Below are 110,167 nucleotides of genomic sequence, written 5' to 3'. Positions count from 1 at the left end.
CAGGTCCGGTCCGGGCAAAGCGGCTGAATACTCAATCTGACGGGCGAAAAACAAGGGCGCAAAAGCCGGGTCCCACTTTTGGTGCTGCGGCGCGTTGGGCTGAACAACACGAACTGTGTGCGGGCTGTCCTGAACCGTTGGCCGCATCGACCCATAGCCAATCGCCAGCACCGCCGCCGCAACCGCAAATCCCAGTGGCCGGACCAGTGCACGCACGCGTCTTTCCTGAACCATTGCCGCCCCTATCGGAAACGCCACGGCAAATGTCAGCGCATTCAAGCCATATGGCCCCACCAGAGACAGCACTTGCGCCACGGGCGTATTCACCCAGATTTGCGCCACTCCGCCCCAGGGGAATCCGGTCAGCACATATCCCCGTGCCAGTTCGGCCAGCGACAGCGTTGCGATCAGCAAAACGCCTTGCTGCATGGCGGTCGCGCCAACATGCCGCGCCAGTCGAAACGCAACCGCCCAGAACAGGGCGAGCCCGCCGGCCATGAACACCAGCGCGAACGGTGCCATCCAGGCGTGGCGCTCTGCGTCCACTTGAAAGGGCTCGATGATCCAGCTGAGTGCATGTGCAAAATAGCCGGTGGCGAAGAACCAGCCGATCCACCCCGCGCGAGCGCGGGTTTCACTGGCAAGGAAAACCGGAACGATCAAAATCAGCGCAAGAACCGTAGCGCCCCAATACCCATGCGGCGCCTGGCCAAAAGCGCCGACGGCGCCCAGTGCGGCCGCGGCAAAAAATCTCAACGATGACGGCCAGCCCCGGACAGGCGTCATGCAGCCACGTCCGGCAGCATGACGCGCAACCGTTTGATGCGCCGCGGGTCGGCTTCGATCACTTCGAATTCCGGTCCTTCCGGATGGATCACGACCTCACCCCGCGCCGGAACACGCCCGGACAGCATGAACACAAGCCCGCCAAGCGTGTCGATGTCTTCTTCATCCACATCCTCGTGGCTGGTCAGGGATCTGCCGATCTCGGCCTCGAAGTCCTCAAGCGGCACACGTGCCTGCACAACGTAACAGCCCGGCTTTTCCTGCACCCAGAGCTGATCTTCGTCTGCATCGTGTTCGTCCGCGATTTCACCCACGACCTGTTCTATCAGGTCTTCGATCGTCAGCAGCCCGTCGACTCCGCCATACTCATCAATCACCAACGCCATATGGCGACGTTCGGTCTGCATCTTGGTCAGCAGGACCCCGATCGGCATTGAAGGCGGCACGAACAAAAGCGTGCGCAACATGGATTTCAGGTCAAACTTGTCCGCACCGCCATTGAAACCATGGGTCAGTGCGAAATCCTTGAGGTGAACGAAGCCCAACGGCGTATCCAGCGTTCCTTCATAGACCGGGATTCTGGACAACCCACTGTCCCGGAACACGTCGGCCAGTTCATCCTTGGTGATGGTAGAAGGAACCGCGATGATCTCGGCCGTGGGAATGGCCACGTCTTCGACGCGCATCCGGCGCAGGTTCATCATCCCATGAGGCCGAGCGGCCGCTGCGCTCTGCCCATTCATCACCGGGTTTTGCTGAGTCTCATGACCCGAAAACGCATCGAAAATTCGGGAAATAAACCCGCTTTTCTCTTCTGTATCATTGCCGCTGTCCTGAGGTTGCGCGCTTTGCGCTGCCCCAGAACTGCCGTCTGTTTCGCCCATTACCTTGTTCCAACTGATCGGGTCACATGACCCACTTTATACCTTATATGGGTCATCTATACCCAACTTGCCAAGTATCTCGACCTCAATCCCTTCCATCAAAGCGGCATCGGGGTCACGAATGTGATCATATCCCAGCAAATGCAACGTTCCGTGAACAAGCAAATGAATGACGTGATCGTCAATGTCCTTGCCTGCCTCATCGGCCTCTCGCGCACATGTGTCGAAGGAAATCGCAATATCGCCCAAAGGAATTTCACCGGTGAAATCCGGCTTTGGCGGATGCGGCGCTTGCCCGGCTTCGTCCGGGGCCAAATCTTCTGCCGGCCAGCTCAGAACGTTGGTGGCGGTAGGTTTGCCGCGAAACTCGGCGTTCAGTTCCGAAATGCGCGCGTCATCGCATCCCAGAACGCTGACCTCGCAACACTCCGGGTCCAGTTCCGCATGGGACAGGACGGCGGATATCGCCTGCCGCGACAAAGCTTCAAGCCCTTGCCACCGGTCGTCTTCGACAGTGAGTTCCAGATTCATCTTATCGCACAACAGCCCTGTGAATGAGCCTTGCAATCAACTGGTTTCGCGGCCCGCATCCGCCTCATACGCCTCGATGATCGCGGCCACAAGCGGGTGGCGAACCACGTCTTTGGACGTGAAATAGTTGAAGCTGATATTGGGAATCGTTTTCAACAGTCTTTCCGCATCCTGAAGCCCGGACTGGACGCCGCGTGGCAAATCCACCTGAGACCTGTCGCCGGTGATTACCATGCGGCTGCCCTCGCCCAGACGAGTCAGGAACATCTTCATCTGCATGGTCGTGGCGTTCTGTGCTTCGTCCAGCACCACGAACGCATTGGCCAATGTGCGTCCACGCATGAACGCCAGCGGCGCTATTTCGATTCGCTTTTCCTCGATCAGCTTGGCCAGTTGCTTGCCGGGCAGAAAATCATTCAGCGCGTCGTACAGCGGCTGCATGTAGGGATCGACCTTGTCTTTCATGTCACCGGGCAGATAGCCCAGTTTTTCCCCCGCCTCGACCGCCGGACGGCTGAGGATGATTCGATCCACATGTCCGCCAATGAACATCGACACGCCCACGGCGACAGCCAGATAGGTTTTCCCCGTGCCGGCAGGTCCGATGCCAAATGCAAGCTCGTTTTGAAACAGTGACTGCACATAAGCCTTCTGGGCGTCCGTGCGCGGTTCGACCAGTTTCTTGCGGGTTTTGATCTCGACTGAACCGCCCTTGAACATTTCCAGCTGATCGCCGTCTCGGCTGCCGGTCCCCTGTTCCGAACCACCCATCCGCAGTTCCCGGTCCACGTCCGCGGCCTCGACCTCACGCCCGCCTTCCAGCCGCGTGTAAAGCGATTGCAGCACCTCGATAGCCTGCTTCTGAGCTTCCTCATCGCCCATCACGACAAGCTGATTGCCGCGGCGTACGATCTGGACGGAAAGCTTGCTTTCGATGTCGGTCAGATTGCGGTCGTATTCGCCACACAGGTCAATCAACAATCGGTTGTCGGGAAACTCTACAAACGCCTCGCGTTGGGGCATTTCATCTTGCGGTGGGGTCAGGGCACCGATGGCCAATCCGTTCTCCTGTCTTGGCGGTTCACCCCGAGCGTAGCCAACAAATCTCGGTGGGCGCAAGCCACAGTTTCAAAAATAAGCCCACGGATGACAAAAGCGCCGATCACGGTAAAGAAAAATTCATGTCATACGGGCATCAGAAAGTATAGTTCAGCCCGAATCTCAAACCGCCGTATTTCGGTGTCGACTTCGTGGAAAAGCCCGAACCGAATTGAACGTCCTCGGATTTGAACTGGACGTATTCGTATTCGCCGGTGACTGACCAATTGTCGGTCAGCTTGTGTTCGGCACCGATGCTTGCGGTGTATCCGCCCCGCCTGTCCGACGCCGAAAAGCTCTGCACCGAAGTTCCCGATGTGATGCTGTTGGTCGTTTCAACATCGCCCCACAGGTACCCGACGCTGAAAAAGTAGAGAACCCGACCGTTTCGGCTTGTCAGGCCGCTTCGATATTTGAGGGACAAAACGTCAGATATCTCGGCCCCACCCTCGACGTTAGACCCGCCGATCTGGGCCCGTACACTGTCATCCAAGGATCCGAAATCATAACTGACTTCAAAACCATAGACGAAATCACGCCCCCACCTGGAAGGCAGAACACCGCGCCAACCACCGCGAAAGCCACCATAAGTTCCGGACACTTTGAGGTCGCCGACATCAAACAGCCCGGCGGGCGTTCTCAGACCAAATCGATCGTCCCTGCCCGAACCGTAGCCACCAGAAATCCCCAGGTAAAATGCACTGACGTCACTGCTGAATTTCTTGGGGCTAATTACAACTGGATCGGTTGTTTTGCCTTTCAAATCCCCGGCAATCGTCGCGCTGGCAAGTAGAGTGACCGCGGAAGCCACGGGCAAGGTTTTCACCAGGCTCAAGGCCCTGAAGCTCTTCAAGATTGACACTCATACCTCCATCACTCCGACCTTCGGATCGGCGTATAATCGTTTTTTAGACGCAAAAACTGGCGCCCCAAAAAACATGGCTCCTCTCGGAACATAGTTCCAAGCAATAAATCAAGGGTAAATTTTGGAAACAAACACCAACTATGGTGCCTGAACGGCGGAATCTCACCGACTCAGAGCAGTTCGCCCGCCAAAGAGTTGGCGCCTGACTCGGTGATCCGGACCTCTTTCAGATCACCAACGGCAATCTCGGGGCCTTTTACGTGAACCGAGTGAAGATACTCGGATTTTCCGACCATTTGACCAGGCAGACGGCCCGGTTTTTCGAACAAGACGCGGACTGTACGGCCAACCATACCGTCCTGAATTTCCCTTTGATGACGGGTGATAAGGGCCTGAAGACGCTGCAACCGATCATCCGCCGCAGCCGGATCAACCTGAGCCCGCTCGGCCGCAGGTGTTCCCGGGCGTGTGGAGTATTTGAAGGAATAGGCGTAGCCGTATTTGACCTCTTCAACCAAATCCATCGTTGCCTGAAAATCCTCTTCGGTTTCTTCGGGGAAGCCGACGATGAAATCCCCCGACATCACGATATCCGGGCGTGCCGCACGAATGCGCTCGATCAGGCGCAGATAGCTTTCTGCCGTGTGGCTGCGATTCATTCGCTTGAGGATACGGTCCGAGCCCGACTGAACCGGCAGGTGCAGATACGGCATCAGCTTGTCACAGGTGCCATGCGCCTCGATCAGGTCATCGGCCATGTCATTGGGGTGGGACGTGGTGAAACGGATACGTTCCAGCCCGTCAACCTTGTTCAGTTCCCAGATCAACCCGGCCAGGGTCATATCTCCGTCGGGTCCGGCCCCGTGATAGGCGTTGACGTTCTGACCCAACAGCGTGATCTCGCGCACGCCGCGTTCAACCAGATCATGGGCTTCGCGGATGATGCGATCCGCCGGACGGCTGACTTCGGCCCCACGTGTATAAGGCACGACGCAGAAGGCGCAGAACTTGTCGCAGCCTTCCTGAACCGTCAGAAACGCCGTCGGGCCGCGTTTGGCCTTGGGACGGTTCTTCAGCTTTTCGAACTTGTCTTCTTCCGGGAAATCAGTGTCCAGCGCCTTTTCGCCCGCTCGGGTCTTGGCCTCCATCTCGGGCAGACGGTGATAGCTTTGCGGGCCAACGACCAGATCGACCAGCGGCTGGCGGCGCATGATTTCTTCACCTTCGGCCTGTGCAACACATCCCGCCACACCGATTTTCAGGTCAGGCTTTTCGGCCTTCAGCCCCTTGAAGCGACCGAGTTCCGAATACACTTTCTCAGCCGCTTTTTCGCGGATGTGACAGGTGTTCAGCAGAATCATGTCGGCATCGTCAGGCGTTTTGGTTTCGACATAGCCCTGCCCGCCCAGCGCCTCGGACATGCGTTCGCTGTCATAGACATTCATCTGACAGCCATAAGTCTTGATAAACAGCTTTTTCGGTTCGGACATGGGACGGGCCTTTGCATTCGCTGGATCGGCGTCATCTATACGCTTCGAACGCCGCTTGCAATGCGGGCGCATTTACCCGAATTTGGCAGGACTTTCCAGAAAGGCCGGACCAAAAAGCACCCGATGACGTACGATTCCCTCGACCATTTCCTGAAATCGGGACAGGCCGCACTGGCCAAAGGCCCCGTAGCATTGATTTTTGCCGAGGACGAAGTGGAGCTGGCCAGCACGCTGCACCATCATCTGAGGCTGGGCTTCAAATCCGTCATCGTCTTTGCACCGGACGAGTTTCACCTGACAGAAGACCTGTCCGCCAAGGTGCATCGGGTCCGTTTGAAGTGTTTTCCCCGGCTGGTCGTCTTCGAAACCATAAACAGGATCATTCAGGCCGCACCCGGTATCTGGATGTATTATTGCTACAACGCCGAATACCTGTTTTTTCCCTACTGCGAAACGCGCAGCGTCGGCGAGATGCTTGTCTTTCACAGTGAAGAGCGTCGCAATGCGATGCTCAGCTATGTCATCGACCTGTACGCAGAGGATCTCATCGCACATCCCAACGGCGTGGCCCCCGATCAGGCCATGTTCGACAGCGCTGGGTATTATGCCCATACCCGCCACGACTCAAGCGGCCAACCGCTGGACCGTCAGGTGGATCTTTCAGGCGGGTTGCGGTGGCGGTTCGAGGACCACATTCCCTACGAACGTCGCAGGATCGACCGTATCGCAGTGTTCAAGGCGCAAAAGCACCTGGTGCTGAGGCCCGACCACACCTTCAACGAACCGGAATACAATACCTATTCCTGTCCCTGGCATCACAACCTGACGGCCGCCATTTGTTCCTTCCGGGCCGCGAAAGCGCTGAAATCCAATGCAGGGTCAACATTTGACATCCGAAGCTTTCGCTGGCGCAACTCGGTACCGTTTGAATGGCAGTCCCGCCAGTTGCTGGATCTCGGACTGATCGAATCAGGACAGTGGTTCTGAGCCGGCCTGGCGCTGCAACAAAATCGGAAACCAATCCTCGCGCAGGCGCTGCCCCGGCGTCATGTCATGACCGGGAAACGGGGGCGAGGTTCGGCCGGGGCGCTCTACATACCGGGCATCGTCGCCAACCAGCCGCAAGGAAAAGGCGCGGCGACGGCTGTCTGACTGGTTTCCGCGCGCGCCGTGCAGCGTGCGATAGTTGAATGCAACGGCATCGCCGGGCTCCATCTCGAATTCGATGACCTTCATACCTTCGGCATCCGGATCCGGCACGGGGATGTACTGACCTTCATCCGGGAAAAAGCCGTCCTCGGAAACCCAGCGGGTCGGCAGAACCTCTTTCTTCCAACGGTGTGACCCGGCAACACAACGCAGCGTGGCCTGCCTGACCGGATCAAGCGGAGACCAGAAGCTGATCGTCTGCTGCCCCTCGACGAAATAATAGGGACCGTCCTGATGCCATGGTGTCGCCATCGACGTACCGGGTTCCTTGACCAGCACGTGATCGTGAAACATCTGAACGCGTTTCGATTGCATCAGATCCGCGGCGACCTCGGCTGCGGGAGATGTCTCAATCACTTTGCGGAACTGTGGAATCCGGGTCCAGTTGCAATAATCATCAAAGAAACGACCTGTTTCACCGGCCTTCTCGTTTTCGGACGCATACGGACCGGGATCGGCCATATTCGCAGCCACCCCGTCCCGCAACTGATCCACGTAATCGGCAAACAGCCCTTTGACCAGTACGACGCCATCCGCCTGATAAGTGTCGATCATCTGCTGAGAAACAAGAGGGTGTGGCATTGGAAGCTCCTGAAGTTTTTTTGTTTTTGCCGGGAAAAATGTATTCTGTTCAAATCATATCTTTCGAAGGTATTATTAATCTCATGTTATATATTTCGCTGCGCCAATATGAATATGTCTGTGCAGTCGGGCGTCACGGCAGTTTGTCGGCGGCGGCCCAACATCTCAACGTTTCACAACCGGCCTTGTCTACTGCGCTGACGCGCGTTGAAGCCCATTTGGGGTATCCGCTGTTCGTCCGCCGGCGCGGGGCGGCCATGGCACTGACACCTCAGGGGCGTACGTTCATAGATAATGCCGAGGTCCTGCTGAAAAATGCCGCCCGAATCGAGGCGTCCGATACCTCCGTACCGGAAACAACCAAACTGAGATTGGGCTGCTTTACGGACCTGGCGCCCTTCCTGTTGGCTCCGGCCCTGCAACTTCTTCGCGACACATTCGCCGATATCAACCTTACGTATGTGGCCGGGTCCTTCGAAGGGCTGCTGAATGGATTGATGGATGGCCAGATTGACATCGCAATCACATACGACCTGACCATGGATGCGGGGTTCGCCCGTACAAAGCTGTTCGACAGCAGACCAAAGGCCTTGATGTCCCCGGATCATCCGTTGGCGGCAACCACAGAAGTCACCCTTGCAGCGCTGGAAGGTTATCCGCTGATTCTGTCTTCGGAAGGATTGTCCGCTCAACACATTCTCGGCCTGTTCCGCCAACACGGGCTGCGCCCTACCGTCGCGCACCGGGCCGCATCCCTTGAGATTCAACGCAGCCTTGCGGCTCATGGTGAGGGAATCGGGATCAGCTATGCCAGCCCACCCAGCAGCTTCAGTTATGACAACAAGCATCTGGTCAGCGTGCCGATTGCCAATCCGGACACAGCAGAATCCGTCGTTCTGGCACGGCACGGAACGGGACCCTCTGACACGGTCATAGAAAAGACAGAACGTGTTTTGGTGGCCGGGCTGACAGGCGTTTAAGGTCTATTACTTCTTGCGCAAGCGAATGACGACATCGACAGACGCGATTTCGACACCTTCCGGCGCCTCGGGAAGACGCTGAATGACCAGCTGATCCGATGGCGCATCACTTAGCCTTGCGTCGTCTTCCCAATAAAAATGGGGATGATCATGCGTGTTCGTGTCGAAATAGCTTTTGGATCCGTCCACTGTGATTTCTTGCAGCACACCTGCATCGCAAAAAGCACGCAGAGTGTTGTAGACCGTTGCCAGAGACACGGCATCACCATTCGCCTTTGCCGATTCAAAAAGGCTTTCTGCGGTGACATGGCGATGGCGGCCGTCGCCCACCAGAAGCTCGGCCAGCGCCACGCGCTGACGCGTCGGTCGCAAGCCGGCATTCACCAGCCAACCCGTTGCGATTTCGCGGCTCTGAGGTGTCATCGATCCGATACCCATTATTGCTGCCTTTATATATAGGGGCGCATCACCGGCAATTACAAATGAAATTCATTCGCAGGATAAGAACCAACACAACATGATGTGGCGCACCGCTCTTGCAGGACCTTGCAAACGGGTGCTAGACGAGGCCAGATATAAAGACAGACCCCCGGCAGGAAAGGCGGCAGAATGGCCCAGTTCCCAAGCAGTTTTGACAAAGATGATCTGCTGAAATGCGCTCGCGGCGAGTTATTTGGCCCCGGCAACGCACAATTGCCCGCCCCACCGATGCTGATGATGGACCGGATCACCGACATCTCTGCCGATGGCGGCCTGCACGGCAAAGGCCATGTGCTGGCCGAATTCGACATCACACCCGACCTTTGGTTCTTTGAATGCCACTTCCCGGGCAACCCGATCATGCCGGGCTGTCTGGGGCTGGACGGGCTTTGGCAGCTGACCGGTTTCAACCTTGGCTGGCGTGGATGGCAGGGGCGCGGCATGGCCGTCGGCGTCGGCGAAGTAAAGCTGACCGGCATGGTGCGCCCGGACCGCAAGATGCTGACGTACAAAATCGATTTCAAAAAAGCGATTCAAACGCGTCGCCTGACAATGGGTGTGGCAGATGGCATTGTCGAAGCCGATGGCGAGATGATTTATGATGTCAAGGACATGAAGGTCGTTCTATCCGAGGCCTGAGCCCGAACGGTCTGAAACAAGGAGTGCGCACATGCGTCGAGTAGTCGTCACCGGTCTGGGGGTTGTATCCTCGATCGGGAACAATGCCGAAGAAGTTCTGACCTCGCTCAAAGCAGGTAAATCCGGGATCGTGGCAAGCGAGCAGATGGCGGAACATGGTTTTCGCAGCCAGATCGCGGGTACGCTCAAGATCGACGTGGCCCAGCATGTGGACAAGCGTACACTGCGCTTCATGGGTCCCGGGGCCGCCTATGCACATATCGCCATGAGCCAGGCGATTGCCGATTCCGGGCTGACCGAAGACCAGATCGTCAATCCCCGCACAGGACTGGTTGCGGGCTCTGGCGGACCATCGACCAGCGCCATGCTGACGGCGCATCAGACCGTTCTGAAGACGGGCGCGACCAAACGGATCGGGCCATTTGCCGTGCCGAAATGCATGTGCTCGACGATTTCGGCAAATCTCGCGACGGCATTCAAGATCAAGGGCATCAATTATTCGATCACGTCCGCCTGCTCGACTTCGCTGCATTGCATTGGCAACGCGGCCGAACAGATCATGCTGGGCAAGCAGGATGTGATGTTCGCCGGCGGCGGCGAGGAACTGGACTGGACCCTGTCCTGCCTGTTCGACGCAATGGGCGCGATGTCGTCGAAATACAATGACACACCCGACAAAGCCTCGCGTGCGTTCGACGAAAACCGCGACGGTTTCGTGATCTCGGGCGGCGGTGGAATCGTTGTTCTGGAAGAGCTGGACCACGCCCTGGCCCGCGGCGCCAAAATTTATGCTGAAGTTACGGGTTATGCCGCAACTTCAGACGGCCACGACATGGTTGCCCCTTCAGGTGAGGGCGGCGAGCGCGCGATGCGTCTTGCTCTGGATACCGTGCCCGAGGGTCGCAAGGTCGGCTATATCAATGCCCACGGCACCTCGACCCCCGTCGGCGATGTGGGTGAGGTCGAGGCCGTGCGCCGCATCTTTGGCGAAGGCAATGTGCCCCCCATCTCGTCGACCAAGTCTATGACAGGCCACGCTCAGGGCGCGGCTGGCGCGCTCGAGACGATTTTCTGCCTGCTGATGCTGGACAATGATTTCATTGCGCCATCCATCAATGTCGAAACGCTTGCCGAAGGCATTCAGCCCGGTGAAATTGCAACTCAAGTGGTTGAAAACGCAGGACTGGACAGTGTCATGACCAACAGCTTCGGCTTTGGCGGCACGAACGGATCCATGGTTCTGTCAAGGTATAACGGGTGAAAGTAATGTCGGATCTTCTCAAAGGTAAACGCGGCCTGATCATGGGCGTGGCCAATGACCGCTCGATTGCGTGGGGCATTGCCAAGGCCATGCACGAGGCTGGCGCCGAACTGGCATTCACCTACCAGGGCGAGGCATTCGGAAAGCGGCTGGAGCCGCTGGCTCAGAGCCTGGGCAGCGATTTCATGGTCGATGCGGATGTCACCGACGACGAGTCGCTGGATCGCGCTTTTGGCGAGCTGGCCGAACGCTGGCCAACGATAGACTTCCTGGTCCATGCGATCGCCTATTCGGACAAGTCCGAGCTGACAGGTCGGTTCCTGAATACCACACGAGCAAATTTCAAGCATTCGATGGATGTCTCGGCCTATTCCTTCATCGAGGTCGCGCGCCGCGCCTATCCGTTGATGAAAGACAATGGCGGGTCTCTGCTGACCCTGACTTATCAGGGCTCCAACCGGGTTGTACCCAACTACAACGTGATGGGTGTCGCAAAGGCTGCGCTGGAATCAGCAACGCGTTATCTGGCCAACGATCTTGGCCCCGATGGCATCCGCGTTAACGCGATTTCCCCGGGGCCGATGAGAACCCTTGCCGGTGCAGCCATCGGCGGTGCCCGCAAGACCTACAAATTCTGCGATCAGAATGCACCGATGCGCTCTAACGCCACACTTGAAGCTGTCGGCGGAACGGCAGTGTACCTGACGTCAGATGCCGGCGCCTGCACAACGGGTGAGATCATCCGCGTTGACGGTGGTTTCCACGTACTAGGCATGCCACAGCCCGAAGCCATGTGACTATTTCTTTCCCTGCCGCTGCCCAGATTTCACCATCATTTCGCGGCAGGTAATCGATATGAGCAAACTTGACCAAATCATTGCAAACAATACACGCGCGACGCAAAGCCGGCGAAAGCCCGGCTTTCTCGGCCAACGGGCCAGGGTGCTATTGCTTACGTTGACTTCACTGTTGCTGGTGTTTGTCTTCTTTACGCAGCCACAGGTGCGGGCCGCGATTCACGCTCTGATAGGGTGATATCCGGGCCGGACGTCCGGCCCGAAACATGTCTCAGTTGACTGAAACGACTTCGATCTCGAAAATCAGATCCTGCCCTGCCAGCGGGTGATTTGCATCCAGGGTAACGGTGGCTTCGTTGGCATCCACGACCGTTACAGGCACGGCCTGACCTTCTGGCGTTTGCATCTGCAACTGTGTCCCGGGATCCAGGGGGATGTCGTCTGGAATGCCTTCGCGGGGAATTTCCTGACGCATCGCAGGGTTGATCGGGCCGTAGGCGTCCGTGCAGGCAATCTCGACCCGCGTCTTGTCCCCGGTGGACAGACCCGGCATGGCACTGTCCAAACCTGGGATGATCTGGCCCGACCCGACCACGAATTCCAGCGGATCACGCCCGTCCGAGCTGTCAAAGACTTTGCCGTCCAGCAACGTCCCGGTGTAGTGGATGCGAACCGTGTCGCCCTGTTTTATTTCAGTCATCGTGGCCTCCGGCCGTTCTAAGGGGTTAAGCAGCCAACCCTAGAGGTTGACACAATGTTGTAAAGCCTCGGCCCTTTCACCCCATTCCCCGATGTGCCAACCTGCGCGCAATCAGAGGAGGATCATATGGCGATCACGACCTGTGTGTTCGACGCCTACGGAACACTGTTCGACGTTGCTGCCGCTGCCCGACAGGCGGCAGACGAGCCGGGTTTCGAAGCCCTGAAAGACAAGTGGACCACAGTTGCGGCGCATTGGCGTCTGAAACAACTGCAATACACATGGCTGCGCGCCGTGGCGGATGCACATGCGGATTTCTGGGACGTCACCCAGGACGGGCTGGATTGGGCTCTGGAGGCCGCAGGCCTGCAAGGCGACCCGGACCTGCGCCAACGTCTGCTTGATCTCTATTGGGAATTGCAGGCCTATCCCGAAGTTCCGGCCATGTTGAAAGCCCTCAAGGAAGCCGGGCTGCAAACGGCGATCCTGTCCAACGGTTCGCCCCCCATGCTGGATGGAGCCGTGAAATCCGCCGGAATCGGGGATGTATTGGATGATGTGCTGTCGGTCGAAAGCGTCGGCGTCTTCAAACCCCATGCACGCGTCTATGATCTGGTGCAAGACAGGTTTGGCTGCGCACGCGGTGACGTGTTGTTCGTCAGTTCGAATGGCTGGGATGCTGCCGGGGCCAGCGGGTACGGTTTTGTGACCGCATGGGTCAATCGGATTGGTGAACCCATGGACCGCCTTCCCTGGACACCTGCGCATGTGCTGTCTGATCTGACCTCGATTCCCAAACTGGCCGGTCTCTGATGTCAGAGTTCATGACAACGGACGGCAGGCGCATTTATTTCGAAGAGACCGGCACCGGCACGCCGCTTTTGTGTCTGGCCGGTCTGACCCGAAACAGCCGCGATTTTTCGTTTTTTGCGCCACATGCCTCGGGCCTGCGCATGATCGCCATGGATTACAGGGGGCGCGGGCGTTCGGAATACGACCCCGAATACATGAACTACAATATCTTTCGCGAATCCCATGACGCGATTGAACTGCTCGATCATCTGGGGATCGCGAAAGCAGTTATTCTGGGAACATCGCGCGGCGGACTGATCGCCATGGCGCTGGCCGCAAGCCATCCTGAACGTCTGGCCGCCGTAATTCTGAATGACGTGGGGCCGGTAATCGAGCCGTCAGGTATCGCCAAGATCATGGCCTTCGTGGGGGCGCAACCCACGGCCAAAACCTATGATGAAGCCGCCGCCGCATTGAAACACGTAATGGAGCCGCAATTTCCCGGTGTTCCACTGGAAACCTGGCGCAAACAGGCAGAATTTCAGTATGAAACGCGCAAAGATGGGCTGAAGCTGCGATACGATCCAGCCCTGCGCAAGGCGCTTCTTGAACAAGCTGCAAGCGGGGCAGCCCCTGATCTATGGATGTTCTTCGAAGCCTTGCGCGACATTCCCACCGGTGTGATCCGGGGCGCGAATTCCGATGTTCTGGGCGTGGCCACTCTGGCCGAGATGCACAGTCGCCATCCTGGCCTGATCTCGGTCGAGGTACCGGATCGCGGGCATGTTCCGTTCCTGAACGAACCCCAATCACTGGACCTGATACAGAAGGTATTGAAGAACGCCGCATGAGCACACTTGAGATGATCGAAGCCGCCGCAGATCGGCTGAAAGGACACGTCCGCGAAACACCGATCCTGTCGTCGCCCTTTCTCGACACCCTCGCGGGCCGCCGGATCTGGGTCAAACCGGAATGTCTGCAACATACCGGCAGTTTCAAGTTTCGCGGCGCGTGGTCGGCCATTTCGGCGCTGGATGAGGGCATACGCAAGCGCGGCGTGATCGCATATTCATCGGGCAACCACGCGCAGGGCGTTGCGATGGCCGCTTCGAAGCACAGGATTGCCTCGGTCATCGTCATGCCGTCGGACGCGCCGCAACTCAAGATCGACAATACCCGCGCGCTGGGCGGAGAAGTCGTTTTGTACGATCGCGCGAATGAAAGCCGGGAGGAGATTGGCGAAGCCATCGCGGCAGAACGTGGTCTGACCCTGATCCGCCCCTATGACGAACCGCAAGTCATCGCGGGGCAAGGCACGACCGGGCTGGAAATCGCCAGGCAGGCAGCGGAACTTGGGGTTTCGCAGGCGGATGTTCTGATCTGTTGCGGCGGCGGAGGTTTGACCTCGGGCATTACGCTGGCGCTGGAGAAACACGCGCCGAAATTGCGGGCGCGCCCCTGTGAGCCGGAAGGGTTCGACGACGTCAAACGATCCTTGGCGTCAGGTCGCATTCAAAACAACACTGCGGCGTCGGGCAACATATGCGATGCGATCCTGACACCGCAGCCTGGCGACATCACCTTTCCGATCCTCCATCGTCTTTGTGGGCCCGGACTCTCTGTCACTGAAGACGAGGCGTTGCAGGCCATGGCATATGCCTTTCTGCGCCTCAAGATCGTATTGGAGCCCGGTGGTGCCGTAGCACTGGCCGCGGCCCTTTTCCGGGGCGACGAGATCGAAGGCGACGACGTGATCGTCGTCACATCGGGTGGGAATGTCGATCCGGGAATATTTGCTAAGGCGTTGGAATTCCTGACCTGACATGGGTGCGAAAGCCGTGCAAATTGCATCTGGACCGCCGTGACGACAAGGACCTTTGTCATGATGATCGCTGATCTGGGCGACGTGAAACTGAACTATCGCATCGACGGCCCCCCGGACGGTGCACCCATTGTGTTTGCCAATTCCCTGGGAACCGACCTGCATCTTTGGGACGCGGTGCTGCCATACATGCCCGACGGGCTGCGCATCATCCGATATGACAAGCGCGGGCACGGGCAATCCTCGGTGCCCCATGCACCCTATTCGATGGGCGCTTTGGTGCGGGATGCAGAGGCGCTGCTGGATCATCTTCAGGTTCGCGATTGCGTCTTTGTCGGCCTCTCGATTGGCGGGATGATCGCACAAGGGCTGGCGGTCAAACGCATGGACCAGATACGTGCGCTGGTGCTGTCGAATACCGCTGCCAAGATCGCCACGCCTTCGATCTGGCAAGAGCGCATTCAGGCGGTGCGAGAGGGCGGGATCGAAGCTCTGGCCGATGCCACGATGGAGCGCTGGTTCTCGCGCGAATTCCGCCGCGCGCAAAACCACCTGCCTTGGCGCGATATGATGGTCAGCCAACCAGTCGAAGGGTATCTGGGCTGCTGTGCCGCCATTGCCGGTACCGATTTTTATACGCCCACAAGCGGCCTGCGCCTGCCCACGCTTGGGATTGCGGGCAGCGAAGACGGATCGACCCCACCCGATCTGGTGCGGGAAACGATTGATCTGGTTCCCGGATCCCGGTTCCAGCTGATGCGCCGCGCAGGGCATTTGCCTTGTGTTGAGAAACCCGCGGAATACGCAGAAATCCTGACCGGATTTCTGACCGAAATCGGACATGTCTGAAGGAGAATGACAATGGCATCCTTCCTGTTGGTCCATGGCTCGTGTCACGGTGCTTGGTGCTGGCGCGACCTGATCCCCGCTTTGGAAGCCCTGGGCCATACCGCCCGCGCCATCGACATGCCCAGCCATGGTGCAGATCCCACACCGGTTGCCGACGTCACGCTGGACAGCTGCCGCGATGCCATTTTGAACGCCTGTAAACCCGATACGATTGTCGTCGGCCATTCCTGGGCCGGCTTTCCGATCAGCGCCGCGGCCGAGGCGCGCCCAAATGCAATGCGCGCCTTGGTTTACCTGTGTGCCTATGTCCCTCGGGATGGTCTTTCGATGGCGGAAATGCGCAGGCGCGGGCCACGGCAAACCATTGCGCACGCAGTGGAAAAATCTGCGGACGGGCTTTCCTACACCGTATCCGTGGATGCCATCCCAGAGCTGTTTTATCACGATTGCCCGGACGACATCCTGCCATATGCATACGCGCGCCTGTGTCCGCAAGCCATCCATCCACAAGAAACACCGCTGCCGGTTGGTCCGCGCTTTGCCAAAGTCCCCAAGGCCTATATCCGAACAACCGATGACCGCACGATTCCAACCGAGTACCAGGCAGACATGAGTGCCTGCGTTCCCGAAGATCTTCGGCGCGCAATCGACAGCTCACATTCACCTTTTTTTTCACATCCGCAGGAATTGGCCAAGCTTTTGACCGAACTGGCAAACGAACTTTAGCAACCTGTCGCGACGAGATGGGGCATGAGGGCGAACTCTCTCTTCCCTCATTCGTCGGGCGCGCCTAGGGTGCCGCACACAACTCACTTGTTCAGGTCCTATGCGTCTGCCGTTTTTCTTCATCCTCAGCATCGTCATGATCGATGCCATGGGCATTGGCCTTGTGATGCCGATCATGCCGCAACTGATTGTCGAGGTTCAGGGCGGCACCCTGGCCAATGCCGCAATCTGGGGCGGTGTGCTGAGTACTGCGTTTGCGGCAATGCAATTCATCTTCGGACCCATTCTGGGAAACCTGTCCGATGCTTACGGACGCAGAACGGTATTGCTGGTGTCCCTGTTCGTCATGGCGCTGGACTACATGGTCATGGCCGTGGCGGGCAGCATCTGGCTTTTGCTGGTCGGACGCATCATTGGAGGCATCACGGCGGCCACCCATTCTACAGCGGCGGCTTTCATGGCGGATGTGTCCGACCCAAAAGACAAGGCCGCAAATTTCGGCCTTCTGGGTGCCGCTTTTGGCGTAGGTTTTGTCCTGGGTCCGGTGATCGGCGGATTGCTTGGCGAATTTGGAACCCGGGCGCCATTCTGGGCTGCGGCAGGGTTGGCGGCGCTGACCTTTTGCATCGGCTGTTTCGTGATGCCCGAAACAGTGACCGCCGAGAACCGGCGTGAATTCAACCTGCGGCGTGCAAATCCGGTGAACTCGCTTCGCGCCATTGCAGCATTGCCGGGAATCCGGCCGATGCTGTGGGTCTATTTCCTGTATTCGGTTTCAATCTACGTCTATCCCGCCATCTGGTCTTACTTCACGACCGAGCGCTTCGGTTGGTCCGCGCAGATGATCGGCCTGTCGCTTGGTGTCTATGGTATCGGCATGGCCGTCGTGCAAGGCGGCCTGATCCGCCCGGCCATCCGGCTTTTGGGCGAGCGGGGTACAATCATCTATGGCATGGTTTTCGAAATCATAAGCTTCGCCATTCTGGCCTTTCTGACCAACGGCCTGATCGCACTGCTTCTCATCCCAATTACCGCCATTGGGGCGGTCATCACGCCCGCCCTTCAGGCAATGATGTCAAGGGCCACACCAGATTCGCAGCAAGGCGAATTGCAAGGTGTCCTGACTGCGTTGCATGCGCTTTCCATGGTGATCTCACCGTTGGTGATGACCAGCGTATTCGCGCAGTTCATTCGACCCGACACCCCGCTCTACCTGCCCGGCGCCCCTTTTCTGTTGGCACTCTTGTTGATGCTGGCAGGATTTCTTCTGTTTAGACGGTCCCGGCCTGTCGTAGCGTAACAACGACATGCAAATGGCGGTTTCTGCCTTGCGAGCCGCCTTTTCCCGCGCCACCGTGAACCCAACGGGAATGAGGGAAAACATGCAAAAAATCAAAGCCGCAGTCTGCCGGGCATTTGGCGAACCACTGGTGATCGAAGACGTTCATCTGGCCCCCCCCGGCACGGGCGAGGTCGAGGTGACACTGGAGGCCGTGGCCATCTGCCATTCGGACATTTCCTATGCCGACGGCGCATGGGGAGGGTTCCTGCCAGCCGTTTACGGGCACGAAGCCGCAGGCGTGATCAGCGCGGTCGGAGAGGCGGCCGGGGACTTCAAGGTCGGCGACCCAGTGGTGGTGACCCTGATCCGCGCCTGCGGGTCTTGCCCTGCCTGCGCAGGCGGGCAACCGACTATTTGCGAAACGCCCTACGATACTGTCAAAGGTCCGTTGAAAACAGGCGATGGCAGCCCGCTCGAACAGGCGATGGCATGCGGGGCCTTTGCCGAAAAGGTCGTGGTAAGCCACCGCCAGATCGTCAAAATCCCGGATGACCTGCCCAAGGAACTGGCCAGCCTGCTGTCCTGCGGTGTAATTACTGGGGTCGGCGCTGCGGTGAATGCGGCGGGCGTGCGCCCCGGTCAGGACGTGGTGGTCATTGGGGCGGGTGGTGTCGGCCTGAACGCAATTCAAGGCGCGCGGATTGCAGGCGCGCGGCGGATCGTGGCCGTGGACATGACCGAAGAAAAGCTTGAGATCGCCAAGGAGTTCGGCGCAACCCACGGCGTCCTCGCCAGCTTGGATCAACCATGGAAAGCCGCATACAGGGCGCTGGGGGGACGCGGCGCCGATGCCGTTCTGATCACTGTCGGCGCGATTCCCGCCTATGATCAGGCCCCGCGCTATCTTGGGCGCGGCGGCAAGGCGATCATGATCGGGATGCCACATTCCGGTGACATGGCCAGCTATGAACCCGTTGTATTGGCAGCCCTGGGTCAGGGCGTTGTCGGGTCGAAAATGGGCGACGTGGTCATTCAGCGCGACATACCCTGGATGGTGGACCTGTATAAGCAGGGGCGGCTGAAACTGGATGAGCTGATCTCGGGCCGCTGGTCACTGGATCAGATCAACGAGGCCATCGCCGACACCAAAACCGGATCGGCCAAGCGAAACGTGATCCTGTTCGACAGGACCTGACCCGCCGAAAGGATTTGGGATGAAACTGCAGGATCTCGACATCATCGTCACCGCCCCGCCCGCTCCGGGCTGGGGCGGGCGCTACTGGATACTTGTCAAAGTGACGACTGATACCGGCATCACGGGCTGGGGTGAGTGTTATGCCTCGTCCGTGGGGCCCGAGGCGATGCGTCATGTCATTCAGGACGTGTTCGACCGGCATATGCTGGGCGAGAACCCCGAAAACATCGAGCTCATGTTCCGTCGCGCCTATTCCAGCGGCTTTACGCAGCGCCCGGACCTGACGGTGATGGGCGCATTCTCGGGGTTGGAAATCGCCTGCTGGGACATTCTGGGCAAAGATCGGGACAGGCCAGTTCATGCGCTGCTGGGCGGCAGGATGAATGACCGGATCCGGGCCTATACTTACCTGTATCCGCTGCCCCGGCACAACTTGAACGATTTCTGGACCTCTGCCGAACAGGCCGGCGAAACGGCGGCTGAAATGGTAAAACGTGGCTACACCGCCGTGAAATTCGACCCGGCCGGCCCCTATACGATCCGCGGCGGGCACATGCCTGCGATGAGCGACATTTCCATGTCCGTCGCCTTCTGCAAGGCGATCCGCGAGGCCGTGGGCGACAGGGCCGATCTGCTGTTCGGCACCCATGGCCAGTTCAACACGGCCGGGGCAATTCGGCTGGGACAGGCGTTGGAACCATATCAGCCCCTTTGGTTCGAGGAACCTACACCGCCTGACAATATCGAAGATATGGCCCGCGTCGCCCGCAACGTACGCATTCCGGTTGCAACCGGAGAACGGATGACCACAAAGGCCGAATTCGGAGCCGTCCTGCGCGCTGGAGCCGCCGAGATTCTGCAACCGGCGCTGGGACGTGCAGGCGGAATCTGGGAGATGAAGAAAGTCGCAGCCATGGCCGAGGTCTTCAACGCTCAGATGGCACCGCATCTGTATGCCGGTCCGGTCGAATGGGCCGCCAACATCCATCTGGCCGCTTCCATTCCCAACCTGCTGCTTCTGGAAACCATCGAAACACCGTTCCACGATCAACTGATCAAGGGCTCGATCCGGATCGAGAATGGGTTCGTCGCCGCCCCGGATGCTCCGGGCCTTGGGATCGATGTCGATGAAGACCTGGCCCGCGCGCACCCATATGACGGCGACGGGTTGCATCTGCAAATGCAGGAGGACCCATGCAATTACGTTGAAGGCAATGCTTTTCAGGGGGGTGCTCCGGCAACCGAGGGGTGACAATACCAGTCGCCTTGATGCATATTGCCATCACAAATCGCGATATGACGGTCAGAAAGTGGCACTTAACGAAACCGAAGCGCAGGCACGCCCAACGGACGCTCTGCCGGACATGAAAGACAATGCTGCACGCGCGGCTGCATTTCTCAAAACACTGGCGCATGAGGGGCGCCTGATGATCTTGTGCCATCTTGGCGGTGGTGAAAAATCCGTCGGCCAGCTTGAGGAGCTGCTTCAGTTGCGGCAGGCCGCAGTCAGCCAGATGCTGGCGCGCCTGCGCGAGGAAGAGTTGGTCTCGACGCGTCGGGAAGGCAAAACGATCTATTATTCATTGCGCGACGGAGCCACGGAAAAAGTGATCCGTCTGCTTTACGATTTGTTCTGCGGCTCGGACTGCTGATCGCTAATTGGACACATAACCGGCGATAACCTGCAACAGCTTGAATGCGGTCGCTGCATCGTTTTCCACTACGGCAAGGAATTCTTCTTCACCGATCCGCAAACAGGAAAGCGGCGTTTCCGCCACCATGCTCAGCGCACGTGGTTCTTTTCTGATCAGGCCCAGCTCTCCGACCAATGCGCCAGGCCCGACTTTGGTGATCAGTTGGTCAGGCCCCTGTTCTTGTGGCAGGTACAGACCTGCTTCGCCCTCCAGCACCACATAGGCACCGTCGGTGGGCTGGTCATCTTTCAAGAACACCACCTGCCCCGGCTCGGCATCAAACCAGCGCGCGCCAAAGGCCAGCAGGCGCAGCTGACGCCGATCCAGACCCGAAAACAAGGGGGTTTGCTCCAAGGCGCGTAGTTTCCGCGTCAAATCCGCCGATGCCGCACTGTCTTCCTCCACCTCCACAGGCCCTCCGTCCGAGACCACACGACCTTGCCGGATTTCAACATACATGTCGAATGCACCGGGGTTTTCGAACTGATCATTCAGATAGACAACAGTGGTGTCCGGCAGCAGTTCACGGAGCCGTTTATAGACCGCCACCTGCGTTTTCATGTCGTAGCTGGCCAGCGCATTTTCCAGAATCAGGATGTCAGGTTTCTTGATCGTCGCACGGGTAAAGGCCAAGGGCTCGGCAAATACCGCCGGAAGATTCTGACCGCCCAAAGCAACCTGGACATCATATATCAACTCTGTGACCAATGGGCGCGCGCCGTTTTCAGCCAACACATCGACAATCAGCTTGCGGGCTTCGTCTGAACGGGAACCGCCAATCTGACTGACTTTTCCGAATAGCGCATTTTCCATGACCGTCAGTCCGGGCGCAAAGACATTTGGATCCAATGGAACGAAGACGTCTTGCAAACGCTCCATCAGTTTCTCGGAATGGCTGTGCCGCAGTTCGAGGATGCGATCCTTGAGTTCATCGGTGAACGCAGGTCCGATCTGTTCGGCAGAGATCACAAATGGCACCGCCAACATGTTTGCAAGCTGCTCGTCATCCAGCCCGTCCGAACCATCTTTGCGAGTCTGGTCCACCAGATCCACGGCAATTTCATAGGTTTTTGCATCAAGACCAAGTTTTTGAAACAGCGGGTGGTCCGTTCCATCGATCCCGAAGATCTGGCGCAGCATTTCGATCACGTCGCGAGTCAACGCGATCAGTGTCTCGTCCAGCCCCAATTCGCGTAACTGTCCTAGAAAAACCTTCTGTTGCGCAAGCAAAGCTTGTGTCACGGGAACACGTGGCGTTGCGAAAAGCAGGTTTTCAGCCACAGGCAGGGCCGCGTTATACGCGTTCCGGTCAAAGACAAGCGCCTGTTGTTCCAGCCCGGCATCACGAACAGCCTGCTGAACAACCGGGCGCAGCTCGATCAGTTTCTTTGCCAGTTCACAATGCTCGGCCGCATCGAAACTCTGTTCGGCGCCCCGTTGGAACAGCGCTGCGCCAAACCCCATTCCGTCAATCAGCTGCAACCACCAGGCACGCAGTTCCGCGGCGTCCTGAAACCCGGCCAAAGTTGGGTCCAGCCATTCCGCTCTGAACGGATCGGCACTGTTTCCCGCCCTCAGGGTTTCGAGAAAGTCCGGATCGTCCGGCGGGTCAGTCAGCGGTTTGAACCGCATCGGCATCATCACGTTGTCGCCCAGCGTACCCTGAAACATGACAGGGCGTGATGTGACATACCCGATACGCGCGGCGACAACCGCCTGATGCAACTCGGCCAGTTTCAGGTCCCCGATCCGCACCTGGCCAGCACTGGGGCGTATTTCCCGTGTCAGCAATTCGCCGATGGCGCGTCGATCTTCCTCGCTGGGGGCGGCGATCCCGATTGTCTTTCCAGCAGGAAAGCTGAGGTCCAGATCATCGAGCACCTGATTGCCATCCATGTCACGCACCGAAACGTGGTCCAGCACGATGTTGCCGTTCAGGTGCGGCCACTCGGCAGGTTCACCTTCAAACAAGGCTTCATCGAGCATTCCGGCCGGAGCAAACCGGTCAATGACCACATCCCAACGCAGCGACATGTCCTGGGTCTGGTTGTAATAGGTCAGCAGCTCTTTCCATGGTGAGCTGAGATCCTTGTACGCGGCCAATGCGGCAACCAGCGCCCCCAGCGAAACCGAACCCTGAAGCACCAACAGACCGCCAACCAGATAGAACATGAACGGTGTAAGTTGCGAGATGAAGTTGTTCAGGAACTTCATGAAGAACTTCTTTTGATAGATCTGGAAACGGATGCCGAACAGGCGGCCCAATTGCTCCGAGACCATCGACCGGCGATAACGCCAGCCGCCATTGGTCCGCAGGGTGGACGCGCCCACCGCGTTCTCGCCGATCTGCGCCGCCAGAACGCGAACCTCCTGAATGCGTTTTTTGTTCAGCAGGTTGATCTGGCGTTGCAGCTTGGGGATCAACCAGGCCTGCAAGGGTATCAGCGCCACGGCGGCCAGCCCGAACCAGACGCTTTGCAGGAACAGGAAGGAAAGTATGGTGATCATTTGGCCGGCCTGAAGAACCGGCTGGCTGATCGCGTCGCCCATCAGGCCGCCCATCGGCTCGCTTTCGGCGGTGATCATTGACACCATTTCACCCTGGCTGACACGCTCGAAATAGGGTTGAGGAAAGCGCAGCGCCCGGCTGATCAACTGATACCGAAAGCGCCGCAGCATCCGTTCGCTCAGCACGCCTTTCATGGTGTTGATGCGCATTTTCATCAGGCCGTGGCACAGCACAGCCGCCAGAAAGGCAAAGCACAGAACAATCAGAAAATTGGTCTGCGACATGGAATAGCCCGAGACCGTTACCTCAGTGGTGGACGACCCGATCGCGTCATTGATTATTCGTTTTGGCAGCTCAAGTGTGAGGTACAGCAAAGGAAACAACGTCGCCGTCACGGCCAGCAGGATCAGCTGTTCGCGTTTGGAGTATTTCCAGATAAAGCGGAAAATCGTGCGTTCTATGGAACCTGCCCCTGCTGCTGACCGACGACGCGGATTGAACGTAATGCATGCAATTTCAACAGCATGAATCAAATACCATCCAGACAGGATAAGCAAATTTTTCCCTTTTGGAAAATTTCTTGACCGTATGTGAACTAGTTCATTTACGCGCGCCCGTTTTATTGCCTAATGTTGGCTTGAGAACGATATCGGGAGGGTTCTTTTGACTGCCAGTATTGGCGCAGTGTTTCTTATGCTTTGTCTTTTGCTGATCAAGCATATGTTCGCTGACTATTACCTCCAGACACCGAAGATGCTTTCCGGCCGGGGTGAGTATTTTCATTTGGGACGCGCGCAACATGCCGCTGTGCATGTTGTGGGTTCTGTCGTCGTTTTTTTGGTGTTCGGCGCGCCGCTGCCTTTTATTCTGATCGTCGCGGCGCTGGAATGGTTCATCCATTTCAATATCGATTTCGTCAAGGCCAGCTATTCAGACAAAAAGCGGCTTGAGCCAACGCAACCCGCGTTTTGGCGCGCCGCCGGTTTGGATCAGTTGATGCACAACCTGACTTATGTTGCGATGGTTTGGGCCTGGGTTACTTTCGCCGCCGCCTGACCGTGCCAGACCGCGTTTTCCGATACGGCTAGCTGATAGGCCCTTAGCCACATCCGATCCAATACATCAATCTCATCAGGGTCGAACCGGTGTTCAACTTCCCAATACCGGCCCGAAGCAACATAGTATCCAAGTTCATCTTCAATTTGCCGCACATTGTGCATGGCAGTTACATCGGGAAGCGGTACGGTCGTCAGGTCAGATATGTTGACGGACGGAAATACAAGCCGGCTTGGCGCGCTGGACAACCGCACGGTTCTGCACCCCTGTGCGGCTGCGTAAAGCCCCAGGCGGGCGGATTTCGCTTCAAGCGAACGCAGTGTCACGTCCTCTCGCAAAGGGTCCGCAGTGCCATTTCCGTAAAAATGTGTTCGTCCCGATCCTGAATACATCATGTCGCAGCCGGTAAAAGCCAGAACATCCGGCTTCAGGGCTGACAATGCCCAATAGCCTGCCGTGAAAGCCATCGTTCCGCCAGCATAGACGAACCCGCCATAGTCATTTTGTCTTGGGACGTATTCGTCGGCAGTGACTATGTGTTGAGTACCAAGAACTTTATCAGGGCGGCGCTCTGCCGGGAAGTCTTCGGGATGGATCAGGTAATCCCAGTCTTCTCGGATGCGCCATGCGTTGTTGATGGCGACGATATGTGTGAAAGGCGCGCGCGACCATGCCCGCGCCGCCAGCGCCGATGGGGCGCTGCCAAGGATCAATACGGTGGTCTTTGGGTCGGTCATAGTGGGGCCACGCTTGTTGACAGCCCCACATGACATAGACCTATTGCGAACCGCGGCTAGCCCAGAACCGAGAAACTGCTTTCCTCATTGATCGGGCGTTTGCGTGAGTAGAAACCCACGTCGATTGTCCGCTTGATGTATGGCAATTCAAACTGCAAAGGGTTCGCGTCGTGATCGGCGCCGTTTTCACAGTAATCGATCAGTGCCGCCATCATCTTGCCCGCAATCGGAGCATTCTTGTACTGGTTTCCACTGGAACCACAGGCCATGTAGAACCCCGGCAGGCTGGATTTGTCATAGATCGGAATCCAGTCGGTAGACGCATCATACAGGTCAACCACGCCCCGCGTTTTTGAAGGAATGCCAAGGCTGGGCACACGCTGCGCGTACCGCATGGCCTGTGTGGTCCATTGGTCGGTGAATTCCCGATTGTAGTTCACATCGTCCTCGCACCACTGATGCGGATCACATTCCGGGTCTTCCGATCCGACAAGGATGTGATTGCCGTGTTCCGGGCGGCAATAGCAGGCGATGTCACTGTCCGAAACGATGGTTCCGTCGTGTTCAAAATCGAACCCTTCGGGGGCGGGAACATGCACGACCTCCTGCCGCAAGGGCCGGGTTTTGATGGTCATATCGTCCAGAACGCCGGCCATCTTGTTGATGATCGACGAACCAGGTCCCGCAACATTGACAACGACCTTGGCGTGGATTTCCTCGCCCGAAGCCAGCTTGACGCCGGAAACGCGCCCGCCCTCGGTCAGGATCTCCGTGACTTCAGCGCCGGTTCGCACCTCGGCCCCGTGCAGCTTCGCAGCATCCATCAGGTTCTGCGCCGACAGGGCCGGGTCGGTGACATAGCCCGCCTGCGGCCAGTACACCCCGCCCGTCATTTTGCGCCCGTTGGGCTGGCCGAATTCCGGATCGTCCATGCGCCGCGCCGGGGCAAAGCTGTCCAGCGAATAGACCGGCAAGCGGTCCAGCACTTTTTCACCTGACCATTCCTCGAACGGGCAATCCAGCTCGGACGAATTGCGCATGTGCTTCTCCAGCATCCCGTTCGCCTCGGTCTTCATGACCAGACAGCCGGTTTCGCGGAACTGCGCAAGGTTGGCGTCTTGCGGCAAGCCAAGATACTCGGCCCAGTCGCGCCAGTAGTGGTAGCCTTCCCAGGCAAACGCGGTTCCATCGAATGTGGAATAATGCATCCGGATAATTGCGCAGGACCCCGCGGTAGAACCGTGCCCGACCTGAGAATTCCGGTCCAATGACAGGGTTTTCCAACCTGCCTTGGACATCTCGAACGCAATGGCCGCGCCGATCACGCCAGTACCGATGATGATTGCGTCTGGTTGGCTCATGTCTGGTTTCCTTTCCAAAAGCGCAGGGAATACGCGCTGAATTCTTCAACTTCCTCGGGTTTCGGCTCGACACCTGTGAAGGCGTAAAGGTAATGCGGCACCATCGACAGCCGCATCTCGATAGGTTCGTTCAATTGCGCCAGATCATAACCGATCTGCATGTAATACAGCACGCGCGCCCGGGTTTCGGCTTCGATCTCGGAATAGCCGTGGCGGGCGAACATGGCGTGCAGGGCTTCCAGCCTGCGGGCGTCCGACTGGTCCAGCATACGCCGCACCTTGCCTGACTTTCGCGCCCAGTCACGTACGGCAAAATCCAGCGCAGTATCGAACAGATCGGTGTTCACCACGCACCGATGAACGTTGCAGACGGCCGCTGTGATCGTCTTGGCCGGAGCTTCGGCCTGCGCGATCAAAGCGGCTGTGTTGGTGGCCTGCCAGCGGGCCAGCAGCGCATCCAGCAACTCTTGTCGGGATTTGAAGTACCAATAGAACGACGACCGCGATACTGCCATCCGTTCGGCCAGGTTCAGAACCTTGATCTGATCCACCCCGTCCGAAATCAGCACATCCATCGCCACGTTCAGCCAGTCGTCACGCGTGACCTTGATGTTGCCGATCAAGGGTTCGGCCTCGGGGTCATCGCGATGAAGGATCGGTTTCGTATTCATTCAACTCTCCGGCGGTGCCCCGCCCTCGGCGGTACGACGGGCAATGAAGTCATGTAAATCACCTATCCGATCATTGTCGACAGCGGGCGCCTGAAAGTCATTCAGAATGCCCTTCCAAACGTCCGTTGCCCGATGGTTTGCGTCCACCGACCCGCGCTCGGCCCATGTGCCGAAATTGGCGTAGTCATGGACATGCGGTTGATAGAATTCAGTGTTGTAGCGCTCCATCGTCTGGCTTGATGCAAAGAAATGGCCACTGGGTTCAACCTCACTCAATGCAGATTCAAACCCAATCTCGGACGGCCCCGCCTGCGCACCTGCGCACAGTTCGGCGACCATGTTCAGCACTTCCGCATCGCAGACCAGCTTTTCGAAGGAAACCGTCAACCCTCCTTCCAACCAGCCTGCGGAGTGGATGATCACCGTTGCCCCGGCCATCAGGCATCCCCAAAGGCCAAACTGGTTCTCGTTCGCGGCCTGCACGTCGTTGATGTTTGACGCCGATCCGGCAGCCGAACGCCAGGGCAAACCAAGATGCCGCGCCAGTTGACCGGCAGCCAGCGATGCCTGAAAGTGCGACGGCGTCCCAAAGGCGGGCGCGCCGGACTTCATGTCAACATTACTGGTGAACGTGCCATAGCAGACCGGAGCACCAGGATTGGCAAGTTGGGTCAAAGTCAGCGCGGCAAGGGCCTCGGCATGAGACAAGGTGATCGCCCCGGCCACGGTGATCGGTGCCATCGCGCCCATCAGGGTAAAGGGTGTGATGATCGACATCTGACCGTGGCGGGCAAAGTCGATCAGACCTTGCGCCATGGGGATATCCAACGTGCGCGGGCTGTTGGTGTTGATGATGGTGTAGCAGTGGGCATGGCCCCGGAACGCATCATCCGAAAGACCGCGGGCCGTGGTCAGCATCTCAAAGCAGTCCATCACCTGCGGGGTTCCACGCGAAAAGAAGAACGGAAACTTGTCCGTCAGTTCCATCTGCGCCCGAGTCGTGAAGTAATGACGCAGATGGGTCGGCACATCCTGCGGCTCGACCTGTGGCGAGATCATCTGGAACACGTCGAAATGATGGGTGAGCTTGAGGAACTCCAGATAATCCTGACCCGTCGCCGGGCGCCGACCGCGTTCAAGATCGGTGGCATTCGGGGCGCCGGCTCCGGGCTGGAAAACCAAAGAACCCAATTCCAGCGTGAAATCGCGACGCCGGGCACCGGCGCGACAGGCGATGGATTTGGGCGCTGACGCGACTGCGGCTTCAACCATCTCGCGCCCGATAAACACCATCTCACTGTCTTCATCCACCCGCGCGCCGCCCTGTTTGAACAGTTTCCGCGCCTCGGGAAGCAGGGTCTTTACCCCCAACTCTTCCAGAGTCCGCAACGCGGTGTCATGCATGTCCGCGATTTGGTCGGCCGGGAACACTTCCATCAATGGAAAAGGATTCCTGAGCTGGCGATAGTTCACATCGCGACCGGGCTGCGGGGCGGCTTCAGCCCCCCGCCCCCGCCGTCGGCGTCCGCGCTCCGCAGCAGTCATGATCAGCCTCGCATCGCTTTGCCCTGAGGATCATAAGGCGACGGCGCAATCACGCGCGCCGGACGTTCAACGCCCACCACATGGACGGACAGTTCCGTGCCCGGTTCCGCCTTGTCCCGATCGATCAGGGCCATCGCCAAAGACTTGCCGGTATAATGCCCGTAGCCGCCCGAGGTTACGAAGCCAACGCGCTCGCCATTGGCCCAGACCGGTTCGTATCCGCTGGCATCTGCATCCAGTGCATCAATTTCCAGTGTCGCCTGAATTTGCGCGGGGCCGTTGCCGTCACGTTCGGCAAGCGCGCCCGCCTTTCCAACAAAGTCCTTGTCCCAGTCGATCCAGCGATCCATTCCTGTCATGCCCGGTGTATAGGCCTGCGTGAACTCTGCCGACCAGATGCCAAAGCTCTTCTCGAGCCGTGTTGACAGCATCGCGTTGAAGCCGCATTCGCGGATACCTTCCCCGGCCCCCGCTTCCAGCAGGATGCGGCGCAGCTTGATGTGGTCGCCATAGCGGCAGTTGATCTCGTACCCTTTTTCTCCGGTCACCGACATGCGGGCGACGCGGGCGCGCACGAGGCCGATATCGAAATCGCCGCAGCCCATGAATTTCAAGCCCGAAATATCCTGTTCCGCCAGTTTTTCGACAACCGCCTGTGACTTCGGCCCGACCACGGCAAAGCCACAGTATTCCTCGCCCAGATCACGGATATTGACCCCATCCATCATGTGATCGTCGAACCAGCGCATATGCCAGGCCCGCAGATAATAGCTGCCCATGATCCACCAGGTCCCATCGCCCCAGTTGAGCACCGTCAGATCGCCCTTCAGGCGTCCGTCTTCACCCAGCATCGGGGCCAGTTTCGCACGACCCGGAGCGGGGAGCTTGGAGGCCATTACTTTATCCAGCCAGGCTTCCGCATTCGGACCGGAAACCTCGAACCGCGAAAAGCCCGAAATATCCAGCAAGCCCGCACCTTCGCGGATCACTTTGCATTCCTCGGCCACGATGTCATGCGCGTTCGAACGCTTGAGCGTCGGCGTTTCCTCGAACCCTTTCGGCGCGAAATAAAGCGGTACTTCAAGGTCCCAGCTCACGCCCCATTTGCACCCTGCTTCGGTCATCGCGTCATGCGCCGGTGCCATTTTCAGCGGCCTCCCGGCGGGCAGTTGCTCGTTCGGATAGGTCATTACGAAGCGGCGGGAATAGAACTGCCCCGTCGTCTCACGGATGTAGCGCTTGTTCTGGGCAAAGTCGCCATAGCGCGCCACATCCATAGGCCAGGCGTCGGCCTCGGGCTCGCCATGGATCATCCATTCGGCCAGCGTCTTGCCGACGCCGCCGCCTTGCAGGAACCCGGCCATCACCGCGCAGGCGGTCCAATAGCCGCGCTTGCCCGGCACCGGACCGACCAGAGGGTTGCCGTCGGGCGAGAAGGTGAACGCACCGTTCACCCATGTCTTGATACCCACGTTCTGGATCGCCGGATAGCGTTCGAAGCCCAGCGTCAGCTCGTTCTCGATGCGGTCCAGCTGTTCCTGGAACAGCTCCTCGCCATAGTTCCATGGCGCGCCGTCCATGGCCCAGTGCTCGTGATCGACCTCGTAGATGCCGACCAGCACGCCCTTCTGATCCTGCCGCATGTAGGTGAAGCCCTCAAGATCCACGGTCATCGGCATCTCGAAATCGGCCGCTGCGACCTCGGGCACCGTGTCGGTGATCAAATAGTGGTGCTTGAGCGGAGAGACCGGCAGTTCGACCCCCGCCATGCGCCCCACCTGCTTGGCCCACAGGCCGGCAGCGTTGACCACATGTTCGCAGGTGATCGTGCCCCTGTCGGTCACCACCTGCCAGCCATCCGCCGTCTGGATCAGTTCCTCGACCTTGGTTACCTCGTAGTATTCCGCCCCGCGCTTTTTCGCGGCGGTGGCATAGGCCTGCACGGTGCCCGTGGTGTCGATATACCCCTCGCGGTCGGCCCACATCGCGCCCAGAATGCCGTCGGTGGACATGATCGGGCAGCGTTTCTGCGCCTCTTCCGGGGACAGCAATTCACAATCGTCGATGCCGATGGACTGGAAGATGCGGTAATTGGCTTGCAACCACTCCCACCGTTCGGGGGTTCCCGCCAGCGTCAGACCACCGGTCATGTGCAGGCCGATATTCTGGCCCGATTCCTTTTCGATCTCGCTGAGCAGATCAATGGTATAGGCCTGCAAAGACGCCATGTTCGGATCGGCATTCAAAGCATGAATGCCCCCCGCCGCGTGCCAGGATGACCCAGACGCCAGCCGCCGGCGTTCCAACATGACCACATCCGACCAGCCGAACTTGGCCAGGTGATACAGAACCGAGGCCCCGACAACGCCTCCTCCGATGACCACGACGCGATATTGGGATTTCATCCCGACCTCCCCTGAACAGATTCTGAGGAGACGCTAGTGGCACTGTTCACATCTGTCTAGACATTTCTGTACAGTACAAACCACACCGCAACCCGGCTCGGCTTGGCAGGTTTACAGGCTTGCGCTTGGTCGAGATTGAATGGCTTGAAACCACGCTAGGGTGGCGGCGTTGTCCTCCGGGATACGCATCTTGATGACGCGGGCGAAATCGACAAAAACGAAGGCCGAGATATCCGCCAAGGAAAATACATCACCGGCCACAAACCGGCTTTCCGTCAGCCGTGACTCCAGCATTTCAAAGAAGGATGCCACACGCTCGCGCCCGCGCTGCGCAAGTTCGGGGATCTGCGCATGATTGGAGGGACCCGGAATGGCGCGATCCTTGAAGGCGGGATGGCCGTTGCGCAAAGCCTCGGCAATCGGCGCCCCGCCCTGCTGTTCGACAATCGCGTTCCACATCAGGACCAGACCCTTTTCCTCGGGGGTTCGGCCCATCAAAGGCGGTTCAGGAAACTGCGCCTCAAGAAAAGCGGCAATGCCCAAGTTTTCCGTCAGAACGGTTCCGTCATCCGTTACCAGAACCGGTATCGTGGCCCGTGGGTTCACGGCGCGAAAGGCTTCGCTCAATTGTTCGCCTTTCGCAATCGAGACCTCACGGGTTGCGATATCCAACCCTTTTTCGGCAATGAACATCCGCGCGCGGCGCGGACTCGGAGCAGTGGAGCAGTCGTAAAAAATCATGCCGTTACCCCTTTTCGGTCAGCGGCGATAGATGAAACAGCGCCCTTCAACGGCGCCTTCGGGCAACGGCATCTCGGTCAGCCCCTCGAAATACATCCGATCACTCGAGACCATCAGCCCGCCCGGAGCAAGCAAAGGCTCGATGAGCGGAGATACAAACCGCGCGAATTTGTCATTCTTTTCGCGATTGTGCCCACCAAGATCCGCGTGGATCAGGCTGGCTGACGCGCCGAACCGTTCAACCGATGCAGGCAGGGTGTCCCGCACATCGCCCAGAATCACGCGATCTTCGGGCGGGGTCGAGTCGGGGTGCGAGGCCACCGCGCGTTCGAACACATAGACCGGGCGGCCATCCATGTGCTGCACAAGATGGTGATATGTACGCCCGTTGCCCAAACCCAATTCGAACACCGGACCCGCCATGCCCGCAGTGAGCCGGATTGCGTGATCCAGACAAGCGCGCTGTGACACCATGCGATCGATGAACAGATCCAGACGGCTTTGATTCTCGGACACCGGAAAATATCTCCTTGATACCAATCGAGAGCATAAATGCGCCCGATGCCGCCCTTGATGACAAAATCTCAAGACTTTGTGTAGCGACGAAGCCCATAGTTTCACGATTTCGCGACATTTCGGCCCAAGAACGGGTTTGACTAGACGGGCGGAACCGCGCGACACTGAACAAAAAATCACGGGGAGTTGAAGTAACCGATGTCATCGAACGGTCAAACGGGTGGAAAACCCGCATGAGCGCGTTGTTGTCCGTAAGAGACCTCAGTATCGGCTTTGGTACGGGCAATTCCGTGGTCACGAATGTGAACTTCGATGTCGAAGCGGGACAGACGCTGGCCCTGGTCGGTGAATCGGGATCGGGGAAAACAATCACCTGCCGCGCCGCCTTGCGCATTCTGCCCCGCACGGCGCAGATTCGAAGCGGAACGATTACCCTGAACGATTCCAAGGGCATGTGCGAGCTCACCACAGTGTCCGAACGTGAGTTGCGCGACATCCGCGGCAATCGGGTTTCAATGATCTTTCAGGAGCCCATGAGATCGCTGTCCCCGCTTCACAAGATCGGCAATCAGGTCAGCGAGGTTTTGTGGCTGCATCGTGGGCTGTCCGAGTCCGCGGCACGCAAAAAGGTCCTGACGCAGTTCGAACGCGTCGGTTTCCCAGATCCACAACGGGCCTATGACTCGTACCCTTTCGAGTTGTCCGGCGGTATGCGCCAACGTGCCATGATCGCCATGGCCATGGTGTCCAAACCCGAATTGCTGATCGCGGATGAGCCAACCACCGCTCTGGACGTGACCACGCAGGCGCAGGTTCTTGGCCTGATCAAGGAATTGCAGCGCGAAACCGGCATGGCGCTCATTCTGGTGACTCATGATCTGGGTGTCGTCGCCAACATGGCCGAGCAGGTCGTCGTCATGCACAAGGGACGTATCATGGAGGCCGGCCCCGCCGCCCCGATCCTGACCGCGCCCGCACACCCGTATACCAAGCAGCTGTTTGATGCCGCGCCGGAAATACCGGATCAGGATGCGGTGGGCATACCGATGCCCGACACGGATCTGATCCTTCAGATGAAGGATGTGTCCAAGACCTACACCATGCGATCCAGCAAAGGCTGGCAGTCCGACAAAGCAATCTATGCCTGCCGTGGAGTCGACCTGAATCTGGCGCGCGGCAAGACTTTGGCAATTGTCGGTGAAAGCGGATCGGGAAAGACGACGGCGGCCCGCATCGCGTTGGGGGCTGAATTGCCCGACCCCGGTGGTGAAGTCCTGTTTCGCACCGCCCCCGATGCCGACCCGATCACGGTGCACAACATGACCCGAGCCCAGCGCACGGCGTTTCAGCGCAAGGCGCAGATGGTGTTTCAGGACCCCTATAGTTCGCTCAGCCCCCGGATGCGCATCCAGGACGCCATGACCGAACCACTGGAAATCCACCGCATCGGCACAACAGCCGAACAGCGCGACAAAGCCGCCGAGATGTTGCAGCGCGTCGGCCTGACGGGTGATATGCTCAAACGCTATCCGCACGCGTTTTCCGGCGGGCAACGACAGCGCCTTTCCGTGGCCCGCGCCATGATGCTGGACCCGCAGTTGATCGTGTGCGACGAACCCACCTCGGCATTGGATGTATCTGTTCAGGAACAAATCCTGACCTTGCTGGAAAACCTGCAGGACAGCCTGAATCTGTCCTACCTGTTCATCTCACATGATCTGGCCGTTGTCGCACGGATCGCTGACGAAGTTGCCGTCATGCGGCGGGGTCTGATCGTCGAACAGGCACCGCCTGAAACTCTTTTCTACAATCCGCGCCACCCATACACCAAGGCGCTGATTGCCGCTCAACCCGAACCCGACATCAATCGCCCGATTGACCTGCAATTGGTTTCTCAGGGTGCCGGCGCGCCGGACAGTTGGGATGAAGCCTTTCGTTTCTCGGACACCGTGATACCCTCATTGGTGGAATTGGAACCGGGCCATAAGGTACGTTGCCATGTTTGATACCATTCGCCCTCTGCTGCTGGCTGCAATGCTGGCGTTTTCCGGGACCCTGTCCGCGGCGGCAGAGACAATCCCGACACCTCAGGAAAGCGCCTTCTGGAGCGCCGAGGTTGAAAGCGGCAATCTTCCGCCGGTGCAGGAGCGTTTGCCCAAGGACCCTCTGATCGTGGATCTGGCCGCAAAAGGAAGAGAATTCGGGAAACCGGGCGGTACTCTGCGCACCATGGTCACGCGATCCAAAGATATCCGGCAGATGGTTGTCTATGGTTATGCAAGGCTGGTCGGGTTCAACCAGGATTACGAACTGGTACCCGACCTGCTGGCCTCGTATGAAAACGAGGGCAATCGCAAATTCACCCTGAAACTGCGTGAAGGGCACAAGTGGTCGGACGGCTCACCCTTTACCTCGGAAGACTTCCGCTATTGGTGGGAGGACGTCGCCAACAACGAGTTGCTCAGCCCGTCTGGCCCACCTGATTTTCTGATCGTCGAAGGCAAAGCCCCCAAGGTCACGTTTCCTGATGAGACCACAGTGATCTTCGAATGGGATGACCCCAACCCGGACTTCCTGCAATCTCTGGCACAAGCACGACCACCGTTTATCTACCGACCGGCCGCGTTTCTGAAACAGTATCACGAGAAATACGCGGACGCGGAAGAGCTTGCCTTTCAGGTTGAAGATGCCCGGGTCAAAAGCTGGGCGGCGCTGCACAACAAGCTGGATAATCTTTACAAATTCGACAACCACGAACTTCCCACGTTGCAGCCGTGGCTGAACGCCAGCTCGGGCAAGAAAATCCGTCACAACTTTGTGCGCAACCCCTATTATCACCGCATCGACAGCAAGGGGGTGCAGCTTCCCTATATTGACGTGGTCGAGATGGAGATCGTCGCCCCCGGTCTTGTTGCCGCCAAGACCAACGCCGGTGAAAGCGATCTGCAAGGCCGTGGCCTTGCCTTCCGAGACGCGTCGATCCTGAAGAAAGGCGAAGCACAAGGCGGATACAAAACGCTGCTGTGGAAAACCGGCGTGGCCTCGCAGATCGCGATCTACCCGAACCTGAACTTCTCTGATGACGTCTGGCGCGATGTACTGAGGGACGTTCGCGTGCGGCGCGCCTTGTCGCTGGCCATCGACCGGCAGACCATCAATCAGGCCCTATATTTCAAACTCGCACACCCTGCCGCGAACTCGGTTCTTCCCGCCTCGCCCTTCTACAGTGAAGAAAACGCCGCGGCCTGGGCGCAATACGATATCGATCAGGCCAATGCGCTTTTGGATGAGGCTGGTCTGGATCAGCGCGACAAAAACGGCATTCGCCTGTTGCCTGACGGCCGTCCGATGGAGCTGGTGATCGAAACCGCAGGCGAGCGGCAGGAGGTCGAAAACGCCCTTCAGATCGTAACCGACACCTGGCGCGATATTGGGGTCAAACTGGTCATGCGCCCGCTGGACAGGGACATCCTGCGCAACCGCGTGTTCGCGGGCAACTCAATGGCGTCCGTCTGGTACGGTTGGGATGACGGCATTCCGCAGGCGCACACGTCCCCGGCTTATCTGGCCCCGACTGACCAGGTGTTCCTGGCCTGGCCAAAATGGGGGCAATACTACCAGACCGGTGGCGAAGCGGGTGAGGCCCCCGACATGCCAGAGGCGCAGCGCCTGATGGAATTGGCGCATGAATGGCAAATCGCCACGACCGATGAAGAACGCGCAACTGTCTGGAGCGAAATGTTGAACATCCACGCCGATCAGGTCTATGCCATAGGCATCCTGAACGGTGCTCCCCAGCCCATTGTGGTGTCAAACCGTCTGCGCAATGTTCCGGAACAAGCTATGTGGGCCTGGGAACCCGGTGCACATTTCGGCATTCACCGGCCGGACGAATTCTTTTTCGCCGACTGAGCAGGAGCAGCTAAATGATCATGCTGCGCTACGTGGTGTATCGCTTTTTCACGATGCTGCTGACTTTGTTGGTGGTCTCGGTTCTGGTTTTCGTAATCATCAACCTTCCGCCCGGCGACTATCTGAGCAACCAGATCGCCGAACTTCAGGCCTCGGGCCAGTCGGCGGGTGTCGCAAAGGCAGAGTTCCTGCGCGCTGAATATGCGCTGGATCGCCCCATGTGGGAACAATACCTGATCTGGATGGGTTTCTGGCCCGGACCGCACGGGTTTTCGGGGTTGATCCAGGGCAATTATGGCTGGTCTTTTGAATTCGACCGCCCCGTTTCCGAAATCGTAGGTGACACGCTTTGGTTGACGGTTGTGGTCAATCTGGCTGCGATCCTGTTTGTCTATGCCGTGGCACTACCATTGGGCGTTATCGCCGCCGCGCGGTCCCGGACATGGATCGATTATACCTCGGCCTTCGTGGGGTATCTGGGGCTGGCAACGCCGAACTTTTTGCTGGCGCTGATCCTGTTCTACTACGGCCACCAGTATTTCAACCTGCCGATCGGGGGCTTGATGGATCCAAGTTTCGAAGGCCAGCCGATGAGTTGGGAGAAATTGAAATCCATCCTCATCCACCTGATCGTACCGACCTTCGTCATCGGCACTTCAGGCGCGTCGGCGATGATGCAGCGTCTGCGCGCGAACATGCTGGACGAGTTGGGCAAACCCTACGTGGAAACCGCCATCGCGAAGGGCATGGCCCCGTCACGGATGCTGACCAAGTATCCGCTGCGGGTGGCCTTCAACCCCTTTGTCGCCGATATCGGCAACCTGCTGCCGTCGATGGTGTCCGGCTCGGTTCTGGTATCGGTCGTTCTGGGGTTGCAAACCATCGGCCCTACATTGCTGACTGCTTTGAAGACGCAGGATCAGTTCCTGTCCGCGTTCATCCTGATGTTCGTCGCCCTGCTGACGCTGATCGGCACGATGATTTCGGATATCCTGCTGGTGATGCTGGATCCGCGCATTCGGTATGAGGGGCGCGAAGCATGACTAACCGCCCTGACAACCGCTACGTCGATGATGCGCCGTTTGATCCGCAGGCCTCGATTCAGCAACTGGAACGCGCCGATCTGGATGCCCCCAACTGGGTTCTGGTCTGGCGCAAGTTCAAAACCCACAAGCTGGGCCTGATCTCGGGCGTCTTCCTGCTGTTTTGTTATCTTATGCTGCCCTTTGCGGGGTTTGTTGCGCCTTACGGGCCAAATGACCGAAACGGAGAGCACCTGTACGCGCCGCCACAATCGGTAAACTGGTTCCATGAGGGCGAATTCATCGGCCCACATGTCTATCCGATCGTCGCCGAAGCGGACCTTGAAACCTTCCAATGGAAGTTCGTCCCCGACACGGAAGACCCGCGCCCGATCCGGTTCTTCTGCGAAGGCTCTGAATACAAGCTGGCCGGTCTCATACCGTCGGACACACACCTGTTCTGCCCGCCGGAAGGAACCACGCTGTTCCTGTGGGGATCCGACCGGCTGGGCCGAGACATCTTCAGCCGTATTCTCTATGGCGCGCAGTTATCTCTGACGGTGGGTCTGATCGGTATCTCGGTGTCCTTCTTTCTTGGCATCCTGTTCGGTTCGATGGCCGGCTATTTCGGCGGGCGTATCGACTGGACCATCAACCGTGTCATCGAAATCCTGCGTTCGTTGCCGGAACTGCCGCTGTGGCTGGCCCTTTCTGCCGCCGTACCTTCGAACTGGAGCCCGGTCGCGGTGTTCTTCATCATTTCGATCATTCTGGGCATCCTTGACTGGCCGGGCCTGGCGCGCTCGGTTCGCGCGAAATTCCTGTCTTTGCGGGAAGAGGAATACGTCAGAGCCGCCGAGATGATGGGCGCAAGTTCGGGCCGTGTGATCCGCAAGCACCTGCTGCCCAACTTCATGTCGCACCTGATTGCATCGGCCACATTGTCGATCCCAGCCATGATCCTGGGGGAAACGGCGCTCAGCTTTCTTGGCCTCGGCCTGCGCGCACCTGCGGTCAGTTGGGGCGTGATGCTGAATGACGCGCAGAACCTCGCTTCGATCGAGATCTATCCCTGGACGGCAATCCCGATGCTGCCGATCATTGTCGTGGTGTTGGCGTTCAACTTCCTTGGTGACGGGCTGCGCGACAGTCTCGACCCCTATCAGCAATGAGTCTTCTGGCCACGCTTCCCGCTGCTGACAGCTATCACAGGGTCGGTGCCGGCGTTCTGCCAAGCGCCTTCGCCGTTTCCGAACTGGCCACCGCCAGTTTCGCAGCCGTGGGGCGGGAAATGGCCCGGTTGATCCAGGCTCTCAACCTGTCTCCGAAGACACCTGAGGTCACAATCGATCACCGGCTGGCATCTCTGTGGTTCGGCTATTCCTTCAAGCCGGATGGTTGGGACATGCCCAGTTTGTGGGACCCGGTCGCGGGCGATTACAAAGCCGCGGATGGCTGGATCAGGCTGCACACAAACCTGCCCCGCCATCGCTCTGCCGCGTTGAAAGTCCTTGGTACCCGGCCAGAGCGTGAAGCCGTGGCAAAAGCCGTCAGGTCTTGGGCAATCTCGGATCTGGAAACGGCGGTTGTTGCCGAAGGTGGGGTGGCCGCTGCCATGCGCAGCCGAGTGGAATGGCTTGATCATCCGCAAGGCCGCGCCGTGTCGCGTGACCCCTTGATCGGATGGCAGGGACCGCGCTATGTCAATTTGCGCGACAGACCTCGAGCTACCGCTGATCGGCCTCTGGCAGGGTTGCGGGTGCTGGATCTGACGCGCGTTCTGGCCGGTCCGGTTTCCACGCGAACACTTGCAGGGTTCGGAGCCGAGGTTTTGCGCATCGACCCACCTGGCTGGGATGAACCTGGGGTGATCCCTGACATCTCGCTGGGGAAACACTGCGCCTATCTTGACCTGAAATCCGAAACCGGCCTTGAACGTCTGCACGGGCTGTTGTCTCAGGCCGATGTGTTCGTACACGGGTATCGGCCCGGCGCGCTGGATGCACTGGGATTGACACGGGCCAAACGTGACAAGCTGGCTCCGAACCGGATCGAAGTCACGCTGGATGCCTATGGTTGGCAAGGTCCATGGTCGACCCGGCGCGGGTTTGACAGCCTTGTCCAGATGAGCGCGGGTATCGCCCATGCCGGGATGGGTTGGGCGAACGCGGACAAGCCGACCCCGTTGCCGGTTCAGGCTCTGGACCACGCAACGGGCTACCTGATGGCTGCTGCCGTCCTGTCCGCACTGGCCGAGGCCGCATCGGGCAATTCCATCATGCACGCACATCTCTCTCTGGCGCGTACCGCCGAACTTCTGGCCGTGCTCGGCAAGGACGACGCAGAATCCGCGCCCATCAGCCCGGCAACAACAGATTACGGCACGGCGACAGAGACTTCCGGCTGGGGGCCGGGCCATCGCCTCAACCCTGCGCTGAGGGTCGGCAAAGCGACGATGCGCTGGGATTTGCCTGCGTCGAAACTGGGCGCTTCGGACCCTGTCTGGCCACTCAACGCCAACTGACCATCCGCCGCGCGGGACGCGCGGCCGGGCCCAACGTTTTGGGTGGCGTCTCGTCAGAGACGCAGTCCAAAGCGACGGGAGCGCCCCTAACGATCATCGCCGCCTGGCCCGATATCGTCCAGATAATCCTCATCAATCGCCGCCTGCACCGCACCTGTCACGGCCTCACGTTGTTTGGGCGTCAGGTCATCGGCCTCTTTGCCATCCGCCAACCTCACGGTGACTTCGCGATGCGCGAATTTGATGCCTTCCCGCGCGAACAGCTCGCGAATTTCCTGATAGACCCTCTTGCGCACCAGCCACTGATCGCCCGGTTTGGTCATGAACTTGACCCGGATGATCATCGCTGAATCCTGCATTTCGATCACACCCTGAGACTTCAGCGGCTGTATGAAGTTTTCGCCGATCACAGGATCGCTCAGCAATTCCTGCCCCAGCTTCTTGATCAGCTTTCGCACCTTTTCCACGTCGGTGTCATAGGTCACGCGCAGCGGCAGTTTCATGATCACCCAGTCACGGGAATAGTTCGTCAGAACCTTGATTTCCCCAAAAGGAATCGTGTTCAGCGCGCCAAGATGGTGACGCAGCTGGAAGGACCGGACCGAGATTTTCTCGACCGTTCCCTTGACGTCTCCGATATCAATGTACTCACCCTTCCGAAAGGCATCATCCATCAGGAAAAACGCCCCTGAAAAGATGTCTCGCACCAGTGTTTGAGACCCGAAGCCAACGGCCAGACCAACCACACCGGCACCTGCAAACAACGGGCTGACATTGATACCAAGTTCCATGAGAACGATCAGCATGATCGTCACGACCACAACGGCCAGAATAGCGCCGCGGAACAATGGCAGCAGTGTCGCCAGACGGCTTTGGCCGCCTTCTCCGCCCTCATCGCCCAGTTCGGCCTCGGTGCCATCATCGACTTCTTCCGCTATTTTGCTGTCGATCCAGATCCGAAAGAAATGAAACAGAATATAGCCGATGAAGATGATGACCATCACGTCCAGCATGCGTGCAATCGGCAGGTCCTCGCTCCAGTCCGCATCGGGATACCAAATCACCACAAGGGCATAGGCACCGATCACAAAGGCCAGAATTCCAGCCACCCGGCGGGCCAGATCTTCATAGGTCAGAAGATACTGTTTGCGCTGTTCTGCCTCGGGCGTTTCCACGGGCTCGGCATCCGCTTCGGCAGCGGCGGTTTCTTCGTTTATCTCGTTGATCTTGCGTGAACGGTCAAAATACCGCTCTAGCACGTAGTTCATTGCACCATAGGCAACGACGACGGACATGAAGATCATATAGCTGCTTGCGATCAGCGGCAGCGGCGTGGGGTTCTCCAGTGCAAGATCAACCGCCAGACGGAACCAGCTGAACACGACATAGACGATCAGTGCAGGCGCCCAGCCGAAGGATACGAACCGCAACAACCAGGACACCTGATCCGGCGCTCTACCGCCACGGATTGCATTTGAAATGGCCCGGGCATTGAACAGGATCATCAGAATATTGCCCAAAGCGCCCACCATTGTCAGGCAGCCATAGACCATGGCGTAGACGTTGTAGTTCAGCCCGAAATCCGCAACCCAGGTCGAAAACAGAACAACCGTGATGTCATAGGTCGCGAGTGCCGAAGCCCACAGATACAGCCGCTTGGCGTCCCGGTCCGAGAACGGTGGCAGCCGGTATTGACTCAGGTAGGGTGACAAAACCATCCGCCACAGATCCGACACCGTGCGCGACAGGAAGAACGCCGTGAAGATCGCCGTGACCGTGAACTGGATCGAGATATCGTCTGCTTCGCCAAAAAACAGATATCCGACGATCAGGGCCATGAGCATGGCAAATATCGTCGCTCCGATACCCATCAGGAACCGGAACAGAAGGAAGGGCATCTTTTCACGGTAGCCCTGCGGTTCATCCTTGATCCGCGCAACAACCCAGCGGCGCGCGATGCGTTTTCCGTAAATCTCGATAGACAGCCAGCGCCCCAACAACAGGAAAAGGATGTTCCAGCCCAGAACTTCCACATAGGTCTGAATGCGACCGTCCGGGCTGGTCTGACGCAGGACATACTTCACTTCGAAAACCGAATACGGCAACGCCTCGAGCCGGGACTGCATGGACTCACGGAATTTCGAGAACCGCTCCTGCGCCTTCATCAGCTGCGATCCCTCACCCATGGGATTGTTCGAATCGCCCGCTGCATCATCCGCGCCCGCATCCGTGCTGCCGGCTGTTGTCACAACCTGCCCGGCGCTGTCGATGACGATCACACTTGCCCCGGCTTCACTGGCCGCGCGAATTGCCGCCGCCAAATCACTTTCTTGCGTGGCTTCAGACGAACTGCCCGAGCTATACCCCGGAATCAAGGACGACTGCGCTGAGACGCTGACCGGAAGTGCCAGAACAAAAGCCCAAAAAGCCAGAAATATTGCGGCCGGAAAGGTGTGTTTCATAGGGTTTTGCATCCAGTTTTTCCGATAGCGGTCAGATTACAGAAGCGTTTCAGGCAGTTCAAACACTCGGGCGCGCCCTGCTCAATATCGTGTTCCGGCGTGTTCTTGGCGCACCGCCTGATTCCGGATGTTTTCAATCTGGTCAAAATTGAATATGAACGGAGTTTGAAGGCCCTGCCCCTTTGCCAGTTCACCGGTTCTTTTGCGATCCCTCTCAAGCCTTGGTGCGACATGACGCGAAACCGTCAATATGCTGTTGCCAAATCGCAATGCTTGGAACATTTGCGGAAGAGCATTTCCTCCTTTGGCAAGCGTGACGGGGATATATACAGTAACGCTTGCAAACGCGCGGATTTCGAACCGGGATCAAGAAGACAGGCAACACGATGAGCCTAGGCAAAACCAATTCCAAACCGGGCCGCGCGCCGCGTATCCTGTTTTACAGTCACGACACGTTCGGACTGGGCCATCTTCGTCGGTCTCGGGCCTTGGCGGCCGCGATCACGCAGGCGGACCAAAGCGCGTCGGCGCTGATCCTGACGGGATCACCCGTGGCCGGACGGTTTACCTTTCCCCGTCGCGTTGATCACGTGCGCCTGCCCGGTGTCACCAAACGCGCAGACGGGTCTTATGCTGCACGCACGATCGGAATGGGCATCGAAGAAGTGACCGAATTGCGGTCGGGTCTGATTCAAACCGCTGTTCAGCAGTTCGACCCCGATGTTCTGATCGTCGACAAGGAACCGACGGGGTTCCGGGGTGAGCTGCTGCCGACACTGAAATACCTGCAAAAGAACTGCGGAACCAAAATGGTGCTTGGGCTGCGCGATGTTCTGGATGAACCCGAAGTCCTGGCCGCCGAGTGGGCGCGCAAGGAAGCCGTTGAAGCTACCGAACGGTTTTATCACGAAATCTGGGTTTACGGCTTGCAGTCGATTCATGACCCCACACAGGGGTTGCCGCTGAGCGCCGCGGCGCAGTCCCGCATCCACTGGACAGGATATCTGCGCCGCGATCTTGGTCCGGTCGGCGAGCCTCCGCAACAACCCTATATCCTGATCACGCCCGGCGGTGGCGGCGACGGCAAGGCGATGGTCAACCTTGTCCTGTCTGCATATGAAAAAGATCCGGATCTGTCGCCGCGCGCGGTTTTGGTCTACGGCCCCTTCCTGTCTGGCGAGTTGCGCGAAGATTTCGAAACCCGCGTTGCCGCATTGAACGGTCGCGTCACCGCCGTTGGTTTCGAATCCCAGATCGAAACACTGTTTGCAGGCGCCGAAGGCGTCGTCTGCATGGGCGGCTACAACACGTTCTGCGAGGTTCTGTCCTTTGACAAACGCGCCGTCATCGTCCCGCGCACCACGCCCCGTCTGGAACAGTGGATACGGGCCTCGCGTGCAGAAGGGCTGGGCCTTGTCCGAATGCTGGATGAAAACCGGGATGGCCTGACGCCCGAGGCGATGATCCGCGCCATTCGGGAACTGCCGCACCAGTCCCTGCCGTCCCAAGCCATCCAGAGCGGATTGCTGGACGGGCTGGACTATGTCACCGACCGCATCGAGAGCCTGCTGACCTGGGAACAGGAACGAGCCACCGGATGACCTCAGATTTTCCTAGATTGGCGGTTGTGGTCAAAGGCTGGCCACGACTGTCTGAAACGTTCATTGCGCAGGAACTTGTCGCCTTGCAGGATGTCGGGCATCATTTTGACATCTGGTCTTTGCGGCACCCGACCGACACGAAACGCCATCCTTTGCATGACCGTTTCACAGGGCAGGTCCGATACCTTCCCGAGTATCTTCATGACGAACCCAAACGGGTCTGGGCGGCACGGGCTTTGGCCCAAACGCTTCCCGGTTACGACAGGGCCTATCGGATCTGGCGTCAGGACTTGAAGCGCGACCCGACACCCAATCGCATCCGCCGGTTTGGGCAAGCCTGTGTTCTGGCCGCTGAATTGCCTGCCCGGACGCAAGGGTTGTACGCTCATTTCATGCACACGCCGTCTTCCGTTACCCGTTACGCCGCCATCATGCGCGGATTGCCGTGGAGTTTTTCGGCTCATGCCAAGGATATCTGGACGTCGCCGGATTGGGAAAAACGTGAAAAGCTGCAAGCCGCATCCTGCGGGGCCACGTTCGGCGCCACCTGCACGGCCATCGGAGCCGAGCATCTGCGCAGCCTGGCCGATGACCCCAAGCGCGTGGACCTGATCTATCACGGTTTGGACCTGTCTCGCTTTCCCAAGCCCCCAACGCGAAACCTGCGGGCTGCGGGCAGTCCTTTTCACATGATTTCCGTCGGGCGGCTGGTCGAGAAGAAAGGCTTCGATCGTCTGATCGCGGCCTTTGCATTGCTGCCCGATGACCTGAACTGGCACTGGACCCATATCGGCGGTGGCGCGTTGGGTGACGCTTTGCGGGCACAGGCGAACGCAGCCGGCATCGCGAACCGGATCACCTGGAAAGGGGCCTGCGACCAGCCCGAAGTCATCGAAGCGATGCGTGATGCCGACCTGTTCGTTCTGCCCAGCCGCATCGCGAAGGACGGAGACCGCGACGGGTTGCCGAATGTGTTGATGGAGGCCGCGTCTCAGCTGTTGCCAATCCTGTCGACTCCGGTCTCGGCGATCCCCGAGTTTATTGAAACCGGAACACATGGGGTTTTGTCCGATGACGACCCCTCTGCACTTGCAGAAGCCATGGAACGTTTGTCAGCCAATCCGCAGCAAGCGTCAAAGATGGCGCATGCGGCCTATGATCGCCTGATCGCCGAGTTCAGGATGGCCCCCGGCATCGCACGGCTGTCTGAACGCCTCAATTCCATGTGCATGGAAAACGCGTAATGGCGCGGGTCGCGTTTTATGCCCCGATGAAATCTCCTGACAGCCCGAAACCTTCGGGCGACCGTGAAATGGCCCGGAATCTTATGCAGGCGCTGACCGCCGAGGGTGATACGGTCGATCTGGCGTCCGACTTGCGCATCTATGACAAAAGCGGCGACGAAGACCTGCAACATGCCCTGAGGCGTGCGGCAGAAGAAGAAGCGAAACGACTTATTTCTGACATGCCATCAGATACCGGTCTGTGGGTGACCTACCACAACTATTACAAGGCACCTGACCTGCTGGGCCCTCGGGTTTGCAAGGCGCGTGGCATTCCCTATGTGCAGCTGGAAAGCACCCGCGCATCAAGCCGGTTAAGCGGGCCGTGGGCTGAGTTTGCCAGGGCTGCGCATCAGGCCTGCGATGCAGCGGATGTGATCTTTTATCACACGGCCAACGACCTGATCACTTTGGAGCGGGATCGTTTTGGCGATCAGGCTTTGGTCGAATTGCCTCCGTTCCTGCCAATGGCCGAATTGCCCCCCGCCGCCATCGGGGGCAAACCCATGCTGACCGTCGGCATGATGCGGCATGGGGACAAGCTGGCGTCCTATCAGATATTGTCCGAGACCCTGGCGCATTTGACCGGGGACTGGCACCTGAACATCGCAGGAGACGGCCCGGCGCGCAGGCAGGTTGAAGCCCTGATGGCACCATTCGGACAGCGGGTGCGTTTTCTGGGTCAGCTTGACCGAGAAGAACTGCAACGCGCCTATCAACAGTCATCTCTGCTTGCATGGCCCGGAGTGAATGAAGCTTACGGGATGATTTACCTTGAGGCGCAGGCCGCGGGATTGCCTGTCGTCGCGCAGGATCGGCCCGGTGTACGCGATGTTTTGTCCCCTGCGGCCTATCCGTCTGTCGAAAGCGGTGCCAGGGGATTTGCGGAAGGCATGCAGGCCCTTCTTTCGGATTCCATGCTGCGCCACTCTCTCGGCGCTGCGGCACGCAACTACGTGGCAGAGCGCCACCTGATGCCACAGGCGACCGAGCGCTTGTGGGCAACCCTCCGACCCCTGCTGAAGGACGCATCATGACCCGGCTTGCACTGCTCCGCCACGGGCACACCCATTGGAACCGCGCGGGACGGATCCAGGGGCGCAGCGACATACCGCTGGACGATGACGCCCGAGCCGAATTGGCGGGCTTTGGATTGCCGCAGGACTGGGCCAGGGCTGACATCTGGTCCAGCCCCCTGCACCGCGCCAGTGAGACGGCGCAAATCGTGACCGGTCGCGACCCGAACACCGCGGACGCGTTGACCGAGATGAACTGGGGCGATTGGGAAGGTCAGCGCGGGGTCGACCTGATCGCGGACACATCCAGCGGATATCGTCATATCGAGCAATGGGGTTGGGATTTCCGTCCACCAAACGGAGAAAGCCCGGCCGAGGTTCGGGACAGGCTTCGCCCCTGGATGTCCGCGCTGCGGCAGGATACGGTCGCGGTCTGCCATATCGGTATCATGCGGGTCATTCTGGCTTGGGCATGGGGTTGGAATTTCGAAGGACCTGCCCCCTTCAAGATCAAACGCAATCGGCTGTATATCGTCGACATGAAGACCATGACCGCCGACGCCGACCCCGTTCGCCTGATCAAATACGAGGCCCCGCAATGAAGGTGATGATCATCGTCACGCACCTGTTGGGCACCGGGCATCTCAGCCGGGCGCTGACATTGGGGCGGGCCTTTCGGGATGATGGCCACGACGTCATGGTCGTGACGGGTGGCATGCCAGCGCCGCAATTGGACAGCACGGGCATGACCCTGTTCGGCTTGCCGCCGCTCAGGTCGGACGGAACCAACTTCACCCGATTGCTGACCGACAGCGGCGACGAGGCTGACGCGGCCTATCACGCCACGCGCGAGGCCGCCCTGGTGCAGGCGGTGAACAGCTTCCAGCCGCAGATACTGATCACCGAGCTTTACCCCTTTGGTCGCCGATCACTGTCGGCCGAGTTCGATGCGGCCCTGAATGCGGCGATCGCGTTGCCTGAGCGTCCCGTCATTCTCGGATCGATCCGGGACATTCTGGCTCCGCCCTCCAAACCTGCCAAAGTCGAGCGCGCGGATGAAATCGTGTCCCGGTATTATGACGGCATTCTGGTTCATTCCACCGAAAGCGTTACGCCCCTGTCGGTCAGCTGGCCGGTGTCGGAGCGACTGGCCAAGCGACTTCACTACACTGGCTTTGTGGCGCCTGCATTGCCCCGACCGCACCCCGACGCGGCGGGTCAGAATGAAATCCTGGTCAGCGCTGGCGGCGGATCCGTTGGGCAACCGATCTTTCGCGCGGCCATCGAGGCCGCCCGAAAGATGCCCAACAGGCGCTGGCGCCTGCTGGTCGGTGGAACGGATGCGAAGGCGCGGATCGCGGAATTGTCCCGGATGGCCGAAGGTGCTTCGGTTGTTCTGGAACCTGTGCGGCCGGATTTCCGCCAGATGCTGCCCCTTGCAGCGGCATCGGTAAGCATGTGCGGCTACAACACTGCCATGGATATCCTTCAAAGTGGTACCGCCGCCGTGTTTGTGCCTTTCGACGACGGCAAAGAGGTGGAACAGGGGCTGCGCGGGCAGAGCCTGTCCGATCTGCCCGCAATCGAAGTTCTGGAAAGCAGAGCGTTGAGCGGGGCGGCATTGGCGCAGGCGGTGGAGCGTGTCGTGGCCGACGGCCCCCGTGTACAACAGGATTTCGGTTTTGACGGGGCCATCCAATCCGTTCACATCGCCAAGCGCCTGCTGGAGCAGCGTACATGAACCCCGACTGGCGCCCACTTGATATCGAGTTGAACCATTGGCGTGCCGAAAGCTTGCCCTTGCCTCTGTGGTGGCGCGATGATGATGCCATTGCGCCAACACCGCAATTGGACCGCCTTTCCGTGCTGGCCGACAAACTGGGCCTGCCCGTGCATCTGGCCGTCATCCCACGCGACGCGACGCCTGCGCTGGCGGAATACGTTGCCGGGCGCACGTCACTTGTTCCGGTCGTGCACGGGTGGGCGCATACAAACCATGCGCCCCGTGGTGAGAAGAAGGCCGAGTTTCGGCTCGACCGTCCGCTGGACGTGATGGTGACGGATGCGCAGGCCGGGATGGCGCGCCTTCGGTCCTTGTTTGGTGACAATGTGCGACAGATGTTCGTGCCCCCCTGGAATCGCATTGCGCCCGAGATGGCCAAACAGTTGCCAAAGCTGGGATACCGTATCCTGTCCACCGCAACGCCCCGCAAATCGCGTCTGGCCGCACCGGGGCTTGAGCAGATCAACACCCACCTTGACCCGATCGACTGGCGCGGGTCGCGCGGCTTGATCTCACCCGACGCCCTGATCGCACAGACTGTTGGTCTTCTGCGAGACCGACGCGAAGGCCGTTCAGACAACACGGAGCCCTTTGGCATATTGACCCATCATCTGGTCCATGACCAGGGCATCTGGGCCTTTACCGAGGCCCTGCTGAACAAATTGCTGAGCGGGCCTGCCACTGCTTGGATCGCGCCAAAGAACGAATGAGGACATCACCATGAGCCGATTGGATTCCATGCTGCGCCGACTGACGGCCCAACGTGACGGACTGAACTGGGCAGCCGAGCGGATCAGCGGTCAGCCGGGCGATGTGCTGGACATGGGGTTGGGCAATGGCCGCACCTATGATCACCTGCGTGAAATCCTGCCAGAACGCCGGATCTGGGTGATGGACCGGGTCCTGCAATGCCATCCGGACAGCACCCCCCCGGCCGAGGATTTCCTGATGGGTGAAGCCGAACCAATGCTGCACAGACTGGCAGCCGGCGGGCATCGGATCGCGCTGGCGCATTACGATTTCGGACGCGGCATCAAGCACGAGGACGTTGCCGAAGCAGAGCGGCTCAGCCCGCTGATCGCGAAAGTCATGCAGCCCGGAGGGTTGTTGATTTCAGGTCAGCCCCTGGTCGGCTTTGCCCAGATCCAGGGGCCCAGGACAATCGCCCCGGACCGTTACCTGTTCTACGCGGCCTGATTACGCCACGCGTCGACCGCGCACCCAGACCGAACTCGGGACGGGTACACCCGCGCGTATCCGGAAGCGGATGACATCAGCGCGGGCGCCGGCGCGCAATTCACCCCGTTCCTCCAACCCTGCCGCCCGAGCCGGAGCCAGCGTTACCGTCTTCATCCCGCGTGCCATGTCGCCCCAGATTTCGCCCAGCCTAACCGCCGACAGCAACAAGGCCGACGGCACATAATCCGAAGACAGGATGTCCAGATACCCAAGCTGGGCCAGCTCACAGGCCGCAACATTGCCAGAATGCGATCCCCCACGGATTATGTTCGGCGCACCCATCATGATCTGAATGTCGTTTTCGTGGCAGGCGCGTGCCGCCTCGACGGTCGTGGGGAACTCGGCCAGACGGATGCCGTGACCTGCGGACACTTTCACCTGATCTTCCGTCGTGTCGTCATGGCTGGCCAATACTGCTCCGAAACGGCAGGCCGCCTTGACAGCTTCGACCTCGTGCAGATCGCCATTGCGATCTCGAAGCCCTTTCAGTTGCGCCACGTGCTGAAAGTACATGTCATCGTCCATGGCATATTTGGCTTTCAGATAGGTCTCCAGCTTGCCCACATCGCGAAACTGACGCTGTCCGGGTGTGTGATCCATTATGGACACAAGCCCAACCCTGTCTTCCTGTCCAAATTCGTTCAGCTCTTCAACCAGAGTTTCCGAACACACCTCGGCCCGCAAGTGCAGAAAGTGGCTGATCCTGAGCGCGTCCTGTTCGCGCAGGTCCCACAACTCCTGCGACAGGCCACGGGCGTACTTCCCGTACCGCCGCGCGCCCGACGGGATCGATCCAACCCGCATGGCATCGAACACTGTCGTGATACCGGTGCTGGCCAATTCCGCATCATGCGCAAGAATGGCGGCGGCATGGGGCCAGTTCACCTGTGGACGCGGTTGAATGTGACGTTCAAGGTTGTCCGTGTGCAACTCGACAAGGCCGGGGCTGACATAGTCGCCCTCGCAGTCTATCGCACCCGCGGGAACCCCGTTTCCGGTGTCGATTTCAGCGATGGTCCCACCCACGATCCGGACACTGCCGGTTACGGTTTCATGCGGCAATACAAGCGTGGCATTGGCAAGGATCAAGTCTTCTGTCATCTGAACTTCACGCATGTTGAGACCGAGGCAGGCCACGCAAAAGGAGGCCGATATGACATTCACGCGATACGCGATCTATTTTGCGCCACCGGCGGGCGCGGAATGGGCGAAATTTGCAACCAGCTGGCTGGGTTGGGACATGGAGGCGGGAAAGCCGGTTGCCCATCCGATTGTCGAAGGCATCGACGTTGCCGCTGTCACGGAGGTGCCGCGCAAGTACGGGCTGCACGCGACGCTGAAGCCACCGTTCAGACTGCGCGACGGCAAAACGTTCGAAGCCCTGCAAGAGGCGTGCATATCGCTCGTCTCCCGCCAACCGACTGTGTCGCTGGGTGGCCTCGAGATCGCTCGGTTTGGCCGCTTTCTGGCCTTGCGCCCGCTGGGTGAGACGCGGGCGCTGAATGCGCTTGCCGCGGCCTGTGTTCGGGAACTGGACAGTTTTCGTGCGCCTACCTCCGAGGCCGAACTGGCCCGCCGCCGCGCCGCCGGGTTGACCCCAGAGCAAGACGCCAACCTGGTTCAGTGGGGCTATCCTTACGTACTGGACGCGTTCCGCTTTCACATCACGCTGAGCGGCAAGCTGGACAAACCAACCCTGAGAGCAACTCGAAACGCGCTGCAAACCCATCTGGCCCCATTGCTGCCGCAGCCCTTCCAGATCACGGATCTGGCCCTTGCGGGCGAGGCTGAGGACGGGCGGTTTCACCTGATCCATCGCTACGCGCTCTCCGGTTGAAGCTGCGAAAGGATTTCGGCAACCGTATCTTCCATCGCACCAGAGTTGTCGATTTCCAAGACCCGGTTCAAACCGTTGGGCAAAGACGTTTGGGCCCGGTCCAGACGCCGCGTCTGTTCCGCCTTGCTTTCCCGCCCTCTTAAGGACAGGCGTTCGGACAGAACCTCGGGCTTTGCCGTCAGGGAAATCACGATCAGATCACCAAACACTTCCTGCGCCTGAAGCAACACCGTTCGTGACAGGTTGACCAGAACGGCCTCGGCCACCTGCCGCTGCCGCGTGATCGTCTTCGGTACGCCGTAACAAAGCCCATGCGCACGCCAACTCAGCGCAAACGCACCATCCCGTTCCATCCGCTGAAATGTTTGGACCGAGACCCGGTCGAAATCTTCGCCGTCTTCGCCTTCGGGGCGGGTAATCACCCTCCGCAGCTGCTGAACACCCGACGCCCGGGCCACCAACGCGTTCATTATACTGTCCTTTCCGACACCCGAAGGGCCGACGACCGCTATGACCGGAGCAAGCGTCATGCAGCCTTCCCCGGCGTGAAGTCCGAGACATCGACCTCGCGGTCACAGACCCGTTCGCGTGCGTCGAGATCATGAAAAATCCCGACAATCGTCACGCCCTTGTTCTTGGCCTCTTCGATCAGGGACAAAACGGTTTCCCGGTTCTGTGCATCCAGGCTTGCCGTCGGTTCATCCAACAGCATTGCCGGATATTCGGGCGCAAAGCCCCGCGCGATGTTCACTCTTTGCTTTTCGCCGCCCGAGAAGGTCGTTGGGCTGAGGGTCCACAGGCGTTCGGGAATATTCAGCCGCTTCAGCAACCCGGCTGCCCTGTCCATTGCCACTTGTCTGTCACAGCCCACGGCCAGCAGCGGCTCGGCCACAACGTCCAGCGTCGGCACCCGGGGCACGACCCGCAGGAACTGGCTGACATAGCCCAGAGTGTCACGACGCAGCAACAGGATCTGTCGCGGTTCAGCCCGGGCCACGTCCAACCCGGCAACCAGCACCTGACCAGAGGCCGCCAGATAGTTGCCGTAGATCACCCGCATCAGCGTGGATTTGCCTGCGCCCGACGGCCCGGTCAGGGCGACGCACTCACCCGGCTCCGCTTTCAGAGACGCGCCTTTCACCACCGGGATCGTGGCGCCGCCCTGATTGTGCAGGGTGAAGCTTTTGCTGACATCAACAAGTTCAATCATCGCTTCATCTTTCCCCAAAGCCTCAAACCTGCAAAACGCTGGACACCAGCAACTGCGTATAGGCATGTTGCGGGTCGTCCAGTACCTGATCCGTCAGCCCGGCCTCGACCACGCGACCGCTTTTCATCACCATCAACCGGTCCGCCAGCAGACGCACCACGGCAAGATCATGGGTGACGATGATCGCGCTCAACCTCATTTCACGCACGAGTCCACGCAACAAATCCAGTAAACGCGCCTGTACCGACACATCCAGACCACCGGTCGGTTCGTCCATGAACACCAGCCGAGGACCTGTCACCAGATTGCGCGCGATCTGCAAACGCTGCTGCATCCCCCCCGAAAACGCGCAGGGGCGGTCATCGACGCGGCTCTCGTCAATTTCGACCCGGGCCAGCCAGTCAATGGCCTTGCCCCGAATGCTGCCATAGTGGCGACCGCCGACGGCCATCAGCCGCTCGCCAATGTTGCCTCCTGCGCTGACAGACATCCGCAATCCGTTGCGCGCGTGTTGATGGACAAAGGCCCAGTCGGTGCGGCTCAGCATCCGGCGCTCTGGCTCGGACATTGTGACCGTATCGACCGGGCCGTCTGCACGGGTATCAAAAACCACCTGCCCGGCGTCAGGCTTCAGAAGACCGGCCATACAGTTGAGCAAGGTCGACTTGCCGGACCCACTTTCACCAACGATTCCCATCACTTCTCCGGGGAAGAGATCAAAATTCACATCCGCGCATCCGATCCGGCGGCCATAGCGTTTTTCAACGCCCTTGACTTGCAACAAAGGAGTCATTGCGCGTTCTTTCCGGCCAATCGGCCTGCATGCCCCGCCTCACGGAGTGACCGGCAGTAATCCGCGTCGGAACAGACAAACATCCGGTTGCCCGCGTCATCCAAGATGACCTCATCCAGATAGCTGTCTTCGGCCCCGCACAGGTCGCAGGGATGATCGGCCTTGGTGGCCTCGAACGGATAGTCCTCGAAATCGAGGCTCACGACCCTGGTATGCGGTGGCACCGCATAAATGCGCTGCTCGCGCCCGGCGCCAAACAGCTGGATCGCGTCCATCTCAAGCTTTGGATTGTCGAATTTCGGAATTGGGGACGGGTCCATCACATAGCGCCCCGACACCTTCACCGGATAGGCATAAGCGGTCGAAATCGCCCCGTGCTGGCTGATATCCTCGTACAGTTTCACGTGCATCAGCCCGTATTCCTCAAGACTGTGCATCTTGCGCGTCTCGGTCTCTCGCGGTTCAAGAAAGCGCAGAGGTTCCGGAATCGGCACCTGATAAACGATGATCTGGTCTTCGCGCAACTTCGCCTCGGGGATGCGGTGGCGGGTCTGAATGATTGTGGCCTTTTCCGTCTTTTCCGTGGTGGCGACCCCTGCGGTGTTTTCAAAGAACTTGCGGATGGATACGGCGTTGGTCGTGTCGTCTGCGCCCTGATCGATCACCTTGAACGTATCCTCGGGCGTCAATACCGCGGCTGAAACCTGTACGCCCCCGGTACCCCAGCCATAGGGCATCGGCATCTCGCGACTGGCAAACGGCACCTGGTACCCCGGGATGGCCAAGCCTTTGAGGATCGCCCGCCGGATCATCCGCTTGGTTTGTTCGTCCAGATAGGCGAAATTGTATGCGCTCATAAGCAGCCTCTTTCTGCAAGAGCACGTTCCAGCGCGTGCGGCGCGGAGAAGTGGATCCCATCCATGCCCACAGCACGCGCGCCTTCGACATTGTGCAGCCCGTCATCGATGAAAATGCAGTTCTCAGGTAAAAGCCCGGCCCGCTTGCACAGCAGATGGAAAATCTCTGGCTGAGGCTTCAAAAGCTTTTCCTGCCCCGACACGACGGTGACACCAAACACTTCGCCCAATTCAGGATGTGCCCCCACCCCGACAGGCCAGGTTTCCGCTGACCAATTGGTGATCGCGTGAACCGGAGTGCCCTTTTCTTTCAACCGATAGAGCACCTGCCAGGTCCCCTCGATCTTTTGCGGAACGGTTCTGGCATAACGTTCAACGTAAACACTGAGGCGCTGCCGATCTTCCGCATTATCCAGTTCAGCGGCCAGATCGGCGAACATCTCTCCTCCATCGGCCCTCAGGTTGCGTTCGGGGAAATTGATGCGCGTCAGGAATTCTGCCACCGCCTCGCGGCTGCCCATCTCCTCCAGCCATGCCAGATGCGGATCCCACTGGACCAGCACGTTTCCGATATCAAAAACGACGGCTTTCATTCCACGGCCTCCTCTGACATGCGCTCTTGGGCCTTTCGGCGCAGTTTGCGGAGCAGTTCCAGCTCGGACTGGAAATCGACGTAATGCGGCAGTTTGATATGTTCGAGAAAGCCGGTAGCCTGAATGTTGTCCGCATGACTCAGGACAAATTCTTCATCCTGCGCGGGCGCGCCCACGTTGTCTTCACCCAACTCTTCCCACCGCAAGGCCCGATCGACCAGTGCCATCGCGATGGATTTTCGTTCAGACTGGCCAAAGACCAGCCCATAGCCGCGCGTGAACTGCGGCGGTTCCGTTTTCGAACCGGTGAACTGGTTCACCGTTTCACATTCGGTCAGCTCGACCTCGCCGATATCGATGGCAAAGCCCAGCTCGGGGATGTCCAGCTCAACCACGACCTTGCCGATACGCAATTCTCCGACAAAGGCGTGGTTGCGGGCGTAACCGCGCTGGGTCGAATAAGCCATGCCCAGCACAAAACCCTCGTCCCCACGGGTCAACGACTGAAGGCGCACCGGGCGGGTGGACGGGAACTCCATCGGTTCACGGGTCAGATCGCCCGGAACGTCATCGCGGGCCGGTTCATCCTGAATGATACCCTCATCCTTCAGGAATGCGGTAATATGTGGCGTCGGTTCCAGCCGCACGGGGCCTTCAGGCGCCTTTGGAATTTCGCCCTCGGCCGCCAGCTTGAAATCCAGCAGTCGGTGGGTGTAGTCGAAGGTTGGCCCCAGAACCTGACCACCGGGAACATCTTTGAACGTGGCCGAGACCCGGCGATCACAGACCATGTCGCCGGTTTTGACGGGATTGGAACAGCCGAAACGAGGCAGGGTCGTGCGGTAAGCGCGGACGAGGAAAACCGCTTCGATCAGATCGCCGCGTGCCTGTTTGATCGCCAGCGCAGCAAGGTCGGGATCGTACAGCGACCCCTCGGCCATGACCCGGTTCACCGCAAGGCTCAACTGTTCACGGATCTGCGCAAGGCTCAGTTCCGCGACATCTGTTGCACCGCGGCGTTCTTCGGCAAGCCACGCATGGGCATTCTCGATGGCTTTTTCGCCTCCTTTGACAGCGACATACATGGCTTACCCCCTGGACCTGATTTGCGTGCTACGCGGCAGAGCCGCGACCGCCTCACCGCAGGTAAAGAAAAAATCACACCCCAAAGGGTAAAGCAGCGCATTGTTCTGAAGAGCCTGAACATCCGGCAGAGAAAGCCGCGCCGTGTCCCGGATGCCGGGGCCGCTCAGAACCGCACCATTCTGCTCCAGCCGCCTGCATTCCACAACAAGCGTCGCGGACCGGTCCGGGTATTCCGGCGTCCCGATACGATAGGTTTTGAGCGGCGCCAATGCATCCCACGTGCCAAGGGCAAAATCAGCCTCTTCCGCCGCCACTATCGGTGCACCCGTGTGAAAGGTCAGCCATTCGCGCACCGAACCGGTATCGGCTTCACCCGCCAGGTGAACATTTGTCTCGGCGTCGCAAAGCGTCAGAAGCAGCGTGCCAGCCGCGACGGACAAGGGCGCAGGTGGTTCACAGCCAGCCAGCGCGCGGATTTCACCCGGACGCGCCATGACGGTCATGGCCGCGCGGAATGCATGTGCCGCGTCGATAGCTGCGTCTTGAAAGCCCCCCAAGAACCGCATTTGATCAGGCATCAGTCTTCCCCCGAACCAGCGTGAAAAACTCGACCTTGGTGGCCGCTGCCTTTGCGGCGCGCGCTGTCTTGATCGACTGCATTTGCAGCCTCAGCGGATCAAGCAGCCGTGTCTGCAAATCATCAGCGGCGGCCGTCTGCATCATCGCATCAATCAGTGCCGCGGCTTCTGCCTTGGATTTCGACCTGCCCTGAACATATCCGTGACCGACCGTACCATCCTGCAACACGACCGAGCAGCGCGTAACGGTCATTTCACCCAGGTTGAACAAAGCGCCGGTTCCTCCGATGCGGCCACGCACCATGACACCACCCACTTCGGGCCTGCGCAGCCATTCGAAACTCGGGCAATCCTGAATGCCGTCCCACAGCGTCATCAGGGCGACGTCCGGCGCGCGCGCCAGCAGACCCATCCAATCCTTCCGCGCCTTGATCCCGATTTCCGCCTGATTTGCCATCAAAGCCTCTTGGACAGGTTGTCTAGTTGAACTATACAACTAGACAAATACTAACTGACAGGTTGTCAAAACGCAATCTGCGACCGTTTGAAGGTTTGGTGAAATGAGCAAAACGCCGATCTGGAAAAGTATTGCCCTGCGCCTGACGTCGGACATCGCCGAGGGACGATATCAAACCGGAGATCGCCTACCGACCGAAGCCCAGCTGGCCGCCACCTATGGCGTCAACCGCCACACTGTGCGGCGCGCTTTGGCTGACATGTCTGATCAGGGTCTGGTACACGCTCGGCGCGGTGCGGGCGTTTTTGTTGCGGCACGGCCAACGGATTATCCGATCGGCAAAAGGGTGCGCTATCACAAGAACATCTCGGCCAGCGGCAAGATGCCGGGCAAGAAAATCCTGGCTTTGACCACGCGCGTCGCCGATGAAGCCGAAGCCAAAGCCCTGGGCCTGAACAAGGGCGATCCAGTGCACGTCTATGACGGATTGTCCCTGGCGGACGGGCAACCCATAGCCTTGTTTCAGAGCGTTTTCCCCGCGGAACGGTTTCCGGATATCTTGCAGACTTTGACCGAAACCCAGTCGGTGACCAAAGCGCTGCACGCCTGCGGCGTCAGGGATTACGTCCGCGTGTCGACTCGCCTGACCGCGCGCGGGGCGACCGCCACGCAGGCTCTGCAACTTCGATTGTCTGAAGGTGCTCCTGTTCTCTTCTCGATCGGCGTCAATGCCGACCCGGATGGACGACCAGTCGAGTACGGCCGTACAGTTTTCGCGGGTGAGCGTGTAACGCTGACCCTGAGCGAGACATAAGCCAACAAGGCTTCTCAGCCGCTTCCGACCGCCGGTCCCTGGTCTCAGCCCATTGGGTCAGATGCCACGCGCTGAGAGTTTTGTGCCGGCACAGCGTTTGCGGGGGCTATCCATCCCATCGGCTCACAGGTATACGCATCCGCGACTCTTCAGCTGATACGAGGCCACCATGAGCTTTGACCGCACCATCAAGATCGCGCCGTCTATCCTGTCCGCCGATTTCGCCAATTTCGGGCAGGAAATTCAGGCCATCGAAGCACAGGGCGCAGACTGGGTTCATGTGGACGTGATGGACGGCCATTTCGTTCCAAACCTGACCTTTGGCCCTCCAGCCGTGAAAGCCTTTCGCCCGCATGTCAAAACCGTCATGGATGTGCATCTGATGATCACGCCGGTCGATCCCTACATCCAGGCCTATGCCGATGCCGGAGCGGACATTCTGACCGCACATGTCGAAGCTGGCCCCCACACCCATCGCACCTTGCAGGCCATTCGCGGTGCCGGAATGAAAGCCGGCGTTGCCCTGAACCCCGGCACCCCCGCCGAAGCGGTCGAACATCTGCTGGACCTCACGGATCTGGTTTGCGTGATGACCGTGAACCCCGGCTTTGGGGGCCAGAAATTCATCGACATGACCGGCAAGGTCAAAAAACTGCGTCAGATGATCGGTGATCGTCCGGTGCATATCGAGATTGACGGTGGCGTCGACCCGAATACCGCCCCGCTGGTGGCCGCGGCGGGTGCGGATGTGCTGGTGGCCGGTTCCGCGGTGTTCAAGGGCGGATCGGTAGACACGCCTGATGTCTACGGTGAAAACATCCGTGCCGTTCGGGCGGCGGCTGAATCAGCACTGTCCTGATTTGCAATCACCAGCGGCTGTCGGCAAGACCGTCAGCCGCCGGTTTGGATCACAGCCCTTGCCAAATAGGGGCTTCAATCCGCGCGGACCGCGCCCACATGAGACGCTCTGCCCGTTTCCTTGACGTTGCGGTAAGAGGGGGACAGGCGCGCATCGCCATCCCACGTCGCGCCCAAAAAGCGGATATCACCCCGCCTTGGTGTTCTTGTTTGAGAACGCGCGCGTGTTGGTGGGGTTGGTAGAGTTTGGTAAGGGGGAAGTTGGAAGCAATCAGAGCCAATCAATCAGTATCTTCCAAGATGAATTTCGTACAGGATTCATCACTGGGTATTTTGGACCAACCTTCAGATGTAAGTTCGAACATTTCAACTCGACTAAGTGTGTAGACAATTGCAGGAAATACCAATGGACGGCCTTTTACGATTACTTGCGTGCCATATCTATACTCAAGTGCTTCTAGCTCATCTCTAAAATATGACTGGTCTGGGTCGAAAATAGTCGCAAGCACCTGAACTCCTATCCTCTCGCCTTCCTGAAAATTAGCGTAGTCACTTCCCGAAAAGGGGATGTGGTACTTAACAGGCGTGGCAACGTCCGAATGTAGCGTTACCCAAGTGGTCTTTTCCTTTTCTAAGTCGAGGCCTAGGAGCGCGCTGCCTTCACCGTCATTATTTGTAATGTCTTGGGCTGTTTGGTATTCCGCGAAAGTTTCCCAATGCGCTCCGGTCCAGAAGTCTCTATTAAAGCAACGCACAAAATCGAATGTGAAATAGTTTGCTGCAGCTAAACGATTAATTCCATTGTTTCTGACCTTCCACTCAAACTCAAAATGTTCAAACTCACCTGAATACCGCCCTTCGACAAATTCAGGTGATACATCTGGTGAAAATCTTTCGAGTAAAAAGCGCTTTATTCCAAAGTCATCCATCTTGTCCTTAGACGAAATTGACCTTTCTTGGTTATAAACTGACTGAGTTAGCACAATCGTTTGCTTGTTTAAGATTATTAGTTGCCATCCCAGAAAACCCAATCCCAACAATGAGATCAAAACACCCAAGCCAACAAGCCGCAATTCATACTTCTTGTATCGCAGTTCTAACGCCTCAGTCAGTTCTCCTTTAGCATTTTGAAGTGGCAACTTGGGCCCACTTTCTTCAATATCAGTCTCGCCTTCCTCCACCCAATCTACTCCTTGTCGCAGACTACTTTAACAAATGCCGATGCAGTTTATTGCCGTTCAACAGTCGAAGCAATAAATCACAGCAACAAAAAGGGCGCCCCGCGGGACGCCCTTTCCGTCTGATCATTCGCTTGCGCGAATTATTCAATAATTTTCGACACGACGCCTGCGCCGACGGTGCGGCCGCCTTCGCGGATGGCGAAGCGCAGACCGTTTTCCATGGCGATCGGGGCGATCAGTTCGACGCCGAACGACACGTTGTCGCCGGGCATGACCATCTCGGTGCCTTCGGCCAGGGTCACGGTGCCGGTCACGTCAGTCGTACGGAAGTAGAACTGCGGACGGTAGTTCGCGAAGAACGGAGTGTGACGGCCGCCCTCTTCCTTGGTCAGGATATAGGCTTCGGCTTCGAACTTGGTGTGCGGAGTCACCGAACCCGGCTTGCACAGAACCTGGCCACGCTCAACGCCGTCACGGTCAACACCACGCAGCAGCGCGCCGATGTTGTCGCCCGCTTCGCCGCGGTCCAGCAGCTTGCGGAACATTTCAACGCCGGTGCAGGTGGTCTTGGTGGTGTCGCGGATGCCGACGATTTCGATCTCGTCGCCAACGTTGATCACGCCACGCTCGACACGGCCCGTAACAACGGTACCACGGCCCGAGATCGAGAATACGTCTTCGATCGGCATCAGGAACGGCTGGTCAACAGCGCGCTCGGGCGTGTCGATATATTCATCAACAGCCGCCATCAGTTCGCGGATCTTGTTCTCGCCGATTTCCGGGTTGTTGCCTTCCATCGCCGCCAGAGCCGAACCTGCGATGATCGGAATATCGTCGCCGGGGTAGTCGTAGCTGGACAGCAGTTCGCGAACTTCCATCTCAACCAGTTCCAGCAGCTCTTCGTCGTCAACCTGGTCAACTTTGTTCAGGAACACGACCATCTTCGGGATGCCAACCTGGCGGCCCAGCAGGATGTGCTCGCGCGTTTGCGGCATCGGGCCGTCTGCGGCGTTCACAACCAGGATCGCGCCGTCCATCTGCGCCGCACCGGTGATCATGTTCTTGACGTAGTCGGCGTGGCCGGGGCAGTCGACATGCGCATAGTGGCGGTTGTCGGTCTCGTATTCCACGTGGGCGGTCGAGATGGTGATGCCGCGCGCTTTCTCTTCCGGCGCACCGTCAATCTGGTCATACGCTTTGAAGTCACCGAAATACTTGGTGATTGCTGCGGTCAGCGTGGTCTTGCCGTGGTCAACGTGGCCAATCGTGCCGATGTTGACGTGCGGTTTTGTACGCTCAAACTTTTCCTTTGCCATTCCTCAGGCGCCCTTTTGCGATTTGGGGGACCCTTGGTCCCGTGGTTACATCTGCGCGCGCGAGATATTTGGTTCAAAGGGGAAAATCAAGCACATCCTGAGGGAAATGCGCCGATCACGTTGGATTTTGCGTAACCTCGACAGATTCCAACGGCTGGATCAGGTCCGGCCTTTTGTCAAACCAGCCATTTTCTTCATGTTCTTCAGCCAGCCATTCCTCGACACGGTCGGCTATTTTGAGGGCCAGGCCGCTCATCTGTTCTTCTTTAGTGCGCTCGTGCCCTGACCCTTTAAATGCACTTCCGCCGGTGGTGTCTTCCAGCACCTGGAATTGCTTCCCCTTGGCCAGAAACTCTTTCTTCTTCACGTCATAGACGTTGACCAGCACAATCGCAGTGCTTCTGGGATTGTAAATCACAGGGATCCCCGGCGGAGCCAGCATGTAGCCCTCCAGACTAATGCCGACGTCATATTCCTGCGAGCCGTCGTAACGCCCCAAGCGAATATCAACCGCGTTCTGGATCGCTTTTGTCCATTCTTCAGGTGTGGCGTCCCGCGATACAGGTCCCTGAACGGCCTTGTCCGCAAAGGCATAATTCACACGAAGCTTGAATTCTCCGAGGGATTCAGGCGGCTCATACACCTGTGTCTGTGTGCAAGCGGCCATCAGGGCCAGTCCGGTGATCAGCGTCAGAATGCGCAACATGTCTCGTCTCGATAGGCCTGTTTTTTATTGATCTAGCGCACCGATACGGGTTGTGCCAAGCCGTATCGGCGGAAATTCACCCGCGCTGCTGCGCGATCACGAAAACTTATAGTCACGCGGGAAGCCATAGGGCGGTTTTTTCCCGACGCTGGCCCGTTTTGCCAGCCATTGCGTCATATCCGCCTCATGTCGGGTCTTGTCGCCGCCCATGGACCATTTCAGGCCCTCTTCCCAGTTGAAGGTCGTTACATCCGACAAACCGCCATCCAGCTCGAGCGTTCCCTGCCGGCCACGCGCCATATTGTACTTTTGCAAACGCACGCCTTTTCCGCGCGTCATCTCGGGCAGTTCCTGGGTTGGGAAAACCAGGAACTTTCCGTTTTGCGACACCACGGCGACGTGGTCTCCGTCAACCGGCTTGCAGATCATCGCGGTTTCGTCACCCTTGACGTTCAGCACCTGTTTGCCGTTGCGCGTCTGCGCCAGCACGTCATCTTCGGGCACAACAAAGCCGTTGCCCGCGTCCGAAGCCACCAAAAGCTTGCGCCCCGGCTTGTGGATCAGAATGTCGATGATCTGCGCCTCGTTGGGCAGATCCACCATCAGGCGCAAAGGCTCGCCCATGCCGCGCCCACCCGGCAGGTTGGCTGCGCTGACAGTATAGAATCGGCCATTCGAGGCAAAGACCAGCAACCGGTCGGTCGTTTCCGCGTGGAAGATGAAACGCGGGCCGTCGCCGTCCTTGAACTTCAACTCGCGCTTCAGGTCGATATGGCCTGTCATGGCGCGAATCCAGCCCATCTGAGAGCAGACGACCGTGATCGGTTCCTTGTCGATCATCGCCTCAAGCGGAACTTCCTCGATCTGCCCGGCCTCGGCGAACTGCGTTCGACGCGCACCGCCTTCGTAGTCTTTGCCAAAGGTCTTCTTCGTCTCTTTCAACTGCTCGGCAATCCTGGCCCATTGCAGGGCGGGATCGGCCAGCAGATCTTCGAGTTCGGCGCGTTCTTCCATCAGCGCGTCGCGTTCGCGAACCAGTTCCATCTCTTCCAGACGGCGCAAGCTGCGCAGGCGCATGTTGAGGATGGCGTCGACCTGAACTTCCGACAGTTCGCCCTCGCCCGGTTTGGGAGAGACATAGTCGGCCTCACTGGTCGCCCGGACATGATCGATGCCCCAGTCCTCGCGCATCAGCGCGGCCTTGGGGTCGTCGTCATAGCGGATGATGTCGATCACACGGTCGAGGTTCAGGAAGGCGACGATGAAGCCTTCGAGCACTTCCAGCCGGTGGTCGATCTTGGCCATGCGATGACGCGAGCGGCGCAGCAGCACCTCTTGCCGGTGATCGAGGAAGGCGCGCAGCACCTCTTTCATCGAGCAGACCTTGGGCGTCACCCCGTCGATCAGCACGTTCATGTTCAGGCTGAACCGCACCTCGAGGTCCGAGTTGCGATAGAGCATGCCCATCAGCACCTCGGGGTCCACGTTCTTGGAGCGCGGTTCGAGGATCAGACGGATGTCATCGGCGGATTCGTCGCGCACATCCGCGAGGATCGGGATTTTCTTGCTCTGGATCAGTTCCGCGATCTTTTCGATCAGCTTGGACTTCTGAACCTGATAGGGAATCTCGGTAACGACGATCTGCCACTGACCGCGGCCCAGATCCTCGACCTCGAACTTGCAGCGCAGCCGGAACGAGCCGCGCCCGGTACGATAGGCCTGGGCGATGTTCTCGGGCGGTTCGACGATCACGCCACCGGTCGGAAAATCCGGTCCGGGGACGTAGTTCAGCAGCGTGTCGTCGCGCGCATCCGGCGTCTTGATCAGGTGCAGGCAGGCGTCGCAAAGCTCCGAGATGTTGTGCGGCGGGATGTTGGTCGCCATGCCGACGGCGATACCGCTGGCGCCGTTGGCCAGCAGGTTCGGAAACTGCGCAGGCAACACCACCGGTTCGGTCAGCGTGCCATCATAGTTGTCGCGGAAATCCACGGCGTCTTCGTTCAGACCCTCAAGCAGCGCCTCGGCCACGATGGTCATCCGCGCCTCGGTATAGCGCGAGGCCGCCGGGTTGTCGCCGTCGATATTGCCGAAGTTCCCCTGCCCGTCTACCAGCGGGTAACGCACGTTGAAGTCCTGCGCCAGACGCGCCATTGCATCGTAAATCGCGGCGTCGCCATGCGGATGGTAATTGCCCATCACGTCGCCGGAAATCTTGGCGGACTTGCGAAAACCTCCGGTTGCACTGAGTCGCAGCTCTCTCATCGCATAGAGGATTCGCCGGTGCACCGGCTTCAATCCGTCCCGCGCATCCGGCAGGGCACGATGCATGATGGTGGACAGCGCATAGGTCAAATAACGCTCACCTATCGCGCGGCGCAGCGGTTCTGCCACCTCACCCCCGTGGTCGGGGGCCTCCATGTTGGGGTCGTCGATCGTATCGTTCATATATGATGTGATACGACGCAAGGACGCCTTGGTAAAGCAAGCAACGCGTATTTTACTGGGGACAAGTCGGGCTTTTTGCAACAGGGGGAGGCAAGTCGGTGTTTTCCCCGAATTTTCGACTCTGCCCTTCTATTATGCTACCATTCCAACAATTGAATGATTGCTGCCTGTTTTGTTGTTACGATTGAATTGGGGGATGCGCCATGACGCGCCTTGTACTTGTTACCTTCGCCGCACTCGGCTGGACTTTTTACGTGTTGAGCGGAGGCCCCGACTTTGAGCCGCGCGGGGTCCGCAGCGCAGAGCCCGAGCGTGTTGCCAATGCCCCGAGACCTTCAAAGCCAGCTATCGAACCCGCGCCCGCGGAAACGTTGGTCGCGCGTGCTGCGGTGAAGCCCTCGGTGCCGGTCGCACCGGTCACTGAACCCGTCGCCGAGCTGGATGAAGCAGAAACCAAAGCGCTGTTGTCGCAAGTTGCGGCTGGCCTGAAGGCAAACCCCTCATTGTTCGCTGACGAAAACGTCACTCTGACCCTTGCGTCGCTGGAACAGGGTCTGGCCTCTCTCGAGCAGGTCACCACCGACGCCGAGCTGCCAACGGTTGAACTGCCCGCGCCTGTCGAGGCCGCCAAGGATATCCGCGAAATATCGGGAACCCGCGTGAACCTGCGCGATGGGCCGGGGACGATCTATCCGATCATCGGCAAGGCCAGGATCGGTCAGCAGGTTGAAGTCTTTGGGGATTCAGGTACCGGCTGGTTGCGCCTGCGCGTGTTGCCGGGGCAACAGGTTGGGTGGATTTCGGCATCACTCGTCCGGAAAACAACGAACTGACATCGAAGTGTCATTGCCCTGCCGCAAACCCCGCCATAGCTATGGGCGGGGATCAGGCTCGGAAGGCATATGCAGAAATCGATTCTTATCACGGGATGCTCGTCAGGCATCGGTCTGGACGCGGCACACGGCATGCGTGCACGAGGCTGGCGTGTTTTTGCATCCTGCCGCCAGCAACGCGACTGTGATCGCCTACGCGCACAAGGCTTTGAAAGCCCCAGAATCGACTACACCGACACAGACAGCATCACGTCGGGTTTGTCTTATGTTCTTGAGGCTACAGGCGGCTCGCTGGATGCCCTGTTCAACAATGGCGCACATGGCCTGCCCGGCGCGGTAGAGGATGTTCCGACGGATGGCCTGCGCCATATATTTGAGACCAATGTCTTTGGCTGGCACGAGCTGACCCGACAGGTCATTCCCGTCATGCGGGAACAGGGTCATGGCCGGATCGTGCAGTGTTCCTCGGTTCTGGGTCTTGTCGCCTTCCCGTGGCGCGGCGCATATGTCGCCACGAAATACGCGATCGAAGGGCTGACCGACACGCTGCGGCTGGAGCTTCGGGATACCGACATCCACGTCTCCCTGATCGAGCCCGGCCCCATCACCTCGAAACTCCGGGAAAAGGCGATCCCCATGTTCGAGAAATACATCGACTGGGAAAACTCGGCCATTCGGGAAAAGTATGAAGGATCACTGCTGAAGCGTCTTTACGAAAGCAGTGGGCCAGACCGGTTTGAACTGCCCGCCTCTGCCGTCACGGACAAGCTGGCCCATGCGGTCGAGGCCCGACGCCCCAGACCACGTTACTATGTGACCACTCCGACATACATCGCCGGAATCCTGCGCCGGATTCTGCCTACAAACGCCACTGATCGAATCCTTTCGGATATCTGAGACGATATTTCCCGTTCGCTTTTCGACCTCCGGACGCTAGATGGGTGGTAATCGAAAAAACCGGACGGTGACTTCAAATGGACCTTGTAATGGTCATTCTTCTTCTGGCCATGGCGGCAGTTGTCGTCGTGCTGGCCTTGGGCATCGCGAATTTCGGCAAAGGCGGCATGGAGGCGGCGAAGAGAAGCAACAAGATGATGCGCCTGCGCATTCTCTTTCAGTTCATCGCCGTGTTGCTGATCGTGCTTTTCGTGTATCTGCGCGGACAGGGAGTTCAATAAATGGTCGTACTCAACAAAATCTACACGCGCACCGGCGATGACGGGAAAACCGCCCTGGGCAACGGAGAGCGCGTGGCAAAATATTCGGGCCGCGTCGCAGCCTATGGCACAGTGGACGAGCTGAACGCTTTTGTCGGCGTGGCACGAACCGAGGCCGAAGGTGATGTCGAAATCGCGCTGTCGCGCATTCAGAATGACCTGTTCGATCTGGGGGCCGACCTCTGCCGACCCGACATGGAAAAAGATGCCGAGGCCGACTATCCCCCCCTGCGCATCGTGTCCGCCCAGATCGACCGGCTGGAAGCCGAGATCGACGCAATGAACGAGGCGCTGGAACCTCTGCGCAGCTTCATCCTGCCCGGTGGCTCGCGTCTGGCTGCACATCTGCATGTGTGCCGCACCGTTTCGCGCCGGGCCGAACGGCTTGCGGTCGAACTGACGAATATGGAACCCGTCAACGACGTGGCGGTCAAATACCTGAACCGCCTCAGCGACTGGTTCTTCGTTGCTGCGCGCTGCGCAAACGCAAACGGCAAAGACGACGTGTTGTGGGTTCCCGGCGCGAACCGGTGATCGCGAAATACAGAGGTCGTGGGTAATATTCTTTCGCCTATCTGCAAAAAAATTGCAAAACGCGACGTCCCGACGCCATGACGTGACGATTTTGCTCTGTTGTGCCACTGCGGCAGGCGCTATCTAGTCGGTCGAGAGCATTGGTGGAGTCGCCTGCGCGGCTTACCGTTTTTTTGAGGAGAAAGCGCTACAATGAAGGTACTGGTGCCTGTCAAACGCGTGATTGACTACAATGTGAAGGTCCGCGTGAAAGCGGACGGTAGCGGTGTTGATCTCGCCAATGTCAAAATGTCGATGAACCCGTTCGACGAGATTGCGGTGGAAGAGGCGATCCGCCTGAAAGAAGCCGGCAAGGCCGACGAGGTCGTTGCGGTTTCGATCGGCGTGAAGCAGGCGCAGGAAACCCTGCGCACCGCGCTGGCCATGGGTGCGGACCGCGCCATTCTTGTGGTCGCGGCGGATGACGTCCACCAGGACATCGAGCCTCTGGCCGTTGCCAAGATCCTGGCCAAGGTGGTCGAGGAAGAGCAGCCGGGCATCGTGCTGTGCGGCAAGCAGGCGATCGACAACGACATGAACGCCACCGGCCAGATGCTGTCGGCGCTGCTGGGCTGGTCCCAGGGCACCTTCGCATCCGATCTGGACATCGAAGGCGACACCGCCAAGGTCACCCGCGAGGTCGATGGCGGGTTGCAGACCATCAGCGTCAAGATGCCCGCCATCATCACCGTTGACCTGCGCCTGAACGAGCCGCGCTATGCCTCGCTGCCCAACATCATGAAGGCGAAGAAAAAGCCGCTGGACGAAAAAACTGCCGCCGACTACGGCGTCGACGTCACCCCGCGTCTGGAAATCGTCAAGACCGAAGAGCCGCCGGCGCGCGCGGCTGGCATCATCGTGGGCTCGGTGGACGAGCTGGTCGAGAAACTCAAAGAAGCGGGGGCTGTGTAATGGCTGTACTTCTGCTTGCCGAAGTGAACAACGGCGAACTGGCGATGGATGCGACCGCAAAGGCCGTGACCGCCGCGAAAGTGCTGGGCGACGTGACCGTTCTGGCCGCGGGTGGCTCGGCCGCTGCTGCCGGTGAGGCTGCGGCCAAGATAGACGGCGTGTCGAAGGTTCTGGTCGCCGAAGACCCGTCGCTGGGCCACCGCCTGGCGGAATCGACCGCGGCCCTGATCGTGGGCCTGGCCGATGGCTACGAGCATATCGTGGCGCCGGCCACCACCGACGCTAAGAACGTGATGCCTCGCGTTGCAGCCCTGCTGGACGTGATGGTGATCTCGGATGCCTCCGGCGTTGTTGACGGCTCGACCTTCGAGCGCCCGATCTACGCGGGCAACGCGATCCAGACCGTCAAGTCGAACGACGCCAAGAAGGTCGTCACCATCCGGACCGCCAGCTTTGACGCGGCCGGCGAAGGCGGTTCGGCCACGGTCGAGACCGTGTCAGTCGGCGAAAACCCCGGCCTGTCGGAATGGGTCGAAGACAAGGTGGCCGAAAGCGACCGTCCCGAGCTGACCTCGGCCGGCGTCGTTGTTTCGGGCGGCCGTGGTGTCGGCTCGGAAGAAGACTTCAAACTGATCGAAACCCTGGCCGACAAGCTGGGCGCTGCGGTGGGTGCGTCGCGCGCGGCCGTTGACTCGGGCTATGCGCCGAACGACTGGCAGGTGGGTCAGACCGGCAAGGTTGTTGCCCCGGATCTGTATGTTGCCGTCGGCATCTCGGGCGCGATTCAGCACCTGGCCGGCATGAAGGACTCGAAGGTCATCGTGGCGATCAACAAGGACGAAGAGGCGCCGATCTTCCAGGTCGCCGATTTCGGCCTGGTCGCAGACCTGTTCCAGGCGGTGCCGGAACTGACCGAAAAGCTCGGCTGAACCGGATATCCGGATTGATCTGCAAAGGCCCGCCAACAGGCGGGCCTTTTTCAGTTCAGGTTCCGCAAAGCGATCAGCAGATGCTCGGCAATTTCTCGATGCGCGGACGGGCCGATCATATGTTCCGCAATCGGCTGCTGAAGCGTTCCGAACATGACATCTTCGAGAGCATCCGATCGAGCGGATACAGCTACCGAAACCTCTACGACATCGGCGCAGAGCGGGCGCAGTTGTTCGATCATGGCGGCGTCGGGCACGATATGGTCAACATGCGATCCGGTTTGCCGCTGCACATGCAGCCAAAGCAGGACAACGCCGGGTTCGATCCGTTCTATCAATTCCCCGGTGGCGCGTATCCAGACCTCTCGCAGTTCCTGCGCTACGACTTCGAAACGTGCGTCTTCTGTTGCGCTCAGCTGCTCCAACAGATGGCGCACAAAATGGATTTCCGTGAAGTCAACATCCGGGTACAGCCCCAGCAAGTCCGCGGTGGGTTCAAGGAACCGATCGTTGCGACGCGGGTGCACGCGGTAAAACCGGTTCGATTGGCGCAGAAGATCGGGCACCTGCAACACGCATAGGTCTGACTGATTGACCAGATTCAGCACTCCCGGATCAGTGGACAACGCTTCGACTCCGCAAAACAGGCTGCCGAAGTTGACGCATGGCTTTCCCAATCGCTTCTCGAGCACGGCAGGAAACGGGCAATCGACGAATCTGCCGAAAGTTTCCTCTCCTCCCAGACAGGCCACATAGGGTTGGTCCAACGTGCCGGGTGGACCCCGGAACCAAAGTTTCGAATTGGCATACTGGCAGGCGGACTCCCTGCCGCTGTTTGTCTGATGAAAGCTCATATCAAGCCCCCCGTTTTCTCACCCGGTGCCATCTTGCGGCCATAGATATTGAGATTTTTCTAATGCGCGCATTTGAAGCAAAATTGATCGCCGCGATCCTCTTGCCGCCTGCCCCGGTCTGCCGATACTGTCGCGGTATCCTCCAGGGCAAAGGCAGCTGAACATGGAAGTCAAATCGGTCGGTGTGATTGGCGCGGGGCAAATGGGCAACGGCATTGCCCATGTTATGGCGTTGGCGGAATACGACGTCTTGCTGAACGATGTCAGCCAGGATGCTCTGGACAGCGCCATTGCCGCAATCGAAGGCAACATGGCGCGGCAGGCGTCACGTGGCAAAATCACCGACGAAGCGATGAAGGCCGCGCTGAAACGGATTACGACCACGCTTGAGCTGCCGAAACTGGGCCAAACCGATCTGGTTATCGAGGCGGCAACCGAGCGGGAAACGATCAAACAGGCGATTTTCGAGGACCTGCAACCGCACCTGCTGCCGCATACGATTCTGACGTCAAATACATCCTCGATTTCCATCACCCGGCTGGCAAGCCGCACGGATCGGCCCGAACGGTTCATGGGTTTTCATTTCATGAACCCTGTCCCTGTTATGCAGCTGGTGGAATTGATCCGCGGCATCGCCACGGATGAAGAAACCTTCAACGCCTGCAAAGCGGTGGTGGACCGGTTGGGCAAAACGGCCGCCAGCGCCGAGGACTTTCCCGCCTTTATCGTGAACCGGATCCTGATGCCCATGATCAACGAGGCGGTCTACACACTCTATGAAGGTGTGGGGAACGTACAATCCATCGACCAGTCAATGAAGCTTGGGGCGAATCATCCCATGGGCCCGCTTGAATTGGCGGACTTCATCGGGTTGGATACCTGTCTGGCGATCATGAACGTGCTGCATGACGGGTTGGCCGATACCAAATACCGTCCCTGCCCTCTGCTGACGAAATATGTCGAGGCCGGGTGGCTGGGGCGCAAGACCGAGCGTGGCTTTTATGACTACCGAGGCGAAGTTCCGGTACCGACACGCTGAAGGGGGCCAGCCCCCTCGCCCGGACTTTGTCCGGGCTCACCCCCGGGATATTTTGGGCCAGATGAAGACACGGATCAGGTCTGTTCCGACTTGCCCAGAGACATGGTGTGATTTCTGAGCCAGGCCATGAATCCGCGCGGGTCGCGCTCCAACAGCTCCATGTCGCGGTCCGAAATCGGTTCGCCGATCACCGGCGACTGGGGTTTGTTGCAGGATCGGACGATCTCGTGCAGCAACAATCCCTGCCGCAGAATTGCAGAGACGCGGTTGGCGATCTGATACCAGCGCGAATTGCTGCCCGGAAAGAAAATCGGCACCACGCGCGCGCCCGAACGGCGGATCATCTTGGCGGTGAACACGTTCCATTCCCGCTCGATCGCGGGCCCGAACCAATCATCCGAGGACATCACAACACCGGATGGAAACAGCGCCACAACGCCACCGTTCTTGAGATGCTCCATGGCTTTGCCGCGCATTTCCAGCATCTTGGCCTGCGCCTCGGGGTCATGTGGAAACGGAACCGGAATCATGAATGACGTGGCCGCTTCGTCCAGCCCTGTCAGGACCGAACGGGTCAGAATGCGGTAATCACTGCGCACCCGACCGATCAGTTCTGCCAAAATCATGCCATCGACCATACCGTGCGGGTGGTTGGCGACGACGACAACCGGGCCGGTCTTGGGGATGCGGTCAATCTGTTCCTGCGGTGTGGTCAGATCGATTCCCATAGTCTTGAGGGCACCCCCCCAGAACCGCTGGCCGCGATAGTATTCGTTCTTTTTTTCGAACTTGTTGACCATGCGCAAAATGGTCAGCTTGCCTGTGCACCACTCGATGGCCCGAATGGCAGTCGCAGTCCAGGCATCATCGAATGAATTCGCGTAGGTCAGCGTTCTACGGTCGTAGATCTCACCCTGATCTGCGGTTCCATCCACCACCGGGCTTGTCTTGGTCTCGTGCGTTGTTTCCGCCAATTCCTGGTCTTCCCGTTCTTCCTGTCCCGGCGGGGCGGCTTAGAACCCCTCTCCGAACTTGTCGTTCACAAGCGTTTCCAGAGCTTCTGCCAATGCCTCAGCATCCGGCCCGGACGTCTCGACGTCAATAGTTGTTCCGCGCGATGCTGCCAACATCAAAAGGCCCATGATACTGTCGCCTGATGCAGAAAGTCCGTCTTTTGACACCTCAGCATGCGCATCGAACCCCTCTACAACCTCAACCAGCTTTGCCGAGGCGCGTGCATGCAGGCCCTTTTCATTGATGATTTTCAGGCTTCGGCTCGTCATATTCAATAATCCGCTTTCAATCCAATGTCACATTCTGCGCATTGATGTACTTCCGTCCAGCCTCCATTGCCTGACGGACCGCATCACCAATGGGCAAGTGGCGGCTTTTGGCCAATTTGATCAGCATCGGCAGGTTTGCCCCGTACAGAATACGCCGGTCCTGAGGCGCGCAGGCACGCAGGCTGAGATTCGAGGGGCTGCCGCCAAAGAGGTCGGTGACGACAACGACACCATCGCCGGTGTCCACTTCGTCCGCGGCACGGCAGATTTCGGCCTGTTTTTCGTCCCGGTCATGGTCAGCCTCTATCGCGACCGCCACGAGGCTGGCCTGTGGTCCGACCACGTGTTGCGTGGCGGCCAGGTATTCCTGAGCCAACCCCCCATGTGCAACGATCACAATTCCGATCAATCCGACCTCACATTCAACGACCGACGTTCCATCTCGCGATGCCTAATTGCCACCTGCTGCCCGTCTTCCGCAAGAGCCTTTGCAACGGCTTCTGCCAGGGCAACTGATCTGTGCTGGCCCCCCGTGCACCCAAACGCCACGGAAAGATGCGCTTTGCCCTCGGCCCGAAAGGCCGGCAACAGCAGGGTCAGCAAGCCCAGCACACGTTCAAAAAACGGTAAGTAGTTTGCGTCTGACTGCACATAGTGCGCAACGTCAGGGTGTCGACCATCCGCTGCGCGAAATTCCGGGCGCCAGTACGGATTCGCCAGAAACCTGCAATCGAACACCATGTCCAATCCGCGCGGCAGGCCGCGTTTGTAAGAAAAGGATTCGATGGAAACCGCCAGATGCCGCCCGCCTTGCGGGGCGAACCAGTTCTCGACCTCTTCCCGCAGCTGATGCACGTTCAGAAGGCTGGTGTCGATCAGCGTATCCGCAATCTCTCGTATCGGCGCCAGCAGCTCTTTTTCGCGCTGAACGCCGGTTTCCGGGCTGGCATTCTTGGCGACGGGATGCCGCCTTCGGGTTTCTGAAAACCTGCGCACCAGAACATCATCCGTGCAATCCAGATACAGAACCGTCAGATCGACCTGCGCCAACCGGCCCAGCTTTTCAGCCAGTTCTATGAAACCGATCGTCGAGAAATCGCGATTGCGGGCATCTATACCCAAAGCCATCGGACGGTCGCTGTCCGCGCTGTCGAGCAAGCGCAGCAAAAGCCCCATCGGCAGGTTGTCGATGGCTTCAAAGCCCAGATCTTCCAGCACATGAATGGCCGTGGATCTTCCTGCCCCGGAGGGCCCGGTGACAAGTACGATCCGCCTTTGCGATGTCATGTGTTCGGCCATTCCGGGTTTACGCGCCCATTTCCTAGAAGCTGCATCATCGCTACAGCCAAGTTGGGCACGCCCGCACCCCGAAGCAAGGGAACAGTTTGCCTCAGCACGGAAACCGTCAAAGGGTCGGGCAGACGCTGAGGCTCTGGCTGATCCAGATCCACCACGTAATCCAGCGGGACAGGCCCCCCAGATTCGGCTTTGATCAAGCCAATCTGGCGCGCCTCGATCAAACCGCGTATCTGCGAAACTGCCGAGGCGATCACCCCGTTCTGCTGCATCTCCAAATTGACGCGGTCATCGGCTACCAGTTCCGCACCGAACGCCATCATTTGCAACGCCAGTCCGGACTTCCCTGTGCCGGACGCACCGATGATCAAAAGCCCGCGTCCGGCAACCGATACGCAGGAGGCATGAACACAGGCGCTGTCCTGATCTTTCGCGAGTGACAACGAATCAATATGCATGGACTTAGACGGGCAACCCCACGACAAAGCGGGCACCCAGAGGATCCGATGTGATATCGGCCTCGGTCGGGCGGATGTTTTCAGCCCAGATCACTCCGCCATGGGCTTCGACAATCTGCTTCGAGATCGCCAGCCCCAGGCCCGAATTATTGCCGAAATGTTCCGCCGGACGCTGCGAGTAGAAACGCTTGAACACTTTGGTAAGCGCCTGTTCGGGAATTCCAGGGCCGGTGTCTTCAACAACGACCAACACACGGTTGTCCCGCTGCCGGACCCAGACGCGAATGGCGTCGTTTTCTTCGCAGAAGGAAATCGCGTTGGTGATCAAGTTGACGAAGACCTGCGCCAGACGCGCTTCCAACCCGTTGATCACAATCGGCTCAGAGGGCAGATCCGTAATGTAATCGATGCCCTTGGAGCGCGCATCCTCGCCCAGATACTGGCCGAGATTGCCCAGCAGCTTGAGCAGGTCAAAGGGCTGCTCTTCTTCCTTGACCAGTTCCGCATCCAGACGCGACGCATTTGATATGTCGCTGACCAGCCGATCCAGACGCCGTACGTCATGCTCGATCACGTCCAGCAGCTTGTCGCGCTGATCCTCGCGCTTGACCATCCGCAGCGTTCCCACGGCGGATTGCAGGCTGGCCAGCGGGTTTTTGATTTCATGGGCGACATCGGCGGCAAACTGTTCGTTTGCGTCGATCCGGTTGTACAGCGCTGTCACCATACCCCGCAAAGCGCGACTGAGGCGTCCGATCTCATCAGGACGGGCGCTGAGGTCGGGAATGCGGATGCGCCCGGGATTGACACCCGTGCCCCGGTCTTTGCCCATCTCTGCCGCGGATGCCAGATCGGCCAGCGGGTTGGCAATGGTCGAGGCCAAAACAAGGCTGAGGCCCACGGAAACCAGCAGCGCCACCACGAACATCTGAAGAATGCGCTCCTGCTCGCGGCGGGCAAGCGCGTCGATTTCACCGGCCGGGCCGGTAATGGCCACCGCTCCGGCGGGAACATCCGCATAAAGGATCGGTGCGGCAGCCACGATGACCGTCTCACCCGCGCTGTCCTGTACCGCCTGTACCTGGCTGTTACCGGCAATCGCTTGCGGAATGATGGTCTGAACACGCTGCGCCAACGTCGGTGCCTCGGTTTCAGTTGACCAGTTGAGCAGGTTCGACAAACCTGTCCAGACGGCATTCAGCGTGTCGCTGATCACCGTGCTGCCGGTCTGCATCTCGGCCTCGGATTGCAGAAGAACCGGCATGTCGGAGGCTTGCGGGGCACCACGTGTCCAGCCGATCAACGTGCCGCTGGCGTCATATACAAAAACCTCGCCCCCTTCGGGCAGGGTGAGGCCAGACAAGGTATCCTTGACGTCCAGGTTCCCGGCATTCTGCCCGGATTGCTGTGCGCCCTGACGCAGCTGGGTTTCAAACACGTTGCTGACAAGCTGCGCATCGCCCAGCAGATTGCGGGCGGTCTGCTGAACCTTTTCTTTTCGCGAGTCGTCCAGATACAGCAACCCAGTGACCAGAATCACCAGAGCGATCAAGTTGAACGTGATGATTTTGCGCGCCAGAGGTGAACCACGCAGAGAAAACAGGTTCCTCCGGGATCGCTTTTCCCTCAGCTCCGCTGACTCGGGGTCCTGAGGAATGACCCAGTCATCCCCTAGAACGACGTCACCGTCGCGCATTTCGCTGGCTTGTTCGGTGTCGCGCACGAGACCCCATTACCTCTTGCAGGCGGCCGCGCCTATTCTTCGTTGTACCGGTAACCGATACCATACAAGGTCTCAATCGCCGAGAACTCGGGGTCAGCCGCGCGCATTTTTTTCCGCAGGCGCTTGATGTGGCTGTCGATCGTGCGGTCATCCACATAGACCTGATCATCATAGGCGACATCCATCAACTGGTCGCGGCTTTTGACGAATCCCGGACGTTGGGCCAGCGCCTGAAGCAACAGGAACTCGGTCACGGTCAGGGACACATCATTCCCTTTCCAGCTGACCGCATGGCGCAGCGGGTCCATTCTCAGGTCGCCGCGTTCCATGACTTTGGTGTCATTGCTGTTGGTTGCGACCGCGTCGCCGCTGGTCGCCTCTTGGCGGCGCAGCAAAGCCCGAATGCGTTCGACCAGCAAACGCTGTGAAAAAGGCTTCTTTACATAGTCATCCGCGCCCATACGCAGGCCCAGCACCTCGTCGATCTCATCGTCCTTCGAGGTCAGGAAGATCACCGGCATCTGCGTCTTCTGACGCAGCCGTTGCAGCAGATCCATGCCGTCCATTCGCGGCATCTTGATATCCAGAACAGCCATGTCCGGCAGTTTCTTGTTGAACGCATCCAACGCGGCCTGGCCATCATTATAAGTTTCAACCTCGAAACCTTCGGCTTCGAGGGTCATGGATACAGACGTCAGAATGTTTCTATCGTCATCCACAAGTGCAATCTTTGACATCGGGCTCACCCCTATTCCTGCTCACTCGCGCAATAATTCGCTTATTTGTAAGGCATTGTTGGCGGTTTTAAGACGCCGAATCAATCCGTAACTGCGAATCATGCCTTTGTTGCGGCAGGTCTGCGGCAAATTTGCCTTGATGCCCGCAAAAATCTGCCCGCTTTTCCGACATTGAATTTCTGATGGCGCTAAACCCGGACTTGGTTGCGCTAACTGCGTCAAACCCGCCTGTTCATGCCCTGAATGACCGTGATAAGACGCGCTCAGCCGCCGGTTTTCCCGGCTCACTGCCCCAAAGGCGCAACGGCCAACGACCTTCGCGCCGCCACAGGAGAAGACACACATGACATCTGGACGGGTTAACCCGCAATTCCGCCTCGAAGATCAGGGCATCGAGGGTCTGGGCAATGTCTATTACAACTTCATGGAACCGGCGCTGATCGAAGAGGCGCTGAAGCGCGGCGAAGGCACTCTTGGCAATGGTGGCGCGTTCCTCGTTACCACTGGCAAGTTCACCGGCCGGTCCCCCAAGGACAAACACGTCGTCAAGACCGACAGCGTTGCCGACTCCATCTGGTGGGAAAACAATGCCGAAATGAGCCCCGAAGGCTTTGACGCACTGTACAATGATATGCTGGCCCATATGAAAGGCCGTGACTATTTCGTGCAGGACCTCGTCGGTGGCGCGGACCCGGCTTACGCAATCAATGTACGAATGGTTACCGAACTGGCGTGGCACAACCTGTTCATCCGCCACCTGCTGCGTCGCCCGGACCGCGAAGATCTGGATGAGTTCACGGCCGATTTTACCGTCATCAACTGCCCCAGCTTTCAGGCCGACCCGGCAAAGCATGGCTGCCGCAGCGAGACGGTGATTGCAATGAACTTCGACCGCAAGCTGATCCTGATCGGCGGCACCGAATATGCCGGTGAAAACAAGAAGTCCGTTTTCACCCTGCTGAACTACATGCTGCCCGAAAAAGGCGTGATGCCGATGCACTGCTCGGCCAACCATGCCGTTGGCAACCCGGTCGACACCGCCGTGTTCTTTGGCCTGTCGGGCACCGGCAAGACCACTCTGTCGGCCGATCCGGCGCGCACTCTGATCGGTGACGACGAACACGGCTGGTCCGATCGCGGCACCTTCAACTTCGAAGGCGGTTGCTATGCCAAGACCATCAACCTGAATGCCGAGGCAGAGCCGGAAATCTACGCGACCACCTCGAAATTCGGTACCGTGATCGAAAACATGGTCTTCGACCCCGAAACCAAGGAACTGGATTTCGACGACGACTCGCTGACCGCCAACATGCGCTGCGCCTATCCGCTCGAGTATATCTCGAACGCATCCAAAAGCGCACTGGGTGGCCATCCGAAGAACATCATCATGCTGACCTGCGATGCCTTCGGCGTTCTGCCTCCGATCGCGCGGCTGACGCCGGCACAGGCCATGTATCACTTCCTGTCGGGTTTCACGTCAAAAGTGGCCGGGACCGAACGTGGCATCACCGAGCCGCAGCCGACTTTCTCGACCTGCTTTGGCGCGCCGTTCATGCCCCGTCGCCCAGAGGAATACGGCAACCTGTTGCGGGACAAGATCGCTCAGCATGGCGCGACCTGCTGGCTTGTGAACACCGGCTGGACCGGCGGCGCCTACGGCGTGGGCAGCCGGATGCCGATCCGCGCGACGCGCGCCTTGCTGACCGCCGCTCTGGACGGCTCGCTGCGCGACGCCGAGTTCCGCAAGGATGCCAATTTCGGCTTTGACGTTCCGGTCTCGGTGCCGGGAGTTGCCGAAGTTCTGCTGGACCCGCGCCGTACCTGGGACGATCAGGCCGCATTCGACAAACAGGCCGAAAAACTGGTGCAGATGTTCGCCGAGAACTTTGAACAGTATCTGCCCTTCATCGACGACGACATCAAAGCCGTCGCAATTGGGTAAATTGGGGAAAGGGGCCACCGCGCCCCTTTTTCACTGCACCTGCCGCATTTCTATCTATGGTTGTTTGCCGCGAGAAGCACATACAATTGCGTTGTTTCAAAATGCAATTTGCGCTAGCTCTGTTAACCGCTGAGACGAAAAAACCCGGCACTTTTGCGCCGGGCATTGGCTGAAATAAGATTGGGGGTCGCTCATGTGCGCACACTCACAACGCGGGATTGAGCAACCTAATCAGTCACCTAGTCTAAGTGAAAGGGGATGAGTGTCAATACGATACATGCTGAATAACGCATCATTCAGTATGGCTCAACTGGTCGCAATTGCGCGCCAAATGGCACAGTAAAAGATGGGTAAATCTATGACTGAGATCTCGAAACTCGCCGAACTGCGCAAATTGATGCAAAGCATGGAGCGTACTTTAGGCCTGGAAAAACTATCTCCGGTTGAACGCGACATCTACTATGCCGCCGAAGAGCTTTCAAAGTCCGATCAGGAAGTTCGCACATTCGGCTTGATCGAGCACACGTTGGTTCAAAGTGTTTCGCGCCCAACATTCTTTCGCGCGCTGAAATCGCTGGTCGAAAAAGGTTATCTTTCTCAAAGCGGCAGCGCCAACCGGGGACGGTACATCGTTCATGCACCCAAATGACGCGATCCACACGCGCAAGAGGCCGTGACTACGTTGCGCGGGTGGGCTACTGAAACACTTCTGGCCTCTTTGGCCTATGTGCTGGCGTCGTTCCTTACATTCGCCGTCCTCATGCCATTGCAGAACGTGTTTTTCCCGGAATACCCAAGCAGGGCGAGCCTGTTGTTTCTGCCGCATGGCGTACGGGTTCTGTCGGCGTGGCTGTTGGGGTGGCGCGCCATTTTCGCATTGTTGCCTGGCGTGTTCATCGTTTTCGCCTATTTGGGAGGAACGGACGTGTTCCTGCCCAGCCGCCTGATGGCCATGGCGATTGCAGTTCTGACTGTCCCGGCCGTTTTCTATCTTCTCAAAGCAATCGGGTGGGATCTGTTTCCCCGTCCGGAACGCAAACCCTGTTGGATATGTGTGATGGGCGTCGGATTCGTAACGTCCATCCTTGTCTCCGGGTTGACCAACCTGGCTTTTGGCAGTGCGACGGTCGAATACATCGCGTTCCTGATCGGCGATATCTCGGGTTTGTTCTTCCTGATGCTGGGTCTGTACTTTGCTTTCCGGTTTGCCGACAAGCGCACGGGCTGACCTGTCACCCCACCAAACCACGTCGCAGCAGGTTCAGGCCGGCGATCAGCAATACCAACAAGGTCGCCTTGCGAAAACTTGCCTGATCGATACGGTCCTGCAATTTCATGCCGATCCACATCCCGGCCACGGCCGGAACGATCAGGGCTGCGGAAAACTGAAGTGTTTCTGCATGCAGGATGCCTGAGCCAAGATGTGCGGCCAGCAGCAAGACCGCTCCCAAACCGTAGATAACGCCCTGAATTCGAATCTGTTCGGTCTTGGGGGTGTTCAGCGCCGTCAGATAGGCAACTGTCGGAGGCCCCCAAACTCCTGACATGCCGCCGACAAACCCCGCCAGGCCACCTACAACGGCCTCGACTGCGGTCGACGGTTGGCTCAGCGCCATTCTGAACCCAAGAACCTGCAACAGCGCAAAGACCGACACGAAACCGCCCATCAGAACCAGAAAGACAGACCCCGGGATCAAAGCGACCAACTGTGCGCTCAGCAGCAGAAAGAGACCGCCGACAATAAGGAAAACCCGAAACCGCCGAACCGAGGCAACCGCCGCTGCGCGACCGCCGCGCAGGGCTTGCTGCCCATTGGCCACCAGCGTCGGCAGGATAAGTCCCGCCAAGGCCAGATCCGGCGGCAGAAATGAATTCAACCCCGATACCAAAATCATGGGCATCGCGAAACCAACCATACCCTTGACCCATCCTGAGGCAAAAGCGATTGCCATAGCCAACAGCAGTTCCTGCGGTGAAAGAATGGAAAACAGGGTCATGTCCCCTAGATAACATCTGGATTTTCTTCTGCATTGCAAAAATGATGGGGTAATATTTGAACTTTTTAGCAGCGTAATAAGTATTTTTGTTGCGCTGCACGTGCAGCATGATATGACCAGACGACCGAGGAAAGGACGCGATTCATGGCCCACGACGGACAGGATATGACCGAGATGACAACTGCTTCAGTTTTGCCCGATCTTCTGAATATGACCCGGGCTGCCCTACCCGCGGTAGAAGCCGTTTTTGAAAAAGCCCGTGAATCCGTGCGCGGCATGGTCTCGGCGGATGGCCGTATCTCTGGCGCTCTGATCGAGGCCAACCAGACCGCCGCACATGGTCTGGCATGGCTGGCCACATACAATCAGTCGCTGCAACAGATGCAGCGCTGGGCCGAAACACTTCAGGCCGAAGGCAAATTCGGCGAAGTCGAGCAGTTGCTTCACCAGATAGCCTTTGGTGAGTACCTGCATCAGGTCGCAGGTGGCATCCCGATGAACCAGGGCGAGGTCGTGCGCCTTCAGGATATGGGCCTCGGCTGGGATGCGCTGTCGGGCTTTCAGTCGACCGAAGTACAGACCTTGATGGCGCAGGCAAATTCACAAGCCGCACGCAGCCGTTTGGTCGAGCTGATGCAGGATCAGGCCGGCGCCACCATGTTCGGCGCGTCGGGCCTGGACGAAGAACTTGAGATGATCCGCGACCAGTTCCGCCGCTATGCGCAGGAAAAGGTCGAACCGTATGCCCATGAATGGCACCTCAAGGATGAGCTGATCCCGCTGGAAATCATCGAAGAGTTGGCGGAAATGGGCGTTTTCGGGCTGACCATCCCGGAGGAGTTTGGCGGTTTCGGCCTGTCCAAAGCCTCGATGTGCGTTGTGTCCGAAGAACTGTCTCGTGGCTATATCGGCGTCGGCTCGCTGGGCACCCGTTCGGAAATCGCGGCCGAATTGATCATCGCCGGCGGCACGGAAGAGCAAAAGGCCAACTGGCTGCCGAAACTGGCCAGCGCCGAAATTCTGCCGACTGCTGTTTTTACTGAACCCAATACCGGCTCGGATCTTGGCAGCCTGCGCACCCGTGCCGTGAAGGACGAGAACGGTGATTACCGGATCACCGGCAACAAGACCTGGATCACCCACGCAGCGCGCACCCATGTCATGACTTTGCTGGCGCGGACCGATCCCGACAGCACCGATCACCGCGGCCTGTCGATGTTCCTGGCCGAAAAGACACCGGGCACGGACGAGAACCCCTTCCCCACACCCGGCATGACCGGTGGTGAGATCGAGGTTCTGGGCTATCGCGGCATGAAGGAATACGAGCTGGGCTTTGACGGCTTCCACGTCAAGGGTGAAAACCTGCTGGGGGGTGAAGAAGGCAAGGGCTTCAAACAGCTGATGGAGACCTTTGAAAGCGCCCGCATCCAGACTGCCGCGCGCGCCATCGGCGTGGCGCAAAGCGCGCTGGATATCGCCATGCAATATGCCATCGACCGCAAGCAATTCGGCAAATCGCTGATCAACTTCCCGCGTGTGTCCGGCAAACTGGCAATGATGGCGGTCGAGATCATGATCGCACGCCAGCTGACCTATTTCAGCGCGTGGGAGAAAGACCACGGCCAGCGCTGTGATCTTGAGGCAGGCATGGCCAAGCTGCTGGGCGCCCGTGTGGCCTGGGCAGCCGCCGATAACGGGCTGCAAATCCACGGCGGAAACGGTTTTGCGCTGGAATACAAGATCAGCCGCGTTCTGTGTGACGCGCGCATTCTCAACATTTTCGAAGGGGCGGCCGAGATTCAGGCACAGGTCATCGCACGACGTCTGCTTGGGTGACCGGAACCGGCGCCCCGTTTCCCCAACTGACCCGGCCATTGCGCCGGGTCTTTTTCTTGATTTTTGAGGTTTTGTACACCGCCTACCTGCGGACCTTCCGTTTTGTACGGACCATTTCCGCATCTCTGACCGGCTGAACAACGACCAGCTGTGTCCGCACCAATCCAAACTTCCCCCTTTGATCCCGACCCATTCGCCGTTAGAGCATCAGTTTGACCCGACCCAAACCCGATCAGCACCTGGTACACCGCATGACCCGATCCATCTTTGCACTTTGCGCCACTCTGGCGGTGCTCGTTCTTGCGGGTTGCACCACCCCTACGCCAACGGCCGATCAGAGCGATGTCGAAGCGCTTGCGCAGTCGATCCGAATGCTCGGGCCGGAAGTCGATCCGGCCGAGGCACAGAGGGCGGCCACAATCGCCTATTCCTATTCGCAGCAATTGGCGCGGGATTGGAACGTCACCGACCCGGCCATCATCCACAACGCCAAGGTCATCAACGGGTTCCGCGAAAAGGGGTTGTGCAATGACTGGGCCGAAGCCATGACCAAGCGGCTGCGGCAGGAGAACTTCCGAACACTGGATCTGCACTGGGCCACGTCGCCGCCGACTTCTTTTCGCATCATCCACCATTCGGCGTCGATCAGCGCCAAGGGGGATTCGATGTATGACGGCGTCATCCTTGATCCCTGGCGCAACAGTGGCGCGTTGTTCTGGGCGCCGGTGCGTGAAGATACGCGCTATAACTGGAAACCCCGGCAGGAAGTGCGTGCGCAACTGCTGAACGGGTCTCTTCCCTACTGATCCGGTTCCAACGACATCCCCTATGCGCTAAGACCCAGCCATGACTCGCCTGATCCTGACCCTGCCCTTGATGGCACTGTTCCAATGCGACAAGGACGAAACCGTTGCCGCCTATGGTGCTGCGGACCAGACTTGGGTTTTGCAGGAAATAGATGGTCAACCCTATGAGGCGAGTGCCCTGCTGCGGTTTCCCGAAGAAGGCAGGATTGCCGGGAACGCTCCGTGCAACAGTTATGACGGAACACTCAACGCGCCCTACCCGTGGTTTGAGGTTCAGAACCTCAACGCGACGCGCGCCGCCTGCGCGGGGCTCGAAGCGGAAGGGGTCTACTTTGCCGCCCTCATGGCCATGACCCAATCCGAAGTGTCAGGCAATGTGCTGATCCTGCGAAACGAGGATGGGCACGAGATGGTGTTCACAGCCGCCGAGTGACCTGATCCACGAACCGGGCCCGCGCTTCGGGCAGCGGGTTATGCCCCAAAGACGGCGCGACGCGGTGCTCCAGGAAATATCCGGTCGTGCGCAGGGCCTCTGCGATCTCGGCATCGGGCGCAGTGCCTTCCCCGCGCAGACAGGGCGGAAGGGGCAACAGCTTGCCCGCCCAATCCCCGGCGCCCTTCGCACTGACGGAACGGCCTGTTTTGGGCGATACATAGATCAATCCTTCGGTCACACCGGTCACGGCGCAGGCTGTCAGATCAAGGCCAAAGCCAAGCTCGTCAAGCAGCGCGAGTTCCCATCGCAGATAAGCCAGAGGCCAGACCTCGTCCTGCCCCAGCAGGTCCATCAACTGCTCCGTCCGCGTATAGAGCGAGGCGTGTGGTTCCCGTTCGGGCAGGCAGAAGGACAGCAGAGATACGACAGCGTTCAGCCCGGACAGTGCCAGCCGCCCTGAAAACGCGGCGGCCGCGCGGGAGCGCAGGGGTTCGACCTGAAAGGTTCCGATATGTTCTTCCAGTCGCGCGCGCCACAGCACGTCCAGTTGCGCGCCGGGTTGCAGGATCGGCGCGATCTTGCGGCTGGTCCCACCGCGCACCACACCGGCATGACGCCCATGGCCTTCGGTAAAGACTTCGATGATCGCCGCTGTTTCACCATGGCGGCGTAAAGTCAGGAGTATTCCGTGATCGCGCCAGTCCAAAACTCGGCCCTGCTGTTGGTTGGGTTGGATCGCAGAAAATCCCAAGCGACGTCAGCGCGCAAGAGCGGAACTTCTTTTCCCCCTTTCGACGAGAGTTCTTTTTCCGAAGGCGCCATAGTTTTGTGACTTCGTGCCACCCGTCTTGTGCGCGTTCTCGCAACCCCCACCTGCGCTTCAAACAGAAGGGGCCGCACCATGATCGATGACGAACCGCAACCTGCCGCGTATTACGACGAACACGAAATCTGGACGCCGGATCCGACAGCCGCGGACATGCAGGTCTATGAGACGTTCGCTTCGGCCGTCGTTGAACTTGTGCAGGTTCTGGATGACAACAAGCCGATGTTGTCGCGGGATGTCTACGCCCGCTTTTTTGCGTCTCTGCTGCACCTGTCCAGGGTGTTGGGCGAGTACGAAGACGGATGGAACGGCGGACGTGGCGCGTGATTCAAAGGCGTGCGAAGACGGTGGGGAAGACTATCAGCCTTTCATTCCAAAGGCCCGGTAGAACGCGTCAGCTGACCCACAGACCGATGGAAACCCCGTCAGTTGCCCTGTTCGGGTAGGTCGGGGGTCGCCAAAACCATTCCGAAAAACGCATTGCTTGAAACCAGTCCAGGTATTAATGTTCTGCTTATGTTCTTAAAGTGGGATTCCAAAAATGTCTCTTAATTATGTCATGATCGGTTCCAACGACGTTGCCAAGGCACGCGGCTATTATGACGCGGTTGTGCCCCGGATCGGCGGAAAGGTCATCGCCGAGTATATGCCGCATGCTGTCTGCTATGAGCTGCGTGGCGGCGGATGCATATGGGTCGCGACACCGTTCGACAAAAAAGTCGCGACGATCGGAAACGGGAACATGGTTGGCCTGCTGTGCCAAAGCGAAGCGGAAGTTCGCGATGCGCATGCAACCGCGCTTGCAAATGGTGGAACAAACGAAGGTGATCCGGGCGACCGCCCCCAATATGGCCCAAGCTTTTATGGTGCCTACGCACGCGACCCGGATGGGAACAAGATGAGCTTTGTCTATTTTGGCGACGCAGGTTGATGGCGCTGAAAACCACTTGCGAGCTTGGTAGTGAGAAAAACCCAAGGCAACAGGAGGTTCAGAACGTCACACCTGCGTGAATTAGGATGCCGATGACCATCAATAAGTTCAGCACCATCAAGAGTCCGTTGCCCACATAAATGGGCAGCTTGCCCACCACCATACCATAGGCAAACCACAGGAAGGACAGCCCGGCATAAAGCGACCAGGACAGAAGCGACTGACCGGTCGCGTGTTCGGAATGGGTAAAGTAGAGCTTGATCAGTTGTGGAAGCGTGGCAAAAGGGCCGACAACGCCGACAAAGACCATGAAGCCCTCGAACCGCTGCATCCAGTGGCCGAGTTCCGATTTTTCCAGTTTCTCCGCAAGCGTTTCAGTCACGAAAGCACCTCTTGGTTGCGCTCGGTCCGTAGGACACGTCAGTGCTGACAGGCCATTTGCAGCACCAAAATAGTCGCTTTGATCTCGGCGTCAAAGACCCTTCAGTACCGTGGTCACTCCAGCCCCTCTTCGCCCAGCAGGTGCCGCCCCTGCCGGTCTTCGACCTCGATCACCCAGAGGTCGGGGTCAAAGCTGCGTTGGCGCTGGATGGCCTGGTCCACGTCGACCTCGGGGCCAGACGAGAGTTCGACCCATTTTCGTTCACCACTCATCAGATCAAAGCTGCGTTGGAACGCAACGGCCTGCCCGTCCAGCGTGTTCAGCTTGACCAGAACTGCGCCTGCCGTGTCATCGCCATGGGCCACCACATAGGCCGGGATATCCTGGAATCGCAGCCGCGCCAGATAGGCGTGGACCCAGAATTCGGCGGTCAGGCGGGTCATGCGTTTCCGTCTTTGAAATCCAGACCCATTTCCGAATACCGCTCGGATTCTTCCAGCCAATTGGGCCGGACCTTCACTTGCAGGAACAGGTGAATTTTGCGGTCGAGGAATTCTTCCAGTTCTGCCCGCGCAGCCTGGCTGACGGCCTTGATGGTCTCACCCTTCTTGCCCAACACGATGCCTTTGTGGCCGTCACGCATGACATAGATGACCTGATCGATCTTGGCAGAGCCGTCTTTGCGTTCTTCCCAGTTCTCGGTCTCGACGGTCAACTGATAGGGCAATTCCTGATGCAGGCGCAGGGTGAGCTTCTCGCGGGTCATTTCCGCGGCGATCATGCGCAGGGGCAGGTCGGCGATCTGGTCTTCGGGATAGAGCCAGGGGCCTTCAGGCAGTTCAGAGGCCAGCCACTTGCGCAGGTCTTCGACACCGTGGCCCTTTTCAGCAGAGATCATGAAGGTTTCGGCAAACGGGTAACGTGCGTTCAGGTCACTGGTCAGCGCCAGCAGCTTTTCGGACGGCACCTTGTCGATCTTGTTGATCGCCAACGCGATGGTGCGGCCCTGTCCGATTTCTTCCAGACCTTCGAGGATGCGCTCGACCCCTTCGGTGATACCGCGATGCGCTTCAACCATCAGGACAACGACGTCCGCATCTGCGGCCCCGCCCCATGCAGCAGCGACCATGGCGCGATCCAGGCGGCGGCGGGGTTTGAACAGGCCGGGCGTGTCGACGAAGACCAGCTGCGCGTCGCCTTCCATCGCCACGCCACGGATACGCGCGCGGGTGGTCTGCACCTTATGCGTCACGATGGAAACCTTGGCCCCGACCATGCGGTTCAGCAGGGTTGACTTGCCCGCATTGGGCTCTCCGATCAGGGCGATAAATCCGGCGCGTGTGGTCATGAGTCTGGCGATCCTGTTTGCAAGTGCGCACCCCTATAGCAGAAAGCTTCGACGGGCCAGAGGGATTTGTCGCATTGCGGCCATGCGGTTTCGATGTCAGATGAACGCAGACGCCCAGCCATTCACAGCCCGGCATCAAATCCGTTCAGTGAGGTTTTCATGAAACGTCGCGAGTTTCTTCTTGGAAGCAGCGCCGCTGCAAGTGTTTTGGGATTGGGAGCGTTGCCTCTGACGGCCAGCGATGCTGCGCAGGAGCTGGTGTTGCAACCTGCCAGCTATCGGTTGCGCGATCAGCCGACCATGGGGATGGTCAGCCTGTCACCGGATGCGCCGCCACCGGTTCTTTACGGCCGTCAGGGCGAGGTACTGCGTCTGACGGTGCGCAATACCCTGCCCGACTATACTGCGATGCATTGGCACGGTCTGCGCATCCGCAACGAGATGGACGGGGTACCCTACCTGACCCAGATGCCCATCGGCGAAAACGAAAGCTTTACCTATGAATTCACACCGCCGGATGCGGGCACGTATTGGTATCACCCTCATTGCATGACGATGGACCAGATGGCCCGAGGGCTGACCGGTGTGATGGTGGTTGCCGAACCGGAAGACCTAGGGTTCGACAGCGAGCAGGTGATCAATCTGCGGGATTTCCGGCTGGACGAAGATGGCGCGTTTCTGCCCGCTTATACCGCCCGCGGCGCGGCGCGGGCCGGCACGTTCGGCAACGTGCAGACCGCCAATTGGCAGAGCGAGGCAGTATATGACCACGCCGCGGGCAGCCTGGTGCGCGTACGGGTGGTCAACACGGACACGACCCGTATCTACAGGTTGCATCCCGAAGGGGCCGAGACCCGGATCATCGCATGGGACGGACATCCGGTAGAAACAGACGTGACACGGCCCACAGCAGCCCAGCCGCTCTTGCTGGCCCCGGGTCAAAGGGTGGATCTGGCGGTTCGGATGCCGGACGACGAGGGGCAGTCAGCCCAGCTGATGGCAAAGTTTCCCGGACAGAAACACCGCGCCATGGTCCGGTTGCGGGCCACGGGACAGTCCATTGCGCGTGATCTGCGAGAGCTGCGCCCATTGCGCCCGAACCCTGTCGCGCGCCCTGATCTGGGTCAGGCCGAGTTGCATGAGTTCGTGTTCGGCTGGACCCCGGAAGGCGGCGTCCCGAATGACGGGTTCTGCGGGTCTTTGGGCTATAGTTTCTGGTCGATCAACCGAACGCCCTGGCCGGGCGATGCGGCGCAGGGAGCCGGGCCACTGGCCGTGCTGCAACGAGGCAAGAGCTATGTTCTGCGACTGCGCAATGAATCGCCCAACCTGCACCCGATCCATCTGCACGGGCTGGCCTTTGTTCCGCTGACGTCGAACCTGCGCAAACTGCCACCGTTGCTGTCCGATACCATGCTATTGCTAAAAGACGAGACCGTAGACATCGCGCTGGTCGCGGACAATCCCGGCGACTGGGCGTTTCATTGCCACGTGATCGAACACCAGAAAACCGGACTGGCCGGGTTCATCCGGGTAATCTGACCCTAGCCCGGTGGTGACATGTTCAACGCCAGAACGTGGTTCGGATAGGCTTGGTACGCGATACGGAAATCCGTGACGCCGACCTGACGGAAGCCTTTGGACAGGTAGAAATCAATGGCCGGAGCGTTCTGGGAATTGGTCGTCAGCCAGATTTCGGGGCGGCCTTTGTTCCGGCAATGGTCAATGGCCACCTGCAACAACGCTGACCCGATGCCCTTTCCGTGGTGGCGCGGCTGCACGTAAAAGGTCACAATCTCAAGATCGGAAAGCCCGTCGATGGGGGCGGGACGGCCCTCTGCCAACCGAATGTAGCCATCGATTCCATCGCGGTTTTCAGACACCACCAGAAGATCACTCTCTTCCTCAAGCAGCGCTTCGAACCGTGCGGTTGTGAACTCGGACAATGCAAACTCGGCGAAGAAAGAACTTACGCCATGGCGCAGGTAGGTGCCGATCCAGACTTCGATCGACAACGCGGCCAGGCTGGCCGCGTCCGATTTCCGGGCTGGTCTGAGCTTCATGCCCCTAGGACGAGCTGGCCGGACTCAACCGCTCCAGCAAAGCTTTCGCCGCGGCCTGTTCGGCCTGACGTTTGGATCCTGCGGTGGCCTGTGCCTCGGTGCCGTCCTGAAGGCGGGCGGCGATGGTGAAGATCGGGGCGTGGTCCGGGCCGCTGCGTTTGATTTCGACGTATGAGGGCGGCTTTTGCCCACGCGCCTGCGCCCATTCCTGCAACGAGGTCTTGGCGTCACGCGCATCTGCCTCGACCTTGTGGATGCGGTCCCCCCAAAGCGCCAGGATGACATCGCGGGCAGCCTCGAACCCCGCATCCCGATAGATGGCGGCGATCACGGCCTCCATCGCATCGCCCAGCAGCGCTTGCTTGCGACGGCCACCGGACAGCATCTCGGACCGGCCGAGTTTCAACACCGCGCCCAGATCGATCTGGCGGGCCACATCTGCACAGGCCTCTTTGCGGACCAATGCGTTGAACCGGGGGGCCAACTGGCCTTCGGAGGCTTTTTTGTCAGCTTCAAGCAACGCGGTGGCCATGACCAGGCCCAGAACGCGGTCACCCAGAAACTCCAGCCGCTGGTTGTCGGGTCGGGTGGACGAAGACACCGAGCCATGGGTCAGCGCGCGCACCAGCAGTTCGGGATTTTTGAACTCATACCCCAATCGCCGCTGGAACGCCTTTATCTCAGACGAAAGCTTCAATTGACCGCCTTGAAGAACCGATCACCGCGCCATGTCCAGAAGAACAGCATCGAACGGCCCGCGGACGAGAACATGATCCGGTCGGCGCGACCGATCAGGTTTTCGTAAGGCACGTATCCGACACCGCCGGCAGATTGCGGCAGACGGCTGTCGCTGGAATTGTCACGGTTGTCCCCCATGAAGAAATAATGGCCCTCGGGCACGGTGTAGATGCCGGTATTGTCCGATGCCTGGTTGCCGATGTTCAGCACGTCGTAGGACACGCCATTGGGCAGGGTTTCGATCAGGCGCGATTTTTCACAGGTGCCGCCAATACCGACAGGGCCGTTTTCACAGCGCGGGCGCAGGCGCTGCGGGCCTTGCGGTTCCGCGACTTCGGCAAACACGCCATCGGGCTGCTGAGGAACCGGAGTGCCATTGAGGATGATCTGGCCATTGCGGACCTGGATCCGGTCGCCCGGCAAGCCAATCAGGCGTTTGATATAATCACGCCCGGTGACCGGATGGCGAAAGACGATGACATCGCCACGTTCCGGATCACCGCCCCAGATACGGGTATTGTCTTCGCCCTGCATCCAGCCACAGATATCTTCGGCATCCACGTTCAGGCCGACGCTGGGGATGATCAGGCTGGGGCAGGATGCGTAGGAATAGCCATAAGCCATCTTGTTGACGAAGAGGAAATCACCGATCAGCAGCGTCTGCTTCATCGAGCCCGAGGGGATCCAGAACGGCTGAAAGAAGAGGCTACGGAACACGCCGGCAATCAGCAGCGCATAGACGATAGTCTTGATCGTCTCCCAGACGGGATTTCCGGTCTTGGCTTCCTCGGCCATACTGCTCTCTCCAGTTCTTTGCTTGGCTTCGCTGCTACATGCGGGGGCGATGGGGGCAAGTCAAGGCTGCGTGGTGTGATCTTGAAGCGGACGCGCTTCGATCACCACGAAAGCCTGCGCCCAGGGATGGTCATCGGTCAGGGTGACGTGGATGATCGCCTCGTGCCCTTCGGGGGTCATTTCATTCAGGCGTTCGGCGGCCCAGCCTGTCACATGCATCACGGGCTGGCCGGTGCGCAGATTGGTGACGGCCATGTCCTTCCACGCGATGCCCATGCGCAGACCGGTGCCCAACGCCTTGGAACAGGCCTCTTTCGCGGCCCAGCGCTTGGCATACGTACCCGCGGTGTCGGCGCGGCGTTCGGCTTTGCGCTGTTCGGTGTCAGTAAAGACACGGTTGCGGAACCGGTCGCCGAACCGGTCGAGCGTGCCCTGGATGCGGTCAATGTTTGCAAGGTCTGTGCCGATGCCAAGTATCATGACAACCGCACCGTCAGGATCTTGTAACTCGCCACACCAAAGAACCCGGCGAAGGCGAAATCGAACCAGCGGCGGGCGCGACGGTAGGTTCGGACCATGCGTTCGGATGAAAACAGGAAGGCATAGCCGATAAAGATCATCAATGATCCCGCATAGAGCATGGCGAAATAGCCCAGCAGCATCGACAGGCTGGCATCATTGGGCGCGACGATGGCATAGATCGAGCCCCAGCTGAGGATCGCCTTGGGGTTGGTCAGGTGAATGGCCGCGCCTTTGGCAAAGATGGTCGGCAGCGCGCCCGTGACCGGTTTGCCCAAAGCGACCTCGTCCGAGGTCATCGCGCGGCGCAAGGCCTTCAGCGCCAGCCAACCCAGATAGGCCACACCGACATAGCGGATCACCTCGAACACCCAGACATTGGCCAGCATGATCGCCGACAGGCCAAGTGCTGCGGCAATGCCCCAGGCGGCGGACCCGGCACAGATGCCCAGCGCAAAGACCAGACCGGCACGGCGGCCCTCGTTCATGGCGGTTCCCGCAATGCCCATCGTGGCGGGGCCCGGAGAGCCTCCGGCCATCAGCCAGGCCAGCCAGATGGCGACAAAGCCGGGGGTGATCACGCCCGCGCCTCGTCCATCAGGCGACGCATTTCCTGAATGGCCGGGGTCAGGCCCAGAAAGATCGCCTCGCCAATCAGGAAATGACCGATATTCAGTTCCTTGACCTCAGGGAAGGCGGCAACCGGTTTTACGGTGTCATAGGTCAGGCCATGACCCGCATGAACCTCAAGCCCCAGCGAATGGGCGAAAGAGGACATCTGGCGCAGCGATTCAAGCTCGCGTTCGGCATCTTCCATGCGGCCTTCGGCATGGGCGTCGCAATAGGCGCCAGTGTGCAGCTCGATCACTTCGGCACCGATGCGATGCGCGGCCTCGATCTGACGCTGATCGGCGGCGATGAAGATCGAAACGCGACAGCCGACATCGCGCAGAGGGGCGATGAAATGCGCCAGCTTGTTTTCTTCGCGCGCGACTTCAAGACCGCCCTCGGTGGTGCGCTCCTCGCGCTTTTCGGGAACGATGCAGACCGCATGCGGTTTGTGGCGCAAGGCGATCTGCTGCATCTCGGGCGTCGCGGCCATCTCAAAGTTCAGCGGCACCGACAGAACCTCCATCAGCCCGTCGATATCGGCGTCCGAGATATGGCGTCGATCTTCGCGCAGATGCGCGGTGATGCCATCCGCGCCCGCTTCTTCCGCCAGTTTGGCAGCGCGCAGCGGATCCGGATAGTCCCCGCCCCGCGCATTGCGCACCGTGGCCACGTGATCGATGTTCACACCCAGACGCAGATGGTTCTCAGACATCCCTCGATTCCTTTTGCATGCTTTGGCCCGAGCCTAGAGGCTCTGCCGAAGAAACGGCAGCCGAATCTTCGGCCAAACGCTTGATTTCATCAAACTTCGCCTTGATTCTGGCGCGACGACGCTGCTGATACGTCAGGATCAGCGGCAGGCTGAGGTAATAGCAGATCACCCCCGCAACGAGGCCCGGAATGATCCCACCGATCATATAGGGGTAGAAGACGTCGTCGTAGAACTGCGACAGCCCGTGCCAGTCGGCCACGCGATCCGTAAACAACGCCAGGAAATTGTTCTTGAGATCCCCCAGGGCACTGGCGAATTTGCCCATAAGCCCCTGTGTGTCGCCTTCTTCGTATTCGGTGCCCAGCAGGAAATGCCCGGTCTGAAGACAGATCACTCCGATCGGAACATAGGTGAGCGGGTTGCCGAAAAACGTGCCGCTGAGCGCGGCCAGAATGTTCCCCTTGATCAGCCGGGCACCGATGGCGGCGACAAGAAAATGCAACCCGTAAAACGGCGTAAAGGCCGCAAAGACGCCCGCCCCTATACCGCGCGCGATCCGGTCAGGGGTATCCGGCAAGCGCCGGACGCGGTGTTTCACGTAATGGAAGGCGCGGGTCCATCCGCCACGCGGATAGACGAAATCCGATGCGATCTGGACTGGAGAGCGTCGGTCTCGGCGCTTGAATACCACCCGTGATCACCCCTTCTCAGCCAGCCGCAACCGAAGTTTTGACCTGATCCCGATACCGTTCGACCGCAGCAACATCGCTTTCCGCCTCCAGCATCAGCATGAGTGAGTGAAGCTGTTCAAGGTCGCGCAGTTCGACATTGATCAGAAGGCGGTAAAAATCCGGTTTGCGATCGACAAACTCGAGGTTCGAGATATTGGCCTTTTTCTCGCCGATCAATGTGCAAATACGCCCCAGAACCCCGGCATCGTTGCCAATGGTCAGATCCAAAGTCGCGCCATAGACGGCCGGGTGCGTGCCCGAATGCCAGTGCAGATCGACCCAACGGTCAGGTTCGCCTTCGAACTCGCTAAGCCGGTCGCAATCGATGGCATGTACAACCACGCCCTTGCCCCGGTAGGTGATGCCGACGATCCGTTCCCCCGGCAGCGGCTGACAGCAGGGGGCGCGGTCGAACTTCTGTCCCGGCTCCAGACCGATCACTGCACGGCGCAGCGGAATGGCGTCGCCGTCGTCCTTGGCAAGTTCGGGATAGACGGCCTGAACCACCTCATGCGCAGTCAGCTCGGCACTGCCAAGGCGGGCCAGCAGCTCGTGCCGATCTTTCAGGCGCAGGTGTTTCGCCGCGGTATCGAGCGCCTTGTCGGTCGCCTTGCGGCCCACGTGCTCGAAACCGGAACGGGCCAGTTCCTTGCCCAGCTTGATGAATCGTTCCCGGTCCACCTCGCGCAGGGCGCGGCGAATGGCGGTACGGGCCTTGCCGGTGACTGCAATCTCCAGCCACGTGACCTGTGGCGTCTGACCATCGGCGGTGATGATGTCCACGGACTGGCCATTTTTGAGCCGCGTCCAGAGCGGAACGCGGATACCGTCAACCTTGGCCCCGACACAGGCGTGACCGATCCGGGTGTGAATGGCATAGGCAAAATCGATCGGTGTCGCGCCACGTGGCAGCTTCACCACGTCGCCCTTGGGGGTGAAACAGAACACCTGGTCCGAATACATCTCGAGCTTGACGGCTTCGAGGAAGTCTTCGTGATCTTCCTCGTTGTCGAACTGCTCGGTCAGGTTGGAAATCCACTTGGCCGGATCGACGGCGAACGGGTTCTCGGTGCGCACACCGTCACGATAGGACCAGTGCGCCGCGACGCCGGTTTCGGCCACGTCATGCATCTGGCGGGTGCGGATCTGCACCTCGACCCGTTTACCGTCCCGGCCGGAAACGGTTGTATGAATCGAACGGTAACCGTTGGATTTGGGCTGGCTGATATAGTCCTTGAAGCGCCCCGGCACCGCGCGCCAGCGCTGGTGGATGGCACCCAGGGTTCGATAGCAGTCTTCCTCGGTCTGGGTGATGATGCGGAACCCGTAGATGTCGGACAGGCGCGAGAAGCCCTGATCCTTTTCCTGCATCTTGCGCCAGATCGAATAGGGTTTCTTGGCGCGGCCGAACACCTCGGCCTCGATGCCCACTTTCTCCAGCTCGTGCCGCATGTCGCCGGTGATGCGGTGGATCACGTCGCCGGTTTCCCGTTGCAAAGTGATAAAGCGACGGATGATCGACTGGCGGCCTTCGGGGTTGAGGACACGGAAAGCCAGATCTTCCAGTTCCTCGCGCATCCACTGCATGCCCATCCGGCCCGCAAGCGGTGCGTAGATATCCATCGTCTCGCGCGCTTTGACGATCTGTTTTTCGGGACGCATCGCCTTGATCGTCCGCATGTTGTGCAAACGGTCGGCGAGCTTGACCAGAATGACCCGCAGGTCCTTGGACATGGCCATGAACAGCTTGCGGAAGTTCTCGGCCTGCTTGGTCTCGCGGCTGGACAGTTGCAGATTGGTCAGCTTGGTGACGCCGTCGACCAGTTTGGCGACCTCATCCCCGAATAGTTCAGCCACCTTGCCATAGTTGGCCTTGGTGTCTTCGATCGTGTCGTGCAGCAGCGCCGTGATGATAGTCGCATCATCCAGACGCTGTTCGGTCAGGATGGCGGCAACGGCAACGGGATGGGTGAAATAGGGCTCGCCGGAATGGCGAAACTGCCCTTCGTGCATCTGCTGGCCGAATTCGTAGGCCAGCGCAATGCGGTCGGCATTCGTCTTGGGATTGTAGTTGCGGACCAGCGCAATCAGATCGTCAGCAGAAATCATCCGGTCCGCACCTTCGTCTTCAGGGCTTACCCCTGCCCTTGAGCCTCCATCAGAGCGCGCAAGAGCTTCTCTTCCGACATGTCGTCCATGGCGGGTTTGTCCGTTTCGGCACCCATCAGCAGCGCCATCTGATCTTCTTCGGGCTCGTCAACCTCGATCTGGGTCTGGTTGGCCTCGATCAGGCGCTCGCGCAGTTCGTCCGCGCTTTGGGTTTCGTCGGCGATCTCACGCAGAGACACGACAGGGTTTTTGTCGTTGTCGCGGTCAACGGTAATCGCTGCACCGGCGGAAATCTCACGCGCCCGATGGGCGGCGAGCATCACCAGCTCGAACCGGTTTGGAACCTTGTCTACGCAATCTTCAACCGTCACGCGGGCCATTGGGCGCTCTCCGTTTCTGAATCCATGTCAGGAAGGGGTTTATCTAAGCGCGAATCCGCGCCTTGACAAGCAGGAAATGCTGCATTTGCACGGATCACAGCGCCGTGACCGCCGCAACCTCTGCCGCGGGAAGGGTCTGGATCATCTCGCAGACCGTGCGACCCAGAACCGGATGGCGCCAGTCGGGCACGATATCGGCCATCGGCACGAGGACAAAGGCGCGATCCTGAAGGCGCGGATGCGGCAAGATCAACTGATCCGGTGCCTCTTGCCTTTGCGCGTCGGTCGGCAGGGTCAGCCAGCGATCAAACGTGGCGCGATCCGGCAGGACCTGATCCTGGAAACAGACCAGATCCAGATCCAGCGTCCGCATCCCCCAGCGCTGCACCCGTTCGCGCCCGAATTCCTGCTCCACCTCGTGCAGCACCTGCAACAGCTGCGACGGAGATTTCTCGGTCGCAATCAGCGCCGCGGCATTCACATAATCCGGGCCGGCCCCGGCGGGAAAGCACGGGGTAGCAAAAAAACGACTGACAGAGCGAATCACCACATCGTGACGCGATAACGCGTCAAGCGCGTTCTGAAGTGTTACAGCGGGACCATTTCCTCTCAAATCGAGATTTGCGCCCAGCGCAACAACGGCATTTGGCATGGATTTGCTCATGTGATACCCTACATTCGACACATTGCATACTTGCGATAACCGACAGAAGTTCTAATTATAGGCCTACCAGCGCGCGTCATTTTATCACTCACTCACTCACGTAACGCGGCACGCACTGGATTATACCGGAAGGGAACATTTATGTTTTATAAAGACGAACGGCTAGCGCTGTTCATCGACGGCTCGAATCTTTATGCCGCGGCAAAAGCACTCGGTTTCGACATTGACTACAAACTTCTGCGGCAGGAATTCATGCGCCGCGGCAAGCTTCTGCGGGCCTTCTACTATACAGCGCTGCTGGAAAACGACGAGTATTCGCCGATCCGTCCATTGGTTGACTGGCTGCATTACAACGGCTTCACCATGGTCACGAAACCGGCCAAGGAATACACCGACAGCATGGGGCGTCGGAAAGTCAAAGGAAACATGGATATCGAGCTTACCGTCGATGCCATGGAACTGGCGCCGCGCGTCGATCATATCGTGCTGTTCTCGGGTGATGGGGATTTCCGCCCGTTGATCGCAAGCCTGCAACGGCAGGGTGTGCGCGTATCGGTGGTTTCGACCATCCGCAGCCAGCCGCCGATGATCTCGGACGAACTGCGCCGCCAGGCCGACAATTTCATCGAGTTGGAAGACCTGCGCGATGTCATCGGCCGCCCGCCGCGTGAAATGCCAACGGAGCATCGCAGCGTCGCTGTTGCCAGCAACAGCTGACTAGGCGACAGGCCTGTCATGATGGGGAAAAATCGCGCGGTCAGGACATCGGTCCTGGCCGCGCTTCTTTAACAAGGTACAGGTGCTTAAACATCACCCGATTAGCAACGATTCGTGTCAGAGGAATGACGATGTCCTGTCTGGACCAAGGCCGGGAAAAGACTTACCTGTGCCATAAGGAGACAGCCTGATGAAAAAGCCGCCACTGACACTTTACCTTGCCGCCCCACGCGGGTTCTGCGCCGGTGTGGACCGTGCCATCAAAATCGTTGAGATGGCTTTGCAGAAATGGGGCCCACCGGTCTATGTGCGCCACGAGATCGTGCACAACAAATTCGTGGTCGATGGCCTTCGCGCCAAAGGGGCCGTTTTCGTCGAGGAATTGCAGGAATGCCCCGATGACCGCCCCGTGATCTTCTCCGCCCACGGGGTGCCGAAATCCGTTCCCGCCGAGGCTGCCCAGCGCGAGATGATCTATGTGGACGCCACCTGCCCCCTGGTCTCGAAGGTGCATGTCGAGGCGCAGCGCCACGCGGAAGCGGGGTTGCAGATGATCATGATCGGCCACAAGGGCCACCCCGAAACCGTGGGCACCATGGGGCAGTTGCCCGAGGGCGATGTGCTGCTGGTCGAAACCGTGGACGACGTGGCCACGGTGCAGGTGCGTGACCCGGATAAGCTGGCCTTTGTCACCCAAACCACCCTTTCGGTCGATGACACCAAGGATATCATCGCCGCCCTTCAGGCCCGGTTCCCGGCCATTGTCGGACCGCACAAGGAAGATATCTGTTACGCCACCACCAACCGGCAGGAAGCGGTGAAGGCCGTGGCCCCCAAGGCGGATGCTTTGCTGGTTGTGGGCGCTCCGAACTCATCGAACTCGCGCCGCCTTGTCGAGGTTGCCTCGCGCGAGGGGTGTCAGTACGCGCAGCTGGTCCAGCGCGCCACCGAGATTGACTGGCGCGCGCTCGAGGGTATCTCGACCGTGGCTGTCACCGCAGGCGCGTCGGCCCCGGAAGTTCTGGTAAACGAGGTGATCGAAGCGTTCAGCGCGCATTATGATGTCACCGTCGAGCCGGTCGAGACCGCTGTTGAAAACGTCGAGTTCAAAGTCCCCCGCGTGTTGAGGCAACCGGCGTGAACGGAGTGCCGAAAGCGCCGCTCTATCTAGGGCTGGCGGGACTGATCCCGTTTGTCTGGGGCGTCCTGACCTATCTGAACGGCGACCTGAATGCCTGGGGCGTGCAAACCTTTGGCCCACGTTTCGTGGGGCCCTATGTGCAACTGTTCTATGGATCGGTCATCCTCAGCTTCATGTCCGGTGTTCTCTGGGGTTTTGCCACCAAGACATCAGGCAGCAAGGCGGCCCTGTGTTATCTGTTGTCGGTTCTGCCCGCGCTTTGGGCCTTTGCCATGACAGGGGGTGGGCCGGTGAATGCGGGCACCAATCTGATGTATGGCTTCGCTGGCTTGTTGTTGCTGGATGCCCTGTTTTCCTACTGGCGCCTGACACCGGTCTGGTGGATGCGGTTGCGCATCCTGCTGACCGCGGTCGTATTGGCCAGCCTTGCAGTCGGAGTGTACCTGTGACCGATGAACGTACGATCAACGCCTATACAAACAAGGTGGCCGAATATCTGAAGATCCCTCTGCCGCCCGAGCAGCTTGAGGCGCGTCAGGCTTTCGCCGATGCGGTCGGCGCAGGCGGCTATGTGCTGGATCTGGGGTCCGGACCGGGGTCGGACAGCGGGTTCCTGATGCGTCAGGGGCTGAAAGTTCGGGCACTGGATGCCACGCCAGCCTTTGTCGAACATGCACGCGAAAACGGTGTGGATGCACATCTGGGTACGTTCGATGACGTCACCGAGACGGCCGAATATGACGGGATTTACGCCAGCTTTTCCCTGTTGCACGCGCCGCGCGCAGATTTCCCGCGCCATCTGCAAGCGATCCACAGGGCTCTGAAACCCGGTGGACAGCTGTTTCTGGGGATGAAGCTGGGCACTGGTGAACACCGGGATGATCTGGATCGTTATTATTCCTATTACACGGAGGCCGAGATCGAGGACGCCTTGAACAAGGCCGGGTTCACGATTGATCGCGCAGTCCACGGCATCGGAAAAGGCCTGGCCGGATCGTATGACGGGTACATTCTGGTGTTCGCCCATGCCTGAATTGTTTGCCTATACGGACGGTGCCTGTTCCGGCAACCCCGGCCCCGGCGGCTGGGGCGTGCTGCTGCGCGCGATGGACGGGGACAGGGTTCTGAAAGAGCGTGAGCTCAACGGGGGCGAGGCCGAGACGACCAACAACCGGATGGAGCTGCTGGCCGCCATCAGCGCGCTTGAAGCGCTGGAGCGACCGTCGAAGATTACCGTCGTCACCGACAGCGCCTATGTAAAGAACGGCGTCACCGGGTGGATTTTCGGTTGGAAACGCAACGGCTGGAAAACCTCGAACAAGAAGCCGGTCAAGAATGTCGATCTGTGGCAGCGTCTGGATGAAGCGCAGGAACGGCATGATGTGACATGGGAATGGGTCAAAGGGCACGCAGGCCACCCCGAGAATGAAAAGGCCGATGAGCTGGCACGGGCCGGAATGGCGCCGTTCAAACCGAAAAAGGCACAGGCGTGACCGCACTGACGCTGCTGGACTATGCCTCGGTTCTGATCTTCGCGTTGACAGGGGCGCTGGTGGCCAGCCGTGCCCAGCTGGATCTGGTAGGATTTGCCTTCATGGCCTGCCTGACCGCCGTCGGTGGCGGTACGGTGCGCGACCTTCTGCTGGATCGTCACCCGGTCTTCTGGGTCGGGCAGCCGGATTACATCCTGATCGCAGTCGCGGCTTCGGTCCTGGTGTTCTTTACAGCACATCTGGTGGAAAGCCGTTATAACTGGCTGGTCTGGCTGGACAGTTTTGCACTGTCGGTGGCTGTCGCGGCCGGAACCGGCGCGGCGCTGTCGCTGGATCAGTCCGGCGTCATTGTCGTTTTGATGGGTGTGACCACCGGATGCCTGGGCGGGCTGATGCGTGACGTGGTCTGCAACGAAGTACCGCTGGTGCTGAAACAGGGCGAGCTTTATGTGTCCTGCGCCTTTACAGGTGCTCTGACTGCGGTGCTGGCTTCCGGGTTGGGGGCGGCGCCTGCGTTTTCACTGGGTCTCTGCGCCCTGGTGTGCTGGGCGTTGCGCGCCGGATCGTTGACGTTTGGCTGGCAATTGCCGGTCTACAAAAGCCGGCCGCCGCGCAACTGAGCCCGACAGTGGACGCCAAAGCGGCATGCTGATACCCCTTTTGAAAGCACAGCCCAGAGGCCAACGTGACATTCAGACTTGCATCCATCACAGCCTGCCTGGCCCTGCTCGCCTCATGCGGCGCGTATTACACCCCGGTCAGTTTTGTTGCGCAGGGCGACCAGATCATCGCCTCGGGCACGATTGACGAGACGACGCTGTCTGCCTTTGAGGAAGTGAAAGCCCAAAACCCCGAAGCCCGCACTCTGGTTCTGCGCTACATTGAAGGATCTGTTGACGATGACGCCAATGTCATCTTCGCCCGTGAAGTGCACAGGGCCGGGTTCGACACCGTCGTGCCCTCGAACGGTCTGGTTGCCAGCGGGGGTACCGATCTGTTTCTGGCCGGAAACCGCCGCGTGCTGCAACCGGGGGCCTGTGTCGGTGTCCACAGCTGGGCCGGGTCAGGTCTGGTGGCGACCGACTTGCCCGAGGACGACCCCGAACATGATCGATACCTGGACTATTTCAAGGATATCGGCGTGGATGAGGAATTTTACTGGTACACCCTCTATGCTGCCCCGGCCGACAGTATGCACTGGATGAACGCCACCGAAGCGAACCGTTTTGGTTTGACCACCAGAGGTGCTCCGGCACTTGGGTCTGCGACGGAGTGCGACGAAAGGTAAACTAGCCGTTCAACAAGCGCGCGCCGATTTCCTTGACGAACTTCGCGGCCACCATCGCCGTCATGCCATGGGGGTCGCGATGCGGGTTGAGCTCGACGATATCCGCACCGACCAACTGGCCTTTGAACCGGTGGATCAGGTCGACAACCTCGCGCGTGCTCAGCCCACCGGGTTCATGATGCGAGACGCCGGGGGCAAAGGCCGGGTCCAGCGCATCCAGATCCAGTGACAGGTAGACCGGGCCATCGAATGAAATCTGCAAATCGGGGCTCCAGTTGCGCATGTCGATCACCTCGACGCCGAACCTGTCGGCCTGTTCGCGCTGATGGGCGTTCATGGTGCGGATGCCGACCTGCACCAGACGCTTGACCGGACAGGTCTCCATCACCCGGGCAAAGGGGCAGCCATGGCCGAGCGGTCCGATATCCTGCGTGTCGTACAGATCCGGGTGGCTGTCGATATGCAGGATGTTCAGGCCTTCGTACCGGTCTGCATGGGCCTTGATCAGCGGATAGGCCACGGAATGGTCGCCGCCCAGCGACAACAGGCGCGCGCCGGTTGCGATCCGTTTCGCCGCTTCGGCCTCGATCCGGTCAATCGGTTCCTGCCCGCGCATCTCAAAAACATCCAGATCGCCGCTATCCCGGAACTGGGCGCTTGCACCCAGATCGGTGCCATCCTCGGCGGTCAGGTTGGCCGCGCCGGAATGCAGCGCCTCGCGGATGCGTCCGGGGGCGAATGCCGGCCCTTGCAGGAACGAGGAATGCAGATCCAGAGGAATGCCCATCAAAGCGACATCACCCGGCTTCAGTTCGTACGGCATCATCACTCCCCTTTTTACTTGAATGTGATCTGGATGGAGGAATGGCGCCGGGTCAAGGGGTTACCGGCGCAGGTAGGTCTGCCAGATCCAGATCACCAGCAATGCACCCAGAACCGCCCCGACAAAACCAGACAGCCACCCCATAACGGTTACAAGAAACCGCAGCAGCATCCCTCCGATCAGGGCCCCGACAATACCGATCAGCATGGTCGTCGGGATGTCGGCCTCGATCCGCATCAGGCGGGTGGCAAGAAATCCGGCAGCTGCACCGATGATGATCAGGGCGACGATTGGCATGTCATTTCCTCCAGTGGGTCGGCACGATGATCAGGGCGCCAACAGAGGAAATCACCGCATCCAGCCCCGGAGGACCAAAGCTGATGCCGAACATGATACGGACGAAATAGAACAGGAACGCCCCGCCCACACAGATGATGATGGACTGCAAATAGCCGTTATGGGTGAAACCGGTCTGTTCGGACAGATACCCGACGATCCCGGCAATCACGACAGTGCCCATCATCACCATGAACATATGGCTTTACTCCGAAGACATCCGGGTGCCGACCGGGATTGGCCAGCCCCGCAGGAAGGTTTCCCTATCCTGCGCGCCTTTGCCCGCCCTTTGCAAGCGCAGCAGTTCTATGGCGCCCTGCCCGCAGGCCACATACAGATCGTCATTCAGAACCTCGCCCGGTGCGCCCTGCCCTTCGGCCAGACGCGAGGCGAGGAGCTTTATCCGGTTGCCGTCGATCTCGGTCCAGGCCCCGGGAAAGGGCGACAGGCCGCGGATCTGCCGATCGACCTCGACAGCGGGGCGCGACCAGTCCACGCGGGCCTCGGACTTGTCGATCTTGGCAGCATAGGTGACACCATCTTCGGGCTGCGGTTCAGGGGTCAGCCCGGGCAGCTTTGCCAACGCCTCGACAATCAAGGCCGCGCCCATCGCCGAAAGCCGGTCATGCAGGTCCGCAGTGGTTTCCTCGGGCCCGATATCGGTGGCCTGCCGCAGCAGAACGGGGCCGGTATCAAGGCCCGCCTCCATTTGCATGATACAGATGCCGGTTTGCGCATCGCCTGCCATGATCGCCCGATGAATCGGAGCCGCCCCGCGCCAGCGCGGCAACAGGCTGGCATGAATGTTCAGGCAGCCATGAGTCGGTGCATCGAGGATGGGCTGGGGCAGGATCAGACCATAAGCCACAACCACCGCCACATCCGCGTTCAGTGCCGCAAAACTGTCCTGTTCTTCGGCCGGTTTCAGCGAGGTTGGGTGACGCACGTCCAGACCCAGCGCCTGGGCCCGCGCGTGAACCGGCGTTGGGCGATCCTTCTTGCCCCGCCCCGCCGGACGCGGGGGTTGGCAATAGACGGCGGCGATCTCATGCCCGGCCTCGACCAGTGCATCCAGAACCGGCACCGAGAAGTCCGGGGTTCCCATGAAAACAACGCGCATCTTTACCCCTGTTTCTTGGCTTTGCGCAGCAGCATGTCGCGTTTGACCTTGCTGAGCCGGTCAAAAAACATCCGGCCATTCAGATGGTCGATCTGGTGCTGGACACTGGTGGCCTCGATGCCGACAAAATCGCGACGGTCCACCATGCCCTGCTCGTTCAGGAATTTGACAGTCACTGCACGCGGACGTTTTACCGCGGCCGACACGCCCGGCAGGTTCGGACTGGCCTCTTCATGTTCACGCAACTCGATCGAACTGTGCAGGATTTCCGGGTTCGCCAGACGCACGGCCTTGCCCCGCTCGGCCGACCCATCGACCACGGCCAGCCGCAACATCACTCCAATCTGCGGTGCGGCAAGACCGACACCGGGCATGGCCTCCATCGTGTCGATCATATCCTGCCAGATCCGGCGAATGTCATCAGTGATTTCAGTCACTTCATCCGCCTTGGTGCGCAAGCGTTTGTCGGGCCAGGGCAGACAGGTACGGACGGTCATGCGCGCGCCCGTTCACGTTTGAGCTTTTGCATCTTGCGGGTAATCATCTGCCGTTTCAGCGGTTTGAGATAGTCGATGAACAGCTTGCCGTTCAAATGGTCGATTTCATGCTGCACGCAAGTGGCCCAAAGCCCGTCAAAGGTTTCCTTTTGCAGGTTTCCCTTCTCGTCCATCCAGGTGACATCGACCACCTTGGGGCGGGTCACTTCGGCATATTGATCCGGGATCGACAGGCACCCTTCTTCGTACACATTGGTTTCCTCGGAAGAGGCGATGACCTCGGGGTTGAACATGATCAGCGGGCGCGGTGTTTCGCCTTCTTCCTTGATGCAATCCAGCACGATCAACCGTTCCAGCACACCGATCTGCGGCGCGGCGAGGCCAATCCCGGGCGCGTCGTACATGGTTTCCAGCATGTCGTCAGCCAGCGTGCGCAGCTCGTCCGTCAGCTCGGACACAGGCGCGCAGACCTTTTTCAGGCGGGGGTCGGGATGGATCAGAATAGTGCGTTTCATGAGGCTGATTTAGGCCATCCCGCCCCGCGCCGCAACGCCCCCCTTGCACCTGCCCGATTTGCGGTTAGCTTTCGGTCAAGAAAATGGAGCAGACATGACTTTCAACGACCTGATCGACCGCCGGGGCACCAACAGTTCAAAATGGGACAAGATGGAGATGCTGTATGGCGTCTCGCCCGAGGACGGTCTGGCCATGTGGACGGCCGATTCCGATTACCAAACGTCACCCTGCGTGATCGAGGCCGTACGCAAAGCCGCAGATCACGGCGTGTTCGGCTATTCATGGATGCACCCGGATTACCTGGCCTCGGTTCAGTGGTGGATGAAAACCCGCCACGATTGGGAAATCGACACGCATTGGATTCTGACCACGCAGGGCTTGGGCAATGCAATCGCCCTGTCGCTGGATGTCTGGACCGATCCTGGTGATGGCATCGTGATCTTCACCCCCGTTTACCACGAGTTTGCCCACAAGGTGAACAAATCGGGCCGCCGGGTCGTGGAATGCCCTTTGGTGCGGGACGGCGACAGTTACGGCCTTGATCTGGACGACGCCCAGTCCCGGCTGGACGGGTCCGAGAAGATGCTGCTGTGGTGTTCGCCGCAAAACCCGTCGGGTCGCGTCTGGACGCCCGATGAGTTGCAGGCCGTGGCCGCGTTTGCGGAACGGAACGGTTTGATCCTTGTATCCGACGAGATTCACCACGATCTGGTCTATCCCGGCACAAAATTTGTGCCAATGGACGTGGCGGCCCCGAATGCACGCCCGTGGACCGTGACGCTGACTGCGGCATCGAAGACCTTCAACATCGCCGGGCAGCGGACCGGCAACATGATCATTCCAGATCCCAAACTACGCGCGGCCATGAAGCAACGGCTGCAAACATTGGATTACGATCCCAGCGCCCTGGGCGTGGCGATGATCACTGCTGCCTACAGCCCCGAAGGGGCCGAATGGGTGGATGCCCAGATCGCGCATCTGGAGGAAAACCGGCGTCTGTTCGATCAGACCATCGCCGAGATTCCGGGGCTCTGGTCGATGCCCTTGCAGGCGACCTATCTGGCCTGGGTCGATTTCTCGGGCACCGGCATGGATCACGCCGAATTTGTCCGCCGTCTGCGCGAGGACGCACGGATCGCAACATCGTCGGGTCCGGGCTTTGGCACTGGAGGCGAGACGTTCGAACGGTTCAACCTCGCCACGCAACGGGCGCGGGTCGAGGAAGCTTGCCTGCGGCTGAAACGAGCTTTCGGGGATCTGCAATAAGTATGCGTCGGCCGGGGCTTGCAAACCCTGCCCTGTTGTTTACAGGGGCCGGTTGATTGGCTGACGCTGCTTGGCCCGCGCGGGCCTGCCTTTATGGTGGCACCGCAAGCCTCTGGTATCGACCAAACCCTGACCGAAACCGGAACTCCGGTTGAAATTCGCCCTCAGTCGTCATGCCCCAGCAGGGCGATCGGCGCATCGGGCGCGCGGTAAAAGTCAAGCGGCGCGCTGTCATGGGCCGCCGTGCTGCGTTTGAATTCATACCGCATCTCACCGCCCTCATCCTCATCCGCGACGATGAGACACTGATAGAGGTGGTTGGCCCCGTCAAAGATATCGACAAGCCCGCGCAGGCGCGGCGTGGTTTCCGCCTCAACCGTAAAACCGTCTTTCCACAATTTGAGTATTTTGTAGGTATTGTCGCCCATTTCCACCCGTAAACGGCTGGCTTTTTTCAATGTCGCGATTCGGGCCGCGTCCAACTCGGCGCGTATTTCCTTTGAAACATAGGTACTCATAAATCCGTTCCCCCGTGAATGACCTCTATTGTGCGGGAAAAGTTGTAAAAATCCAGTGAACCACGTCACAGACTGCGATCTGACGGAGCTTTGTTGCACAGAAATCCCGGCCTCGACTGTGCGCGAATGCAGGGCATTTGCGCGGGCACTCGCATAGGAAGACGCCGGGTCCGGGCCTATCTTTGACGAAACGCGCATGCGGAGGAAAAGATATGGGCCTGCTGGTCGAAGGAAAATGGCACGACACCTGGTATGATACCAAATCCACGGGCGGTGCATTCAAGCGCAGCGACGCGCAGTTTCGCAACTGGTTGACAGCTGACGGCGAGGCGGGGCCATCAGGCAAAGGCGGGTTCAAGGCGGAACCCGGGCGCTATCACCTTTATGTCAGCTATGCCTGCCCCTGGGCGCATCGCACGCTGATTTTTCGCGAGCTGAAAGGGCTGAGCGATCTGATCTCAGTCTCGGTCGTGCATCCGGACATGCTGGACCAGGGTTGGACCTTTGAGACAGACGGCCATGGCGCGAAGGGCGACGATCTCTATGGGCTGAGCTTTGCGCACCAGATCTATACGAAAGCCGATCCAGCCTATTCAGGCCGCGTGACCGTGCCGATCCTGTGGGACAAGCGGCAGGAAACCATCGTGTCGAACGAAAGCTCGGAAATCATCCGCATGTTCAATTCGGCCTTCGACGGGATCACCGGCAATACCGATGATTACTGGCCCGAAACGATGCGCGATGAAATCGAAGAGGTCAACGCGCGCATCTATTCAGATGTCAATAACGGCGTCTACAAGTCCGGCTTTGCCACCTCGCAAGCGGCCTACGACGCCGCCGTGGGCCCGTTGTTCGACACGCTGGACTGGCTGGAAGATCGTCTGACCCGGAACCGTTACCTGATGGGGGGTCGGATCACCGAGGCTGACTGGCGGCTGTTTACGACGCTGATCCGCTTTGATCCGGTCTATCACCTGCACTTCAAATGCAACAAGCGGCGACTGATCGATTACCCGAACCTATGGTCCTATACGCGTGAACTGTACCAGTGGCCCGGCGTGGCCCCCACCGTGAACATGACACATATCGTGCGCCACTATCACTACAGCCATGACAGCATCAATCCATACCGGATCATTCCGGTGAACCCGGTGCTGGATTACGCAGAACCGCACCGCCGCGATCAGCGCCCCGCTGCGTAATGCTCGACCATCGCCGCCAGATCCTCTGGCGGCGTTTCGCTTTGCACATAAGCACAGGCATTCGGACTGTGGGCAAATATCGATCCATCCGAAAAGAAGGTGGTGTTGGTGACAAAGATCACCCGCGCCTGGGGGCGGCGATAGCTGGCAAAATCGGCCACGGCCAGAGCACTTCCGGTTTCCAGAACCAGATCCAGCACGATGATTTCGAAATCCGTGCCGTACAGCGCCAGAATGGCGGCTTCCTGCGTCTCGACCAGCGTGACGTCAGCACCCTGCCGTTCCAGATGCCTTTTCCATACCCGACCAAGGTCGGGATTACTCTCAACAATCAGAACTTTCATTTGCAACAACCTCGGCACTTGATATGGTGAGTGGTGCCGACCCCCGTGGTCCGTGATCTCGTTATTTCCTTAACAAAGTGTTAACAGCGGCCCTACAGGTCCGTGAACAGGCGGATTTGCTTGTATTAGAGGCGAAAATCCGCTTGAAGCAGGCCAAAAGCGGTATTTTCTCGCAGAGAGAGCAGATGAACACACCGGATCAAGACTTGGATCCACGCACGGTTCGCGACCACGGCGGTGGGCTGGACAGGGCGATTGCACAATATGGTGGACAACGCACCGACTGGATCGATCTGTCCACCGGCATCAATCCTCATGCCTATCCCGTGTCCGGCCTGACTGCGGGGGATTGGGCTGAATTGCCGGATCACGGGGCGTTTGAACGGCTCAGCGGTGCCGCGCGCGGGTTCTGGAACGTGCCGCAGCGTGCAGCGATCCTGCCCGCGCCCGGTGCGTCGGCGATCATCGCGCGCCTTCCCGCGCTAACTGCGGCGGGTACGGTACAGATCACGCCGCCCACCTATAACGAACACGCCGCCGCCTTTTCGGCGCAGGGGTGGAAGGTACGGCAAGACGGTCCGTGTGACGCCCGCGTGATCGTCCATCCGAACAACCCGGACGGGCGTATCTGGCAGGAAGGCGACGTATCGGCACCACTTACCGTGATTGACGAAAGCTTTTGCGACGTCATGCCGGACAAGTCCTTGACCCACCTGGCAGACCGCCCCGGCGTGATCGTGCTGAAGAGTTTTGGCAAATTCTGGGGGCTGGCCGGGGTAAGACTGGGGTTCGCCATCGGACGACCGGATATGATCAGCCGGTTGAACGATCTGACTGGCCCTTGGTCTGTATCAGGCCCTGCCTTGCGGATCGGCACACGGGCCTTTGCAGATACGGATTGGGCAAGCGCCACGCGTAAGCGACTGGCAGACGAGGCCGCTCGGCTGGATGTTCTGTTGACGGCCAGGGGGGCCAAGGTCGCTGGCGGCACAAGCCTGTTCCGATTGTACAAGGTCGATGATGCCTCCCGCTGGCAGGAACAGCTGGCACAGAACCATATCTGGAGCCGCATCTTCCCCTATTCCGACACCTATCTGCGCCTTGGGTTGCCACCTGCGAACGGGTGGAACCGGCTGGAGGCCGCGCTGTGAGCCTTGGCCTGATGCTGGTCTGTGCCATGTGTCTGGACGCAGCGCTGGGAGAGCCCGACTGGCTCTGGTCGCGTATCAAGCATCCGGCGGTAATGATCGGAAACCTGATTGGCTGGCTGGATAAACGTCTGAATCACGGGGCCGCACGACGGGCAAAAGGGGTGGGTGTGCTTGTCCTGCTGGTTTGCGGCGCATGGGGGCTTGGGTGGGCTTTGTCCCTGCTGGGGCCAGTTGTCGAAATCCTGGTCTGCGCGATCCTGCTGGCGCAACAATCGTTGGTCGCCCATGTTCGCGCCGTGGGCAAAGGGCTGATGGCCTCGCTGGCAGAGGGACGGGCGCAAGTGGCCATGATCGTCTCGCGCGATACACGGGACATGACCGAGGCGCAGGTGGCACGCTCGGCCATCGAAAGCGCCGCAGAGAACCTCAGCGACGGTGTCATCGCGCCTGCGTTCTGGTTTCTGGTCGCGGGGTTGCCGGGGCTGCTGGTCTACAAGGCGGTAAATACCGCCGACAGCATGATCGGGTATCGCAATGAAAAGTACCGCGCGTTTGGCTGGGCCTCGGCCCGGTTCGACGACCTGCTGAACCTGATCCCGGCCCGCCTGACCTGCGTGATGATCGTGGCGCTGTCGGGCCAGTGGTCGCGCTGGCGCGAAATCGTGGCAGACGCGCACCGTCATATCTCGCCCAATGCAGGCTGGCCCGAGGCCGCCATGGCCCGCGCGCTGAACGTCGCCCTGGCCGGACCGCGCAGCTATGACGGTAAGGTACGGGATCTGGCATGGGTCAATGGCGATGCCCCGCGCGAGATCGGGGCGTCAGACGTTTTCCGCGCATGTCGCATGTTGTGGCGTGTTTGGGGGCTTGCGCTTGGGCTCGTGTCGGTGTCGGTTGGGATCGACCTGATTTACTGACGGACACTTGTCATGCGTTTTCTTTCCGGCCTGATCGCCGCTGCCCTGTTTGCCCAACCTGCCCTTGCCCAATGTGGCGGTGGCTTCAATTCTTTTGTCAAAGGGCTTAAGGCCGAGGCCGTACAGCAAGGCTTTGACAAATCCACCGTGAACGCGTTTTTCAAAGGCGTGCAGCAGGATGGCGCCGTGCTCAAGGCCGACCGGGCGCAGGGGGTGTTTCAGAAGCCCTTCATCGAGTTTTCCCGTCGTCTGATCTCGGCCAACCGGATCGAACGCGGGCAAGCGATGTCGCGCAAATACGATGCGGTATTTGACCGGATCGAGAGGGAGTACGGCATCTCGCGCGGGGTGTTGCTGGCTTTCTGGGCGTTCGAGACCGATTACGGATCATTCCAGGGCGACTTCAACACCCGCAACGCGCTGGTGACCTTGGCCCATGACTGCCGTCGACCCAACCTGTTCCGCCCCCAAATCTTCGCGGCCATCGAACTTTATCAGAACGGTGACTTCGACCCGGCCCGCACAACGGGCGCGTGGGCCGGGGAAATCGGCATGGTCCAGATGCTGCCGCGGGACATTCTGGAAAACGGTGTCGATGGAGACGGCGACGGGCATGTCCGCCTGAAAACCTCGGCCCCCGATGCGCTGATGTCCGGCGCCAAGATGCTGTCGCATCTGGGCTGGCGCGCAGGCGAACCATGGCTGCAAGAAGTCACGGTGCCCGCGCAGATGGATTGGTCCCTGTCCGGCCCCGGCAAGCCCCGGTCGGTAGCGGACTGGCAGGCCATGGGCGTTGAGGCGCGCAGCGGGTCGCTGGCGAACCTTCCGGCCTCGCTGATCCTGCCGCAGGGGCGCAACGGCCCGGCCTTTCTGGCCTATCCAAACTTCGACGTCTATTTCGAATGGAACCAAAGCTTTGTCTATGTATTGACCGCCGCCTATTTCGGGACACGTCTGGAAGGGGCACAAATCTACGATGCCGGCAATCCCGCACAGGGTCTGAACGGGGCGCAGATGAAGCAGTTGCAAAGCAAGCTTCAGGCCAAAGGATATGACGTTGGCAAGATCGACGGGATCCTAGGGGCTGGTACCAGAGCGGCCGTGCAGGCAGAACAGAAGCGGCTTGGCCTGCCGGCCGACGCGTGGCCGACAGTGGATTTGCTAAACCGGCTTTAGGCAGCAACCACGCTCACGCGACCCATTCCCGTTCCAGCGGAACATGGGGTACAAAGGCGTGCGTCACCACCGCGGCACCCTCGGTTTCGATTGCCGTGTTGGGCTGTATCTCGAGCCATCCCTCGTTATTGGCATCCAGTGGCTCGGACGAAATGATGATACCGTCTTTGCAGACCTTGTAATGCAAACTGGGCGCAAACCGATC

General features: G+C 59.2%; 122 protein-coding genes (2 of these 122 only partly in view). 58 read left to right on the top strand and 64 right to left on the bottom strand.

What is annotated here, in order from left to right; translation table 11 throughout:
- The 6 genes from lnt to miaB form a co-directional block, all read right to left on the bottom strand.
- Nucleotides 1-786: the 5' portion of an apolipoprotein N-acyltransferase gene (lnt, locus tag ACR0DJ_RS13840; RefSeq protein WP_480685327.1), read on the bottom strand. Its footprint begins 720 nt before the window's first position; the window shows 786 of its 1,506 coding nt (coding positions 1-786); it begins with the start codon at nt 784-786; its stop codon lies beyond the left edge, outside the window.
- On the bottom strand, nt 783-1,670 hold the full coding sequence (locus ACR0DJ_RS13835; protein WP_480685326.1) for a hemolysin family protein: 888 nt from the start codon (nt 1,668-1,670) through the stop codon (nt 783-785). Before ACR0DJ_RS13835 ends, lnt begins: the two co-directional genes overlap by 4 nt.
- Nucleotides 1,671-1,706: 36 nt before the next feature.
- Complete coding sequence (ybeY, locus tag ACR0DJ_RS13830; RefSeq protein ID WP_480685325.1) at nt 1,707-2,201, bottom strand: rRNA maturation RNase YbeY; 495 nt, start codon at nt 2,199-2,201, stop codon at nt 1,707-1,709.
- A gap of 36 nt (nt 2,202-2,237) precedes the next feature.
- Nucleotides 2,238-3,260 carry a PhoH family protein gene (locus ACR0DJ_RS13825; RefSeq protein ID WP_425079829.1) on the bottom strand — a complete coding sequence of 341 codons (1,023 nt, stop codon included), beginning with the start codon at nt 3,258-3,260 and terminating at the stop codon, nt 2,238-2,240.
- A gap of 136 nt (nt 3,261-3,396) precedes the next feature.
- Nucleotides 3,397-4,110, bottom strand: a complete 714-nt coding sequence (locus ACR0DJ_RS13820) for an outer membrane protein (protein WP_480686282.1) — start codon at nt 4,108-4,110, stop codon at nt 3,397-3,399.
- 224 nt (nt 4,111-4,334) lie between these two features.
- A complete protein-coding gene (gene miaB, locus ACR0DJ_RS13815; protein WP_170344911.1) occupies nt 4,335-5,654 on the bottom strand; it encodes a tRNA (N6-isopentenyl adenosine(37)-C2)-methylthiotransferase MiaB in 1,320 nt (439 codons plus the stop codon).
- A gap of 123 nt (nt 5,655-5,777) precedes the next feature.
- Here miaB and ACR0DJ_RS13810 point away from each other — a divergent pair, with 123 nt between their 5' ends.
- Entirely contained in the window at nt 5,778-6,641 is an 864-nt protein-coding gene (locus ACR0DJ_RS13810) for a hypothetical protein (protein WP_480685323.1), read from the top strand.
- Here ACR0DJ_RS13810 and ACR0DJ_RS13805 read toward each other — a convergent pair.
- Entirely contained in the window at nt 6,624-7,445 is an 822-nt protein-coding gene (locus tag ACR0DJ_RS13805) for a phytanoyl-CoA dioxygenase family protein (protein ID WP_480685321.1), read from the bottom strand. The two genes, ACR0DJ_RS13810 and ACR0DJ_RS13805, sit on opposite strands and share 18 nt — an antisense overlap.
- 83 nt (nt 7,446-7,528) lie before the next feature.
- On the opposite strand from ACR0DJ_RS13805, the gene ACR0DJ_RS13800 reads away from it, so the two are divergent.
- Complete coding sequence (locus ACR0DJ_RS13800; RefSeq protein WP_425079832.1) at nt 7,529-8,425, top strand: LysR family transcriptional regulator; 897 nt, start codon at nt 7,529-7,531, stop codon at nt 8,423-8,425.
- Between the two features lie 6 nt (nt 8,426-8,431).
- Here ACR0DJ_RS13800 and irrA read toward each other — a convergent pair whose 3' ends face one another.
- Nucleotides 8,432-8,848, bottom strand: a complete 417-nt coding sequence (irrA, locus tag ACR0DJ_RS13795; protein ID WP_170344907.1) for an iron response transcriptional regulator IrrA — start codon at nt 8,846-8,848, stop codon at nt 8,432-8,434.
- 186 nt (nt 8,849-9,034) lie between these two features.
- On the opposite strand from irrA, the gene fabA reads away from it, so the two are divergent.
- The 3 genes from fabA to ACR0DJ_RS13780 are packed head-to-tail and all read left to right on the top strand — an operon-like array spanning nt 9,035 to nt 11,602.
- Nucleotides 9,035-9,544: a bifunctional 3-hydroxydecanoyl-ACP dehydratase/trans-2-decenoyl-ACP isomerase gene (gene fabA / locus ACR0DJ_RS13790; protein WP_152457158.1), complete on the top strand. Its 510-nt coding sequence runs from the start codon at nt 9,035-9,037 to the stop codon at nt 9,542-9,544.
- Nucleotides 9,545-9,575: 31 nt separating this feature from the next.
- Nucleotides 9,576-10,805 carry a beta-ketoacyl-ACP synthase I gene (gene fabB, locus ACR0DJ_RS13785; protein WP_170344906.1) on the top strand — a complete coding sequence of 410 codons (1,230 nt, stop codon included), beginning with the start codon at nt 9,576-9,578 and terminating at the stop codon, nt 10,803-10,805.
- 5 nt (nt 10,806-10,810) lie between these two features.
- Nucleotides 10,811-11,602, top strand: coding sequence for an enoyl-ACP reductase FabI (locus ACR0DJ_RS13780; protein WP_257600174.1), 792 nt, complete (start codon nt 10,811-10,813; stop codon nt 11,600-11,602).
- Nucleotides 11,603-11,873: 271 nt separating this feature from the next.
- Here ACR0DJ_RS13780 and ACR0DJ_RS13775 read toward each other — a convergent pair whose 3' ends face one another.
- On the bottom strand, nt 11,874-12,302 hold the full coding sequence (locus tag ACR0DJ_RS13775; RefSeq protein ID WP_170344904.1) for an FKBP-type peptidyl-prolyl cis-trans isomerase: 429 nt from the start codon (nt 12,300-12,302) through the stop codon (nt 11,874-11,876).
- 126 nt (nt 12,303-12,428) lie between these two features.
- Between ACR0DJ_RS13775 and ACR0DJ_RS13770 the strand changes: the two genes are divergently transcribed.
- The 9 genes from ACR0DJ_RS13770 (at nt 12,429) to ACR0DJ_RS13730 (ending at nt 20,620) form a co-directional block, all read left to right on the top strand.
- Nucleotides 12,429-13,115: a haloacid dehalogenase type II gene (locus ACR0DJ_RS13770; RefSeq protein ID WP_257600173.1), complete on the top strand. Its 687-nt coding sequence runs from the start codon at nt 12,429-12,431 to the stop codon at nt 13,113-13,115.
- Nucleotides 13,115-13,945, top strand: a complete 831-nt coding sequence (locus tag ACR0DJ_RS13765; protein ID WP_425079833.1) for an alpha/beta fold hydrolase — start codon at nt 13,115-13,117, stop codon at nt 13,943-13,945. Before ACR0DJ_RS13770 ends, ACR0DJ_RS13765 begins: the two co-directional genes overlap by 1 nt.
- Nucleotides 13,942-14,916, top strand: coding sequence for a threonine ammonia-lyase (locus ACR0DJ_RS13760; protein ID WP_425079834.1), 975 nt, complete (start codon nt 13,942-13,944; stop codon nt 14,914-14,916). The genes ACR0DJ_RS13765 and ACR0DJ_RS13760 overlap by 4 nt, the downstream gene beginning before the upstream one ends.
- A 60-nt stretch (nt 14,917-14,976) precedes the next feature.
- The gene (gene pcaD, locus ACR0DJ_RS13755) at nt 14,977-15,765 is read left to right on the top strand and encodes a 3-oxoadipate enol-lactonase (protein ID WP_425079835.1); all 789 of its coding nucleotides are present in this window, start codon (nt 14,977-14,979) and stop codon (nt 15,763-15,765) included.
- 12 nt (nt 15,766-15,777) lie between these two features.
- A complete protein-coding gene (locus ACR0DJ_RS13750; RefSeq protein WP_425079836.1) occupies nt 15,778-16,491 on the top strand; it encodes an alpha/beta fold hydrolase in 714 nt (237 codons plus the stop codon).
- 100 nt (nt 16,492-16,591) lie between these two features.
- Nucleotides 16,592-17,791, top strand: coding sequence for a TCR/Tet family MFS transporter (locus ACR0DJ_RS13745; RefSeq protein ID WP_425079837.1), 1,200 nt, complete (start codon nt 16,592-16,594; stop codon nt 17,789-17,791).
- An 82-nt stretch (nt 17,792-17,873) separates the two neighbouring features.
- Nucleotides 17,874-18,968: a Zn-dependent alcohol dehydrogenase gene (locus tag ACR0DJ_RS13740; protein WP_480685319.1), complete on the top strand. Its 1,095-nt coding sequence runs from the start codon at nt 17,874-17,876 to the stop codon at nt 18,966-18,968.
- Between the two features lie 19 nt (nt 18,969-18,987).
- Complete coding sequence (locus tag ACR0DJ_RS13735) at nt 18,988-20,220, top strand: mandelate racemase/muconate lactonizing enzyme family protein (RefSeq protein ID WP_480685317.1); 1,233 nt, start codon at nt 18,988-18,990, stop codon at nt 20,218-20,220.
- Between the two features lie 112 nt (nt 20,221-20,332).
- Nucleotides 20,333-20,620 (top strand): ArsR/SmtB family transcription factor, encoded by a 288-nt coding sequence (locus tag ACR0DJ_RS13730; protein WP_425079870.1) that lies wholly within the window; start codon nt 20,333-20,335, stop codon nt 20,618-20,620.
- Between the two features lie 3 nt (nt 20,621-20,623).
- On the opposite strand, the gene ACR0DJ_RS13725 is transcribed toward ACR0DJ_RS13730, so the two are convergent.
- Nucleotides 20,624-23,620: a cyclic nucleotide-binding domain-containing protein gene (locus ACR0DJ_RS13725; RefSeq protein WP_480685471.1), complete on the bottom strand. Its 2,997-nt coding sequence runs from the start codon at nt 23,618-23,620 to the stop codon at nt 20,624-20,626.
- A gap of 244 nt (nt 23,621-23,864) precedes the next feature.
- Here ACR0DJ_RS13725 and ACR0DJ_RS13720 point away from each other — a divergent pair, with 244 nt between their 5' ends.
- Nucleotides 23,865-24,227 carry a DUF3307 domain-containing protein gene (locus tag ACR0DJ_RS13720; protein ID WP_480685470.1) on the top strand — a complete coding sequence of 121 codons (363 nt, stop codon included), beginning with the start codon at nt 23,865-23,867 and terminating at the stop codon, nt 24,225-24,227.
- On the opposite strand, the gene ACR0DJ_RS13715 is transcribed toward ACR0DJ_RS13720, so the two are convergent.
- The 7 genes from ACR0DJ_RS13715 to ACR0DJ_RS13685 form a co-directional block, all read right to left on the bottom strand.
- Nucleotides 24,182-24,964 (bottom strand): hypothetical protein, encoded by a 783-nt coding sequence (locus ACR0DJ_RS13715; RefSeq protein WP_480685316.1) that lies wholly within the window; start codon nt 24,962-24,964, stop codon nt 24,182-24,184. The two genes, ACR0DJ_RS13720 and ACR0DJ_RS13715, sit on opposite strands and share 46 nt — an antisense overlap.
- Before the next feature lie 56 nt (nt 24,965-25,020).
- Nucleotides 25,021-26,325, bottom strand: coding sequence for an NAD(P)/FAD-dependent oxidoreductase (locus ACR0DJ_RS13710; protein ID WP_171726643.1), 1,305 nt, complete (start codon nt 26,323-26,325; stop codon nt 25,021-25,023).
- Nucleotides 26,322-26,996, bottom strand: coding sequence for a TetR/AcrR family transcriptional regulator (locus tag ACR0DJ_RS13705; protein WP_480685315.1), 675 nt, complete (start codon nt 26,994-26,996; stop codon nt 26,322-26,324). The genes ACR0DJ_RS13710 and ACR0DJ_RS13705 overlap by 4 nt, the downstream gene beginning before the upstream one ends.
- Complete coding sequence (locus tag ACR0DJ_RS13700) at nt 26,997-28,541, bottom strand: trimethylamine methyltransferase family protein (protein WP_480685314.1); 1,545 nt, start codon at nt 28,539-28,541, stop codon at nt 26,997-26,999.
- Nucleotides 28,542-28,543: 2 nt separating this feature from the next.
- The gene (locus ACR0DJ_RS13695; protein ID WP_480685313.1) at nt 28,544-30,946 is read right to left on the bottom strand and encodes a GcvT family protein; all 2,403 of its coding nucleotides are present in this window, start codon (nt 30,944-30,946) and stop codon (nt 28,544-28,546) included.
- 111 nt (nt 30,947-31,057) lie between these two features.
- The gene (locus ACR0DJ_RS13690) at nt 31,058-31,687 is read right to left on the bottom strand and encodes a glutathione S-transferase family protein (protein ID WP_170344889.1); all 630 of its coding nucleotides are present in this window, start codon (nt 31,685-31,687) and stop codon (nt 31,058-31,060) included.
- Nucleotides 31,688-31,705: 18 nt separating this feature from the next.
- On the bottom strand, nt 31,706-32,203 hold the full coding sequence (locus tag ACR0DJ_RS13685; protein ID WP_368040345.1) for a class I SAM-dependent methyltransferase: 498 nt from the start codon (nt 32,201-32,203) through the stop codon (nt 31,706-31,708).
- 233 nt (nt 32,204-32,436) lie between these two features.
- On the opposite strand from ACR0DJ_RS13685, the gene ACR0DJ_RS13680 reads away from it, so the two are divergent.
- From ACR0DJ_RS13680 to ACR0DJ_RS13660, 5 genes are read left to right on the top strand one after another with little or no spacing between them, the layout of a single operon-like run.
- The gene (locus ACR0DJ_RS13680; RefSeq protein WP_480685311.1) at nt 32,437-34,209 is read left to right on the top strand and encodes an ABC transporter ATP-binding protein; all 1,773 of its coding nucleotides are present in this window, start codon (nt 32,437-32,439) and stop codon (nt 34,207-34,209) included.
- Complete coding sequence (locus ACR0DJ_RS13675; protein WP_480685309.1) at nt 34,202-36,115, top strand: ABC transporter substrate-binding protein; 1,914 nt, start codon at nt 34,202-34,204, stop codon at nt 36,113-36,115. Before ACR0DJ_RS13680 ends, ACR0DJ_RS13675 begins: the two co-directional genes overlap by 8 nt.
- Nucleotides 36,116-36,129: 14 nt before the next feature.
- Complete coding sequence (locus ACR0DJ_RS13670; protein ID WP_152457137.1) at nt 36,130-37,158, top strand: ABC transporter permease; 1,029 nt, start codon at nt 36,130-36,132, stop codon at nt 37,156-37,158.
- A complete protein-coding gene (locus tag ACR0DJ_RS13665; RefSeq protein ID WP_425079845.1) occupies nt 37,155-38,309 on the top strand; it encodes an ABC transporter permease in 1,155 nt (384 codons plus the stop codon). Before ACR0DJ_RS13670 ends, ACR0DJ_RS13665 begins: the two co-directional genes overlap by 4 nt.
- Nucleotides 38,306-39,661: a CoA transferase gene (locus ACR0DJ_RS13660; RefSeq protein WP_480685308.1), complete on the top strand. Its 1,356-nt coding sequence runs from the start codon at nt 38,306-38,308 to the stop codon at nt 39,659-39,661. Before ACR0DJ_RS13665 ends, ACR0DJ_RS13660 begins: the two co-directional genes overlap by 4 nt.
- Before the next feature lie 86 nt (nt 39,662-39,747).
- Here the strand turns inward: ACR0DJ_RS13660 and ACR0DJ_RS13655 are convergent, their stop codons facing one another.
- Entirely contained in the window at nt 39,748-42,123 is a 2,376-nt protein-coding gene (locus ACR0DJ_RS13655) for a mechanosensitive ion channel domain-containing protein (RefSeq protein WP_480685307.1), read from the bottom strand.
- 386 nt (nt 42,124-42,509) lie between these two features.
- Here ACR0DJ_RS13655 and ACR0DJ_RS13650 point away from each other — a divergent pair, with 386 nt between their 5' ends.
- From ACR0DJ_RS13650 to ACR0DJ_RS13620, 7 genes are read left to right on the top strand one after another with little or no spacing between them, the layout of a single operon-like run.
- A complete protein-coding gene (locus ACR0DJ_RS13650) occupies nt 42,510-43,724 on the top strand; it encodes a glycosyltransferase family protein (RefSeq protein WP_257600159.1) in 1,215 nt (404 codons plus the stop codon).
- Nucleotides 43,721-44,968 carry a glycosyltransferase family 4 protein gene (locus ACR0DJ_RS13645; RefSeq protein ID WP_425079848.1) on the top strand — a complete coding sequence of 416 codons (1,248 nt, stop codon included), beginning with the start codon at nt 43,721-43,723 and terminating at the stop codon, nt 44,966-44,968. Before ACR0DJ_RS13650 ends, ACR0DJ_RS13645 begins: the two co-directional genes overlap by 4 nt.
- Nucleotides 44,968-46,044: a glycosyltransferase family 4 protein gene (locus ACR0DJ_RS13640; RefSeq protein ID WP_480685305.1), complete on the top strand. Its 1,077-nt coding sequence runs from the start codon at nt 44,968-44,970 to the stop codon at nt 46,042-46,044. The genes ACR0DJ_RS13645 and ACR0DJ_RS13640 overlap by 1 nt, the downstream gene beginning before the upstream one ends.
- Nucleotides 46,041-46,625 carry a histidine phosphatase family protein gene (locus ACR0DJ_RS13635; protein ID WP_480685304.1) on the top strand — a complete coding sequence of 195 codons (585 nt, stop codon included), beginning with the start codon at nt 46,041-46,043 and terminating at the stop codon, nt 46,623-46,625. Before ACR0DJ_RS13640 ends, ACR0DJ_RS13635 begins: the two co-directional genes overlap by 4 nt.
- Entirely contained in the window at nt 46,622-47,764 is a 1,143-nt protein-coding gene (locus ACR0DJ_RS13630; protein WP_480685303.1) for a glycosyltransferase family protein, read from the top strand. Before ACR0DJ_RS13635 ends, ACR0DJ_RS13630 begins: the two co-directional genes overlap by 4 nt.
- Nucleotides 47,761-48,516, top strand: a complete 756-nt coding sequence (locus ACR0DJ_RS13625; protein WP_480685302.1) for a polysaccharide deacetylase family protein — start codon at nt 47,761-47,763, stop codon at nt 48,514-48,516. The genes ACR0DJ_RS13630 and ACR0DJ_RS13625 overlap by 4 nt, the downstream gene beginning before the upstream one ends.
- 10 nt (nt 48,517-48,526) lie before the next feature.
- A complete protein-coding gene (locus ACR0DJ_RS13620) occupies nt 48,527-49,003 on the top strand; it encodes a class I SAM-dependent methyltransferase (protein ID WP_480685301.1) in 477 nt (158 codons plus the stop codon).
- Here ACR0DJ_RS13620 and ACR0DJ_RS13615 read toward each other — a convergent pair whose 3' ends face one another.
- On the bottom strand, nt 49,004-50,146 hold the full coding sequence (locus ACR0DJ_RS13615; RefSeq protein WP_480685300.1) for an alpha-D-ribose 1-methylphosphonate 5-triphosphate diphosphatase: 1,143 nt from the start codon (nt 50,144-50,146) through the stop codon (nt 49,004-49,006).
- A gap of 52 nt (nt 50,147-50,198) precedes the next feature.
- Between ACR0DJ_RS13615 and ACR0DJ_RS13610 the strand changes: the two genes are divergently transcribed.
- Complete coding sequence (locus ACR0DJ_RS13610) at nt 50,199-50,882, top strand: DUF1045 domain-containing protein (RefSeq protein WP_480685299.1); 684 nt, start codon at nt 50,199-50,201, stop codon at nt 50,880-50,882.
- Here the strand turns inward: ACR0DJ_RS13610 and phnN are convergent.
- From phnN to phnG, 8 genes are read right to left on the bottom strand one after another with little or no spacing between them, the layout of a single operon-like run.
- Complete coding sequence (phnN, locus tag ACR0DJ_RS13605; protein WP_425079855.1) at nt 50,864-51,412, bottom strand: phosphonate metabolism protein/1,5-bisphosphokinase (PRPP-forming) PhnN; 549 nt, start codon at nt 51,410-51,412, stop codon at nt 50,864-50,866. The genes ACR0DJ_RS13610 and phnN overlap by 19 nt on opposite strands.
- A complete protein-coding gene (gene phnL / locus ACR0DJ_RS13600) occupies nt 51,409-52,092 on the bottom strand; it encodes a phosphonate C-P lyase system protein PhnL (protein ID WP_170344873.1) in 684 nt (227 codons plus the stop codon). The genes phnN and phnL overlap by 4 nt, the downstream gene beginning before the upstream one ends.
- Before the next feature lie 22 nt (nt 52,093-52,114).
- Nucleotides 52,115-52,885, bottom strand: coding sequence for a phosphonate C-P lyase system protein PhnK (phnK, locus tag ACR0DJ_RS13595; RefSeq protein ID WP_480685296.1), 771 nt, complete (start codon nt 52,883-52,885; stop codon nt 52,115-52,117).
- Complete coding sequence (locus ACR0DJ_RS13590; RefSeq protein ID WP_425079858.1) at nt 52,882-53,742, bottom strand: alpha-D-ribose 1-methylphosphonate 5-phosphate C-P-lyase PhnJ; 861 nt, start codon at nt 53,740-53,742, stop codon at nt 52,882-52,884. The genes phnK and ACR0DJ_RS13590 overlap by 4 nt, the downstream gene beginning before the upstream one ends.
- On the bottom strand, nt 53,739-54,335 hold the full coding sequence (locus ACR0DJ_RS13585) for an HAD family hydrolase (RefSeq protein WP_425079859.1): 597 nt from the start codon (nt 54,333-54,335) through the stop codon (nt 53,739-53,741). The genes ACR0DJ_RS13590 and ACR0DJ_RS13585 overlap by 4 nt, the downstream gene beginning before the upstream one ends.
- A complete protein-coding gene (locus tag ACR0DJ_RS13580; RefSeq protein ID WP_425079860.1) occupies nt 54,332-55,420 on the bottom strand; it encodes a carbon-phosphorus lyase complex subunit in 1,089 nt (362 codons plus the stop codon). The genes ACR0DJ_RS13585 and ACR0DJ_RS13580 overlap by 4 nt, the downstream gene beginning before the upstream one ends.
- A gap of 3 nt (nt 55,421-55,423) precedes the next feature.
- Nucleotides 55,424-55,999 (bottom strand): phosphonate C-P lyase system protein PhnH, encoded by a 576-nt coding sequence (phnH, locus tag ACR0DJ_RS13575; RefSeq protein ID WP_425079861.1) that lies wholly within the window; start codon nt 55,997-55,999, stop codon nt 55,424-55,426.
- On the bottom strand, nt 55,992-56,456 hold the full coding sequence (phnG, locus tag ACR0DJ_RS13570; protein ID WP_425079862.1) for a phosphonate C-P lyase system protein PhnG: 465 nt from the start codon (nt 56,454-56,456) through the stop codon (nt 55,992-55,994). The genes phnH and phnG overlap by 8 nt, the downstream gene beginning before the upstream one ends.
- Before the next feature lie 103 nt (nt 56,457-56,559).
- Between phnG and phnF the strand changes: the two genes are divergently transcribed.
- On the top strand, nt 56,560-57,270 hold the full coding sequence (gene phnF / locus ACR0DJ_RS13565; protein WP_480685295.1) for a phosphonate metabolism transcriptional regulator PhnF: 711 nt from the start codon (nt 56,560-56,562) through the stop codon (nt 57,268-57,270).
- Between the two features lie 169 nt (nt 57,271-57,439).
- Nucleotides 57,440-58,129: a ribulose-phosphate 3-epimerase gene (gene rpe, locus ACR0DJ_RS13560; protein WP_480685294.1), complete on the top strand. Its 690-nt coding sequence runs from the start codon at nt 57,440-57,442 to the stop codon at nt 58,127-58,129.
- Nucleotides 58,130-58,409: 280 nt separating this feature from the next.
- Here rpe and ACR0DJ_RS13555 read toward each other — a convergent pair whose 3' ends face one another.
- From ACR0DJ_RS13555 to ACR0DJ_RS13540, 4 genes are all read right to left on the bottom strand, one after another.
- Nucleotides 58,410-59,309 carry a hypothetical protein gene (locus ACR0DJ_RS13555; RefSeq protein WP_257600142.1) on the bottom strand — a complete coding sequence of 300 codons (900 nt, stop codon included), beginning with the start codon at nt 59,307-59,309 and terminating at the stop codon, nt 58,410-58,412.
- Between the two features lie 140 nt (nt 59,310-59,449).
- Nucleotides 59,450-60,625 (bottom strand): elongation factor Tu, encoded by a 1,176-nt coding sequence (gene tuf / locus ACR0DJ_RS13550; RefSeq protein WP_152457114.1) that lies wholly within the window; start codon nt 60,623-60,625, stop codon nt 59,450-59,452.
- A 115-nt stretch (nt 60,626-60,740) separates the two neighbouring features.
- Nucleotides 60,741-61,331, bottom strand: coding sequence for a hypothetical protein (locus tag ACR0DJ_RS13545; RefSeq protein WP_170344863.1), 591 nt, complete (start codon nt 61,329-61,331; stop codon nt 60,741-60,743).
- A 96-nt stretch (nt 61,332-61,427) separates the two neighbouring features.
- On the bottom strand, nt 61,428-63,776 hold the full coding sequence (locus ACR0DJ_RS13540; RefSeq protein ID WP_257600140.1) for a DNA topoisomerase IV subunit A: 2,349 nt from the start codon (nt 63,774-63,776) through the stop codon (nt 61,428-61,430).
- Nucleotides 63,777-63,979: 203 nt separating this feature from the next.
- Between ACR0DJ_RS13540 and ACR0DJ_RS13535 the strand changes: the two genes are divergently transcribed.
- The 6 genes from ACR0DJ_RS13535 to ACR0DJ_RS13510 all read left to right on the top strand — a co-directional run bounded on the left by ACR0DJ_RS13535 (nt 63,980) and on the right by ACR0DJ_RS13510 (nt 68,240).
- On the top strand, nt 63,980-64,609 hold the full coding sequence (locus tag ACR0DJ_RS13535) for an SH3 domain-containing protein (protein ID WP_480685292.1): 630 nt from the start codon (nt 63,980-63,982) through the stop codon (nt 64,607-64,609).
- Nucleotides 64,610-64,678: 69 nt separating this feature from the next.
- Entirely contained in the window at nt 64,679-65,506 is an 828-nt protein-coding gene (locus tag ACR0DJ_RS13530; protein ID WP_170344861.1) for an SDR family NAD(P)-dependent oxidoreductase, read from the top strand.
- 77 nt (nt 65,507-65,583) lie between these two features.
- Entirely contained in the window at nt 65,584-65,787 is a 204-nt protein-coding gene (locus ACR0DJ_RS13525; RefSeq protein WP_171727088.1) for a twin transmembrane helix small protein, read from the top strand.
- Nucleotides 65,788-66,360, top strand: coding sequence for a cob(I)yrinic acid a,c-diamide adenosyltransferase (locus ACR0DJ_RS13520; RefSeq protein ID WP_170344859.1), 573 nt, complete (start codon nt 65,788-65,790; stop codon nt 66,358-66,360).
- A gap of 192 nt (nt 66,361-66,552) precedes the next feature.
- A complete protein-coding gene (locus ACR0DJ_RS13515; protein ID WP_170344858.1) occupies nt 66,553-67,311 on the top strand; it encodes an electron transfer flavoprotein subunit beta/FixA family protein in 759 nt (252 codons plus the stop codon).
- On the top strand, nt 67,311-68,240 hold the full coding sequence (locus ACR0DJ_RS13510; protein WP_170344857.1) for an electron transfer flavoprotein subunit alpha/FixB family protein: 930 nt from the start codon (nt 67,311-67,313) through the stop codon (nt 68,238-68,240). Before ACR0DJ_RS13515 ends, ACR0DJ_RS13510 begins: the two co-directional genes overlap by 1 nt.
- Nucleotides 68,241-68,290: 50 nt before the next feature.
- Here the strand turns inward: ACR0DJ_RS13510 and ACR0DJ_RS13505 are convergent, their stop codons facing one another.
- Nucleotides 68,291-69,094 (bottom strand): DUF6473 family protein, encoded by an 804-nt coding sequence (locus ACR0DJ_RS13505; RefSeq protein ID WP_425080157.1) that lies wholly within the window; start codon nt 69,092-69,094, stop codon nt 68,291-68,293.
- Nucleotides 69,095-69,257: 163 nt separating this feature from the next.
- Here ACR0DJ_RS13505 and ACR0DJ_RS13500 point away from each other — a divergent pair, with 163 nt between their 5' ends.
- A complete protein-coding gene (locus ACR0DJ_RS13500) occupies nt 69,258-70,133 on the top strand; it encodes a 3-hydroxybutyryl-CoA dehydrogenase (RefSeq protein ID WP_257600137.1) in 876 nt (291 codons plus the stop codon).
- Nucleotides 70,134-70,207: 74 nt separating this feature from the next.
- Here ACR0DJ_RS13500 and ACR0DJ_RS13495 read toward each other — a convergent pair whose 3' ends face one another.
- The 8 genes from ACR0DJ_RS13495 to ACR0DJ_RS13460 are packed head-to-tail and all read right to left on the bottom strand — an operon-like array spanning nt 70,208 to nt 75,918.
- Nucleotides 70,208-71,107 (bottom strand): lysophospholipid acyltransferase family protein, encoded by a 900-nt coding sequence (locus ACR0DJ_RS13495; protein ID WP_170344855.1) that lies wholly within the window; start codon nt 71,105-71,107, stop codon nt 70,208-70,210.
- A gap of 39 nt (nt 71,108-71,146) precedes the next feature.
- Nucleotides 71,147-71,416, bottom strand: a complete 270-nt coding sequence (locus ACR0DJ_RS13490; protein ID WP_152457104.1) for an HPr family phosphocarrier protein — start codon at nt 71,414-71,416, stop codon at nt 71,147-71,149.
- A 16-nt stretch (nt 71,417-71,432) separates the two neighbouring features.
- The gene (locus ACR0DJ_RS13485; RefSeq protein ID WP_152457103.1) at nt 71,433-71,825 is read right to left on the bottom strand and encodes a PTS sugar transporter subunit IIA; all 393 of its coding nucleotides are present in this window, start codon (nt 71,823-71,825) and stop codon (nt 71,433-71,435) included.
- Entirely contained in the window at nt 71,822-72,703 is an 882-nt protein-coding gene (gene rapZ, locus ACR0DJ_RS13480) for an RNase adapter RapZ (RefSeq protein ID WP_170344854.1), read from the bottom strand. The genes ACR0DJ_RS13485 and rapZ overlap by 4 nt, the downstream gene beginning before the upstream one ends.
- On the bottom strand, nt 72,700-73,155 hold the full coding sequence (locus tag ACR0DJ_RS13475) for an HPr kinase/phosphorylase (RefSeq protein ID WP_480685291.1): 456 nt from the start codon (nt 73,153-73,155) through the stop codon (nt 72,700-72,702). The genes rapZ and ACR0DJ_RS13475 overlap by 4 nt, the downstream gene beginning before the upstream one ends.
- A gap of 19 nt (nt 73,156-73,174) precedes the next feature.
- Complete coding sequence (locus ACR0DJ_RS13470; RefSeq protein ID WP_170345114.1) at nt 73,175-74,866, bottom strand: sensor histidine kinase; 1,692 nt, start codon at nt 74,864-74,866, stop codon at nt 73,175-73,177.
- Nucleotides 74,867-74,925: 59 nt separating this feature from the next.
- Nucleotides 74,926-75,630 carry a response regulator transcription factor gene (locus ACR0DJ_RS13465; protein WP_170344852.1) on the bottom strand — a complete coding sequence of 235 codons (705 nt, stop codon included), beginning with the start codon at nt 75,628-75,630 and terminating at the stop codon, nt 74,926-74,928.
- A gap of 21 nt (nt 75,631-75,651) precedes the next feature.
- Nucleotides 75,652-75,918: a hypothetical protein gene (locus ACR0DJ_RS13460; protein WP_170556094.1), complete on the bottom strand. Its 267-nt coding sequence runs from the start codon at nt 75,916-75,918 to the stop codon at nt 75,652-75,654.
- 55 nt (nt 75,919-75,973) lie between these two features.
- Here ACR0DJ_RS13460 and ACR0DJ_RS13455 point away from each other — a divergent pair, with 55 nt between their 5' ends.
- The 3 genes from ACR0DJ_RS13455 (at nt 75,974) to ACR0DJ_RS13445 (ending at nt 78,800) form a co-directional block, all read left to right on the top strand.
- Complete coding sequence (locus ACR0DJ_RS13455; protein WP_170344850.1) at nt 75,974-77,572, top strand: phosphoenolpyruvate carboxykinase; 1,599 nt, start codon at nt 75,974-75,976, stop codon at nt 77,570-77,572.
- A gap of 358 nt (nt 77,573-77,930) precedes the next feature.
- Nucleotides 77,931-78,221 carry a hypothetical protein gene (locus tag ACR0DJ_RS13450; RefSeq protein WP_170344849.1) on the top strand — a complete coding sequence of 97 codons (291 nt, stop codon included), beginning with the start codon at nt 77,931-77,933 and terminating at the stop codon, nt 78,219-78,221.
- A gap of 24 nt (nt 78,222-78,245) precedes the next feature.
- Complete coding sequence (locus ACR0DJ_RS13445; RefSeq protein WP_257600133.1) at nt 78,246-78,800, top strand: hypothetical protein; 555 nt, start codon at nt 78,246-78,248, stop codon at nt 78,798-78,800.
- A gap of 4 nt (nt 78,801-78,804) precedes the next feature.
- On the opposite strand, the gene ACR0DJ_RS13440 is transcribed toward ACR0DJ_RS13445, so the two are convergent.
- The gene (locus tag ACR0DJ_RS13440; RefSeq protein ID WP_170344848.1) at nt 78,805-79,569 is read right to left on the bottom strand and encodes a sulfite exporter TauE/SafE family protein; all 765 of its coding nucleotides are present in this window, start codon (nt 79,567-79,569) and stop codon (nt 78,805-78,807) included.
- Nucleotides 79,570-79,713: 144 nt separating this feature from the next.
- Between ACR0DJ_RS13440 and ACR0DJ_RS13435 the strand changes: the two genes are divergently transcribed.
- The 3 genes from ACR0DJ_RS13435 to ACR0DJ_RS13425 all read left to right on the top strand — a co-directional run bounded on the left by ACR0DJ_RS13435 (nt 79,714) and on the right by ACR0DJ_RS13425 (nt 82,644).
- Nucleotides 79,714-81,405, top strand: coding sequence for an acyl-CoA dehydrogenase family protein (locus ACR0DJ_RS13435; protein WP_425080160.1), 1,692 nt, complete (start codon nt 79,714-79,716; stop codon nt 81,403-81,405).
- A 251-nt stretch (nt 81,406-81,656) separates the two neighbouring features.
- Nucleotides 81,657-82,211, top strand: coding sequence for a hypothetical protein (locus tag ACR0DJ_RS13430; RefSeq protein WP_480685290.1), 555 nt, complete (start codon nt 81,657-81,659; stop codon nt 82,209-82,211).
- Between the two features lie 40 nt (nt 82,212-82,251).
- Nucleotides 82,252-82,644, top strand: a complete 393-nt coding sequence (locus ACR0DJ_RS13425) for an META domain-containing protein (RefSeq protein ID WP_170344845.1) — start codon at nt 82,252-82,254, stop codon at nt 82,642-82,644.
- On the opposite strand, the gene recO is transcribed toward ACR0DJ_RS13425, so the two are convergent.
- The gene (recO, locus tag ACR0DJ_RS13420) at nt 82,628-83,353 is read right to left on the bottom strand and encodes a DNA repair protein RecO (protein WP_170344844.1); all 726 of its coding nucleotides are present in this window, start codon (nt 83,351-83,353) and stop codon (nt 82,628-82,630) included. The genes ACR0DJ_RS13425 and recO overlap by 17 nt on opposite strands.
- Nucleotides 83,354-83,548: 195 nt before the next feature.
- Here recO and ACR0DJ_RS13415 point away from each other — a divergent pair, with 195 nt between their 5' ends.
- Nucleotides 83,549-83,800 carry a hypothetical protein gene (locus tag ACR0DJ_RS13415; RefSeq protein WP_170344843.1) on the top strand — a complete coding sequence of 84 codons (252 nt, stop codon included), beginning with the start codon at nt 83,549-83,551 and terminating at the stop codon, nt 83,798-83,800.
- A 214-nt stretch (nt 83,801-84,014) separates the two neighbouring features.
- A complete protein-coding gene (locus ACR0DJ_RS13410) occupies nt 84,015-84,404 on the top strand; it encodes a VOC family protein (protein ID WP_480685289.1) in 390 nt (129 codons plus the stop codon).
- A 58-nt stretch (nt 84,405-84,462) separates the two neighbouring features.
- On the opposite strand, the gene ACR0DJ_RS13405 is transcribed toward ACR0DJ_RS13410, so the two are convergent.
- The 3 genes from ACR0DJ_RS13405 to era form a co-directional block, all read right to left on the bottom strand.
- The gene (locus ACR0DJ_RS13405) at nt 84,463-84,786 is read right to left on the bottom strand and encodes a SemiSWEET transporter (protein ID WP_480685287.1); all 324 of its coding nucleotides are present in this window, start codon (nt 84,784-84,786) and stop codon (nt 84,463-84,465) included.
- 113 nt (nt 84,787-84,899) lie between these two features.
- On the bottom strand, nt 84,900-85,229 hold the full coding sequence (locus ACR0DJ_RS13400; RefSeq protein WP_425080164.1) for a DUF1491 family protein: 330 nt from the start codon (nt 85,227-85,229) through the stop codon (nt 84,900-84,902).
- A complete protein-coding gene (gene era, locus ACR0DJ_RS13395) occupies nt 85,226-86,134 on the bottom strand; it encodes a GTPase Era (RefSeq protein WP_117869864.1) in 909 nt (302 codons plus the stop codon). The genes ACR0DJ_RS13400 and era overlap by 4 nt, the downstream gene beginning before the upstream one ends.
- Before the next feature lie 159 nt (nt 86,135-86,293).
- Here era and ACR0DJ_RS13390 point away from each other — a divergent pair, with 159 nt between their 5' ends.
- Nucleotides 86,294-87,676 (top strand): multicopper oxidase family protein, encoded by a 1,383-nt coding sequence (locus ACR0DJ_RS13390; RefSeq protein ID WP_480685286.1) that lies wholly within the window; start codon nt 86,294-86,296, stop codon nt 87,674-87,676.
- Nucleotides 87,677-87,678: 2 nt separating this feature from the next.
- Here the strand turns inward: ACR0DJ_RS13390 and ACR0DJ_RS13385 are convergent, their stop codons facing one another.
- The 10 genes from ACR0DJ_RS13385 to folK all read right to left on the bottom strand — a co-directional run bounded on the left by ACR0DJ_RS13385 (nt 87,679) and on the right by folK (nt 95,457).
- Nucleotides 87,679-88,197: an N-acetyltransferase family protein gene (locus ACR0DJ_RS13385; protein ID WP_480685285.1), complete on the bottom strand. Its 519-nt coding sequence runs from the start codon at nt 88,195-88,197 to the stop codon at nt 87,679-87,681.
- A 4-nt stretch (nt 88,198-88,201) separates the two neighbouring features.
- The gene (rnc, locus tag ACR0DJ_RS13380; protein WP_171617537.1) at nt 88,202-88,894 is read right to left on the bottom strand and encodes a ribonuclease III; all 693 of its coding nucleotides are present in this window, start codon (nt 88,892-88,894) and stop codon (nt 88,202-88,204) included.
- A complete protein-coding gene (gene lepB, locus ACR0DJ_RS13375; protein ID WP_480685283.1) occupies nt 88,891-89,730 on the bottom strand; it encodes a signal peptidase I in 840 nt (279 codons plus the stop codon). The genes rnc and lepB overlap by 4 nt, the downstream gene beginning before the upstream one ends.
- Nucleotides 89,731-89,790: 60 nt before the next feature.
- A complete protein-coding gene (gene acpS / locus ACR0DJ_RS13370) occupies nt 89,791-90,210 on the bottom strand; it encodes a holo-ACP synthase (protein WP_170344835.1) in 420 nt (139 codons plus the stop codon).
- Nucleotides 90,207-90,830 carry a LysE family translocator gene (locus tag ACR0DJ_RS13365; RefSeq protein ID WP_480685281.1) on the bottom strand — a complete coding sequence of 208 codons (624 nt, stop codon included), beginning with the start codon at nt 90,828-90,830 and terminating at the stop codon, nt 90,207-90,209. Before ACR0DJ_RS13365 ends, acpS begins: the two co-directional genes overlap by 4 nt.
- Entirely contained in the window at nt 90,827-91,573 is a 747-nt protein-coding gene (locus ACR0DJ_RS13360) for a pyridoxine 5'-phosphate synthase (protein ID WP_170344833.1), read from the bottom strand. Before ACR0DJ_RS13360 ends, ACR0DJ_RS13365 begins: the two co-directional genes overlap by 4 nt.
- Nucleotides 91,566-92,264, bottom strand: a complete 699-nt coding sequence (locus ACR0DJ_RS13355) for a DUF2062 domain-containing protein (RefSeq protein WP_170344832.1) — start codon at nt 92,262-92,264, stop codon at nt 91,566-91,568. Before ACR0DJ_RS13355 ends, ACR0DJ_RS13360 begins: the two co-directional genes overlap by 8 nt.
- A 16-nt stretch (nt 92,265-92,280) precedes the next feature.
- The gene (locus ACR0DJ_RS13350; protein ID WP_170344831.1) at nt 92,281-94,413 is read right to left on the bottom strand and encodes a RelA/SpoT family protein; all 2,133 of its coding nucleotides are present in this window, start codon (nt 94,411-94,413) and stop codon (nt 92,281-92,283) included.
- A 26-nt stretch (nt 94,414-94,439) separates the two neighbouring features.
- Nucleotides 94,440-94,793, bottom strand: a complete 354-nt coding sequence (gene rpoZ, locus ACR0DJ_RS13345) for a DNA-directed RNA polymerase subunit omega (RefSeq protein ID WP_117869873.1) — start codon at nt 94,791-94,793, stop codon at nt 94,440-94,442.
- Nucleotides 94,794-94,887: 94 nt separating this feature from the next.
- On the bottom strand, nt 94,888-95,457 hold the full coding sequence (folK, locus tag ACR0DJ_RS13340) for a 2-amino-4-hydroxy-6-hydroxymethyldihydropteridine diphosphokinase (protein WP_480685280.1): 570 nt from the start codon (nt 95,455-95,457) through the stop codon (nt 94,888-94,890).
- A gap of 141 nt (nt 95,458-95,598) precedes the next feature.
- Here folK and ACR0DJ_RS13335 point away from each other — a divergent pair, with 141 nt between their 5' ends.
- The 7 genes from ACR0DJ_RS13335 (at nt 95,599) to ACR0DJ_RS13305 (ending at nt 100,096) form a co-directional block, all read left to right on the top strand.
- Nucleotides 95,599-96,174 carry a LabA-like NYN domain-containing protein gene (locus tag ACR0DJ_RS13335; protein ID WP_117869875.1) on the top strand — a complete coding sequence of 192 codons (576 nt, stop codon included), beginning with the start codon at nt 95,599-95,601 and terminating at the stop codon, nt 96,172-96,174.
- A gap of 190 nt (nt 96,175-96,364) precedes the next feature.
- Complete coding sequence (gene ispH / locus ACR0DJ_RS13330; RefSeq protein ID WP_425080171.1) at nt 96,365-97,315, top strand: 4-hydroxy-3-methylbut-2-enyl diphosphate reductase; 951 nt, start codon at nt 96,365-96,367, stop codon at nt 97,313-97,315.
- The gene (locus ACR0DJ_RS13325; protein WP_257600120.1) at nt 97,312-97,764 is read left to right on the top strand and encodes a DUF3429 domain-containing protein; all 453 of its coding nucleotides are present in this window, start codon (nt 97,312-97,314) and stop codon (nt 97,762-97,764) included. The genes ispH and ACR0DJ_RS13325 overlap by 4 nt, the downstream gene beginning before the upstream one ends.
- Nucleotides 97,761-98,348, top strand: coding sequence for a class I SAM-dependent methyltransferase (locus ACR0DJ_RS13320; protein ID WP_425080172.1), 588 nt, complete (start codon nt 97,761-97,763; stop codon nt 98,346-98,348). Before ACR0DJ_RS13325 ends, ACR0DJ_RS13320 begins: the two co-directional genes overlap by 4 nt.
- Nucleotides 98,341-98,808: a ribonuclease HI gene (gene rnhA, locus ACR0DJ_RS13315; protein ID WP_171232686.1), complete on the top strand. Its 468-nt coding sequence runs from the start codon at nt 98,341-98,343 to the stop codon at nt 98,806-98,808. The genes ACR0DJ_RS13320 and rnhA overlap by 8 nt, the downstream gene beginning before the upstream one ends.
- Nucleotides 98,805-99,428 (top strand): trimeric intracellular cation channel family protein, encoded by a 624-nt coding sequence (locus ACR0DJ_RS13310; RefSeq protein WP_170344825.1) that lies wholly within the window; start codon nt 98,805-98,807, stop codon nt 99,426-99,428. Before rnhA ends, ACR0DJ_RS13310 begins: the two co-directional genes overlap by 4 nt.
- Before the next feature lie 65 nt (nt 99,429-99,493).
- The gene (locus tag ACR0DJ_RS13305; RefSeq protein ID WP_480685278.1) at nt 99,494-100,096 is read left to right on the top strand and encodes a COG3904 family protein; all 603 of its coding nucleotides are present in this window, start codon (nt 99,494-99,496) and stop codon (nt 100,094-100,096) included.
- A gap of 1 nt (nt 100,097) precedes the next feature.
- Here ACR0DJ_RS13305 and speB read toward each other — a convergent pair whose 3' ends face one another.
- Genes speB through def (ACR0DJ_RS13275) form a run of 6 tightly spaced genes read right to left on the bottom strand, consistent with a single transcriptional unit; the run spans nt 100,098 to nt 103,387 of the window.
- Nucleotides 100,098-100,919 (bottom strand): agmatinase, encoded by an 822-nt coding sequence (speB, locus tag ACR0DJ_RS13300; RefSeq protein WP_425080174.1) that lies wholly within the window; start codon nt 100,917-100,919, stop codon nt 100,098-100,100.
- A gap of 60 nt (nt 100,920-100,979) precedes the next feature.
- Entirely contained in the window at nt 100,980-101,216 is a 237-nt protein-coding gene (locus ACR0DJ_RS13295; protein WP_152457067.1) for a GlsB/YeaQ/YmgE family stress response membrane protein, read from the bottom strand.
- Between the two features lies 1 nt (nt 101,217).
- Entirely contained in the window at nt 101,218-101,454 is a 237-nt protein-coding gene (locus ACR0DJ_RS13290) for a hypothetical protein (protein ID WP_170344822.1), read from the bottom strand.
- Nucleotides 101,455-101,460: 6 nt separating this feature from the next.
- The gene (gene fmt, locus ACR0DJ_RS13285; protein WP_480685277.1) at nt 101,461-102,375 is read right to left on the bottom strand and encodes a methionyl-tRNA formyltransferase; all 915 of its coding nucleotides are present in this window, start codon (nt 102,373-102,375) and stop codon (nt 101,461-101,463) included.
- A 2-nt stretch (nt 102,376-102,377) separates the two neighbouring features.
- Nucleotides 102,378-102,872 carry a peptide deformylase gene (def, locus tag ACR0DJ_RS13280; RefSeq protein WP_480685276.1) on the bottom strand — a complete coding sequence of 165 codons (495 nt, stop codon included), beginning with the start codon at nt 102,870-102,872 and terminating at the stop codon, nt 102,378-102,380.
- Nucleotides 102,869-103,387, bottom strand: coding sequence for a peptide deformylase (gene def, locus ACR0DJ_RS13275; RefSeq protein ID WP_480685275.1), 519 nt, complete (start codon nt 103,385-103,387; stop codon nt 102,869-102,871). Before def (ACR0DJ_RS13275) ends, def (ACR0DJ_RS13280) begins: the two co-directional genes overlap by 4 nt.
- Nucleotides 103,388-103,481: 94 nt before the next feature.
- Between def (ACR0DJ_RS13275) and ACR0DJ_RS13270 the strand changes: the two genes are divergently transcribed.
- Nucleotides 103,482-104,654, top strand: a complete 1,173-nt coding sequence (locus ACR0DJ_RS13270; protein WP_480685274.1) for a MalY/PatB family protein — start codon at nt 103,482-103,484, stop codon at nt 104,652-104,654.
- Nucleotides 104,655-104,818: 164 nt separating this feature from the next.
- On the opposite strand, the gene ACR0DJ_RS13265 is transcribed toward ACR0DJ_RS13270, so the two are convergent.
- Nucleotides 104,819-105,172 (bottom strand): hypothetical protein, encoded by a 354-nt coding sequence (locus ACR0DJ_RS13265; protein WP_170344817.1) that lies wholly within the window; start codon nt 105,170-105,172, stop codon nt 104,819-104,821.
- Between the two features lie 212 nt (nt 105,173-105,384).
- On the opposite strand from ACR0DJ_RS13265, the gene ACR0DJ_RS13260 reads away from it, so the two are divergent.
- Nucleotides 105,385-106,374 carry a glutathione S-transferase family protein gene (locus ACR0DJ_RS13260; protein ID WP_480685273.1) on the top strand — a complete coding sequence of 330 codons (990 nt, stop codon included), beginning with the start codon at nt 105,385-105,387 and terminating at the stop codon, nt 106,372-106,374.
- Here ACR0DJ_RS13260 and ACR0DJ_RS13255 read toward each other — a convergent pair.
- Nucleotides 106,356-106,718, bottom strand: coding sequence for a response regulator transcription factor (locus tag ACR0DJ_RS13255; RefSeq protein ID WP_171205733.1), 363 nt, complete (start codon nt 106,716-106,718; stop codon nt 106,356-106,358). The two genes, ACR0DJ_RS13260 and ACR0DJ_RS13255, sit on opposite strands and share 19 nt — an antisense overlap.
- A gap of 185 nt (nt 106,719-106,903) precedes the next feature.
- Between ACR0DJ_RS13255 and cobD the strand changes: the two genes are divergently transcribed.
- Genes cobD through ACR0DJ_RS13240 form a run of 3 tightly spaced genes read left to right on the top strand, consistent with a single transcriptional unit; the run spans nt 106,904 to nt 109,962 of the window.
- A complete protein-coding gene (cobD, locus tag ACR0DJ_RS13250) occupies nt 106,904-107,869 on the top strand; it encodes a threonine-phosphate decarboxylase CobD (RefSeq protein ID WP_480685272.1) in 966 nt (321 codons plus the stop codon).
- Nucleotides 107,866-108,786 carry an adenosylcobinamide-phosphate synthase CbiB gene (gene cbiB, locus ACR0DJ_RS13245; protein ID WP_480685270.1) on the top strand — a complete coding sequence of 307 codons (921 nt, stop codon included), beginning with the start codon at nt 107,866-107,868 and terminating at the stop codon, nt 108,784-108,786. Before cobD ends, cbiB begins: the two co-directional genes overlap by 4 nt.
- 12 nt (nt 108,787-108,798) lie before the next feature.
- A complete protein-coding gene (locus ACR0DJ_RS13240; protein WP_480685269.1) occupies nt 108,799-109,962 on the top strand; it encodes a lytic murein transglycosylase in 1,164 nt (387 codons plus the stop codon).
- 13 nt (nt 109,963-109,975) lie between these two features.
- On the opposite strand, the gene ACR0DJ_RS13235 is transcribed toward ACR0DJ_RS13240, so the two are convergent.
- Nucleotides 109,976-110,167: the 3' end of a class II glutamine amidotransferase gene (locus ACR0DJ_RS13235; RefSeq protein ID WP_257600110.1), read on the bottom strand. The gene runs 606 nt beyond the window's last position; only the last 192 of its 798 coding nucleotides appear in the window; the start codon falls outside the window, past its right edge; the stop codon is at nt 109,976-109,978.

This window comes from Ruegeria sp. BF10, assembly GCF_056538725.1.
This window is presented reverse-complemented; position numbering and strand designations above follow the sequence as displayed.

What these genes read in the sequence shown, in the direction of transcription:
- ACR0DJ_RS13545 (WP_170344863.1), bottom strand. Translation starts at nt 61,331, where the DNA reads ATGTTGCGCATTCTGACGCTGATCACCGGACTGGCCCTGATGGCCGCT.
- ACR0DJ_RS13525 (WP_171727088.1), top strand. Translation starts at nt 65,584, where the DNA reads ATGGACCTTGTAATGGTCATTCTTCTTCTGGCCATGGCGGCAGTTGTC.
- irrA (WP_170344907.1), bottom strand. Translation starts at nt 8,848, where the DNA reads ATGACACCTCAGAGCCGCGAAATCGCAACGGGTTGGCTGGTGAATGCC.
- ACR0DJ_RS13410 (WP_480685289.1), top strand. Translation starts at nt 84,015, where the DNA reads ATGTCTCTTAATTATGTCATGATCGGTTCCAACGACGTTGCCAAGGCA.
- ACR0DJ_RS13675 (WP_480685309.1), top strand. Translation starts at nt 34,202, where the DNA reads ATGTTTGATACCATTCGCCCTCTGCTGCTGGCTGCAATGCTGGCGTTT.
- ACR0DJ_RS13505 (WP_425080157.1), bottom strand. Translation starts at nt 69,094, where the DNA reads ATGAGCTTTCATCAGACAAACAGCGGCAGGGAGTCCGCCTGCCAGTAT.
- fabA (WP_152457158.1), top strand. Translation starts at nt 9,035, where the DNA reads ATGGCCCAGTTCCCAAGCAGTTTTGACAAAGATGATCTGCTGAAATGC.
- ACR0DJ_RS13450 (WP_170344849.1), top strand. Translation starts at nt 77,931, where the DNA reads ATGACTGAGATCTCGAAACTCGCCGAACTGCGCAAATTGATGCAAAGC.
- phnL (WP_170344873.1), bottom strand. Translation starts at nt 52,092, where the DNA reads ATGATTGAACTTGTTGATGTCAGCAAAAGCTTCACCCTGCACAATCAG.
- ACR0DJ_RS13770 (WP_257600173.1), top strand. Translation starts at nt 12,429, where the DNA reads ATGGCGATCACGACCTGTGTGTTCGACGCCTACGGAACACTGTTCGAC.
- ACR0DJ_RS13510 (WP_170344857.1), top strand. Translation starts at nt 67,311, where the DNA reads ATGGCTGTACTTCTGCTTGCCGAAGTGAACAACGGCGAACTGGCGATG.
- ACR0DJ_RS13540 (WP_257600140.1), bottom strand. Translation starts at nt 63,776, where the DNA reads ATGAACGATACGATCGACGACCCCAACATGGAGGCCCCCGACCACGGG.
- ACR0DJ_RS13385 (WP_480685285.1), bottom strand. Translation starts at nt 88,197, where the DNA reads ATGAAGCTCAGACCAGCCCGGAAATCGGACGCGGCCAGCCTGGCCGCG.
- miaB (WP_170344911.1), bottom strand. Translation starts at nt 5,654, where the DNA reads ATGTCCGAACCGAAAAAGCTGTTTATCAAGACTTATGGCTGTCAGATG.
- ACR0DJ_RS13700 (WP_480685314.1), bottom strand. Translation starts at nt 28,541, where the DNA reads ATGACTGCTGCGGAGCGCGGACGCCGACGGCGGGGGCGGGGGGCTGAA.
- phnK (WP_480685296.1), bottom strand. Translation starts at nt 52,885, where the DNA reads ATGACTCCTTTGTTGCAAGTCAAGGGCGTTGAAAAACGCTATGGCCGC.
- rnhA (WP_171232686.1), top strand. Translation starts at nt 98,341, where the DNA reads ATGCCTGAATTGTTTGCCTATACGGACGGTGCCTGTTCCGGCAACCCC.
- phnH (WP_425079861.1), bottom strand. Translation starts at nt 55,999, where the DNA reads ATGCCTGATCAAATGCGGTTCTTGGGGGGCTTTCAAGACGCAGCTATC.
- ACR0DJ_RS13415 (WP_170344843.1), top strand. Translation starts at nt 83,549, where the DNA reads ATGATCGATGACGAACCGCAACCTGCCGCGTATTACGACGAACACGAA.
- ACR0DJ_RS13515 (WP_170344858.1), top strand. Translation starts at nt 66,553, where the DNA reads ATGAAGGTACTGGTGCCTGTCAAACGCGTGATTGACTACAATGTGAAG.
- ACR0DJ_RS13710 (WP_171726643.1), bottom strand. Translation starts at nt 26,325, where the DNA reads ATGAGCCAACCAGACGCAATCATCATCGGTACTGGCGTGATCGGCGCG.
- ACR0DJ_RS13490 (WP_152457104.1), bottom strand. Translation starts at nt 71,416, where the DNA reads ATGACGAGCCGAAGCCTGAAAATCATCAATGAAAAGGGCCTGCATGCA.
- ACR0DJ_RS13390 (WP_480685286.1), top strand. Translation starts at nt 86,294, where the DNA reads ATGAAACGTCGCGAGTTTCTTCTTGGAAGCAGCGCCGCTGCAAGTGTT.
- ACR0DJ_RS13430 (WP_480685290.1), top strand. Translation starts at nt 81,657, where the DNA reads ATGACCCGATCCATCTTTGCACTTTGCGCCACTCTGGCGGTGCTCGTT.
- ACR0DJ_RS13775 (WP_170344904.1), bottom strand. Translation starts at nt 12,302, where the DNA reads ATGACTGAAATAAAACAGGGCGACACGGTTCGCATCCACTACACCGGG.
- tuf (WP_152457114.1), bottom strand. Translation starts at nt 60,625, where the DNA reads ATGGCAAAGGAAAAGTTTGAGCGTACAAAACCGCACGTCAACATCGGC.
- ACR0DJ_RS13580 (WP_425079860.1), bottom strand. Translation starts at nt 55,420, where the DNA reads ATGTATGTCGCTGTCAAAGGAGGCGAAAAAGCCATCGAGAATGCCCAT.
- ACR0DJ_RS13765 (WP_425079833.1), top strand. Translation starts at nt 13,115, where the DNA reads ATGTCAGAGTTCATGACAACGGACGGCAGGCGCATTTATTTCGAAGAG.
- ACR0DJ_RS13720 (WP_480685470.1), top strand. Translation starts at nt 23,865, where the DNA reads ATGCTTTGTCTTTTGCTGATCAAGCATATGTTCGCTGACTATTACCTC.
- phnF (WP_480685295.1), top strand. Translation starts at nt 56,560, where the DNA reads ATGAGCAAAACGCCGATCTGGAAAAGTATTGCCCTGCGCCTGACGTCG.
- ACR0DJ_RS13265 (WP_170344817.1), bottom strand. Translation starts at nt 105,172, where the DNA reads ATGAGTACCTATGTTTCAAAGGAAATACGCGCCGAGTTGGACGCGGCC.
- ACR0DJ_RS13835 (WP_480685326.1), bottom strand. Translation starts at nt 1,670, where the DNA reads ATGGGCGAAACAGACGGCAGTTCTGGGGCAGCGCAAAGCGCGCAACCT.
- rpoZ (WP_117869873.1), bottom strand. Translation starts at nt 94,793, where the DNA reads ATGGCCCGCGTGACGGTTGAAGATTGCGTAGACAAGGTTCCAAACCGG.
- lepB (WP_480685283.1), bottom strand. Translation starts at nt 89,730, where the DNA reads ATGGCCGAGGAAGCCAAGACCGGAAATCCCGTCTGGGAGACGATCAAG.
- ACR0DJ_RS13335 (WP_117869875.1), top strand. Translation starts at nt 95,599, where the DNA reads ATGTTTTATAAAGACGAACGGCTAGCGCTGTTCATCGACGGCTCGAAT.
- ACR0DJ_RS13740 (WP_480685319.1), top strand. Translation starts at nt 17,874, where the DNA reads ATGCAAAAAATCAAAGCCGCAGTCTGCCGGGCATTTGGCGAACCACTG.
- ACR0DJ_RS13440 (WP_170344848.1), bottom strand. Translation starts at nt 79,569, where the DNA reads ATGACCCTGTTTTCCATTCTTTCACCGCAGGAACTGCTGTTGGCTATG.
- ACR0DJ_RS13650 (WP_257600159.1), top strand. Translation starts at nt 42,510, where the DNA reads ATGAGCCTAGGCAAAACCAATTCCAAACCGGGCCGCGCGCCGCGTATC.
- pcaD (WP_425079835.1), top strand. Translation starts at nt 14,977, where the DNA reads ATGATGATCGCTGATCTGGGCGACGTGAAACTGAACTATCGCATCGAC.
- ACR0DJ_RS13620 (WP_480685301.1), top strand. Translation starts at nt 48,527, where the DNA reads ATGAGCCGATTGGATTCCATGCTGCGCCGACTGACGGCCCAACGTGAC.
- ACR0DJ_RS13695 (WP_480685313.1), bottom strand. Translation starts at nt 30,946, where the DNA reads ATGAAATCCCAATATCGCGTCGTGGTCATCGGAGGAGGCGTTGTCGGG.
- folK (WP_480685280.1), bottom strand. Translation starts at nt 95,457, where the DNA reads ATGAGCAAATCCATGCCAAATGCCGTTGTTGCGCTGGGCGCAAATCTC.
- ACR0DJ_RS13290 (WP_170344822.1), bottom strand. Translation starts at nt 101,454, where the DNA reads ATGTTCATGGTGATGATGGGCACTGTCGTGATTGCCGGGATCGTCGGG.
- ACR0DJ_RS13810 (WP_480685323.1), top strand. Translation starts at nt 5,778, where the DNA reads ATGACGTACGATTCCCTCGACCATTTCCTGAAATCGGGACAGGCCGCA.
- ACR0DJ_RS13500 (WP_257600137.1), top strand. Translation starts at nt 69,258, where the DNA reads ATGGAAGTCAAATCGGTCGGTGTGATTGGCGCGGGGCAAATGGGCAAC.
- ACR0DJ_RS13750 (WP_425079836.1), top strand. Translation starts at nt 15,778, where the DNA reads ATGGCATCCTTCCTGTTGGTCCATGGCTCGTGTCACGGTGCTTGGTGC.
- rpe (WP_480685294.1), top strand. Translation starts at nt 57,440, where the DNA reads ATGAGCTTTGACCGCACCATCAAGATCGCGCCGTCTATCCTGTCCGCC.
- ACR0DJ_RS13655 (WP_480685307.1), bottom strand. Translation starts at nt 42,123, where the DNA reads ATGAAACACACCTTTCCGGCCGCAATATTTCTGGCTTTTTGGGCTTTT.
- speB (WP_425080174.1), bottom strand. Translation starts at nt 100,919, where the DNA reads ATGCCGTACGAACTGAAGCCGGGTGATGTCGCTTTGATGGGCATTCCT.
- ACR0DJ_RS13590 (WP_425079858.1), bottom strand. Translation starts at nt 53,742, where the DNA reads ATGAGCGCATACAATTTCGCCTATCTGGACGAACAAACCAAGCGGATG.
- ACR0DJ_RS13665 (WP_425079845.1), top strand. Translation starts at nt 37,155, where the DNA reads ATGACTAACCGCCCTGACAACCGCTACGTCGATGATGCGCCGTTTGAT.
- phnN (WP_425079855.1), bottom strand. Translation starts at nt 51,412, where the DNA reads ATGACGCTTGCTCCGGTCATAGCGGTCGTCGGCCCTTCGGGTGTCGGA.
- ACR0DJ_RS13455 (WP_170344850.1), top strand. Translation starts at nt 75,974, where the DNA reads ATGACATCTGGACGGGTTAACCCGCAATTCCGCCTCGAAGATCAGGGC.
- ACR0DJ_RS13535 (WP_480685292.1), top strand. Translation starts at nt 63,980, where the DNA reads ATGACGCGCCTTGTACTTGTTACCTTCGCCGCACTCGGCTGGACTTTT.
- ACR0DJ_RS13585 (WP_425079859.1), bottom strand. Translation starts at nt 54,335, where the DNA reads ATGAAAGCCGTCGTTTTTGATATCGGAAACGTGCTGGTCCAGTGGGAT.
- ACR0DJ_RS13240 (WP_480685269.1), top strand. Translation starts at nt 108,799, where the DNA reads ATGCGTTTTCTTTCCGGCCTGATCGCCGCTGCCCTGTTTGCCCAACCT.
- ACR0DJ_RS13530 (WP_170344861.1), top strand. Translation starts at nt 64,679, where the DNA reads ATGCAGAAATCGATTCTTATCACGGGATGCTCGTCAGGCATCGGTCTG.
- rapZ (WP_170344854.1), bottom strand. Translation starts at nt 72,703, where the DNA reads ATGACATCGCAAAGGCGGATCGTACTTGTCACCGGGCCCTCCGGGGCA.
- ACR0DJ_RS13630 (WP_480685303.1), top strand. Translation starts at nt 46,622, where the DNA reads ATGAAGGTGATGATCATCGTCACGCACCTGTTGGGCACCGGGCATCTC.
- ACR0DJ_RS13635 (WP_480685304.1), top strand. Translation starts at nt 46,041, where the DNA reads ATGACCCGGCTTGCACTGCTCCGCCACGGGCACACCCATTGGAACCGC.
- ACR0DJ_RS13735 (WP_480685317.1), top strand. Translation starts at nt 18,988, where the DNA reads ATGAAACTGCAGGATCTCGACATCATCGTCACCGCCCCGCCCGCTCCG.
- ACR0DJ_RS13800 (WP_425079832.1), top strand. Translation starts at nt 7,529, where the DNA reads ATGTTATATATTTCGCTGCGCCAATATGAATATGTCTGTGCAGTCGGG.
- ACR0DJ_RS13690 (WP_170344889.1), bottom strand. Translation starts at nt 31,687, where the DNA reads ATGATTTTTTACGACTGCTCCACTGCTCCGAGTCCGCGCCGCGCGCGG.
- ACR0DJ_RS13465 (WP_170344852.1), bottom strand. Translation starts at nt 75,630, where the DNA reads ATGTCAAAGATTGCACTTGTGGATGACGATAGAAACATTCTGACGTCT.
- fmt (WP_480685277.1), bottom strand. Translation starts at nt 102,375, where the DNA reads ATGCGCGTTGTTTTCATGGGAACCCCGGACTTCTCGGTGCCGGTTCTG.
- ACR0DJ_RS13425 (WP_170344845.1), top strand. Translation starts at nt 82,252, where the DNA reads ATGACTCGCCTGATCCTGACCCTGCCCTTGATGGCACTGTTCCAATGC.
- ACR0DJ_RS13270 (WP_480685274.1), top strand. Translation starts at nt 103,482, where the DNA reads ATGACTTTCAACGACCTGATCGACCGCCGGGGCACCAACAGTTCAAAA.
- era (WP_117869864.1), bottom strand. Translation starts at nt 86,134, where the DNA reads ATGACCACACGCGCCGGATTTATCGCCCTGATCGGAGAGCCCAATGCG.
- def (WP_480685275.1), bottom strand. Translation starts at nt 103,387, where the DNA reads ATGAAACGCACTATTCTGATCCATCCCGACCCCCGCCTGAAAAAGGTC.
- ACR0DJ_RS13625 (WP_480685302.1), top strand. Translation starts at nt 47,761, where the DNA reads ATGAACCCCGACTGGCGCCCACTTGATATCGAGTTGAACCATTGGCGT.
- ybeY (WP_480685325.1), bottom strand. Translation starts at nt 2,201, where the DNA reads ATGAATCTGGAACTCACTGTCGAAGACGACCGGTGGCAAGGGCTTGAA.
- ACR0DJ_RS13435 (WP_425080160.1), top strand. Translation starts at nt 79,714, where the DNA reads ATGGCCCACGACGGACAGGATATGACCGAGATGACAACTGCTTCAGTT.
- ACR0DJ_RS13745 (WP_425079837.1), top strand. Translation starts at nt 16,592, where the DNA reads ATGCGTCTGCCGTTTTTCTTCATCCTCAGCATCGTCATGATCGATGCC.
- ACR0DJ_RS13400 (WP_425080164.1), bottom strand. Translation starts at nt 85,229, where the DNA reads ATGACCCGCCTGACCGCCGAATTCTGGGTCCACGCCTATCTGGCGCGG.
- ACR0DJ_RS13255 (WP_171205733.1), bottom strand. Translation starts at nt 106,718, where the DNA reads ATGAAAGTTCTGATTGTTGAGAGTAATCCCGACCTTGGTCGGGTATGG.
- ACR0DJ_RS13470 (WP_170345114.1), bottom strand. Translation starts at nt 74,866, where the DNA reads ATGCGCGACGGTGACGTCGTTCTAGGGGATGACTGGGTCATTCCTCAG.
- ACR0DJ_RS13610 (WP_480685299.1), top strand. Translation starts at nt 50,199, where the DNA reads ATGACATTCACGCGATACGCGATCTATTTTGCGCCACCGGCGGGCGCG.
- ispH (WP_425080171.1), top strand. Translation starts at nt 96,365, where the DNA reads ATGAAAAAGCCGCCACTGACACTTTACCTTGCCGCCCCACGCGGGTTC.
- ACR0DJ_RS13715 (WP_480685316.1), bottom strand. Translation starts at nt 24,964, where the DNA reads ATGACCGACCCAAAGACCACCGTATTGATCCTTGGCAGCGCCCCATCG.
- ACR0DJ_RS13295 (WP_152457067.1), bottom strand. Translation starts at nt 101,216, where the DNA reads ATGCCAATCGTCGCCCTGATCATCATCGGTGCAGCTGCCGGATTTCTT.
- ACR0DJ_RS13615 (WP_480685300.1), bottom strand. Translation starts at nt 50,146, where the DNA reads ATGACAGAAGACTTGATCCTTGCCAATGCCACGCTTGTATTGCCGCAT.
- ACR0DJ_RS13760 (WP_425079834.1), top strand. Translation starts at nt 13,942, where the DNA reads ATGAGCACACTTGAGATGATCGAAGCCGCCGCAGATCGGCTGAAAGGA.
- ACR0DJ_RS13640 (WP_480685305.1), top strand. Translation starts at nt 44,968, where the DNA reads ATGGCGCGGGTCGCGTTTTATGCCCCGATGAAATCTCCTGACAGCCCG.
- ACR0DJ_RS13705 (WP_480685315.1), bottom strand. Translation starts at nt 26,996, where the DNA reads ATGAATACGAAACCGATCCTTCATCGCGATGACCCCGAGGCCGAACCC.
- acpS (WP_170344835.1), bottom strand. Translation starts at nt 90,210, where the DNA reads ATGATACTTGGCATCGGCACAGACCTTGCAAACATTGACCGCATCCAG.
- fabB (WP_170344906.1), top strand. Translation starts at nt 9,576, where the DNA reads ATGCGTCGAGTAGTCGTCACCGGTCTGGGGGTTGTATCCTCGATCGGG.
- ACR0DJ_RS13350 (WP_170344831.1), bottom strand. Translation starts at nt 94,413, where the DNA reads ATGATTTCTGCTGACGATCTGATTGCGCTGGTCCGCAACTACAATCCC.
- ACR0DJ_RS13260 (WP_480685273.1), top strand. Translation starts at nt 105,385, where the DNA reads ATGGGCCTGCTGGTCGAAGGAAAATGGCACGACACCTGGTATGATACC.
- ACR0DJ_RS13660 (WP_480685308.1), top strand. Translation starts at nt 38,306, where the DNA reads ATGAGTCTTCTGGCCACGCTTCCCGCTGCTGACAGCTATCACAGGGTC.
- ACR0DJ_RS13680 (WP_480685311.1), top strand. Translation starts at nt 32,437, where the DNA reads ATGAGCGCGTTGTTGTCCGTAAGAGACCTCAGTATCGGCTTTGGTACG.
- ACR0DJ_RS13805 (WP_480685321.1), bottom strand. Translation starts at nt 7,445, where the DNA reads ATGCCACACCCTCTTGTTTCTCAGCAGATGATCGACACTTATCAGGCG.
- ACR0DJ_RS13780 (WP_257600174.1), top strand. Translation starts at nt 10,811, where the DNA reads ATGTCGGATCTTCTCAAAGGTAAACGCGGCCTGATCATGGGCGTGGCC.
- cobD (WP_480685272.1), top strand. Translation starts at nt 106,904, where the DNA reads ATGAACACACCGGATCAAGACTTGGATCCACGCACGGTTCGCGACCAC.
- def (WP_480685276.1), bottom strand. Translation starts at nt 102,872, where the DNA reads ATGACCGTCCGTACCTGTCTGCCCTGGCCCGACAAACGCTTGCGCACC.
- ACR0DJ_RS13645 (WP_425079848.1), top strand. Translation starts at nt 43,721, where the DNA reads ATGACCTCAGATTTTCCTAGATTGGCGGTTGTGGTCAAAGGCTGGCCA.
- ACR0DJ_RS13730 (WP_425079870.1), top strand. Translation starts at nt 20,333, where the DNA reads ATGAAAGACAATGCTGCACGCGCGGCTGCATTTCTCAAAACACTGGCG.
- ACR0DJ_RS13360 (WP_170344833.1), bottom strand. Translation starts at nt 91,573, where the DNA reads ATGTCTGAGAACCATCTGCGTCTGGGTGTGAACATCGATCACGTGGCC.
- phnG (WP_425079862.1), bottom strand. Translation starts at nt 56,456, where the DNA reads ATGGCAAATCAGGCGGAAATCGGGATCAAGGCGCGGAAGGATTGGATG.
- ACR0DJ_RS13670 (WP_152457137.1), top strand. Translation starts at nt 36,130, where the DNA reads ATGATCATGCTGCGCTACGTGGTGTATCGCTTTTTCACGATGCTGCTG.
- ACR0DJ_RS13520 (WP_170344859.1), top strand. Translation starts at nt 65,788, where the DNA reads ATGGTCGTACTCAACAAAATCTACACGCGCACCGGCGATGACGGGAAA.